The following is a 113,356-nucleotide window of genomic DNA, read 5'->3' as shown; positions in this document are numbered from 1 at the left end:
GCGTGTGCGCCGGTTGCGAATAGGCGAGCATCTTTTTGCGGAGCGGGTTCAAAAACTGGGTCAAGCTGTTGATGACGGTGACGATGCGGGCGACCGTCGCCTGTTGGTACTGTTTCTCTTCGATCAAAAAATCGTTGATGAACGTCTTCCATGACTCGAGCGGGACGGCGAGCCATTCCTCGGGGGTGACGAGTTCGACGTTATGGTCGCTGAAGTATTTGTGCACGTCGATCAAGTCGTAGCGATAGCGTTTCAGCGTCGATGGCTGGCGGCCGCTCGCACCGAGATGATATAAATACGTTTCGATATACTCGGGGAGCGAGTACTCTTTTCTGCGTTTCGTCATGGGACGTCCCTCCTTCTCTTCATATCGTACCACAAACGGACGTTCTCCATTCATGGATTCGTGGTAAGATGGAGGATGAGACTTATTAGGAATGAGGGATGTATATGGAACGAGAGAAAGTGATCATCGTCGGGTGTCAGCTACCGACCGTCGACGATTGGACATATGAACAATCGATGGGTGAACTCGTCGAATTGGTCGATACAGCAAAAGGTGAGGTCGTCGCAAGACTCGACCAGAAACGGCAACAAGTCGACCGCCGGACGTTTATCGGGAAAGGGAAAGTCGAGGAGCTCGCCGTACTCATCGAACAGTTCGAGCCGGATATTGTCATCTTCAACGCTGAGCTGTCACCGGCCCAATCGAAAAACATTCGGATCTCGTTGAACGACCCGGACGAGATGAAATTGATCGACCGGACGCAACTCATCTTGGACATCTTCGCCGGACGGGCCCAGTCGAAGGAAGGGAAGCTCCAAGTCGAGCTCGCCCAGATGAACTACTTGCTCCCACGCCTGATCGGGCAAGGCACACAGTTGTCACGACTCGGAGGCGGGATTGGGACACGTGGCCCGGGTGAGACGAAACTTGAAAGTGACCGCCGTCACATCAAGCGCCGCATCGATGAGATCAAGAAACAACTCGAAGGCACGGTCGCGCACCGTGACCGCTACCGTGTGCGCCGGAAAGAGAACCGTGTGTTCCAAGTCGCGCTCGTCGGTTACACGAACGCCGGCAAGTCGACGATCTTCAACCGTCTGACCGATGCCGACACGTACGAACAGGACGAACTGTTCGCGACGCTCGACCCGCTCACGCGTGAGCTCGAACTGCCGCGCGGCGGGAAAGTGCTGATCACCGACACGGTCGGGTTCATCCGCGACTTGCCAACGAAACTCGTCGCCGCGTTCCGCTCGACGCTTGAAGAAGTGCTCGGGGCCGACCTCGTGCTTCATGTCATCGACGCGTCGAACCCGCACTACATGAACCAGATCGATACGACCAATTCGGTCTTGTCCGATCTCGGCGCGAGTGAGTTGCCGCAGCTCGAAGTGTACAACAAGAAAGATCGCTTGACGGCTGACTTCGTCGGTGGACCGCTCGTCATCTCGGCGCTCGACTCGGCCGATATCGAGACGCTCATCGGCGCGATTGAGGACAAGATTTCGGACGTGTTGACGAAAGTGCACGTCGTCTTGCCGGTCAGCTCGTTCGAACATTACCATCCGGCCAAAGATTCGATGTACCGGCTCGAGGAGAACTTCCTTGACGACGGCTCGGTCGAACTTGTCGGTTATATGAGAGAAGACACGCGTCTATATGCGACGCTGAAACCATTTGAGGTGTGAATGATGTGGCAAGAAAAGATTGAGCATTACGATGAATTGGCCCCGTTCGTCAAGCAAGCGGAACAACGGGTGAAACCTTATTTTGAAGCGATCGAGGAAACGGCGGAGTTCAACCAATACCGTGTCCTCGAATCGTTCAAGAAGCATAAAGTGTCAGACTTTCATTTCAATCCGACGACCGGGTACGGCTATGACGATATCGGGCGCGACACGCTCGAGTCGATCTATGCGGACGTGTTCGGGGCCGAACTCGCCCTCTGTCGTCCGCAAATCATCTCGGGGACACACGCGATCGGGATCGCCTTGTTCGGTGTGTTGTTACCGGGAGATGAACTCTTGTATATCACGGGTAAACCGTACGATACGCTTGAAGAGATCGTCGGCATCCGCGGCGACGGCCGCGGTTCATTGAAAGAACTCGGTGTCGGCTACGATACGGTCGAGTTGAAAGACGATCAAATCGATGTCGCGGCTGCGATCGAACGGATCCGCCCCGAGACGAAGCTCGTCGGCATCCAACGTTCGAAAGGGTACGCCAATCGACGCAGCATCCCGGTGCGTGAAATCGGCGAGGCGATCGCGGCGATCAAAGCAGCGCACCCGCACGTGTTCGTCTTCGTCGACAACTGCTACGGCGAATTTGTCGAGACGATTGAGCCGACACATGTCGGGGCCGACCTCATGGCCGGTTCGCTCATTAAAAACCCGGGCGGTGGCTTGGCGAAGACGGGTGGCTATATCGCCGGGACGAAAGCATTGATCGAACGATGCTCGTTCCGGATGACGACGCCAGGCATCGGCAGCGAGGCCGGTCCGTCGCTCTATTCGCTGCAGGAGATGTATCAAGGCTTTTATATGGCGCCGCACACGGTCGCCCAAGCGTTGAAAGGGGCCCATTTGACGGCGAGCCTGCTCGGCCTGCTCGGTTTTGAAACCGATCCGCATTATACGTCACGGCGGACCGATTTGATTCAATCGGTCACGTTCCGCGACCGCGACAAGATGATCGCGTTCTGTCAGAGCATTCAGATGGCGTCCCCGGTCAACGCCCACGCACTGCCGGTACCGGCCTATATGCCAGGATATGAGGATGACGTCATCATGGCAGCCGGGACGTTCATCCAAGGTTCGTCGATCGAACTATCAGCGGACGGACCGCTCCGGGCACCGTACACGGCATACGTCCAAGGCGGCTTGACCTATGCGCACGTTAAAGTCGCGTTAATGCTCGCCTTGAGCCAATTGCGGACGAAAGGGCTCGTCACATTTGACCGTGAAAATTCAACTCAAACGTTGTAACCGAAATGTCATGTTAACTTTCTTAACATCTATTGACAGGAAAGTTGTCATGTATTATTCTCACATTGTGAGACAGAAAAGGAGGGGTAAGGGATGGCCGATCAATTTCGTCGCTCCAACCCGTTGTTTCCGATTGGGATCGTCCAAGATCTGACGCAACTGACAGGCAGGCAGATTCGATATTACGAAGAACAGGGTCTGGTTTCGCCTAGTCGGACGGAATCGAAACGACGACTTTATTCCTTTAATGATGTCGAACGTTTACTCGCAATCAAAGATTTCATTGACCAAGGCTTCAACTTGGCGGCGATTCGCCATATGCTCGACAACGACGGTGCCAAAGAGACAGAACAATCTGCTTCTACGGCCCCGCCAAGCGAACCGCCAAAGATTTCCGAGAAAGAGTTACATCAATTATTGAAAACGCAGCTTCAAGAAGCTGGTCGTTTCAATAAAACGTCGCTCATCCAAGGAGAGTTGTCACGTTTTTATCGATGACGCCAGTACACAAACCATTACACAATGTGAGAGGGGACTTTTACCATGGCCAGAAAAACGTTCACAAAAGAAGACATCAAACGGATCGCACAAGAAGAGGACGTACGCTTTATTCGTCTTCAATTCACGGATATCCTCGGTACGATTAAAAACGTCGAGGTGCCAATCAGCCAATTGGACAAAGCACTTGATAACAAGATGATGTTCGATGGCTCTTCAATCGAAGGGTTCGTACGCATCGAGGAATCAGACATGTACCTCTATCCAGACCTTAACACGTGGGTTGTCTTCCCATGGACAGACGGCAGCGGTAAAGTCGCTCGCTTAATTTGTGATATTTATAATCCGGACGGCACACCGTTCAGCGGTGACCCGCGCGGCATTTTGAAACGCAACCTCGAGCACATGCAAAAGCTCGGCTTCACAGCGTTCAACGTCGGACCAGAGCCAGAATTCTTCCTCTTCAAGAAAGACTTGAACGGACAGCCGACACTCGAATTGAACGACCAAGGCGGTTACTTCGACTTGGCACCGGTCGATTCAGGCGAGAACTGCCGTAAAGAAATCGTTATCGAGCTCGAAAACATGGGCTTCGAGATCGAAGCGTCACACCACGAAGTCGCACCAGGACAGCATGAAATCGACTTCAAATACGCGGATGCGGTAACGACTGCCGACAACATCCAAACGTTCAAACTCGTCGTCAAGACGATCGCGGCGAAGTATGGCCTTCACGCGACGTTCATGCCGAAACCACTCTATGGTGTCAACGGTTCAGGGATGCATGCGAACATGTCACTCTTTAAAGGCGACACGAACGTGTTCTACGACCCGAACGGTGACATGGAGCTCTCGGATACGGCACGCGCCTTCACAGCTGGTATCCTTGAGCACGCACGTGCGTTCACGGCGATCTGTAACCCAACGGTCAACTCGTACAAGCGTCTCGTGCCTGGATACGAAGCACCATGCTACGTCGCATGGAGCGCTCGTAACCGTTCACCGCTCGTTCGTGTACCGGCTGCCCGCGGCCTCTCGACACGTATCGAAGTACGTTCGGTCGACCCGGCGGCGAACCCGTACCTCGCGCTCTCGGCCCTCTTGGCTTCTGGTCTTGACGGCATCGAGAAAGATTTGAAAGCACCGAAACCGATCGACAGCAACATCTACGTGATGGACAAGCCAGAGCGTGTTGCGAACGGGATCGACGATCTTCCGGCGACACTCTTCGACGCGCTCGAAGTACTCCGCGCCGACAAAATCGTCATGGATTCGCTCGGTGACCATATCGGCGAACACTTCCTCGAGTTGAAAGAGATCGAGTGGGACATGTTCCGCACGCAAGTAACAGAGTGGGAACGCGATCAGTACATGACGCTCTACTAAGTCAAATGAACTTGAAAAAACGCTCGATCCAGTTTCTTGGATCGGGCGTTTTTTTAGTCAAAACAAGCGACCACTCGAAATTGAGTGGTCGCTTGTTTTGCGATTAGAACGCACGTTTGAAAAATGTGGACGCATAGTCGAGTGCCGTATGGAGCGTCGTCGCGAACACGAGACCGAGGAAGAACGGGATGCCGTTCAAGTCGAGCCACGTCTTCACAACCGCTTCATACGGAGTGAACGTAAGGATGAGCGCGAGCGGGAAGCCAAGGTAGATGACACGAATGAGATCGCTCAACACCGGCAAGTGCGACAGCGGAGACCGGTGCGGCATCAGCTTCACGTAAGGGAGCCAAAAGCCACGCAGCGGTCCCCACCGATAGTATGCATCCGATTTTAAATCGAGGTCCGGGGAGAGCCAGAACGTCCCGATAAGCGCACCGAGGAAAAGGGTAGTCGGGATATCGACATCAATAAAAGGCGTGGCAATCGCTAAAGCACCGATTGCCACGAGGTTCGTACGCGTATGTGTCTTGCCGCTAGCCATTAATGGATCGTCCGGTATACACCGATGACCTTCCCTAAAATGGATACGTTATCGAAATACATCGCCTCAAGTTCATCGTTCTCCGGCTGGAGTCGGACTTTCGACGCCTCTTTGTAGATCCGTTTGACGGTCGCCTCACCCTCGTCCGTCATCGCGACGACAATCTCTCCATTGTCTGCCGTGTTCTGTTGTCTCACGAGTACGCGGTCCCCGTCGAGGATTCCGGCGTTGATCATCGAATCGCCAGAGACGGAGAGCATATACACGTTATCCGAACCGACGATATGGGCCGGGAGCGGGAAGTGTTCTTCCACGTTCTCGATCGCCGTGATCGGTGTTCCGGCCGTAACTTTCCCGATGACCGGGACGTACATGACCGTCTCACGCTCCTCGATTGACGGGGCGTCCTCGCTCAACACTTCGAGCGCGCGCGGTTTTGTCTTATCGCGCCGAATCAATCCACGTTTTTCAAGACGGTCCAAGTGACCGTGCACGGTCGAGCTCGATGCGAGACCGACGGCTTCACCAATTTCTCGGACTGACGGCGGATAACCCTTCGTCCGAACTTCAGCTTTTATAAAATCAAGAATCTGTTGCTGTCTTGCTGACATTTTTTTCAATGGATTTCACCTCGTTTATGTCGAATAACCTGCGAACGCATCCTATTCTTTATGGATTTATTTTAACACAAGAACATATGAGCGTACAAACATTCGTTCGTTTTTTCTTGACCGAACAGAAGTTCTTGTTTTATGATGAGAACAGATAAACGAACAGACGTTCCTAAGAACGCATATTCTCATATTTGGAGGCGGTTCAAATGAAAGATACAATCAACGGATTCATATTGGTCGGAATGGTAGTGCTTGGGATGTTCGCCTTTTACTTAGTCGGCGAGTTTCGCCAAGGCGAAGTTGTCGAGCCGACAGTGATGACGGTCGAAAGAAGTATCGAACAAGAAGTTGCGTTCAACGAAGCGGAAACGCTCGAAGCCCAGCTGTTAGCGGAACGTGCGGAAAAAGAAGAACGGAAAACGACGTGGTTCGCCGCTGAATGATCGATTTGGATTGCGAACACCCGCTCATCCTGTGTATCGTAAAAGGATGACTGGAAAGAAAGGGAGTGACGAGATGCGAGTCGTCATTTATTGTCGCGTATCGACGAACAAGTCAACTCAGGAAACCTCGCTCATGAGGCAAGAAGCGGAATTGTTACAGATGGCCAAACGTCTCGATGCGGAAGTGATCGATGTGATCACCGAACAAGAGAGCGGTTTCGAGGTCAATCGGACGGGTCTGCTCGATCTGTTAGAGCATGTGTCGGCGTCAAAGCTCGATGCCGTGCTCGTGAGCGATGACAGTCGCCTTGGCCGAGGGAATGCAAAAATCGCCATCTTGCATACGCTCATGAAGCATAACGTCCGGCTGTTGACGATGCAGTCGTCCGACGAATATGTCGTCTCCGACGCCGAGAAGATGGTGCTTGAGATTGTCAGCGTCGTCGAGGAGTATCAACGGAAGATTCATAACGCCAAGATATCGCGCGGCATGCGCCGGGCGGTCGCGAACGGCTTCAACCCGCAACGCAATATTCAGCACCATGACCAAGGTGGGAGGAGCCGGATCGAAGTGCCGATCGAGGAGATCGTCCAACTTCGGGAGCGGGGGCTCACCTTCGCTGAGATCGCGGCCACGCTCCGCGGATTCGGCTACGAAGTCTCGAAAGCGACTGTGAACCGTCGCTATTTGGAACATGTGGCAGTGCCAGAAACTTGATTCCTGCGCCCTGATTTTGTACAGTAGAACTACAAATTCAGTAGAGAGGGGGCGAACCTCATGTTAGCACCCGAACAATTGGAGCGGATTAACTTCCTCGCCAACAAGGCAAAGACAGACGGCTTGTCACAACAAGAGATGGACGAGCAACAAGCGTTGCGTCAACAATATTTAAAAGCGTTCCGTCAATCGTTCAAATCCCAGATGATGGGCATGAAAGTCGTCGATCCGGAAGGCAACGACGTGACACCAGAAAAACTAAAAGACGAACAGAACCGACACCGTTCTGAATGAACTCGAATGCACATCCTATTTCGTATAGGATGTGCATGTTTGTTATACACGAAGCTCGATAAGGTTCGACCATTCCCTCGAAAACAGACGTATGGAAGTAAACGATTCCAATCAATGTGACATACTATTTAATTAGTTGTGACACACGATTGAGTGTGCTAAAATATGACGGGTAGAAACTTTCTTAACAACAGAGAGGATGAAATTAGTGGAAACAACTACTAAAGAATTATTAGCGATTAACTCGATTCGGACGCTCTCGATTGATGCTGTCCAACAAGCGAACTCAGGTCACCCAGGTATGCCGATGGGTGCGGCCCCGATGGCGTTCACGCTTTGGACAGACAAAATGCGTCACAACCCGAAAAACCCGAACTGGTTCAACCGCGATCGGTTCGTCCTTTCAGCGGGACACGGTTCGATGCTGTTGTACTCGCTGCTTCACTTGTCTGGTTACGACCTTTCACTCGACGACCTCAAGTCGTTCCGTCAAAAAGACTCGAAGACGCCAGGACACCCTGAGTATCGTCACACGGCTGGTGTAGACGCGACGACGGGACCACTCGGTCAAGGGATTGCGATGGCTGTAGGTATGGCAATGGCTGAGAAGCATTTGGAAGCAACATACAACCGCGACGAGTTCAACGTGGTTGACCACTATACGTTCGGAATTTGTGGAGACGGTGACTTGATGGAAGGTGTGTCGGCTGAGGCTGCCTCACTCGCCGGTCACTTGAAACTCGGTAAACTCGTCGTCTTGTATGATTCAAACGACATCTCGCTTGACGGGGATCTCCATAAGTCGTTCTCGGAAAGCGTAGAAGATCGATTCAACGCTTACGGATGGCAAGTCATTCGCGTCGAGGATGGAACGGACATCGATACGATCGCCAAAGCGATCGACGAGGCGAAAGCTGAGACGTCTAAACCGACGATGATTGAAGTGAAGACGGTCATTGGTTTCGGTTCACCGAATAAATCAGGTAAATCGGCATCACACGGCGCTCCACTTGGAGAAGCAGAAATCGAGCTCACGAAACAGTTCTATAAATGGGAAGGCGAGAACTTCTACGTCCCGAACGAAGTGTACGACTTGTTCAACGATAAAGTCGTTGAGCCTGGCGCTAAAGCTGAGTCGGATTGGAACGAGCTCGTCGCAGCCTACAAATCGGCTCATCCTGAACTCGGTGCTCAGTTCGAACGTGCGATGAACAACGAACTTCCTGAAGGTTGGGATAGCGAGTTGCCAACGTTTGAAGTCGGTTCGAAAAAAGCGACGCGCCAAACGAGCGGAGAAGTCTTGAACGCGATTGCGAAAGCGGTACCGACATTGTTCGGTGGATCGGCTGACCTCGCCGGCTCGAACAACACGATGATTAAAGGAGCGGCTGACTTCGACGAAGATCCGGCTGGCCGTAACATCTGGTTCGGTGTCCGTGAATTCGCAATGGCGGCAGCTGTCAACGGGATGGCACTTCACGGTGGCGTACTTCCTTACGGCGCAACGTTCTTCGTCTTCTCGGATTACCTCCGTCCAGCGGTCCGTCTCGCTGCACTCATGGGAATTCCGGCGACATTCGTTTTGACGCATGACTCGATCGCAGTCGGTGAAGACGGTCCGACGCACGAACCGGTCGAGCACTTGATGAGCTTCCGGGCGATGCCGAACTTGTCAGTTCTCCGTCCGGCAGACGGTAAAGAGACGATCGCCGCTTGGAAACAAGCGATCACGACGACGTCAGCTCCGTCACTTCTCGTCTTGACACGTCAAGCGTTGCCAGAACTCGTAGGAACATCTGTCGAAGACGCGGCGAAAGGTGCCTACGTCGTCGCAGGTAAGTCTAGCGAAGCGGACGTCCTTCTTCTCGGTACAGGCTCAGAAGTCCATGTCCTCGTCGAAGCACGCGAGCAACTCGCTGCTGAAGGCGTGAACGCTGCTGTCGTCTCAATGCCGTCATGGGAACTGTTCGAAGCCCAATCGGCAGAGTACAAGGAATCAGTTCTTCCTTCGTCGATCACGAAACGCGTCTCGCTTGAAGCAGGTTCGACGCTCGGATGGTACAAATACGTCGGATTCGGCGGTAAAGTGCTTGGAATCGACAAGTTCGGTGCCTCGGCTCCTGGAGACCTCCTCATGAAAGAATACGGCATGTCGGTCGAGAACGTCGTCGACGCTGTCAAATCACTATAATTATCATTAAAAACGTGTGATGGCCTAGACGATGTCTAGGTCATCACTTTTTTTTCTGACGACTAGCGAATTAGCGCAATATAGTGTATAGTAAAAAACGATGTTTCATATGGTAGAGGAGGTAAAACCTTGAGTACATTTATTTGGATTCTTCTTGTCGTGGCAGCACTTATCGGGGGTATCGCGATCGGGTTCTTCATCGCTCGTAAATACATGATGAACTACCTTGAACAGAACCCACCAATCAACGAAGACATGATTCGTACGTTAATGATGCAGATGGGTCAAAAGCCGTCACAGAAAAAAGTCAACCAAGTGATGCGTGCCATGAACGTTCAAGCGAAGAACGAAAAAAAATCATAATGAGTCACCGAAGCACTTCGCACCCGCGAAGTGCTTTTTTTATTCATCTTTTGTTCGACAATCGAACAAACTTTCGCTACCATAAATGAATAGTCTTATTTCAAGATATAGGGGGCGTTTCAGATTCGTGTATTTAAACAATTAGCTTGGTTCTTCAGGCTCGAATGGCGGACGTATGCAGTCGGTATCGTCTTGCTCATGTTTGTCGCCGCACTCGAGCTCATACCGCCGCGCATCATCGGCCGAGTCATCGATGGGATGAACCAAGGTTCGCTCGAAGCGGACTTGCTGTGGATGCTGTTAGGAGGCCTTGCGGCTGTCGGGATCGGAAACTATGTGGCGCGCTTTTTTTGGCGCTATTTCATTTTCGGGGCCTCGATCCGGCTCGGACGCTTGCTCCGGAGCCAACTGTATCGTCACTTCACGGATTTGGATCAACGGTTTTATAAAAAGTCGCGTGTCGGCGATTTGATGGCGCACGCGACGAACGATGTCCAGGCTGTCTCGACGACGGCGGGGGCGGGTATTTTGACGCTCGTCGACAGTGTGACGATGGGTACGTTCGTCATCATCACGATGGTGACGACGATCAGCTGGAAGCTGACGGTCGTCGCTTTACTACCGCTGCCGATCATGGTCATTTTGACGACGCGATATGGAAAGATGCTCCATAGCCGGTTCGGTGTCGCCCAAGCGGCATTTTCCGAATTGAATGACAAGGTTCAGGAGAGTGTGAGTGGGGTTCGCGTCTTGAAATCGACCGGGGAAGTCGACCACGACGTCGAATCGTTCGAGAAGTTGTCAGATGAAGTCATGGCAAAAAACGTCCGTGTCGCTAAAATTGACGCCTTGTACGACCCGACAATCTTCGGGATCGTCGGATTATCTTACATATTGTCGATCGGCTACGGGGCCTACTTGATTGAACAAGGCGAGCTCACGATCGGTCAAATCGTCAGTTTTACCGCTTATCTTAGTCTGCTCACTTGGCCGATGCTCGCCTTCGGTTGGTTGTTCAATATCGTCGAACGTGGTCGGGCTTCGTACGACCGGATCGAGCGCATGCTCGCCATCAAGCCGGAGATCCAAGACGATCCGATGGCGGCGACGAAACTGGATCATTCCGAGCTCGAGGCGGATATCGGTTCGTTCCGTTATGACGATACGACCGTGCTGCGTGATGTCACGTTCCGGATCGAGCGTGGCAAAACACTCGGGATTGTCGGTCGGACCGGTTCTGGTAAGACGACGATCGTTCGATTGTTGACCCGTGAATATGACGTGACCGACGGTAAAATCAAAATCGGCGGCGTCAATGTTCGTCAAGTCAAAAAATCACTTCTACTAGATAAAGTCGCCCTCGTCCCGCAAGACCACTTCCTGTTCTCGGATTCGATTGCGAGCAATATCGCCTTCGGAAAACCGGAAGCAAAAATGGATGAGATCATGGAGGCTGCCAAAATCGCCGAAGTGCATGACGACATCTTACGGTTGCCGGAAGGGTATGCTACGCTCGTCGGGGAACGCGGCGTAACGCTCTCGGGGGGACAGAAGCAACGTATCTCGATTGCCCGGGCGCTTATGATCGAGGCCGATCTATTAATCCTTGATGACGCGTTGTCCGCCGTCGATGCGAAGACGGAAGAAGCCATCATCGAACATTTCCGTGTCGGCAATCCGGAGCAATCTCGATTGATCGTCGCCCACCGTCTGTCGGCAGTGGAGCATGCCGATGAGATTCTCGTACTCGCTGATGGCCAAGTCATTCAGCGAGGCCGACACAACGATCTCATCCGAGAACCGGGCTGGTACAAAGAAACGTACGACCGCCAACAACTTGAGGCGATCGTGGAAGGAGGGGGCCACCATGAAGCATGATATTCAAGAATGGGCGGTCATCAAGCGGTTATTGGCCTATACGAAACGATACGGCCGGCCGCTCAGCCTCGCCTTCGTCTTTTTGCTTCTTGCGACGGGAGCGAAGCTTGCCGGACCGTTTTTAATCAAAGTGTTCATCGATGAGTTCGTGACACCGGGCGTCTATCCGACGAATTGGGTCGTCACGCTGCTCGTCGTCTATATGGTGTTACACATCTCAGCCGTCATCTTCGACTATTTACAATCGATTGCGTTTCAGAAGATCGCCCTTAAAATCGTCCAAAATATTCGAATGGACATCTTCCGCCATGTGATGGGGCTGCGTCTCGCCTATTTCGACCGGACGCCGGCGGGTGTGCTCGTCTCCCGGATCACGAACGACACGGAAGCGGTGAAAGAGTTGTACGTCGGCGTGATGAGCACGTTCGTCCAGTCGGGCGTTCAATTGCTCGGGACGTACATCTTCCTGTACATTTTAGAGCCGACGCTCGCCACGATCGGGCTCGTCCTCCTCCCGTTGTTTTGGCTCATCATTTGGGCGTATCGCCGGTACTCGACTAAATACTTTGCCCAAGTCCGTGATTTGTTATCGCAACTGAACGCGCAGTTGAGCGAGTCGATCAACGGTATGGGTATCGTTCAACAATTCCGTCAAGAAGAGCGTCTCGTCCGTCAGTTCGAAGCGACGAACGAGGCGCATCAAGAAGCGCGCTTCAAGAACTTGAAGCTCGATAGTATGTTGCTCCGCCCGATCATCGAGCTGTTGCTTGCGTTCTCGATCATCGGTTTGCTCGGCTACTATGGCTTCCTGTCGATGACGGAACAAGTTCAAGTCGGGGTCGTCTATGCGTTCATCAGTTACATCGAGCGCATTTTCCGCCCCGTGCTCGATATCATGCAACGGCTGAGTGAGTTCCAACAAGCGGTCGTCTCGGCAGACCGCGTCTTCAAAGTGCTCGACACCGATGAACCGGCGCCAGGAAAAAGTCTCTCTGGCGAGGCAGCGATCGAGGCAGGAGAAGTTCGGTTTGACGATGTCACGTTCAGTTATGACGGGGAAGTCGATGTTTTGAAGAACATCTCGTTCGTTGCCAAGCCTGGTGAGACGGTCGCGCTCGTCGGTCACACGGGGAGCGGGAAAAGCTCGATCATCAACTTGCTCACTCGGTTTTATCCGTATGAAGGGGGACGGATCACCATCGACGGACACCCACTCGAGCAGTTCGAAGAAGTGGAACTTCGCGATAAGATCGGTCTCGTCTTACAAGACCCGTTCCTGTTCAGCGGCACGATCGAAGATAATTTAAAATTGTTCAACCCGACAGTTGATTCCGATAAAGTACGCCAGTCGGCGGAGTTTGTCCAAGCCAATACGTTCATCGAAAAACTCGAGACGGGGTATGGTCACACAGTCGGCGAACGGGGAGCGACGTTCTCGAGCGGGGAACGGCAGTTGCTCGCCTTCGCCCGAACGGTCGCCCGTGATCCGAAAATCCTGATCTTGGACGAGGCGACGAGCTCGATCGACACGGAGACGGAGGAGCGGGTACAGTTCGCCCTCGACCGGATGCGTCGTGGACGAACGACGATCGCAATCGCCCACCGCTTGTCGACGATACAGGATGCCGACTTGATTCTTGTCTTACATCGCGGCGAGATCGTCGAACGGGGCAATCATCAGGCCTTATTGAAGCATGATGGATTGTACAAAAAAATGTACGAGTTACAATCAGGACAACGTCTGATGTCATAATTTGCAAAGGACACCCGTAGGGGTGTCCTTTTTCCATGGAAAAAGCTCGCCACTAGAAAGTGACGAGCTGGAGTTGATGATCAATTTAAGTTGTCTGCTAGGTGTTTCGAGAGGACGTGAGACGTGATTAACGTGTCTAGCTCTTGGCTGACATGAATCACTTCTGGAGACGTCCAACTGTACTGCGAGGCGATTTCATACAGTTCATCGCGTTTTTGTTCAATGGCATAGTGTAAGGTTTCAGCTGTGATGACCGCCACGGTATTTCCCCCATCATATTAAAATAGAACCTGGTGAAGTAGAATATCCAAATCTTAGCATTCAACACTACACATCACAAGTTACATTTCCATTTCAATGATTACAAAATCGGACGAAGTGGACGGAGAAAAGATGCGAGCATTTTGAAATGGTTTTCGCTATAATGGGGCTGAAAGGTGGAAAAACGCATGGAAGTCACTTTATGGCTCGCTTTTGGGGCGGGCGTCTTGTCTTTTTTATCACCGTGTACGCTGCCGCTCTATCCGGTCTTTTTGTCGTATATCACAGGGGTATCTGTCTCTGACTTGAAAAGCGAAGGGCTCCGGCAACGGACGGCTTGGTTTCATACGTTCTCATTCTTATTCGGATTCTCAATCGTCTTTCTCGTCCTCGGTTTATCAACTTCGTTGATCGCCGACTTCTTCATTCAATTTAAAGATAGTCTACGCATGTTCGGGGCAATCCTTATTTTTGTGTTCGGGGTCTTTTTAGCGGGGCTATGGCAACCGCGCTTCATGATGCGCGAAAAGAAACTCGCACTTGGAGAACGGAAGAGCGGGTATTTTGGGACCGTGTTGATCGGAATCGGGTTCGCAGCCGGATGGACGCCGTGCACAGGACCGATTCTCGCCGGGGTGATCGCACTGGCTGCGTCTAACCCGAGCCAAGGCATGGGGTATATGCTCGCTTACGTCATCGGGTTCTCGATCCCGTTTCTCGTCATGGCCGGTTTCGTCGGCAAAATCAAATATTTGGCGCGCAACAGCGCGAAAGTAACAAAGTTCGGAGGCTATTTGATGATGGCTTTCGGAGTCGTATTATATTTTGATGGAATGAACCGCTTCGCTGCCTGGATGAGCGAACTAGTGGGATTCACCGGATTCTAAAGGGGCTGACCATATGTCGATATTTTGGGGATCGACTCTCGTCGCACTGCTGATGGGGGTCATCGCGAGTTTCGTTCGCGTGAAGGCATCGGCCCGACCGACGAATGCGAAAAAAATCTTGATTCCACCGCTCGCGATGTCGACGGGCATGCTTCAATTTTTAGTGCCGGCTTTTCGTCTGACATGGCTCGAAGTCGGTGAGGCGCTTGTCGTAGGCTTGATTTTTAGTATCTTTTTGATCAAGACGTCCAATTTTGAAAAACGTGATGGTGAGGTTTATTTATCCCGCTCGAAAGCGTTTTTCATCGTCGTCTTCGCCTTACTCGCGATCAGGACGGTCATGAAAGCGTTCCTCGGCGATGAGGTCAACATTTTCGCGACGGGCGGCTTGTTCTATTTGATCGCCTGGGGCATGATCGTGCCGTGGCGGATCGCCATGTATCAAAAATATAAGCGCATCGCGACGACATAAACAACGGCATACCTCGAGCGAGGTATGCCGTTGTTTTTCGAATCTTCACTGTTGGAAATAACGTTTATAAGTCATCCAATCGATTTGCTCTTCTTCGAGCGCTTTCTTCAAAAACTTGTGGTCCCGCTTCGGTGTGGCGGCGATATATCCTTTGACGACGAGTTCCGTCGTCATCACTTTCGCTCTCGATTCGAGCGCGAACTGTCCGATCTTGCCGGCGATCTTGCGAATGGCGACATCGCGGAACAGCTCAGGCACTGGTGTGACGAGCCGATCGAGTAGCGTCCGTGTCTCGGGCGTCCACAGGTGGCGTGTCTTCGCGATGTAATCGTCCTCGATATCTAGGAGAGAGCGGCCGTCTTCTTTTGGCATCCGTTTTAAAAACTTACGGAACATGAAGTATCCGCCGATCGTCATCAACCCGATCATCACAAATCCCCAGAAGACAATGAAATACATCATCAAGTTTTCTGGCATCGTCTTTCCCCCGTTCTTTCATTTCACAATCATTCAAGCTTAGTATACAAAAAAGACCGCGAATACAAAAGCATGAGCATCCTATAATGATGGACGAAACGACACCATTTCGTTAGAATAGAGAGCGTTGCAGTCAGAAATGAGAATGAAGTTGAAAGTCTGGAAGGGAAAGGACAATATATGAACCAATTAAAACAAGAAGTAGAGAAACGCCGCATTTTCGGCATCATCTCCCACCCGGATGCCGGTAAGACGACACTCACGGAGAAATTGCTCTTACACGGGGGAGCGATCCGCGAGGCGGGGACGGTCAAAGCCCGCAAAAACTCAAAACACGCCAAGTCCGATTGGATGGAGATCGAGAAACAACGGGGCATCTCTGTCACGTCGTCTGTCATGCAGTTCGTCTATCGCGACAAGGTCGTCTCGATCATGGACACGCCGGGTCACAACGACTTCGGAGAAGACACGTACCGCGTCTTGACGTCTGTCGACAGCGCGGTCATGGTCATCGATGCCGCCAAAGGGATCGAGACACAGACGAAGAAATTATTCCAAGTCTGTCGTATGCGTGGTATCCCGATCTTCACGTTCATGAACAAGTTGGACCGTCAGGCGAAAGATCCGCTCGAGCTCATGGAAGAACTTGAAGAAGTGCTCGGTATGCCTTCGGTCGCCGTCACATGGCCAATCGGCAGCGGGATGCAGTTCGAAGGTGTGTTCGATCGTATCAAGAACGAGATCCACTTGTTCCGTGGCGAGAAAGGCAAGCTCACGTTGAACGAGGACGGGGTCAACGATCCTGTGCTCGCCGACTACTTGACAGAAGAAAACTTGACGAACTTGCGCGACGAGATCGACCTGTTAGACGGTGCCGGCAACGACATCGACGTCGAGGCGATCCAATCAGGTAAGCTGACACCTGTCTTCTTCGGTACGGCGCTCGTCGACTTCGGGGTGACGTCTTTCTTAGACCACTACCTCGATATGTCGCCGGCCCCAGAGGCCCGTAAATCGAACGTCGGTCCGATCGACCCGACGTCTGAAGACTTCAGTGGTTTCGTCTTCAAGATTCAAGCGAACATGAACCCGGCCCACCGTGACCGCATCGCCTTCGTCCGCATCTGTTCGGGTGTGTTCGAACGGGGAATGGACGTCACGTTGACGCGGACCGGCAAGAAAATCAAACTGAGTCAATCGACGCAGTTGATGGCCAACGACCGGGAGACTGTCGATAAGGCGTTTGCCGGTGACGTCATCGGGATCTACGATTCTGGGACGTACCAAATCGGTGACACGATCACGACGTCGAAGCAAAAGATCGCGTTCGAGGCGTTGCCGACGTTCCCGCCGGAATTGTTCATGCGCGTCTCGCCGATCAACTCGCTCAAGTCGAAACACTTCCACAAAGGTGTCGAGCAACTCGCCCAAGAAGGAGCGATCCAAGTGTACCGCAACGAGTATAACGAGATTTATCTCGGCGCGGTCGGTCAACTCCAGTTCGAGGTGTTCGAATATCGTCTCAATAACGAGTACGGGGTCGACATCCGGATGGAGCCGGTATCGTACAGTGTCGCTCGCTGGGTGAAAGACAAAGAATTGAAGGCGCTCAAGCCGTTCCAAGACTCACGGAACATGCTCGTGACCGACCGTTGGGAACGCCCTGTGTTCTTGTTCGCCAACGAGTTCACGTTTGACCGTTTCAAAGAACGCTATGAAGATGAGTTGACGCTCGTCGACGCACTCGATGTCAATGTCGAGATCGGTGCCGAATAAGCTAGATTGTAAAGACGGCCTTAGATGGCCGTCTTTTTTTCGTGTTTTGAGACGATCGGAGCAATTGATAAGTTTTACTTATGACTAATTTGTGACGGAATGTATTTTACGTCACGCTATAGTTGTATTATGATAAACATGTGATAAGTAAGCGATTACGGCAACTGCTGTGGTCGTCGCTTTCAAAAAGGGGGAAATTGTATGGAACAGACGAACGTAGTAGACGCTTTTTCATCTCGGACACAGTTCGAGGTCAACGGACAAGCTTACGATTATTACCGGCTTAAAAAGTTAGAGGAAGATGGGGTGACGGAACTCAGCCGCCTCCCGTATTCGATTCGCGTCTTGCTCGAATCAGTTTTGCGTCAACAAGACGGTCGTGCCATCACGAAAGAACACGTCGAGAACTTGGCAAAATGGGGTACTGCCGGAGTCTCGAAAGACATTGACGTACCGTTCAAACCGGCTCGCGTCGTCTTGCAAGACTTTACGGGTGTCCCGACTGTCGTCGACCTCGCTTCACTTCGTAAAGCGATGGCTGACCTTGGTGGCGACCCGAACAAGATCAACCCGGAAATCCCGGTCGATCTCGTCGTCGACCACTCGGTCCAAGTCGATGCCTACGGATTCGCCGGCGCGCTCATGAAAAACATGGACATCGAGTTCGAGCGGAACGAAGAGCGTTACAAATTCTTGCGTTGGGCTCAGACTGCGTTTGACAACTACCGTGCCGTACCACCGGCGACGGGAATCGTTCACCAAGTCAACCTCGAGTACTTGGCGTCGGTCGTGCTTGAAAAGAATGATGGAACAGGTAATGTCGCGTATCCAGATTCACTCGTCGGAACGGATTCGCACACAACCATGATCAACGGACTCGGTGTCCTCGGCTGGGGCGTCGGCGGAATCGAAGCCGAAGCGAGCATGCTCGGCCAACCGTCATACTTCCCGGTACCAGACGTCGTCGGCGTCAAGATCATCGGTGAGGTCAACCCAGGTGTCACAGCGACAGACGTCGCGCTCGTCGTGACCGAGATGCTTCGTAACGAGAAAGTCGTCGGCAAGTTCGTCGAGTTCTTCGGACCGTCACTCCACACGATGCCGCTCTCTGACCGGGCGACGATCGCCAACATGGCGCCTGAGTACGGGGCGACTTGCGGCTTCTTCCCGGTCGATACGGAAACGTTGAACTACATGCGTACGACAGGTCGCTCAGAAGAGTTGATCGACCTCGTCGAGGCCTACTCGAAAGCGAACGACATGTTCTACACACCTGATCAAGCCGATCCGGCGTTCACAAAGACGCTCACACTCGACTTGTCTAAAGTAGAACCTTCACTCGCAGGCCCGAAACGTCCGCAAGACCGCATCAACTTGTCTGACTTGCATACGGCGTTCATTGACAGCTTGAGCGCACCGGCCGGACACAGCGGCTTCGGTCTCGACCGTGCCGAGCTCGACAAGAAAGCTGCCATCCATTATGAGGATGGATCGGTCGACATGCAGACGGGTGACGTCGCGATCGCGGCGATCACGAGCTGTACGAACACGTCGAACCCTTACGTCATGGTCGGCGCTGGCCTCGTGGCCAAGAAAGCCGTCGAACGTGGACTCACGGTACCGAAATACGTGAAGACGTCGCTCGCCCCGGGCTCGAAAGTCGTTACTGACTACCTCGATAAAGCCGGACTCACGACGTACCTCGACCAGCTCGGGTTCAACACGGTCGGTTACGGCTGTACGACATGTATCGGGAACTCTGGGCCGCTCGACCGCGAAGTCGAAGAGACGATCACGTCGAACGATCTTCTCGTGTCGTCCGTGCTCTCGGGTAACCGTAACTTCGAAGGCCGCGTCCATCCGCTCGTCAAAGCGAACTTCTTGGCGTCACCGCCACTCGTCGTCGCTTACGCGCTCGCAGGGTCGGTCAACTTCGACATCATGAACGAATCATTCGGGACGGATAAAGACGGCAACGAAGTCTTCTTCAAAGACATCTGGCCGTCAAACGATGAGATCAAGATGGTCGTCCAAGACGTCGTCTCGCCGGAAGCGTTCCGTAAAGAGTACGACACGGTGTTCACAGGCAACGAACGTTGGAACGCGCTCGCCGTCCCAGAAGGTAACTTGTACGACTTCTCGGACGACTCGACGTACATCCAAAACCCGCCGTTCTTCGAAAACCTCGAACCGGAAGCGGGCGTTGTGCTCCCACTTAATGGTCTTCGTGTCATCGGTAAGTTCGCCGATTCGGTTACGACTGACCACATCTCGCCGGCAGGAGCGTTCTCGAAGACGACACCAGCTGGGCAATACCTGCAGTCGAAAGGCGTCGCGCCGCTCGACTTCAACTCATACGGGTCGCGTCGTGGTAACCACGAAGTGATGATGCGCGGTACGTTCGCGAACATCCGTATCCGTAACCAAGTCGCGCCTGGCACAGAAGGCGGATACACGACGTACTGGCCGACAGGTGAGATCATGCCGATGTATGATGCGGCTATGAAATATAAAGAGCAGGGCACAGGCTTGATCGTGCTCGCCGGAAACGACTATGGCATGGGCTCGTCGCGTGACTGGGCAGCCAAAGGTACAAACCTGCTCGGTATTCGTGCCGTCATCGCCCAAAGTTTCGAACGGATTCACCGTTCAAACCTCGTCATGATGGGTGTGTTACCGCTCCAGTTCATGGACGGTGAGTCTGCGGAATCACTCGGACTGACAGGCAAAGAGGCACTCGATATCCAAGTCGATGAGTCGGTACGTCCGCGCGACATCTTGAACGTCACGGCCACGCATGAAAACGGCACGGTGACATCGTTCAAAGTCGTCGCCCGCTTCGACTCGGAAATTGAGATTGACTACTACCGTCACGGCGGGATCCTCCAGATGGTCCTCCGTAACAAATTGAAATAAGCGTCAGACCTTCCTTTGAAAAAAGGAAGGTTTTTTTCGTGAATATGCGAATATAAGGTGAGATGGTCAAAGATAACGGGAAAGGAACGGGGAGAGGGGGGAGTGTATGGAGCGACAAACACGGTCAGGTAAAAATTGGTGGCAGCGTCTGACGCAAAAAGAAGACGTGGTCGAGCAAGAAGTCGATATCACGTTGCCGCAGCTACGAGAAGCCATCCATGAGTATGAACAGACGTTACCGAAAGGGGTCAACCGGACGGTGCTGTTGGACGAGTCCCAAGAGATCGATCTCGGACGTTTGAAACGTCACTTGCCAGGCAAGCCAAGACAGCGGTTTTACATGTCAAAAGAGACGTTCCACATCGCCCCAGAGGACGAGCGTGACGTCGTCTATGAGATGGACCAGGTGCAGCGGGCGCTCGACTTATATTTCGAGCAAGAAAAAAAATTACCGCTACGTAAATTCCAACAGACGGCGCAACTTGATTTGACGCGTCTGCGTGAAGGCGGCTATTTGAAAGTGTTGCCAAAACGGCCCTATTACGTCGTCGATGAGACGTTGATCGTATCGTTAGAACCGAAGTCGACCGAGTGACGAGATTCCATCGTCACTTTTTTCATCGTGACACGAGCGAACACGTTTTCGGGTTGTGCCGAGATTGTAAACTGTGTTAGGGTGGAAAACGTATATGAAAATAAGAAAATTGAATAGGAGTGAGATTATGGAAAGAGAAAGTCGAGTGACGACCGTATTTATCGTATCAGCCATCATTACGGTCCTCTTTACGATTTGGGGAATCTTCCCTGAAAGCTTGCTCGGAAACGCAAGCTTGATCAACGTGACGACGAAACTGCAAGGTTTGCTCTCGAACGGGATGGGCTGGTTCTACCTGCTCAGCGCGACCGGGATTTTACTCGTCGCGATTTTTTTAATCTTTTCGCGCTTCGGGTCGATTCGGCTCGGAAAAGATACAGACCGACCAGATTTTGGATATTTGACATGGTTCGCCATGCTGTTCAGTGCCGGGATGGGAATTGGTCTCATCTTCTGGGGAGCGGCGGAACCGTTGCTTCACTTCCATGCGCCACCATTCGAGTCGCCGACGCCGGAAGGTGATGCGCGCACGGCGATGCGTTACGCCTTCTTCCATTGGGGCTTCCACCCATGGGCGATTTATGCGATGATCGCTCTCGCCATCGCCTACTCGACGTTCCGCAAAGGGCGTCCGGCGACGATCGGGGAGACGATCGGTTCACTCGTCAATGACCGCTATGAACGTCCGGTCAAACAGACGGTCGACATTTTGGCCGTCGTCGCAACAGCGTTTGGGGTCGCGACGTCACTTGGATTCGGTGCCCAGCAGATTGCCGGTGGGCTTCACTACTTAATTCCAGGCGTACCGAACGCGTTCTCGACGCAGTTGATCATCATCGCCGTCGTGACGGTGCTGTATATGTTCAGTGCCTCGACCGGATTAGATAAAGGGATTCGTATTCTCAGTAACACGAACATCTTCCTAGCCATTGTCTTGCTCGTCGCGACGCTCATCGCCGGACCGAGCGCGTTCATTCTCGACTTGTTCACGCAGACAATCGGGACGTACTTGCAACAATTGCCGACGACGAGCTTCCGAACGGGTGCTTTTGAACCGGTCGAGCGCGAGTGGATCAACGGCTGGACGATCTTCTACTGGGCGTGGTGGATCTCATGGTCACCGTTCGTCGGGACGTTTATCGCCCGTGTCTCAAAAGGTCGGACGATCCGTGAGTTCATCATCGGAATCTTGCTCGTACCGACATCGTTCGGACTGCTTTGGTTCTCTGTCTTCGGCGGATCGGCCATTTGGGCTGATTTGTTCGGTGGAGCGAACTTGATCGACGCGGTCAACGAGATCGGAACGGAAGTCGGGCTGTTCGCCTTGTTCGAGACGTTCGGCGGATTCGGGACGGTACTAAGCATCATTGCCATCTTCTTGATCTCGACGTTCTTCATCACATCAGCCGACTCGGCGACATATGTGCTCGGAATGCTGACGACAGGAGGGAAACTCATCCCACCGATGCGGATCAAGTTGATTTGGGGCTTCATCCAATCATCGATCGCAGCCGTGCTCTTGTATGCGGGTGGTCTCGGCGCGCTTCAAGCCGTCGCGATCCTTGTCGCCTTCCCGTTCATCTTCGTGCTGATTCTGATGATCGTCGCCTTGTTCAAGGACTTGGCCGATGAACCGGACGAACGGGATAAATGGATTGAAATCTATAAGCGTGATGAAGATAAACTTGGATAAAAGTAAGGGGTCTCAGTCGAGGCCCTTTTTTTAGTTGTAAATGTTTTGCATGGCACCCTCGCTAGTGTAGGATAGTAAGTGAAGAATATTGGGAGGGCATGTTATGAAACGAGAAGTGAAAAAGCGGCTCAGTTGGATCATTTTTGCCGGCATCCTCATCGTCGGGGCTCTGCTCGCTTATAATTTTTATTTGGTCACCAACTTGAATGATGATGATGACAATGGTCGTGAGAATCGGACCGAACCGTTCTACACGTCCGTCGAAATCGGCTATGAAGAGAAGAAGTTGCCGGAAAACGGGGAGACGCTCGAAGTTCGCAACTACCTCGTCACGTACGATGAGAACGGACATTTCGTATCCGAGGTCGTATCGGGACCGAACGCCGGTGCCCGGGCCGAATGGGATGGCACGATGTACCGTGAGTTCAATCCGGAAGGCGACGAAACGAACAGTCAAGAGACGAGTTCGGGTGCAGTCGCACCCCATCCGTTCTTGTCGCGGGCGACGAACGAACAGATTCGCAAGTGGCTTGATGACGGGACGTTAGGCACGGGTGAAGGTGACGTCAATATCATCGGTCGGACAGCTCAGGCGTTCGTCAAAACGGAATCCGCCGAGGCGGTACCTGCGGAGTGGGTCGAGAAATACCCATCGATCTTCGACGAAGACGAAAATGAGGAAGCGGTGACGTATTACGTCGATGTGAACGAACGGATCCTGCTCGCTGCCGAGTCACGCAACAACGGGAACTTGTTCCACTCGATTCGCATGACTTCTTTTGAAGCACTATAACCCGACGAGGAGCAGACTGAGACGTCGGCTCCTTTGTCGTCTGAAAGGGAGAACTTTATGAAACAAATCCATTTGGAACAAGTTCAACATGACTTGGAACGGTGGGAACAAGGCGACAAGGTCGATGAAGCGGCGCTCTTGTCCTATGCCCACTGGTCGCGTGCGACAGAGCATAACGACGAGTTGATCCGGACGTTGACACTGCTTTCGACGAGACGGTTGCAGCACAACCAAACGATCGATCCGCTCCTCAATCGCTGGGTGAAGGAACTCGAGTCGCTCGGCGCCTTACCGGCCGAACTGAGAGTCAGCCAACTGAATGAGAAGTTGCGCCGCTTCAGACAATCGCTCCATGTCGACTGGCCGACTCTTCGCGAAGCCGACTACGCCTCGATGAAAGTCCAAATTTTGACCGAATACGAAGCGAAGACGTCCGAACTGCTCGATCAGCTCGATCGGTTACACGACGAAATCGAACGGGCCAAGTCAGATCTGCGGGACTCCGAGTTCAAAGATCAATTGGAGCGTTTGTTCGAGGTCGTCATCGAAGCGATGCAAGAAGTCGCGTCACTCGAAGATGACACCGCGTCACTGCTCGCGTCGATGCAAGGCAACTACTTCAGCCGGGAGGCGTTCCGTCGTTTCGGTGAGCGGGTCGGTCTCGTCAAACAACGGATCGATGCGATTTGCGAGCTGTTGCCGGAACGCCCACGGGAGGTCCGTTCGAGTGCGATCGAGTCGCTCGAGTCGATGATCGGTCTAACGGAAGTGAAGCAGCGGGTAAAAGCGTGGTATCGGTTCTTGTTGTTCCAAAAAGAACGGGACAAGGCCGGCTTCTCGTCGAAACATCAACCATCGCTCCATCTCGTCTTCACAGGGAACCCCGGTACCGGCAAAACGACGCTCGCCCGGCTCATGGCCGAGATCTATTTCGAGCTCGGTCTTCTCGGACGGCCTGATGTTATCGAGGCAGACCGTTCGAGCCTTGTCGGTGCTTTCGTCGGCCAGACGGAAGAACAAGTCATGAATAAAGTCAAGGAAGCCGAAGGGGGCGTCTTGTTCATCGATGAGGCATACGCGCTCAAACGGCAAGATGCGAGCGGGAGCGATTATGGACAATCGGCAATCGACACACTCGTCGCCGCTATGACGAGCGGGGAATATGCCGGAAAGTTCGTCGTCATCCTGGCCGGTTATCCGGAAGAGATGCGCCACTTCTTACTCGCGAATCCAGGACTCAGGTCGCGGTTCCCTGAATCGAACCATTACGAGCTGCCGAACTACAGCGACGAAGAGCTCGTCGCGATCGGTGAGAAAGTGGCCGAGGAGAACAACTATGTGCTGACGACCGATGCCAAGCGCGCCCTCATCGCCCGGATTGACCGGGAACGAGTCGATGCGACGTTCGGGAACGCCCGGACCGTCCATAACATCTTGCTCGATGCGATGTTCAAAAAAGGATCTCGTTTCGGTGCCGACGCCCCGCTCGATGAGATGGCTTTGTTGACAGAGCTCGACTTTGAAGAGGCAACGAGCGAAGATGGCACGGCTCCGACGCTTGATGACATGATCGGGATGGAAGAAGCGAAACGACAGCTTCAGGAGATCGAGGCGTTGATCACGATTCAAAGACGGCGGCGCGAGCTCGGGCTGAAGACGGCTCCGGTCCAACTTCACGCCGCGCTTGTCGGCAACAGCGGTACCGGCAAGACGACGTTTGCGCACGTGTACGCTCAGTTGTTGAAGAAGACTGGCTACTTGAAACGGGGACATTTGAAAGTCGTCAGCCGTGCCGACCTCGTCAGCGGCTACGTCGGACAGACGGCTCAAAAGACGAAAGCAGCCATCCGCGACGCGCTCGGCGGGGTATTGCTGATCGATGAGGCGTACAGTTTGAACGGCGGTCCGAACGACTACGGACGCGAAGCGATCGATACGCTCGTCGACGAGATGCCGAAGCACGGGGAGAACCTCGTCGTCATTTTGGCGGGCTATGAGGCGCCGATGCGCCGGTTGATCGATTCGAACCCAGGACTGAGCAGTAGGATCAAACGAACGATTCAGTTCGACGACTATTCACTCGCCCAACTTTCCCAAATCGCGAACAGCTATGCCGAGAAGTTCGGTTATGCGTTCGGGGACGGTGTCGAAGCCGCACTGGCCGAACGACTGAAGCATGCAGATAAACCGAACGCACGGACAGCGCTGTCGCTCGTCGATGAGGCGATCGCCCGGCAATCGTACCGGCTCATCGCCGAGAACGCCGAAGATAGCGAGTTAAATCAGATTTTAGTAGTAGATATTAATAGTAAGTTATAATATACTGTATACTGAAAAGAGGGCGATTTGATGCATACGATTCAGATTCCTGTACGATACCAAGAGACGGACATGATGGGGATCGTCTATCATGCGAATTATTTAGTCTACCTTGAGATCGCGAGAACCGAGTTGTTACGACAACTCGGAGTGGAATATAAAGACATGGAACAGGCCGGATTCGTGTCGCCGGTGACGAACGTGACGGTCGACTATAAGAAGAGCGTCACGTTCGGAGACACGGTCAACGTGCGCGTCTGGGTCGACAGTTATTCGAAGATCCGTACCGTCTACGGATATGAGTTGACCGACCAAAACAACGATTTGGTCGGGACCGCGAAGACGACGCATGTCGTCGTGAAGCGCGGCGATTTCAAGCCGATCCGGCTCGATCGGGAATTCCCGGCATGGCACAATATGTATTTGAAAGTCTTGAGCCCGGTTCAATAACAGTCGTTCCTTTGTACCGTCAGTGTGGTATCATATCTTGACGGTATTTTTTTGTATGAAGAAAGGGGAAGATCGCATGCGAAAACCATCTATGTTGATGGTGTGCTGCGCCTTGACGCTCACGTTAGTGGGATGTACGACAAGCGAACAAGCTGATCCGAACGAACCGATAGAGCAACCGACCGTGTCTGACACGGAGAAGCCGGCGGAAACGCCGACTGATAACGAGACGGCACCGGCAGAGCCAGCTCCGGAAGCAGAAGAGCCGGCCGAAACGGATAAGGACGAACAACCGGCGACCGAACCAGAGCCGCCGGTCGAGGAAGAACCAGTGGCCGAACCAGACGACCCGAGTCAACCGATCGAATTGAACGGGCAAGCAAACCTTGAGTTGGACGCACTTGTCCTCGTCAATAAACAGATTGCCTTGCCGAGTGATTATCAACCGGCCGATTTGGTGCCGGCGAACATCGATTTCGTCGATTCGGCGACCGGTGAGCGTAGAATGTTGCGTAAAGAAGCGGCCCGTGCCATCGAGTCACTCATGAAGGACGCGAAAGCGACCGGGATTGACTTGAAAGGGACGAGCGCGTTCCGGACGTATGCGTATCAAGTGCAGTTGTTCAACGCCTACGTCGCGCGTGACGGCAAGGAGCAGGCCATGAAGTACTCGGCGCCTCCGGGACACTCTGAGCATCAGACAGGGCTCGCGATCGACGTCTCGAGCGCATCGGTCGGTTATCAACTGACGCAAGAGCTTGAACAGACGACAGAGGGCAAGTGGCTTGCCGACAATGCACACAAGTACGGGTTTATCGTCCGTTACCAACGTGCTTACGAAGCGGAAACCGGTTATATGTATGAACCGTGGCACTTACGATATATCGGGGTAGACCATGCGACGAACGTTCATAAAGCGAACGTTCCGTTCGAGCGCTACCTCGAGCAATTAATGGACTAAGGGGAATTGCGATGCCTTACATGACAGAAGTGATGATCATCATCGTCAGCTATTTGCTCGGCTCGATCCCATTTGCGCTCATCGTCGGAAAGCTCGGTTATCGAGTCGATGTGCGGGAGCATGGGAGCGGGAACTTAGGGACGACAAACACGTTCCGCGTGCTCGGAAAAAAAGCGGGGACGCTCGTATTGTTAGGAGATATGGGAAAAGGGTTGGTCGCGGCGCTGTTGCCGCTCCTGTTCGGGAGCGACATGAGTCTCTTGCTCGCAGGGATTCCAGCCATCATCGGCCACTCGTACCCGATCTTCGCCAAGTTCAAAGGCGGAAAATCGGTCGCGACGAGCGCCGGGATCTTACTCGCGGCGTTCCCATGGTTCTTCTTCGTCGTCGTCGGGACGTTTATCGTGGCGCTCCTCATCTCGAAGATGGTGTCGCTCTCGTCGATGGCGGCGTCAGCCGTCGGACTCGTGACGGTCGTGACGTATAGCGTCATCACGAAAGATTGGTTGCCGCTCATCGTCATCGTGCCGCTCGCCTTGTTCATCATCATCAAGCACCGTACGAACTGGCAACGGATCCGCGCGGGCACCGAACCGAAAGTGCCGCTGTTCCAAAAGAAAAAATAAAGATGTTGCCGAACGGGACCTGTCTATCAGGTTCTGTTCGGTTTTTGTCGTTTGCGACGAAACGATTTCGAACGACCGACCAATTGTTGTGGATTTCCGTGGATTTTTGCTATAAAGAATGAAAAAAGTGTTGGATTTGCCCGTTCTTTACTTTCAGTTTACGTTAAATTTACATCCGTTCGCTAAAATGAGAGAGGAAGTGATTTTTGCGGAGGAGGCAGGCTTGTGTCGTTAATTGGAGAAGAACGTAAACAAAAGATTGTCGAGTGGATCGAGCGGGAAGGTAAAGTGAAGACGAGTGAACTGATCGAACGGTTGAACGTCTCTGGGGAGTCGATTCGCCGCTACTTAGAAGAGCTTGAGAAAGAACATCGCATCAAACGGGTATACGGGGGAGCCGTCTTGCATCAAAGCGTCTCGTTCCAGCCGATGACGATTTCGAACATGGACGGGATTCGTCGCATCGCCTATACGGCGTTTCAACTTGTCGAAGACGACATGCTGCTCTACATCGGGCATGGTGTCGCCCCCGAGCAAGTCGCGTCAAGGCTCCGTGGGCGAAACTTGACGGTCGTCACGCCTTCACTCATGGTCGCGAAAGCGCTATTCGAGCAGCGGGCCAAAGGTGTGTTCACGGGCGATATTCAATTGCTCGGAGGTACGATTGACCCGAAACATCTCGTTACCGTCGGCGAACAAGTGCTTCAACAACTGAAAGCGTACGTGTTCGATATGGCGATCTTGTCTGTCGAAGGGGTCGACGCGACGCTCGGGCTGACGTGTGACGCCCATGGGCTGTCGACTGTGACGCAAGCCGTCATGACGCAGAGCCGCATGTGTTATCTGCTCGCCGACCACACCCAGTTCAATCAACAGAAACGATATCGTGTCTCCGACTTCTCGACGGTGACGACGATTATCTCAGATTTTCCAGAACCGACCGATTGGAAGCGGACGTTGGCCGAACACGAGGTCGAATGGCGTTTCGCTCCATAACTAAAGGAGGAGTCATTTATGATCGAAGTCATCGTCACGACGTTAAACGAAGCGAAAGCAGCGGCACGATACGGAGCGAATCGGCTCGAACTGATTGCCGATATGCGTGCCGGTGGGACGACCCCGAGCTTCGGGACGATCCGTAACGTATTGGAGAACGTCACGATCCCTGTCCACGTCATGATCCGGCCGCATACCGACTCGTTCGTCTACAGCGAAGATGATAGTGAGACGATTTTGGCGGATGTCGGGCTATGCCGTGAGCTCGAGGCCGACGGGATCGTCTTCGGCGCATTGACGGAAGACGGACGAATCGATGAACGGCTGCTCGGCGAGGTCATCAAGCATAAAGGTAACATGGCGCTCACGTTCCACCGGGCGATCGACGAGGCGGCTGATCTCATTCAAGCGCTGGACGTGTTGAACGGATTTCCGGAAGTTGATCAAATTTTGACGTCCGGGGGAGCGGTGACGGCCGTTGAAGGGATCGAACGTCTCGAAGCGATGCGGGACACGGCGACGATGACGATACTGCCTGGAGCCGGGATCACGGCGGACAACGTCGCTCAACTCGTCGCCCGACTCGATGTTCCTTTCGTCCATGTCGGCAACGGCGTTCGGACGGACGGGAGACTCGACGAGGCGAAATTTCAAAACCTGCTCGAGCAAATGACACGCTAAAAACAGTCGGATGACTGTTTTTTTGCTATAATGAAAAAAACGATAATGAAGGTGACGTCATGCAATCAGCAGTCTATAAACAATTTGCGCTCCGGATGTTGTCCGGAAACTGGGGGATCTCACTCCTTGCCGTGCTCTCGACGATGCTCGTTCAAGCGATGATCACGACGCAACTCGATTTGTCATCGACGGACCCGTCCGTCATGCTCGTCTCGATCGGTCTCTTGTACGGTGCGACCGTCTTGCTCGCCCCGCTCGAAATGGGACGAAACTGGATTTTCCTCGACATCGCCAAAGCGGAAAAACCAAGGTTCGGTCTTTTGCTCGAGTCGTTCGGGTCCGTTAAAGACTACGTCCGTGCCGTCACGTATTACGCCGTGTTCTATCTTGGACTGAACGTGCTCATGCTCTTTTTGATCGTCCCGGGCGTTTGGTTTTACTTGACGTATCGAATGGTCCCGTTCATCCTGCGCGATCAGCCCGAACTGACGGCGTTCACGGCGATGCGTGAGAGCCGACGCCTCATGCGCGGGAAAAAACAGATCATGCTCAGGCTGTATGCAAGCTTTATCGGTTGGTACGTGCTTGTCCTCATGACAGGCGGGATCGCCTATATCTTCGTCCAGCCGTATCTTCATACGGCGCTCGGCGGGCTCTACCTTGAAATCAAAGCAGAAAGACAAGCAAACGAAACCACGGCCGGCTGAATCTCAGCCGACCGTGGTTTTTTTATGATCCGTGCCGATCCGTCTTCTGTGGATCGGGCGCATCCTTAAAGTCTTGTCTCTCTTCATTCGTCGCATGTTCATGCCACTTTTTAGCCTGTTCTGTCGCGATCGGTATCGCTTTTTGATCGGAATACCCTTGAGCTATGAGGGCATTGGCGATATCGATCGCTTTCTTTTTGACGAGCGGGTCGAAGTTTTTCAGTGACTCTGGATAATCTTTCATATTCCAAGGCATCATGATCACTCCCTTCTGTACTACTAATTCCACAACAACGTCGATTCAAACGTCCTGGTGCATGTAGTATTCGATGAGCGCCTGCGTCCCGTTCTCACCATATCCGTTCTCTTCTAAAATCGAATAGAGTCGGTATGCGAGCTCGAGGCTCGGCAGTTTGACACCTAACTCTTGCGCGCTCTCGAGGGCGAGCGCCATGTCCTTGATGAAGTGTTTGATGAAGAAGCCTGGGGAATAATCTGCGACGATCATGCGAGGTACCAGGTTTTCGAGCGTCCAACTGCCGGCCGCGCCGCCACGGATCGTCTGGCGCAATTGATCGGGGTCGAGCCCGGCACGCTTCGTGAAGGCGAGCAGTTCGGCGTTGCCCATCATGATGCCGGCGATCGCGATCTGGTTGGCGAGTTTGGCGTACTGGCCGCTCCCGGCGTATCCCATCCGTTCGATCGCTTGCCCCATCGCTTCAAACAGCGGCATTGCTTTCGTGAACGCGAATTCGCCACCGCCGACGAGAATCGATAGCGTCCCGTCCTTGGCGCCGACATCGCCGCCCGTGACCGGGGCGTCGAGCGGGAGTAGGCTGCGGTCGATCGCGGCCTCAGCGATTCGTTCGGCGAGCTTCGGTGACGACGTCGTCATGTCGATGACGAGTGTGCCGGGTTCGGCGGAGTCGAGAATCATCCCTTTACCGAAATAGATGCTTTCGACGTCTGACGGATAGCCGACGATCGTGATGACCGCATCGGCGTTTTGACACGCCGCTTCGATGGAGTCACACCACGTCACACCTTCCGCGAGCAGGTCGGCGGCCTTGTCTTTCGTCCGCGTGTACGCTTGGACGGTATAGCCTGCCTTCATTAAGTTTCTGACCATCGATTGACCCATGACGCCGAGTCCGATAAATCCGATTGTCTTCATGGTTGATTTCCTCCTAGTAGTTGCTGTTTAACGAGCCGTTCATATAATTCGTTGTCTTGAAGCAGCGTCTTGTGCGTACCGAGTCCGCTGATTCCTCCGTTCTCGAGGACGATAATTTGATCGGCGTGTTGGACGGTCGAGAGGCGGTGGGCGATGACGAGCGTCGTCCGTCCTCGCATGAGCCGGTCGAGCGCCTCTTGGACGACACGCTCGGACTCTGAATCAAGGCTCGACGTCGCTTCATCGAGCAACAAGATTTGGGGGTCGCGGAGCAGCGCCCGGGCGATGGCGAGCCGTTGCCGTTGGCCACCCGATAAACGGACACCGCGTTCACCGATCTCGGTCTCGAGCCCGTTCGGCATCACCTCGATGAACGACCAAGCGTTCGCCATCTCACAGGCGTTTTTAATCTCGGTCTCGGTCGCGTCACGCTTCAGGCCGTACAAGATGTTCTGGCGGACCGTTCCCGAGAGGACGGGCGAGTCTTGGGCGACGTAGCCGATGACTTGCCGCCAATTGTCGCGACCGTACGAATCGATGTCGCGGTCGCCATAAAGGATGCGCCCCGACGATGGAACGTAAAACTGTTCGACGAGCGCGAACAGCGTCGTCTTGCCGGCGCCGCTCCGTCCGACGATCGCGGTCGTCGCCCCGAACGGCACGGTCATCGAGATGGCGTCGATGACTGGTTGCTCATCATAGCGGAACGTGACGTCCTCGAACGTCAGTGTCGACTGTTGGATGTGTTCCGTGGCAGCGGCGTAACGTTCCGGTTCGACCGCGAGCAGTTCAGAGATGCGCTCGGTCGCGCCGCGAGCCTTTTGCAGGCGCGTGATAAATTCTGTCATCGTGATGAGCGGGGTGATGATTTGGAACAAGTAGAGCATGAAAGCGAGCAGCGCCCCGGTCGATAACGCCCCGGTCGAGACACGGTACGCCCCGAAACCGAGGATGGCGATCAGCATCGCCGTCAGTGTGACGTTCAAGAGCGGGATCAAGATCGCTTGGATCCGTCCTTCTTTCACACCGTAATCGAACAAGCGTTCAATCCGCCGGCTCCCTTCGGCGACTTCCTCACGTTCGGTCGCCTGTGATTTGACGAGCCGGATCTCACCGAGCAGCTCGGCGAAAAATCCAGACAACCCGCCAAGTTCGTGTTGCGTCTTCTTGGCGATCGTTCGAAGTTTGCGGCCGAGCGGGATGACGATCACGAGCGTCGTCGGGACCGAGAACAAGATGACGAGCGTCATCTGCCAGTCGAGCGTGAACAAGATACCGACGGCCCCGATGACCGACACGAACGAAGTGAGCAGGCGGACGCTCTGTTCCGACAACAGCTGTTGCAGCGTCGTCGTATCGTTGTTCAGGCGTGAGACGAGGTCCCCCGATTTGACACCGTCATAGAACGGGATCGGCAACGCGACGAGGTGCTCCCATAACGTCGTCCGGAGATTGGCGACGACGCGTTGTCCGACGATATGTAGCCAATAGATGGAAATGGCGCTCGAGACGACTTGGACGAGAAAAGCGACGACAAAAATGGCGACGAGCCGGGCGTCGAGCACGGCCTCGCTCCAATTGTCGACGACACGTTGCAAAATGAGCGGGATGGCGAGGGCCGCCATCGCTTGGACTAAAGAAATCAATACGGCACCGATAAACAATTGTTTCGGCGGTTTGGCGACTCGGAACAAGCGAAGGAAAGCTTGCCAAGTAGTTGTGGACTCCATCGAACGTCCCCCTTTCCTATTAACTGTCGCTGTTTCGAAAACAAGTGTCAAGACGTCGAACCGTTACGGTGAAAAATGCTAGAATAGAAATAGAGGTGAGGACGAATGAAATGGATACATACGGCCGATTGGCATTTAGGAAAAATCGTCCACGGCCGCCACATGACAGAAGATCAACGCATCATTTTATTTGAATCGTTTCTACAGATTGTCGACGAGGAACAACCGGACGCGATCATCGTCGCCGGGGACTTGTATGACCGGTCCGTTCCCCCGGTTGAAGCAGTCGATTTGCTCGATGAGATGTGGAAAGCGCTCGTGCTCGAGCGGAACATCCCCGTGCTCGCAATCGCCGGCAACCACGATTCGGCCGAACGGCTCCAATATAGTTCGAAACTGTTGACGAAAGTCGGGCTCCATATCGTCGGGAAGTATGAGCCGGGTGCGGGACCGATCATCGTCGCGGGCATCCCGTTTTACTTGATGCCGTTTTTAGAACCGGCCCGGATCCGCTACACGCTGCAAGACGAGACGATCCGGACCCATCACGACGCGCTCACGGCCGTCGTCGAATCGTTCGGTTCCATCGATGCCCGAGCGGTCGGGATCGGCCACAGCTTCGTCGCCGGCGGTCTCGAGACCGACTCTGAGCGGCAACTGTCGGTCGGCACGGCCGGACAAGTCGCCAAAGGACTATACGAACCGTTCGGTTATACGGCGCTCGGCCATCTCCATAACCGCGACGCGCTCCGCAATGATAAGATCGCCTATAGCGGTTCGCTCATGAAATATTCATTCTCTGAGGCGAACCACGTGAAATCGGTCGACGTCATCGAATGGGACGGAGGATGGACGCGCCGCCGTCGTCCGCTTCAAGCAAGACGCGACTTGCGCATCTTGACGGGCACGTTGAATGAACTACTCGATCCGGTGTTCTATCAAGACGAGAAAACGGATGATTACTTGAAAATCGTCTTGACCGACGAGTCTGCGTTATTCGACCCGATGGCGAAACTGCGGACCGTCTATCCGAACATTTTGCATCTCGAGCTTGAACTGTTGCGCCGCCAAGACGAGACGTCCCGCTTCGAGCGTGAGACGCTCGAACGGCAGTCAATCGAGGACGTCTATATGGAGTTTTTTAAAGCTGTCCATGGCCGAGACGCCGATGAGACGGTACGACGATTCGTGGAAGGAGATGGACCGATATGAGACCTGAACGATTGACGATCACCGCATTCGGTCCTTATGCCGAGACGGAACAGATCGACTTCACACAGCTTGAAGGGCGCTCGATGTTCGTCATCAGTGGACGAACCGGCGCCGGCAAGACGACGATTTTTGACGCGATGACGTTCGCCTTGTATGGACGGGCGAGCGGTGCCCTCCGGAACGCCAGCGATTTTAGAAGCCAATACGCCGAACCGGAACGAAAGACGGAGATCGATTTCTCATTCACGATTCGTGAGGAGCGGTACCGGATCGTCCGCCAGCCCCAACAACCGCACCCGAAAAATAAGACACCGATCCCGCATGAGGCCGTCCTCTATGAATGGGCGGACAGCTGGAAACCGCTAGCGACGAAAGTCGGGGATGTCGAGCAGCAGATCGAATCGTTGCTGCAACTTGATTATGAGCAGTTCAGCCAAATCCTGCTGCTCCCGCAAAACCAGTTCCGCCAACTACTCGACTCGGACTCGATGAAGAAACAACAGATCCTCCAGTCGATCTTTAAGACCGAGGCGTATCGAGCGTTTCAAGAGAATTGGGTCGAGCGGTATGGCAAGTACCGGAAACAAGTCGAGTGGGCGACCGAGACGACACGCTTGAAGCTGCTCGAACTTGAAGACGATGACATCGAAACCGTCGCCGGGCGTAACTTGCCGGAGATTCAGGACTGGCTCGAGGCCAGAGAAGAGCGTCTGCTGACGGCGACCGAGTCGTTACGAGGCGAACGGGACGTACAATCGAAACGGGTCGATGCGATACGGAGCGAACTCGAACAGGCGAACGCGCTCGTCCGTTTGTTCGTCGAACGTGACGAGCAGGCACGCGCCCTTGAACGCTACAAATCGGGTGAAGCTGACCGGGTGGAGCGCCGCCGATTGATTGAACGGTTGGAGGCATCAAGCCGTGTCCGACCGTTATACGATCGCTACTTGGCGAATCGACAAGATATTGAACGGCTAAATCATGACATCGACGGTGTTCAAACACGGTTGACACAATACGCGAGCAAACTAGACGAGCTCCACGCCAAGACGGAGCGCATCGCGACTTCGAAGCAAGAAGTCGAGACGATCACCGCCCGTCTGAAAGCCATCGATGACATGCTTCCGTTCGTGGACGAATGGCAGACCGCCGTGACAGAGCGAGACGAGTTGAAACGCTTGACCGACCAACTCGCCGTCTTCAAGGACGATTCTCGTTTAACCGAACTGAGACGGCAGGAAGAGGTGTTGTCAGCAGAGCTCGCACAGGAAACGACACCGAACCGTCTCGTCGAAGCTGAACGGAAGTATGACCGGCTCACGGCACACGCGCAACTCGAGGCAAGATTTCAAGCTGTAACGGAGCGGCTCGCATCGTGCGAGCGCAACGGCAAGGAAGCACAACGGCGTCACAAGGCCCAGTCGGATATCGTCGAGCAGTTCATGCATGAAGAGCAGGCGTTATGGGCACAGAAGCTCAGTGCGACGCTCGTCGACGGTGAGCCTTGTCCCGTATGTGGATCGCGGACCCATGGGACGGTCGCGTCGCACGAGGTGACGAGTGACCAAGGCGAGCTCGTCGCCGCGACAGAGACGCTGAAACAATATGAGGCGGCCTTGCACGAGGCGAGAGCGGACTACCGGGCGTTGAAGCAACAGGCCGAAGAAGTCCGAGACGAACTCGAATCGTCACGACAGGCACTCGACTTGCCCGGGTCGGTTCAAGAGGCGACCGCTCTGCAAGAGCGACTCATCCGTTCGCTTCGAGATGAAGAGCGGGCGCGTGCTCAAGCGGAACGCACGTACCGCACGGTCATGACAGAACTAAAACGATTAGAGAAAGAGAAACGCGAACTGACGGAGCGACGGCAGCAATTGCTCGAGCGGTTGCAAGCCGTCCAAGAACGGCTGCAAGCGATGCGGCAACCGGACGCGGCCTCGCTGCAACACCTGCAAGCCGAACGTGACGCGCAATCGACGCGGCTCGAACGACTGCAGCAAGTTATCGCGCAGTATGAACGCGAACTCGAAGACGTGACACGCTTGAAGTGGACCGAAGCAGAACGTTTGCGGCTTCTGAACGAACGGCTCGACCTCGAGCAGAAACGTTTTGACCAGACCGAGACCGAGCTCGAGGAGTCGCTAGCGAAAAACGAATTGAGCCGTGACGTCTTTTTGACACACGTCGAACAGATCGACACGTTGTCGTCGCTGCAAGAACAACTCGCGGAAGAACAGGCAGACGGGATCCGCCTCGAACATGGCTTCAACGCATTGACCGACAAGATCGGTGATGCGGTCAAACCGGATCTCGTTCTGTTAAACGACCGATTGACGACAGCGCAGGCAAGTCTCGACGCATTGGCGGAACAACTCGTCAATGCGGACAGCCAATTGAAGCGCCATCGCCATGTCATTTCGGAATGGGACCGGCTTCGAGACCAGACCGCAGACGAGCAACGTAATCTCGAGACGGTCAAACTGATCGCCGACACGGGTCGTGGTTTGAACCCACAGAAACTGACGTTCGAGACGTATGTGCAGACGGCGTTCTTCGATCAGATTTTACATGCGGCCAACATTCATCTTGATCTGATGACGAGTGGGCAGTTCCAACTCGAGCGAAAAGTCGAGACGGCGAAAGGGAACGCAAAATCTGGACTCGAATTATTGGTCTTTGACGCCTATACGGGACAATCCCGGCGCGTCCAAAACTTGTCGGGTGGAGAAGGGTTCAAAGCCTCGCTCGCCCTCGCGCTCGGGTTGGCCGAGGTCGTCCAGCAACTGAGCGGTGGTGTCAGTCTCGAGACGATGCTCATCGACGAAGGATTCGGGACGCTCGACGCCGAATCGCTCGACCAGGCGATCGAACTGTTGATGTCGCTGCAGTCGAGCGGACGTCTCGTCGGTGTCATCAGCCACGTCCAAGAGTTGAAAGACCGCGTCGATGCGCGGATCGAAGTGAAAAAATCAAGAAGCGGGTCGACGATCCAGCTCGTTGTGGAGTGAAACCGATGAAACATATGGAAACAAGATCAAGTTTGGTCGCCCGGTTGCGCGAGAGCGGCATCAAGTCGGGGGAATCATTATTCGTGCACAGCTCGTTATCCAAGCTCGGGTGGGTTTGCGGCGGACCGGAGGCGGTGATCGAAGCGTTACAAGACGTCGTCGGGCCGACCGGGCTCATCATGATGGCGACTCAAAGTGGGGACAACTCCGACCCGGCCGAATGGGAGGCGCCGCCCGTCCCAAGCGAGTGGTGGGACGAAATCCGAGCCGAGATGCCTGCTTTTGATCAACGGAAAACGGCGACTCGCGGCATGGGCCGCGTCCCCGAGCTGTTCCGGACGTATCCGGACGTACACCGGAGCGAGCATCCGATGTGGTCGGTCGCGGCCTGGGGTCGTGACGCCGAGCAACTGGTCGCGAATCACACGACCGATATCGGATTCGGACCAGGGTCACCGATCGAAAAAATGATTGAACGAGACGCTCGTATCCTCCATCTCGGGTCGCCGCTCGATGCGACGACGTTATGGCATTATGCCGAATATGGGATCGACGGACCGGTGAAGCAGTTCGGTTGCGCCTTATACGAGAATGGCGAGCGGGTGTGGAAGACGTTCGAACATACGGACGTCAACAGCGACCCGTTCGGTGCCATCGGGGAGAACATCGTCAAGCGGGCGGACGTCAAGACGTTCGTGATCCATGAAGCAACGTGTTACTTGATCCCGGCGTCGACATGGGAGCCGGTGCAACACGCCTTGATCGCGTTACGGAGCTGGCTCCGATGAAACGATCGGGCAATATTTTGAAGATGAAGGAGAGTCGGGCGATGAGTCGATGGGGAAAATATATAGGAATTGCGGTAAGTGTCGTGGTGATCGTCGCCATGTTGGCCGTCGTCGGCATCTCGGCCCATATCGGCGACCAATTGACGTCACCGGTGCGGGAGACGTTGACGTTCACGCCAAAGGCGCTCGGCATCAAATATGAGAACGTGACGATCCAGGCAGAGGACGACAGCGACCTGTACGGCTGGTGGATCCCTCATCCGACGCCACGGGCGACGATCGTCTTCGCCCATGGTTATGGAAAAAACCGCGAGCAGTCCGACTTGCCGCTGAAAGAACTCATCCCTGAGTTCCATGAGCAAGGCTACCAGTTTTTGACGTTTGATTTTCGTGGCTCGGGCATCTCGGAAGGCGATCGCGTGACGGTCGGGGCGAAAGAACAGACGGACCTGATGGCGGCCATCGATTTTGCGAATGAGCGGACGGATGGACCGATCGTCTTATACGGCGTATCGATGGGAGCGGCGACGGCACTCGCGACAGCCGATGAGATGGATGTCGCGGCCGTCATCGCCGACAGTCCGTTTAGCGATCTTCGCGGTTATCTCGAGACGAATCTGCCGATATGGAGCGATTTGCCGAACTTCCCGTTCACACCGGTCATCATGACCGTGACGCCGTGGTTCACTGGCCTTGACGCGGATATCGTGAAGCCGATTGACGATGTCGCTCAAATTGAGGCCCCGATCCTGCTCATTCACGGGAAAGGCGACGACGCCATCCCAGTGTCTGAAAGTGAGCAGTTGGTGGAGAAAAATGACGGGATCGAGCTCTGGGTGACCGACAATGACGGACACGTGGCGTCACACGAATCATTCCAGACGGAGTACCGTCAAAAACTGTTCGACTTTTTAGAGCGGTCGTTATGAGTGGGGGCGCATCTTGCGCTCCTTTTTGATATGATTGCTAACGAGAATGAATGAAAGAAGGGTTCTATATGGATGTCACTGCGTTACTATCATTTTTACTGCTCGGAACGCTCATCGGGATTTTGAGCGGATTCTTCGGCATCGGGGGCGGTATCTTACTCACGCCGCTCTTACTCGTCTTCGGATATGAGGCGAGTGCGGCCATCGCGCTCAGCTTGATGCTGACGCTCGGGTCGACGACGGCCGGGACGATTTCACATCTCAAACTGAAAAACGTCAATCCAAAACACGCCCTCTTGATCGGGGCGTTCGGGGTCGTCGGGACGTGGGTGGCGACGCCGCTCGTCTTTTACTTAGAGACGCTCGACGGTGCGAAGCCCGTTATCTCGCTCGCCTACATCGCGCTACTCACATACTTCGCCGTCTCGTTTTTCCGTTCGAAGCAACATGAGGAGGGAAGTATCGGATCGGAATCGGTGCCACGACTCGGTTTTATCGGTCTGTTCGGCGGATTCATCTCGTCACTCATGGGCGTCAGCGGCGGGTTCGTATTGACCCCGCTCCAAGTCAAACTGCTCAACACCGAGATGAAACGGGCTGTCGGGACGAGTATCGCCGCGGCGTTCCTCATCGTCGTCTCGGGCGTGATCAATTACGCGGTCGCCGGTGCTGATACGAACTATTGGCACGGTTTGGCGCTTATTGCCGGTGCGATGATCGGTTCGCCGATCGGGGCGAAGCAGTTACAACGGTTCAGTTCGCAGCTCGTCAAGAAAGCGCTCGGCGGATTTTACGTCGCCGTCGCCATCAGCGTCACCCTTAACCTGCTCGGCTTCAATGACATCTCGCTCGGACTGCTCGTCGTCCTGGCGCTTTCGTTCATCGTCGCACTGTTCATCCGGCCGCGACGAAAGAAATGACAACAAAACCCCGTCCGTGGACGGGGTTTTTAGCGTCTAGAAATATGATCAATGTTTTCTTGGATTTCGCCGACTTTGCTCTTCGCTTCACGGAGTCGTCGTTCGAACGCCTCTGTGTCGCGTTTCTCATCACGCGATTCATCTTTGCCGCGCTTTGGTCCTTTTGTGGAGCGATGGAGATGGGTCGCTTTCATCAAGCGTTTTTTAAACGTTGAATCGCTCATAAGGACACCCCCCTTCCATACTATATAAGTTCCACATAAGGAAGAAGGCGAAACGTTTGAACACTCACGAAGCAAGTAAACGTCGGACTTGCGAATTTGCCGAGACTTTGACGGCGATGGCTGCGGCGAGCACCGCTTTAATGACGTCGCCGAAGATGAACGGGATGTTCACTTTAAGCGCATCGATAAACGATAGACCGAATACGGCTTGGAGGCCAAGGCTGCCGACGAGATAGACGAAACCGAGACCAATCAACAAGTTGTAGGCAACGAGGGCGGGGAAAGAGCGATATCGCTCCGACAACCACCCGATCAAGTAAGCAGCAATTGGGAACGCGATCAAATAACCGACCGTCGGGCCGACGAACGGAGCCAAGCCGCCGGAACCGCTGAGCACCGGGAGACCGATCATTCCGAGAAGTAGATAGACGACGACGGCGAGTCCGCCTTTTTTGGCACCGAGAATGGCGCCGATCGTCATGATGCCGAGCATTTGTAGCGTGATCGGGACGGGTCCGATCGGGATGGCGACAGAACCGATACTAGCTAGCAATGCGGCACCGATGGCCACTTGTGTCAAATCATGAATTTTCATATGTAAACCTCATTTCTGTTAACGTTGACTACATATAGGTTAACATCTAGTGATTTACGTTGGCAAGCATAAAATGAGCACCTGGTCATGATTGGCCAGGTGCTTTCGTGTCAACTCGTTGGTTGATGAAGTTTGGTGGCCGCTTCCGTAAGTTGCGTCCGTACCGCATCGAAGCCGGTCCCGCCGTAGCTATTCCGGCGTTTGACGGCCGTGACCGGTGAGAGTGCCTCGTAGACGTCAGTCCCGATCAAAGTGGAGTGAGTTTGATACGTCTCTAAAGGAAGCTCTGACAAGTAGAGGCGCTGCTCGATACAGTAGCGGACGAGCGTACCCGTCACTTCGTGGGCCTCGCGGAACGGCAGTCCTTTCGCGGTCAAGTAGTCGGCGAGCTCGGTCGCGTTCGAAAAATCGCGCTCGGTCGCTTGTTTCATCGTGTCGGCGTGGAACGTCATGTCTTGAATCATGCCGGTCATGATGCTCAAACTACCTTGAAGTGTCTTGACCGTGTCGAACATACCTTCCTTATCTTCTTGCAAGTCCTTGTTGTAAGCGAGCGGTAGACCTTTCATGATCGTGAGTAGACCCATCAGGTTACCGATGACACGACCCGATTTGCCGCGGACGAGCTCGGCCATGTCGGGGTTTTTCTTTTGCGGCATCATGCTCGAACCGGTCGAGAACACGTCTGAGATCGTGATGAATTTAAATTCTTCGCTGCTCCACAAAATAAGTTCCTCGCAAAACCGTGACAAGTGCATCATCAGGAGTGATGCGTTTGATAAATATTCTAAGATGAAATCACGGTCGCTGACCGCGTCGAGGCTGTTCGGATAGACCCGACTGAAACCGAGCAGCTCGGCCGACCGATGACGGTCGATCGGGAACGTCGTCCCGGCGAGCGCACCGGCACCGAGCGGACTCATATCGATCCGTTTCAAACTGTCACTGAAGCGTTCCTTGTCACGGTCGAGCATCCAAAAATATGCGAGCAAATGGTGGGCGAGCGAGACCGGTTGTGCCCGTTGCAAGTGCGTGTAGCCTGGCATGATTGTCTCGACGTTGTTTGCCGCATGGTTATAGAGCGCCGTCTGTAGTGCTTCAATGCCTTCGATCGTCTCACCGACGCGACGCTTCAAATACAGGTGCATGTCGGTCGCAACTTGGTCGTTTCGACTGCGTGCCGTATGCATCTTCCCGGCGACCGGACCGATTTCCTCGCGAAGTAACGACTCGAGGTTCATGTGGATGTCTTCATGGAACACGCTGAACGACAGCTCGCCGGCTTGTGCTTTCTCAGCGAGGGTGTTCAGACCGCCGATGATCTGTTCGGACTCGTCAGCGGTTAAAATGTGCTGGTCCCCGAGCATCGTCACATGGGCGATGCTCCCTTCGATATCTTCTAGCACGAGCTGGGCGTCGAAATGGATCGAGGCACCAAACTCATCGACCCATTCGCTCGCTGTCTGCTCGAACCGTCCCCCCCATAGTTTACTCATGGGGCATCAATCCTTTCTCGGCTAACACTTCGGCCTGGACTTTTGTCGGTAGGCCCCAAAGTTTGATGAAGCCGACGGCAGCCTGTTGGTCGAACGTATCGGCTGACGTGTACGTGGCAAGTTGTTCATCATAGAGCGAGATCGGCGACTTCCGTCCGTCGACGATGGCTTGACCTTTGAACAGTTTCATCCGCACCGTTCCGGTCACCGTCTGTTGTGTCTCATCGATGAAGGCGAGGAGTGCTTTCGTGAGCGGTGAATACCACAGGCCATTATAGATCGTCTCGGTCAATTTTTGTTCGACGATCGGCTTGAAATGGGCGACTTCACGAACGAGCGTCAACGCCTCGAGCGCGTGGTGTGCCGTGATCAACGTCATCGCCCCAGGTGCCTCATACACTTCACGCGACTTGATACCGACGACCCGGTTCTCGATATGATCGATCTTGCCGATCCCGTGGGCGCCGGCGGCGATGTTTAATTGTTCAAGGATCGACGTGAACGTCGCTGGTTTCCCATCGAGGGCGACCGGGACGCCTTGTTTGAATTCAATCTCGACGTACGTTGGTTCATGCGGCGTATCCTCGAGCGGCGCCGTCAATTCATAGGCGCTTGCTGGCGGAGCGGCCCACGGGTCTTCGAGGATGCCACACTCGACGGCACGACCCCAAATATTTTGGTCGATCGAGAACGGTTCTGCTTGCACGATCGGAATCGGGATATCGTGTTTGGCGGCGTAGGCGATTTCTTCCTCCCGCGACCATTTCCATTCCCGGACCGGTGCGATGATTTCGAGCGACGGGTCGAGCGCGTGGATCGATACTTCGAACCGGACTTGATCGTTGCCTTTGCCGGTACAGCCGTGAGCGACAGCGACGGCTCCTTCGGCTTGTGCGACCTCGACTAGCTTTTTCGAGATGAGCGGCCGTGATAAGGCGGAGACGAGCGGATAGACACCTTCGTACATCGTGTGAGCCTGCATCGAGTAACGAGCGAAGTCATTGACGAACTCATCAACGGCATCGATGACGACTGATTTGACGGCGCCGACCTTGAGCGCTTTCTGTTGGATATGCTCCAAATTTTTGCCTTCCCCGACGTTCAAACAACAAGCGATGACGTCATACCCTTGTTCGTTCAACCATTTGATGGCGACCGAAGTATCCAATCCACCTGAATAAGCTAATACGAGTTTTTGTTTCATTTCGTTGCACCCCTTATACATAATTATTCATCTGTTTTTATAAATATACAACTTACATTAAAGGATGATGGGGTGGAAAGCAATGGTTTTCCTAAAAAAAAAAGAACCACTTATGAAAAGTGGTTCGTCACTGAATGATCTCGAGTTCTGGCATCCATTGTTTCATATGCTCGCTCGTCTCGTTGAATAGCTCAGGTTTGGCGGACTGGAGAGGGACGACCTCGAAATGGCCCGCGCTCGATTGCCGTGTGAACGTCGGATAGAACATCGGGTTCGTGAGCTCAAACGTCGATTCGCCGTCGATGGTTGTCTTGACGATGTCGATACCGACGATGCCGCCCGTATTCCGCTCATCGCCTTGCTGGCCAGACAAGAAGTTCCCGAGTGAGTAGGCGACGAACGTTCGATTGCCTGCAGCGCCGTCGACCCAGGCCGTCGGCTGCAGGACGTGCGGATGATGGCCGATGATGATATCGACACCAAGATCGGACAGTTGTTGGACGAGTGTTTCTTGCGTTTCGTTCGGGAGCGGCTCATACTCATTCCCGAAGTGGAGTGCGACGACGGTCAGCTCGGCGGTTTGCTCGGCCGCCTCGATATCTCGTTTCATCGCTTCGACGTCAATGTAATTGACGTGATACGGCTGCTTCGGCACGACACCGTTCGTCCCATACGTGTAGGCGAGGAACGCAAACGAGATGTCGTTCGCGGTCAGCGTCCGGACGTTGGCTTTATCTGCTTCGGATAAGAACGAACCGGTATACGGCATATCGATCGAGTTCCAGTAGGCGATTGAATTCTCAATCGCTTTCACGCCGCGGTCGAGCGTGTGATTGTTCGCTGTCGTCACGAGGTCGATGCCTGCTTCTTGCAACGCATCACCGATCTCGTAGGGGCTATTGAAGGCAGGGTAACTCGACAACCCGATGTCACTGCCGCCAATCATGCTCTCTTGGTTGGCAACGGTAATGTCGGCTTCGGCCAAAGCGGGCGCAACTTTTTCAAACGCGGGGGTGAAGTCATAGCCGTCACCGCTCTTGGCGGCGTTGTAGACGGAGTCGTGCAATAAAATATCGCCGATCGCGTAAATGGACGTCGTCGTCACGACCGGTTCCGGTTCTTCGGGCACGGTATCAACCGGTTGTTCCGTCTCGACCGGCGGATTCTCAGTTTGCTCGGGTTGCGTAGTTTCGACATCGGCTGAGGTGCAGCCGAACAGGAAAAGGAGGGACAAAAGCAGGGCAGGTTGTTTTAGCAAGATCACTCGTTTCAAGTGAGTGGTCACTTCCTTTCGTTTGAAATCGAACGTGTATATAGAGGAGTTCGGCAAAAGCGCTAAATCTCCTTTTGTCACGACAGACAAAAAAGTACCGGGGTAGTGGATCCCGGTACTTTATGCGGTTCAGATGCCTTCTTTTTTCAATATGTGCTCCATCTGTTCAAACTCGTTCGTGATTGTCGTGCTTGGTGGCGGTGTCATCAAACTGACGACATAGATGGCAAGCGCCGACAAGAAGAACGCTGGAATCATCTCATACAGTTCACCGACGGTCCCGAACCAGTCGCTGGCGAAGTTCTTCCAGACGATGACGATAAATGCACCCGTCAACATGCCCGCGAGTGCGCCTTGGCGCGTCGTCCGCTTCCAAAACAAGCTGAACAAGATGAGCGGGCCGAACGAGGAACCAAAACCGGCCCAAGCGTAGCCGACGAGGTTCAAGATCGTATCATCAGCACCGAAGGCGAGCCAAATCGAGATGACCGAGACGAGAATGACGGTGATCCGGCCGACCATGACGAGTTCACGGTCACCTGCCTGTTTGCGGAAAAACTTCTGATAGAAATCGGTCGTCGCCGCACTAGACGAGACGAGCAACTGCGACGAGATGGTCGACATGATGGCGGCAAGCAGTGCCGCGAGTAACACGCCCGTGATCAAGTCGATGAATAATAGGTCTGATAGATTGATGAAAATATTTTCTGGATTGTCGATCTCAAGTCCTTGCTGCGTGTAGTAGGCGAGACCGATCAATCCGGTCGCCATCGCCCCGACGACGGTGAAGAGCATCCACGAGATACCGATCCGGCGGGCGGTCTTAATATCTTGTAATTTTTCGATGGCCATAAAGCGGACGATGATATGTGGTTGTCCGAAGTAACCGAGCCCCCAGGCGAATAGAGACACAATCCCGATGAACGATTGGCCCGTCCACGGATCGAGCAGCGCCGAATCGATATCACCAATCGTTTGGAGCGCGTTCGAGACGCCATCAGTCGCCGTGATCGCAATCGCCGGAACGAAAATGAGCGCGAACAACATGATCAGTCCTTGGACGAAGTCCGTCCAACTGACAGCGAGGAACCCGCCGATGAACGTATACAGGATGATGATCGACGCTAAAATCAAGACGCCCGTCACAAATTCGATGCCGAAGACGGCGTTGAACAACCGGCCGCCGGCCACGAATCCGCTCGTCGCGTACAGTGTGAAGAAAATCAAGGTGACGGCGGCTGAGAACGTCCGCAGCGTGCCCCGAGAATCTTTGAACCGCTTTTCGAAGAAGTCTGGAATCGTGATCGCATCTTCTGACAAATACGAATACGTGCGTAAACGCGGGGCGACGAGGAGCCAGTTCAAGTAGGCGCCGATCGTCAACCCGATGACGATCCACCCACTCGAGAGACCGGTCGCGAACATGGCGCCCGGCAAGCCCATCAGTAGCCAACCGCTCATGTCAGATGCCCCGGCCGACAAGGCGGCTACGCCTGGACCGAGCCCTCTTCCTCCGAGCATATAGTCGCCGATGCTCTCTGTACGGCGATAGGCGACGACGCCAAGTACGACCATGAGCACCATGTAAATCGTGATGGAAACTAAAATTCCGTTCATGTAACAGCCCCCTCATTCAGTTGTGAAAACGTTTTCAAAATCTATATCTTATACCTTGACAAGATTTTGTCACAAAATTGAATCGGCTGCACGTTTATTTTTCATCATTGACTAAAATAACAAAAAATCATTTGGCGGGGCAGTTGATCAGATGGTCGTTGACTAGACCGGTCGCTTGCAGATGGGCGTAAACGGTCGTCGGACCGAGAAATTTAAAGCCGCGTCGTTTCAAGTCTGTGCTCAAGCGATGCGATAGCTCCGTCGTCACCGGAACCTCTTCGACCGACGTCCAGTCGTTGTTGATGACCCTTCCGTCGACGAACGACCAGATGTACGCATCGAATGTACCGAACTCGTGCTGGATCTCGAGAAACCGTTTGGCGTTGTTGATCGACGCTTCAATCTTGCGGCGATTACGGACGATGCCATCGTTTGACAGCAGCCGTTCGATGTCGACATCGGTATAGTCGGCGACGCGCGTGACATCGAAATCGGCATACGCGCGCCGATAGTTCTCACGCTTCCGTAAGATGGTGATCCAGCTGAGCCCTGCCTGCGCGCTCTCGAGCGTCAAACATTCGAAATGTTTCTTGTCATCGTGGACCGGCTTGCCCCATTCCTCGTCATGATACCGAACGTAGTCCGGGTCTGTGCCGCACCAAGGGCAGCGTGACGTCTCTTCCATGTTGCTTTCATCTCCTTTTCGTTGTCGATTCATTTTAGCACGTCGGAACGATTGCCGACGTTCATGGACGGGTATAATACGTCATATTGGAGGTTGATGGATTTATGCGAGATTGGATGATCAGTATCATTGAACAGTACGGTTATTTCGGCATCGCGTTCATGATCTTTATCGAGAACGTGTTCCCGCCGATCCCGTCAGAAGTCGTCTTGCTGTTCGGTGGGTTCTTTGCGGTCAAAACAAACTTGATTGTCTGGGTCGTCGTCTTGGCGGCGACAGCGGGTGCCATTTTAGGAGCGGTCTTGTTGTATGGCATCGGATTATATTTAGACGTCGAACAAATCGAGCGGTGGACGAAACGACACGGGAAGTGGATTCGACTCGATATCGATGACGTCCGAAAAGCGGACGCGTGGTTTGACCGCTATGGCGGCTGGATGGTCTTTTTTGGTCGGCTCATGCCGGTCGTTCGGAGTTTGATCTCGCTGCCGGCCGGTATGTCGAACATGCCGTTCCTTAAATTTTTGCTGTTGAGCACAGCCGGAACGGTGATTTGGAATTCGATTCTGATTTATATTGGAATTCGGGTCGGGGAGAACTGGGAATCGATCTTAGGCTATCTCGACGTGTATTCATACGTGATGTACGCGCTTCTCGTCATCGCGATCATCGCTTTCGTCTTGTGGCGGAAGCGGCGGAAACGGAAACAGTCGAACAAAGCGTCGTCGGTTTGATGGCGACTAAAAAACGGGTCCTCCTAAGAGGGCCCGTTATTTTTGGAGTTCAGGATAGTCGTTCAAAATCTGTTCGCGCAACTGCTTCATCTTCGTGATGATTTGCGAACGCGTCTCCCGGAACGCTTCGAGCGGCTGACCGGAAGGGTCGTCGAGCCCCCAGTCGTCCCGATATGTCGTCGGTACGTACGGACACTCGACCCCGCAACCCATCGTAATCAAATAGTCGAGCCGGTCCGGAATCTCGTCAAGCCGTTTCGGGTGTTGACCCGACGGATCAAGACCGATCTCCCGGACGGCCTCGAGCGCGAGCGGCTTTACTTCCGGATAATCTTCCGTGCCGGCTGAGTGGACGCGGGCGATATCTCCGAGCACATCGCGTCCGATCGCCTCTGCCATTTGAGAGCGGCATGAGTTATGAATACATACGAAGGCAACTTCAACCATGAGTTTTCAGTCTCCTTTATCGGTTTGGTCAGGTTTTCTATCAGTTTCCTCGGGCAAGACTCTTTTGAGCGTCTGCTCCGTCTTCGCCGCTAAACTTTCAGAGAAGCGGAACAAGACGATGCCAATGATGGCGGAAACGAAAATGTATAATCCGACGAACAAGTTGATGGCACCGTTCGAGAGCGCGGTGAAAAGAATCGAGAACTCGCCTCGAGGTGCGAGCGAGAAACCGGCTTCGTTCGCTTGAACCCGCGTCAACCCGTACAGCCTGCCGCCGACACGGCCGACGATCCACTTCGACAGCACGCCCCAGACGATCAAGACGAAGAAGAGCGTGTTGATGATCACTCCTTGCTCGAGGTTGATCGAGATTCCGAATGAGATGAAAAAAATCGGTAAGAACAAATCACGGACCGGTACGGTCAGACGTTTCAACGGTCTGACGTCGTGAATGCCGGCCAACATGATCCCCGCGATGAACGCTCCGAGTATCTCCGATAACCCGAATATCATGCCGATGCCCGCGAAGAATAAGATCAAGCCGATCAAGCCGATGCTCGCATCGTCCTGACGTAGCAGGTGCTTCGCGATCTTCGGTTGTTTCGTGACGAAGCGTGATCCGACAAACAATAATACCCCGAACACGAGGAAACCGACGAACACTTTGCCGATGTCAGAGAAAGCAATCGGTTCGTCTTGAATGATGAACGGAGCGACGGTCAAAATGAGTGGTGCGAAGATGTCTTCAAAGATGAGCAAGGCGAGCACGAATTCTTTAATATCTTCGTGCTTGTCCGGGTTCCGTTCGAGCAACCGGGCCGAGATGGACGAGCTCGTCGCATAAAGGACGGCCCCGATCAAGAAAGCTTGCGGAAAATCGAGCCCGAACAGCAAAGCGATGCCGATCGTGACACCAAACGCGAGCACGATGTCTAAAACGCCTGCTTTCCAAACTTGTTTCATTCGCTTGACGAGCTCTGTTAACGGGAACTTCAGTCCGAGCAAGAAAAACAATAAGATGATCCCAATCTCACCGGCGACCTTGAACACTTCGTTCCCATCCCAGAAGAAGCCGACGGCGACCCCAATCGCGATAAATGCCAATATACTCGGGAAGAAGAGTCGCTCGATGATGAGGCTAAGAACGGAGATGACGGTCAGTCCTAAACCGAGTAAAACGATAATATTCAATAGTTCCATACGTCACCCCTTTGTGACGAGTCGCCGTCCACAGCGACTAGTCTTGATTCCACTGGTACTCCATGCCGACCGATTCTGGCCGCGAATAGTCAAAACCGAAATGCTTGTACAGCCCGTCGGCCGGGATGTCGGCAATCAAGCTGATGATGGCCGTCTCGTCCGCTTCTTTCAAGATCCAGTCCATCAAATGTTCCATGATCAGCTTCCCGAGCCCAAGGCCTTGGCAATCCGGGTCGACGACGATATCGGCCAGATGGAATACCATCCCCCCGTCCCCGACGACGCGACCCATGCCGACCATCTCATCGTTTCTATATAGGCACACACCGAATAGCGTGTTGGCCAGTCCTTTAATCGTTCCTTTGTCTGAACGCTTTGGCATTCCGGCCTTGACCCTGAGCTGTTGATGTTGCTCCGGTGTCGGTGTTTCAATCCGTACCTCGACTTCATTTACCATAAGATGAGTCCCCCTCCACACAAGTTGTAATCGTTTTCCCGCTATATTGAATTCATAAACCTTGATTTCATAAAGCCTTTGTCCGAATAATGAAAGAAAATGGAAAGGGTGTGGCGGCCAAATGTTTGAGAACCAATCGATTTTGCCCGCGCTTCGTGATATGCGGGATGTAGAAATTTTTCTGGAAAGTGAATTCGCCATCGGCGTCTTGCTTGAGATCCACATATCGCGTCTCGATGCGGTCTTTCGGTTGCTTGAGACGCACGGTAAGCAGGTCTTCGTCCATCTCGATTTGATCCAAGGATTGAAGGCCGACGAGTTCGCGACCGAATATATTTGTCAGTCGTATAAACCGTACGGCATCATCTCGACGAAAGGGAATGTGATCCTAAAGGCGAAACAAAAACAAGTCAAGACCGTGCAACGCCTATTTTTGATCGATTCGAGCTCGCTCGAAAAAAGCTATCGGTTAATCAATCGGACGCAACCTGATTACATCGAGGTCTTGCCGGGGCTCGTCCCTAAATACATCCGGCTCGTCAAAGAACAGACGGGTATCCCCGTGTTCGCGGGCGGATTGATTACGTCGCTAGACGAAGTTGAGCAAGCACTCGCGGCCGGAGCGACGGTCGTGACGACGTCCGATCAAACGCTTTGGCGTACGGCAGGACTTAAGTAAGCACATTCCGGGTAAATGATTTCGAGGAGGGATAGACGATGAAACAGACAATGATCATTACAGGAGTCAGTCAAGGGATCGGTTACGCGCTCGCGCATCATTTTGCGGAGTCTTATCACGTCATCGGACTCGACATTGGAGAGGACCCGTTGCTTCGTGATGTGACGTTCATACAGATGGATTTAGGCAACCATGAGGACGTGTCCAACACTTTCAAGAAGATTGGACAAGACTTCGGTGTCGTACATATTCTAATCAATAATGGGGGCGTGTCGTCACTTGAGACCCCGATTGAAGAGTTGGACGTCGAGACGTTTAAACATGTCATCGATGTCAACCTTGTCGGGACGTTTGCTTGTTCAAAAGCATTTTTGACGCTAAATGAAGGGGCGGAGTATGGACGCATCATCAATCTCGCCTCGACGCGCGCGCACCAAAACGAGCCGGACTGGGAAGCGTACGGAGCGTCAAAAGGCGGGATTGTCGCATTGACCAATTCGATGGCCGTCTCGCTCGCGTCTCGACCGGTTACGGTGAACGCGATCAGCCCAGGTTGGATCCATACGTCCGACGAACCGTTGCGAGACGTCGACCATCGTCAACATCCGTCGGGCCGGGTCGGTACGACGACAGATATCGTCCGTGCCGTTACGTACTTGATCGATCCGATGAACGATTTCGTGAACGGACATAACCTCGTCGTCGATGGTGGAATGACAAAGAAAATGATTTACGAGTCTTGATGAAGTCTGCCGGTAGGACCATTACCCTATATTTTAAATGCGGATGTGAGTGATAAGTCCTAGTCATGGGTATAACAGGAAGGAGTGAGTAAACAAATTTGAAGGGGGAAGCGTCGTGCACCAGCTGATCGAAGAGGCTTTACGCTTTGCGGCCGTCCGTCATGACGGACAGTTTCGCAAAGGGACGAACATTCCGTATGTGACCCACCCGGTCGCCGTCTCGATGTTGCTCGTCGAAGACCGGCAGCCGATTCCGGTCGTAGCGGCCGGACTGCTCCATGACTTACTAGAAGACACGCTGACGACGGCCGAGGAGATTGAACAGGAGTTCGGACGAGAAGTCGCCCGGTTAGTCCAAGCCGTTTCGGAACCGGGGAAGCATCACTCGTGGGAAGAACGTAAGCGGATGACGATTCAGAAAGTGCACACTCTCCAGTATGATGAAGTCGCGCTTCTAGCGGCAGACAAGTTACATAATCTGCGCTCGATCCGACTCGACATTGAGCGTGAAGGAAAGCAGGTGTGGGGACGATTCAAGCGGCCACTTCGTGATCAGTCTTGGTACTATCATGAGCTGCTCCACGCGCTTCAGCCTTTCAGTCAGACGACGAGTTTGATCGATGAATTTGAGATCGAGTTGAATTTGCTGTTCTACGGTGTCGAAGAAGACCGTGACGAGAAGTTGAACAAACTGTTCGATGTGATCGGGCATGGGTTCCACGAAGACGATTGGCTCCAAGAGTCGTCGACGCTTTGTCAAACTGCTTACGAGTTGAACGAGTCGATGCGGGAAGGCTATCGTCACGGCTCTGAAGCGGAAAGGCTTGAACTCGAAACGCTGAAAGACCAACTGCAAGACAGCGGTCTTAGACAAGACTTGTCAATTCCCGTCTTGCAAGCAATCAACGAATTATCTTACCGGGCCGCGCTCCGGTCTGAGGACGTCATCACGTTGTTGAAGTGAAATGATTGTCAAGTGACCTTGAACGTGTTATATTCGTCATGAACATGAGAAGGGGAGTAGCGACCACGAACGTGGTCGATGGGTCGTCATTACGGTGCGTATGCACTCGGTCCATCGAGCTTCTTACCAAGTCCGCAAGACCTTTTTATGGATGCGTTTTCGGCGTCCATAAAAAGGTCTTTTTGAATTCATGAAAAGGGGAGAAAAATTTACATGGTATTTATTTACTTTATTTTGGCCGCTGCGATTACAGTGTATGCTGCCATAAAATTATCGACGTACGCTGATGTCATCAGTGAGAAGTCGACGATGAGCGGGATGCTCGTCGGGACGGTCTTGCTTGCAGGTGCGACGTCACTTCCGGAAGTGACGACGAGCGTATCCGCCGTCTTGATCAACAACCCGGATATCGCGATCGGGAACATGCTCGGTTCGAACTTGTTCAACATCTTCATTTTGGCGATGTTCGATCTATTTTATCGTCAAAAGCGACTGTTCAATGACGCAAGTCGAGACCACCTGTATACGGCCAGTCTCGGATTGATGTTGACGCTCGTCACGATGATCGCGCTCATCGTCCGGATTGATTATACGGTACTAGGCATTGGCATTGACGCGATATTAATTGCCGTCTTGTATGCGATTGGGATTTACTATATCGGGAAGCGGCCTCAAGAACCGACGGCCGAACGAGAAGTCGAGCAAGAAGTCGGTGCGAGCGTGACTGATACGATTTCAGTGAAACAAGCCGGCGTCGGGTTTGTTATCGCGGCACTCGTCATCATGGCGGCCGGGACGGCGCTGTCGATCACGGGTGACCAGATTGCTGTCGTCACAGGGCTCGGTTCAAGCTTCGTCGGTAGTTTCTTGATTGCGGCGTCGACGTCGCTGCCTGAAGCGGTCGCGGTATTCGTCGCCTTGAAACTCGGTAACGTCAACTTGGCGTTCGGCTCGATCTTAGGGAGCAACATCTTCAACATGCTCATCATCGCCATGTCGGACGTATTTTATCAGAACGGGTCGATTTTAGCGGATGTGTCGGCATCACACTTGGTCACGGCGATCGGGATCACGATTCTGTCGATCTTGGTCATGTACAGCGTCCTTCGCAAAGACGTGACATCGAAAGTCAGATACGCCCTTCCTTCGATTCTCGTCGTCTTCGTCTACGCCGTTTCTTCATATCTCATCTTTACCGGATGAATCATCAGCTCGTCTGTTTGACGTGATGGCGCAAAGCCATCACGTTTTTTTCTTGTCTCGGTATCACTTTCGTCTGACTGGGGTATAAGAGGAAAGAAGGAGGGGTGGCGATGCAAATGCATGCCGTGGAACGTTTAGACGACTATGTCGTATTAATACCGGCCTATAACCCTGATCAAGCGCTCGTCACACTGGTCCAGGAGTTGAAGGACAAAGGGTTCGTCCATGTCATCGTCGTGAACGACGGCAGTGCCGATACGTGCCGTGCCGTGTTTGATGACGTAAAGGCGGACGTCTCCGCTGTGCTCGAGCATGAACAAAATGCCGGCAAAGGCGCAGCGCTAAAGACCGGGCTCCGCCACATCGTCGATGCGTACCCGGAGACGACCGGCGTGATCACCGTCGATGCGGACGGACAACATCTGCCGGCGGACGTCCGTAACCTGTACGATGAAGGGGTGAAGTGGCCGCATCATCTGATCATGGGTTGTCGTGATTTCTCGTCGCCTGCGATTCCGTTCCGGAGCCGGTTCGGCAATCAAATGACGAGATTTGTCATGTTGCTCGGCAGCGGTCTCCGTCTGAACGACACACAGACCGGACTGCGGGCGATTCCGCTCCGCTATGCCAAGCAACTGATCGATATTCCGGGCAACCGCTATGAGTTCGAGATGAACATGTTGACGTTCACGAAACGATTGCAAGTACCGATTCATCAAACACCGATCGAAACGGTATACGTTGACGAGAACGCGTCTTCACATTTTCGTCCAGTCATCGATTCGATTCTCATTTATCGAATGTTTTTGGCCTATTCTTTATCATCAGTCGCTTCATTCTTAATGGACATCGGCGTTTACGCGTTGTTGATTTTCTTATTGAATCCATGGTTCGAATCAGTCCATGTCATCGTGGCGACGGTTTTGGCGCGAATCGTGTCTTCGTTATTCAATTATTACGTCAACCGGAAAGTCGTCTTCAAATCGAAAGCGAAGCGCTCGATGTTGAAATACTTTGGGCTGGTCGCTGTGCAGATGGCGCTGTCGGCGAGTCTCGTCTACGTGTTGTTCCTGCTGTTCCGGGACGGCGAGGTCATCCTCAAGGTCGCCGTCGACAGTGTGTTGTTCGTATTGAGTTACTACGTCCAAAAGAGATGGATCTTCAAACGCTAAAAGGCCCGACAGCTGTCGGGCCTTTCGTCAATAAGCGAGCGTTCCGAGTTTGACCGACGTGTAGCGGTGCAACTCGCGCACGTCGGTGATCCCGGTCTTGATCATCATGTCGCGCATGAGCAGGGCGCAGACGCGGGCGTCCTCGGCGGCATCGTGGTGGATGAACGGGACGTTCAAATGCTCGGCCATCGTGTTCAACTTATGGTTCGGTAGCCCCGGGTATAGCTTGCGGGACAACTTAACGGTGCAGCCGTATTCAATCGTCGGGAAAGTGAACAAGTCGTACTTGGCGATCGCTTTACGGAGCGCACCCATGTCAAACGCGGCGTTATGGGCTATGACGACGTCGACGGCGTTCAGTGTCGGATAGAGCTGTTCGAGCACTTCGGGCAATGCCGGGGCGTCCCAGACGTCGCTCGGGCGAATCCCGTGGACGCGAATGTTACCTTGGTCAAAGTCTTCCTCAGGATTGACGAGCAATTGGTTCGTCTCGACGACTTCACCGTCTGTAAGTAAACTCCAACCGACAGAGCAGATGCTCCGACTGTCGCGATTGGCCGTCTCGACGTCGATTGCTAGAATAGAATGTGGCATAAAAGTTCCTCTCTTCGTTAAAAATCTGTACAAAAAAAGTCTAACACAAGGTTAGACTGGAAAGCGATCATGCGGCCGAGAGGTGCCGACACGCCTCGGCGCAGCGCAAGCACGCCTCAGAGCAACGTTGGCAATGGTCGTATAAGTGACGCCCGCATTCGACGGCACACGTATCACACACTTGCGCGCAGAGCGCCGCGATCGGTCTTGTGAACGCAGAGTCGGTTTCGAGCGCGTTCAAGGTGAGTGTGGCGACTTCGGCACATTCTTTCGTCAACCGGATACATTCCGAGACCATCAGCAGGTCTTCTTCTTGTAAACATTTCGAGAAGCAATGGTTGCTCGCCCGGATACAATCGATCACGGCCAAAATCGTCTCTTCGACAGAGGCTCGGTTCATTGGAAGTCCCCCTTAAGATAAATGATGTCTTACAATCATTACCCGGTTCGTGTCGACTTAAACCGAGGCGGGGACACAAAAAAGCCGGCCCACATCAGTGGACCGACTTAAGGAATGGAGCATAGCGGGCTCGAACCGCTGACCTCCACGCTGCCAGCGTGGCGCTCTCCCAGCTGAGCTAATGCCCCGTTGGAAATTATTATATCATTCTAATAAATGATTTGGCAACAAGAAAAACGAAAGAAGTTTGAAAATCATTTTTTTGAAGTTTAATGAGCGCTAGAGCCGGGAAGAATAGACAGAATGTTATATTAAGAAAGCAGGTGCAACGTATGGAGATGATTTTGCTAGCGCTACTGCCCGCACTCATGTGGGGGAGTATCCCGCTTATCGTATCTATTGTCGGCGGCAAGCCGATTCAACAATTGATCGGCACGACGATCGGCGCGATGGTGATGGCGGTTGTCATCGCGCTCGTCTTCAAACCAGAGTTCACGACGCTCGCGATCGTGACTGGTTTCATTTCGGGTGTGTTCTGGGCGCTCGGACAGTACCTTCAGTTCCAGTCGTTCCAAATTTTAAGCGTCTCGAAAGCGATGCCGATCAGTACAGGGATGCAGCTTGTCGGGACATCACTGTTCGGAGTCATCGTTCTCGGTGACTGGAAGACATCGACCGAGCTATGGCTCGGCTTCTCGGCCCTCGTTTTGATCATCATCGGGGCCGTCATGACGTCATATCAACAAAATAAAGAATCTGACAGCAGTAGTGCTTTGAAAAAAGGGCTCCTCGTGCTCCTCGTTTCGAGCATCGGTTACGTGACGTATGCCGTCCTCACCAACTACTTTGAAGTCGACGGCATCACCGCCATCCTACCGCAGTCGCTCGGGATGTTCATCGCCGCGCTCTTGTTCAGTCTTCGTGAAAAAGATGTGAAAAAATTTGATCCGAAGACGTTCAAGAACATCTTCGCCGGGCTTGCCTGGGGCATCGGGAATTTCGGGTTGTTCGTCTCGAGCGGAGAAGTCGGCATCGCCACGTCGTTCGCCTTGTCTCAACTGAACGTCGTCGTCGCGACACTCGGTGGCATTTACTTGTTAAAAGAAGAAAAGACGTCGAAAGAACGTGTCTTCGTCTTTATGGGGATCGGTCTGATCGTGGTCGCTGGATTCATGCTCGGGCTCGCCAAGAGCTAAAAAAACGACGGGCATGGGGCCCGTCGTTGTCAGCTTGTCCACGTCTGGTCGATGAACTCGTCACGGCCAGATTGTTTCCGGTCCGCTTTATAGTGGGCCGGATTTTTTTTATGATAATCTTGATGATAGTCTTCGGCCGGGTAAAAGACGTCAGCCGGTAAGATTTTCGTCACGATCGGTTGTTTGAACTTTCCGCTCGCGGCGAGCGCGTCGCGACTCTGTTCTGCCGCCACGCGTTGCTCTTCCGTATGATAGAAGATGGCGGGCGCGTATTGTTGCCCGCGGTCTTGGAACTGGCCGCCGTCGTCGGTCGGATCAGTCTGAATCCAATACAATTCGAGCAGGCGCTCATATGAGAATTGAGAAGGATCGAACGTGATCTCGACGACCTCGTAGTGACCACTCGTGCCTGTCTTGACGTCTTTATACGTCGGATTGTTAACGTGTCCGCCTGTATAACCGGATACGATTCCTTCGATTCCTGGCTGTTCCTCGAACGGTGTCACCATGCACCAAAAACAACCACCTGCGAATGTAGCTTTTTCCAAAATAAAATCCCCCTCATGTTCATTCCAAAAAAACGCCCATGTCATCGACATGAGCGTTTTGTCATATCGTCCAAGGCGATGCCTTGCTGGAAGTAGCACCTTGCCGAAGTAGGTTGCTGTGAAGTCGTAGAGCCAGGTCTCTCGTTCACTCAAGATATCGATATGTAGTTGGTGACAGCATCATATCATCTGTCTCGTTTAAACGTCAACGATTTGGTGTGCGCCGAAGTTGAAATAGCGTGGCACCAACAATCAAGATAATGAGGGCGATGGACGCAGGGAATGCCCACGGCAAATCATCCCCGAACAATTGTAGAAAGAACAGGGCGAACACGGACAGTAAAACAAGGATGTAAGAGCGGGACATGGCTACCTCCAATAACGTTTCTTCTAGTGTAACAAGTTGCACATCCAATGGCGATAAAAACAAGGAGATTCGATGCATTCAGCGAATACCGAATAACATTGCCTATAAGGAGGGAATTGGATGCAAGACTTATTTGAACTAGACATCGAGACCGCACAGCGCGGATATAAAGAAGGGACGTTCACGGCCCGGGACGTGACGGCCTACTATTTGACACGGATCGCTAGCTTGAACGATAAACTGAAAGCGGTCATCCAAGTGAACCCGGACGCGTTGTTCGAGGCTGAGGCGGCTGACCGTGCCTACCGACGCGGAGACCGGCTGCCACTCCTCGGTATTCCCGTTTTACTCAAGGACAACATCGAGACGGCGGGACTCATGAGGACTACTGCCGGCGCCGTGGCGCTCGAGCATCACTTTGCGGGTCGTGACGCTGAACTCGTCCGTCGCCTCCGTGAGCACGGGGCGGTCATTCTCGGCAAAGCCAATTTATCGGAATGGGCCAATTTTTTGACTGAGGACATGCCGAACGGATGGAGCGGGGTCGGTGGCCAGACGCTCAATCCGTATGGTGACAATCTCGACGTCGGCGGTTCGAGTTCTGGTTCGGCGTCAGCGGTCGCTGCGAACTTGACGATGCTCGCTGTCGGCAGCGAGACGAGCGGGTCGATCATCCACCCGAGCGTCCATAACGGCATCGTCGGCATCAAACCGACGGTCGGGCTCATCAGCCGGAGTGGGATCATCCCGATTTCGCGGTCGCAAGATACGGCCGGTCCGATGGCGCGGACGCTCCGCGACGCGGTGCTCGCACTAGAAGCGATGTGCGGGGAAGACGACTCGGACCCGGCGACGACACATCTACCGGCCGGTCCACCGTACCGGACGTGTCTCGACGAACGTCAAGCCGTCGGCATGCGCGTCGGTTTCGTGAAGGCGGAACTGTCGGATGAAGAACAGACGCTCTATCAAGCGGCGCTGGCGTTACTCAAAGCGAGCGGGGTCGAGCTCGTCGAAGTCGACCTGCCGTCAAACGACGGACTTGACCAAGGCGACGTCCTCTACCATGAGTTCAAGCTCGGGATCGAGGCGTATTTGGCGACGACAGCGCTCCCGTATGAAACGCTCAAGGACTTGATGGACTGGAACAAGCTTCACCCGGAAACGATCCCGCACGGACAAGTTACGTTCGAGAAAGCGAATCAGTTATCAGGGCGTTTGACCGAGTCGAGCTACCTCGAGCGACGCTTAGCCGACGTCCGGCACGCGAAAACTGACGGCCTCGATCGTTTATTGATGGAACAAACGCTTCACGCCCTGGCGTTGCCACACGACTTGAATTACGATATGGCGGCGAAGGCAGGGCACCCGACGGTCACGATCCCATACAAGCTCAAACAGAGCGGGGCACCTTTCGGGCTGTCATTCACGGGTACGAGCTATGCGGAACGAGACCTCATCCGTATCGCCTACGCGTTCGAACGCCACGTGACGCGTCCGATCCCGCCTATGTAAGAACGTTGCACCTGTCGCTCACGTCCGCTACAATGGTACGTATGCGGATTGAAGAAAGGACAGATTACAATGAAATCATCTATATATGGGCTGACATTTGATCAGCTGTCGGACGCTTGCGTATCTTGGGGATACAGTGCCTACCACGCCAGACAAATATGGGACTCGCTTTACATCGACCGTGTCAGACGGCTCGACGAGATCGCGGTTCGTCCCGAAGTTCGCGAACAGCTTGAGGCGAACTATGCGCTGACGACACAAGAACTGTTCGTCAAACAAGAAGCGGGTGACGGCACGGTCAAATTCTTACTTAAACTGCACGACGGGCATTATATCGAAACGGTGCTCATGCGCCATAAGTATGGACGTTCCGTCTGTGTGACGACACAAGTCGGGTGCAACATCGGCTGTAGTTTCTGTGCGAGCGGCCTCTTGAAAAAAACACGCGACTTGACGGCGGGTGAGGTCGTCGAACAAATCATGACCGTTCAACACTATTTAGACGAGGTCGGTGAAGATGACCGCGTCAGCCACATCGTCGTCATGGGAATCGGGGAGCCATTCGATAACTTTGATAACTTGGTCGACTTCCTCCGTGTCGTCAAAGACGAGCGCGGTCTCGCGATCGCTCCTCGTAAAATCAACGTCTCGACGAGTGGGCTCGCCGACAAGATCTACAAGTTCGCCGACCTTGACCTGCGCATCAACTTGGCCCTCTCGCTGCACGCGCCGAACGATGCGCTGCGGACGAGAATCATGAAGATCAACCGGGCGTTCCCGCTCGATAAACTGATGCCGGCGATCCGCTACTACGTCGAGAAGACGAATAAACGGATCACGTTCGAGTACATCTTGCTCTCGAAAGTGAACGATTTGCCGGAACATGCCGAAGAACTCGCGGCGTTGATCGATGACATCAAAGACAAGTCTTACGTCAACTTGATCCCATACAACCCGGTCAACGAGCACATCCAGTACGAACGGAGTACGACCGAGGACATCATGGCGTTTTACGACGTTTTGAAAAAACGGGGCATCAATACGGGCGTGCGTCTCGAGCACGGGACCGATATCGATGCGGCGTGCGGCCAATTACGCAGTAAACAAATGAACGTCGAAGGCGCCAAATAAACGAACGCTCCGAATCGAAACCGATTCGGAGCGTTTTTATCGTGCCCGGGCGTATAATGCGTCAGACGAGAAATATCTTTAAACATTTTTGTGAATGATGAATAGTCCTTACCCCCTCAGGGAATAGTCTTTTGATATCAAAGCAGAGAGTGGAGGCAATTCAATGGAGACAGTAAACGCTACGTTATGGATTCGAGTCAGAAACACGCTCGGGGAAGGGCCTTGCTGGGACGCTGAACTGAAGCGGTTCTACTGGGTCGATATCGAAGGGCACGCGCTCTGGTGGTACGATGAGAAAGAAGATGAATTATCTTCGTTTGATATGGGACAGCAGGTCGGGTTTGTCGTCCCTAAAGTGACCGACGGCGTGATCGTCGGATTGAAGGATGGTATCTATGAGTGGGATGAAACGTCGAAACAACTCGATAAACTCGTCGAACTTGATGACCCGGAAGGTGTCCTTCGCTTCAACGATGGGAAAGCCGACCCGTACGGTCGTGTCTTCGCCGGGACGCTCCACTTAAAAGACGAGTCTGAGCAGGCGACGTTGTTCCGCTTGAACCGCGACGGCACGACCGAGGTCATGTTGAGCGGATTGACGTTATCGAACGGGTTGACGTGGTCACCTGACCATACGTCGTTTTACCATATCGATACGCCGACCGAGACGGTTCGCAAGTTCCCGTTCGATTTGAAAACGGGCACGCTCGGGGAAGGTGAGGTCGTCATTGATTTCAAGAATGAGGACGGGTTCCCGGACGGCATGACGTCGGATGAAGACGGCTTTTTATGGATTGCCCACTTTGCAGGCGGGCGCGTCACGCGGTGGAATCCGGAGACGGGTGAAAAAGTGCTTGAAGTCATCGTCCCGGCGCCGAACGTCACGTCGTGTAGTTTTATCGGGGATGACTTAAAACAATTGGCGATCACGACAGCACGGGAAGGCATGGACGACGAGGCGCTCGCCGCTCATCCGGATGCGGGTTCGGTCTTCAAGATCGATACGGACGTGAAAGGGATGCCACTTTATCGGTTTGGACGTTAAGGAGGGACGGCTATGGTGAAGCGATTGCTCGTGCGAGCGGGAATCGGATTGGCACTAGCGGCGGTGGCTCGGGTCGGGATTCAAAAGTTATTGGACGACCGGGCCCGGAAAGAAGACCATACGTATCTTGAACCAAAGTGGGACGAGACGCCGAGTGTGGATGCCGATAAGGATGATGACGAGGTCGGATTGACGCAACTCGATTCGATTTACCGGGCCGAGTGGCAGGCGAACACGTATCCTCGCTCCGAGGCGGAACGGAAAGCGTTAGAAGAATAACTGGTACGAAGAACATATCCAGAGCTTTTTCTTCGGCCGTCGGGGCCTCAGAAAAAGACAAATGGCCGCTAGATGGCGACCGTTTGCGTTGCTCGTTCGATGGCGCCCCGACTCCTGCAGGAAAGCAAACCAACGGAGACCCAGCAGCGACGTGAGTCGCGATGCGGCTCCGGGATTGCCTGCGGAAAGCGTGGGCGCTGGAAGGACGAGCGATAACAATCATGTTAGTCAACAAGAAAACACGCTCCTTTTGAGCGTGTTTTTTTGTTGACAACGGACGTGATCCCGTTCATTATCTAAAAAGTAATGATTACGATTTAAAGGTGGTATACATCATGAAACGAATTCCGATCACAGTCTTGTCCGGATATTTAGGAAGTGGCAAGACGACGTTGCTCAATCATATGTTGAACAATCGGGATGGTAAAAAATATGCCGTCATCGTCAACGATATGAGCGAGCTGAACATCGATGAGCGATTGATTGACGGAGCAGGTTTTTCACGGACGGACGAGAAGTTGGTGGAGCTGTCTAACGGCTGCATCTGCTGCACGTTGCGAGAAGATTTACTCGAGGCGGTCAGCGAGATTGCGAACGACCGACAGCTCGACGGCATCATCATCGAGTCGTCAGGTATCTCGGAACCGATCCCGGTCGCGCAGACGTTTACATATGCGGATGACGCCTTGGGTATCGACTTGACGAGCCGTGTGTATGTTGACGCGATGGTGACGGTCGTCGACGCATATCGATTTTTAAAAGACTTCAACTCAGGCGAATCGCTGCATGAACGGAAACAGGCTGTCGACACGGGTGACGTCCGGGAAGTCGTCGACTTGCTCGTCGATCAAGTCGAGTTTGCCGACATCATCGTCCTCAACAAGGCGGACCGGGTCACGGAACCGGAACTGCACGAGATCGAAAGTCTGTTGCGCGCGTTAAACCCGGCGGCGCGACTTTTGACAAGTACGTACGGGAACGTATTGTTGTCCGACCTGTTAGACGTGAACTTGTTCGACTTCGACCAGGCGATGCATGCCGCCGGATGGATCCAAGAGCTCGAGACAGACGACCATACCCCTGAAACCGAAGAGTACGGCATCAGTTCGTTCGTCTATCGCCGCCGCCGTCCGTTCCACCCGGAGCGTTTACATGCGTGGATCGAACAGTTCCCGGAAGAAGTCGTCCGGGCGAAAGGTTTTTTATGGATCGCCTCACGGAACGACATCGCTTGCCTGTTCTCCCAAGCGGGGTACGCGTCGACGCTCGAACATGCCGGCCGTTGGCTCGCGACGCTTCCTGACGCGGAACGAAAGCAGATGTTCGCCGCCGAACCAGAGCTTGAGGCCGATTACATCGAGCCGTACGGCGACCGCCAGACGGAGCTCGTCTTGATCGGTCACCGAATGGACCGCGTGCGCGTCGAGCTTGAACTTGACGCCTGTCTACTGTCAGACGAAGAGATGGCGTCAGACTGGACAACGTTACGGGATACGCTTCCAGGAAACGGAATCGCGACGTTTTCATGATTTAACCGTTTACAATTCAGAATCGAACGGCTATACTTTTGCTTGCATGAACAACCGCATACATTGGACTACACTAGGGGTGCTTCGGCTGAGATGTGAGCATGGCTCCAATCCCTTATAACTCGATCCAGGTAATACTGGCGTGAGGAAGTGTGGCACTTTTTCTGATGGATTGATGATTGGATAAGTGGCCGCATTCTCATGGATGCGGCTTTTTTGTGTAACCAAATAAAGGGGGAATCATCATGAATCAACAATGTGGAACGAGCCCGATCGTCGGGTTCCGCTTTACGCTAAGCCCGATGACGTCAGAGTTCATACCGGTCATCAAAGGAGCACTCAAAGAAACTGATTTAAGCAACGTCTGGAGGCACACGGACGATGTGTCGACCGTGATTCGCGGTCGGGCCGAGCACGTGTTTGACGTCGCGAAAGCAGTCTTGTCACACGCAACGAAGACAGGGACCCACGTCTCGATGAGTGGAACGTTCTCGGCCGGATGTCCGGGTGACACAGCCGGGGACAATCTGCTCGACGTATCGAGTGAACCTGTGAACGGGCGGGTAGGTGCGCAATACGTCTCTTCACAGTTCGCGCTCTACCCGCTCGGTGATGATGATTACATGGACATCATCTATGAAGAGATCGATTTCGCGAAAGAACGGGGTGTGTTCAATGACGCGATGCATTATGCCTCAGGAATTCACGGAGACATCGAGCCGGTGTTCGCGTTTTATGAGGCGACGTTCAACCGTGTTCGCGAGAAGTCGAGCCACGTCGTCATGTCGGTCACGTTCAGTGTGAACAGTCCGTCACACGAGGGACGCATCGATGCTTAACTCATGGAAGTTGAAAGAAATCGTCTTGTTGTCGATTTTATCGGTCGTCTTTGCCGTCGTCTATTTGGCGTTCGTCCATGTGGGGAACTTGTGGGCCGGCTTGATCGGGCCGATCGCCTATGAATGGATTTTTGGGATTTGGTTCATCGTCTCGATTATTACCGCCTACATCATTCGAAAGCCAGGCGCCGCCTTTTTGTCGGAAGTGCTCGCAGCGTCGATCGAGATGATGATCGGCAATGCGATCGGTCCGCGCATCATCCTCGTCGGCATCATTCAAGGACTCGGCGCCGAAGCGGCGTTCGCACTAACCGGGTATAAGCGGTATGACTTGTGGGTGCTCATGCTCGCCGGATTCGGTGCGGCAGTGACGAGTTTCGCATATACGTACGTCATGGGAGGTCTCAGCGCGCTCAGTCCGACGTACGTGGCTTTGATGTTCGCACTACGGGCGACGAGCGGGATGCTCATCGCAGGGATCGGCGGGAAGATTTTGAGCGACTTGTTGCTTCGAACGGGTGCGCTAGAAGGGTATGCCGTCACCCGGCAGAGGAAGGCACATGGTTGAGACCGAGCGTCTGGCGTTTCGTTTCCCGGGAGAAGAACGCGACGTATTGACAGATATCACACTTCGTCTTAAGGACGGCAGGACGCTCATCACCGGGGCGAGCGGGTCGGGGAAGTCGACTTTGTTCGCCTTGTTCAATCGGCTCTACCCGGACAACTGTGATGGGATTGTGACGGGGCGATTGCATCTATTCGGTCGGTCCTATGCCACGTATCGGCCTGGCGAGGTGAATCGCCGCGTCGGGACGGTGTTTCAAGACCCGGACAGCCAGTTCGTCATGCAGACGGTAGAGGAAGAGCTGATTTTCACGCTCGAAAACTTTTCGGTCGCCCGAAGCGAGATGATGGACCGTGTCTCAGCGATTTTGCACGAGTTACATTTGTCCGATTATCGCCACCGCACCATCCATGATTTATCAGGGGGCGAGAAGCAGCAAATCGCCGTCGCCTGTGCCTTGATCGGATGTCCGGAATGGCTCTTACTCGACGAGCCGCTCTCACACCTCGACCCGGCGACGGCACGTCGGTTCGTTCGCTGGCTCGACAAGTCCGCACGGAACGTCAATATCGTCGTCATCGAGCATCGTCCGTACATGTGGGGCGACTTCTTTGACCGGCACCTGGAACTCGTGAACGGAAGGATCGCAGGCGATGGATCGTTCGTCGTTCAACCGGATTATACATTTACGCCGATTGAAACGACACGGGGCACAAACACATTATTTCAGATACCGAAAGTGAATCACAAAAAGTTTCAACTTGCAGCGAGCAAAATCGCAGTGGCCCCCGGGGATGTGATCGCCATCCTCGGTCGGAACGGCAGCGGCAAATCGACGTGGCTAAAAAGCCTGGCGCGGCATCACCGTGAAGTCGGGCTCGTCCCGCAATCCCCGGCGCATTTGTTTGTGACGAGTGACGTGTCGCGGGAACTAGCGTATGGACATAACCGTTCAATCGAGGACATGTTGGCACGCCTCGGGCTTGAACGTCTGCGTGACGCCCATCCACTCTCACTCAGTCACGGTCAAAAACGGAGACTCGCCATCGGGGTGATGCTTCTGTCGGGTAAACAACTGCTCGCGTTTGATGAACCGACGGCCGGTCAAGACGAGGCATCACTTCGAGCGCTCCATGCATTGATGGCTGAACGAGTCCGTGCGGGGCAGACGGTCTTGTTCGTAACGCACGATCTCAGTTTCGCCCGTGCCGCGAGCACGTATTATTTGATGAGTGACGGGAACTTGAGTGGGCCGTACGATGCGTCGATTTGGGACGACTCGGACTTATTGCGGGCCCACGGACTGTTGACGGAGGCGTTTTGATGACGTTTCACGAGATGAACCCGACAATCAAGTTCTTGACCGTGACGTGTCTCATGTTCGGTCTCGCCTTCGTGTACAACCCGTGGACTCCGCTCGTCGTCTTCTTCGGCACAATCGCCCTCCAATTCATCTTTTCCGACGTGAGCTGGAAGCGATGGGGACTGTTCATGATCCCATTTTTACTGACCGCGCTCGGGACGCTTTGGACGACGCTCGTCTTCGGCAGAGAGGCGAGCGGGCAAGTCATGTTCTCGCTCTTCGGCAATGATGTCACCGAGGAGAACGTGTTGTTGGCGGCGACACTTTCGCTTCGGGTCCTCGCCTTTACGGTCCTGTCGCTTCTGTTCACGCTGACGACGGACCCGAAGCGGTTCGTCTACAGTCTGATGCAGCAGGCGAGATTGTCTCCGAACATCGCCTATAGCGTCTTCGTCGGCTTTCGCTTTTTCCCGATTTTAAAGATCGAACTGATGCAGCTCTATGAAACGCATGCCTTACGTGGCGTGCGCCTCGACACCCGGATCGATCACGTGCGGCACATCCCGAAACTCCTAATCCCGCTTCTTGCCGGCGCTATCCGTCAAGCCGAGCGGATCGCGTTCTCGATGGAGGCTCGGGGATTTACGGGTGAACATCGTTCCACGTACGAGGTGATTCCGGTCACGCGAAACGATTTTCTGTTGGCGTCACTCTTGTTCACGCTGTTCGGAGTAAGTGTATGGATCGGCGTGCGATAAAAAACAGGACGACTCATTTCGAGTCGTCCTGTTTTGTCTCTTTCAAGATCTTAAATTTCGGTTTGATCGATTCGTTATTGAACGCTTCGAGTACCGTATTTTCATTGGCCATGCGAATTTGTTGCGGTTCGCCTTTTGACGTCGTACCGATACAATACATGCTCGCCTCGTGCTCGGCGAATAACGTCTTGTACAGTGTGGAATGGTGCATGAGGCGCCCAGGCGAACCCCAACCGACGATGATCATGCCGCCGCTCGTCTCGACCTCGTCGAGCGTCTCTTCCACGTAATGAAAGTTCACTTCGTCGAGTTGAGACTCGACGTAGGGTAGGTTGTCATTGATGGCGAGCGTCGGGACGAGACTGATGACGCGCATCTCGCGGATCGGTTTGTCCAAATGGTTCCGCATGAGCATGTAGGCGCGTTGAGTCGTCGTACCAGATAAAAATGCATCGCTCATCCGTGGAGAATAGATGATGACGGCACAAATCACCCCATCGACGACGTCGGTGAATTCATACGTTCGCATGTAACGCTTTGTCTTGTCTTCGTTAAATATCGATTTGACTCGAATCGTCACTTCCTCGATATGCGTGTTCATGTTGTTTCCTCACTTTAACCAAGTAGTGCCGGGTCATGCCCAGCCTGCGAACCAATCGAGATACCGGATCGTATACCGGGCGACCTGCTGCGTCGTCGTCGTCGCGTCACCAGGCAGTAAAGACAGCTCGTCCTGATACTGCTCATAAAAGGACATGACGTCTGACACGTACTGGTCACTCCGGTTGTATTCAAAGATGGCGTTTTGAATCGAGTCGACTGAATCAGTCGTCTGCCCGCCGTGCTCGCTCAAATAGTAAGCGGCGGCATGGGCCGAGTCGACCAAACTATGAGGGTCGGCCTTGCCGTCATCATCCCCGTCTCGGCCTAAGCCGCCGTACTGCTCAATCAGCGTCAAGTCGGTCAAATCGACTTCGTCTTCCGGGACATCACCTTTTTGGTCATCCGTATCGTACTGCCAACCGAGCCACGTCCGCGGCATAAATTGGAACGGTCCGATCGCGCCGACCGAAGAGCGCATCGATGAACTGTGCGAGAAGATCGTCTCGACACGGTGGACGGCGGCGAGTAGCCGCCAATCGACGTCATAGGTGGCCGCGGCTTCCTTGTAGACGTTTTGGTGGACCGCCGGGATACCGTGGTCACCGTAATAGGCCCGGTAGAGGGCGTTGTTCACTTTATCATGTTGACCAAACCAGCCGATTGCGCCGAGGCACAGCACGATCACAAGCATTACGCCGGTCAGTCGCAGCATCATTCGTTTCAAGATTCCGCCTCCTAGCTTTCTAGACAATACCCGAATAGTGTAGCATATAGCTAACAGGAAGGACAGGAGAGGATATAGATGCTTGAACAGGTCGTCTTTACGATTATTCTTGCGTATTTATTGATCGTACAACTATTCAACGCCCGGCTCGTGAAGCCGATGATCGAGGCGCTCGGGAGAACCCGTGTCTATGAAGAGACGATCAAGTCGGCATGGGGGCTGAGCCTGCTCTTACTAGCGCTCGTCTTCTTGTTCCAAGTCCCGCCGGAAGCGGTCGGTCTCGGGTTCGCGCCGCCGGATGGGGACGGGCGCGCCTGGCAGTATTTCTTCTTTTCGACCATAGTCATCTCAGGTCTCATCGCGTTCTATTTGCTCGTCAAGACGTCGGCCGCGTTACGGACAAAGCTTCGGCCGTTTTACGGGCTTGAGATTGAACGATTGCTCCTTCCGCGCACGACCGACGAAGCGAGGGCGTGGGGCGCAGTATCGTTCACGGCCGGGGCGACCGAAGAGTTCATATTCCGCGGCGTCCTCTTGTATACGATTTCTTTATACACGGACGTCCCGGATGCGACGCTCGCCATCATCGGGGGCGGGCTGTTCGGTCTGGCCCATGCGTACCAGGGTCCGAAAGGGGTTGTCACGACGGGCCTTGTCGGTTTCCTGTTCGGCTATTTATATTTGGCGATGGGAATGCTGTGGCCGTTGATCCTCATCCATACGTTGCTCGACTTGATCGCCGGGCCGATTCACGTCACCGACGCAAAAACTGACTGACAGCGTTCTCGTAGGCAGGTTGGTCTTTTAAGATACAATTCGTATGCTCGGCGCCGTGAATGAGTGCGAGCGCGTTCTGGCGGTTGAGTGCGTTCATCTCGACGGACATCCAGGTCGGGACAAAGTCGTCTTTCGTGCCATGGATGAACAGCACCGGTGCAGTGATTGATGCGAGCGCTACTTTCGGTCGGACTTGCCGCATCGTGAACCGGGCCCGACTCCACAAGAAGTAATTGATGCCGGGCAACAACAAGTCACCCGGTAAGCGATGTAGCACGTTCAATTGGTGACGCATGAGTTGCCTCATGTCATCGAACGGGCACTCGGCGATCAAAAAATCCACATCAGTGAGCGGGCCGGCCTGAAGAATCGTCGCGGCGCCCATCGATACGCCGTGGAGCCCGACTTGATCGACCGTCTCATGGTCGCGTAACCACTCGACCCAGTCGACGATGTCATGTTTCTCGTGGTATCCGTACGAGGCGTACACCCCTTCCGACTCTCCGTGTGAGCGCAAGTCGACCGCAAGCAAGTTATAGCCGAGCCGGTGGAACATCGCCAAGTGCGGTGCCATAAAGCTGTGGGAGGCCGTGTAACCGTGGACAAAAACAATCCACTTTTTATGATTATTGTTCCGATAGACCCGGCCATACAGACGGTAGCCGTCACGGGAACGGAGGGAGACGTGCTCGAACGGCACGTCGTGATAAAAGGATTGATCTTCTTTCGTATAGGGTGCTAAGAGCATCTCGGGCGTCTTACGTTTTCCGCGAGTCATCCGCTTGAACGCGTAATAACTGACGGCGTAATAGCCTGTGAACAAAGTCGCGAGACCGTACTTCCATTTTTTCTGCATATAAAACCGCTCCCTTCTCCATTATTGTACCCGAAACGAATCGTTTCGTTCACGTTCGAGTTACTAATGTCCGAGCATATGTGACCGAATTGTCTATGGAAGTGTGAACAAGGATATTTGCCCCGTGAGTCGTTTGACATTATGCTGAAACGGCAGAAAAGAAGGAGGCGGATGAACGTGACGCGTGAAGCGATGTATCGGATGATTCAAGCTTGTTTAATGGGGCGGACGGATTACGTGACCGAAGAGGGGATCAGCATCTATCAGCGGGGGACGCACGAGACCACACATTTGTCGCCTGTACTCGATGCGTTGATCGAATGTTACTTGACCGGGACAACTCGCAGCATTCATCTGTCGCTACATACGCTCGCGATAACCGCGGGCGTCAAACCAGATGAGGCGATGCGGGCGCTCCTGGCGTTATCCGACGTCTTCCTCGTCTCACACCATATCGAAGAGAGGCTTCTGAAGATTCAACAGATTGACATCGATGTGATGCGGACGTTATCCGTTCATATCACGTTCAGCGCCTGGTTGTCCTATCATCTCGACCTCATCCGTCATCCGGAAAGGCATCGGGTCGGTTGATGAAAACTTCAACACGCTGCCATAGATACTGAAAGAAGAGGAGCGTCATCCCCTCCGGGTCGGCGCTCCTCTTCTCATAATCAGTTAAAGTTCTATAGTCTCCTCAATCAGAAGCGGGGTGTCCCGATGCTAGCGCCCCCGATTAAGCGAGTAGTGTGCAAGCATGCGACATACATGTTACAGCGTTTCGAGCTGACCGTCTCGTAAACGGAGAACTCGGTCGCACACATCAAGCATGCGCTCATCGTGGGTGATGACGATCACTCGTTTGTTCCGTTCATGCGCCGCTGCGGCGAGACGCTCCATAACGAGGCGGCCATTCGTATAATCGAGACTTGCTGTTGGTTCATCAGCCAACAGGAGTTTTGGGTCATTGATGAGCGCGCGGGCCACAGCGACCCGTTGCCGTTCGCCGCCGGAGAGGCGATTCGGCAACTCGTTCAATCGATGGCCGAGTCCGAAATCTGTCAACAGCTGTTTCGCGTCGCCGTCTGTGTCACTTTCCGCCTGAATGAGTGCAAGTTGTTCAATGACCGTCAAATACGGGACGAGGTGGGCGTCTTGAAAGACGAACCCGATCTCATTGAGGCGTAACTTCCGTCTCGCTTCTTCGTCTAGTGTAAATACATCGACCGTATCGAGATAGAGTGTCCCGGCATCCGGCTGTTTCAATAACCCGAGAATTTGCAGGAGCGTACTCTTCCCGCTACCGCTCGGTCCGACGATCCCGATGCACTCACCAGGAGAGACGGTCAAGTCGATCCCAGACAAAATCGGTTGTTCATATGCGTGATAAATGCCAGTCAGTTTCATGTCATTCGACCTCCTAAGGCGTCAGCTGCGTCGAGCCGGCGTAGTGTTTGTAGTGGCAAGATCGTCCCAAGGAGCGAGATGAGGACGAAGAGTGCGCTAAAGAGCATCACGTTCGCAAGCTCAAATTGAAATGGAATCGCTTCTGGGACGATACGTGTCGACAGCCATGTGATCAGTGACGCGACGCCGCTCGCGAAGACGACGGTGACGAACACTTGGCTGACGAGCGCTGTGCCGATCGAACGTGTCCGAATGCCGATTGCTTTTAAAATCCCGAGCTCTGGCAACTTTTGTAGCGTCACCATATAGAAGAATGCTGTCAAGATGAATGCGCCGATTACTAATAGAAAACCGCGCATCATATCGAACGTGCCTTGTTCGGCCGAATAGCCAGGAACGGACTCGATGATTTCTTGTTTCGTGTACGCGGAGAGGGACGTGTCGCCTTCTCCAAGTAAAGCAGACACGTAAGTCGGACCACCGGCCGCCTGTTGATAGGCGGCCCATGTCTCCATCGTCGTCCAGACGACCGGGGCGTGGCTGAACCGTCCATCCGTCACGCCGGCGATGGTGAAGCGATACCCACTCGTGAAATCTTCGACCGTATCTCCAACGACAAATGTCTCAAGAAAACTCGGGTCGACGAGCACTTCCCCGACTTCGAGGTCGAGTGACGGTCCAATCGACGAATCGGCCGGCAAGGCGAAAACGGTCGCATCGACTTTCGTCTCGTTCACGAACGTGAGCGGTTTGACTGCAAGGGGTGTCAAACCGTCCGTTGGCGCTTGTTCGATGAACGATCGCGTCAATTGACCTTCCGCGTCAGCGGACAAGTGAAACGTGTCTGTATCAAGTTCACGTACGGTCGCACCGTTATCGTAAGCGAGCCCATCGGCGAGTCCGGTGATCAGCGTCGTCAACAAGACGATGAGCAGCGTGATCACAAAAATGAGCGAGAACCTCCGTTTTTGACGCCACATTTCTTTCAGTCCTAACTCCATAAAAAAACCTCCTTCATGTCGATGAAGGAAGCATAGCTGACGAACATGAACGGAATATGAACAAACCTACAAGCGAACGATAAAGACGCTGCCACGCCCGAGCTCTGAAGTGACGAGGAGCTCCCCGCCGTGCAAGCGGACGATGTCATTCGCGATCGCGAGCCCGAGTCCGGTGCCGCGACTCGTCCGGGACAGATCGGCTTTATAGAAGCGTTCGAACAAGCGAACCTTTGTCGCATCGTCCATACCGACACCTTCGTCTTGGATCGAGACGGTCGGACGTGTCTCCTCGTAGGCCCGGATCGTGATCATCCCGCCCTCATGTGAGGCATGAATCGCATTGGACAACAAGTTGGACCAAACTTGCGACAACAAGACGGGGTCGCCCGTGACGACGAGCGACGCATCGAGATCCGTCGTGACAGCGACTCCTTTTTGATCGAGTTCGAACGCGTGCATGCGAATCACGTCTTCGATGGAGCGGCCAATCGCGACCTCGGTCTGGAGAGACACGTTGGCCTCATCTAGACGGGCGAGCATCAACAGCTGTTTGGTCAACCCTGACAGACGTTCCGTCTCATTCCGGATGATCGTCGCATATTCTTTCGCCTCGCCTGTCGACTGATCGGCCAGAATACTCGCGTAGCCTGTGAGCGAAGTGAGCGGTGATTGGAATTCGTGCGATACGTTCGAGACGAACCGTCGCCGTTCACCTTCTGACTTTTCGAGTGAATCGACCATGAGGGCGAAACGACGTGCGAGCGTACCGATCTCATCATGACGATTGAGCGGGAGCGAGCTCGGGCGCTCTCCGGAGGCGACAGAGCTCGTCGCAGCCGTGAGGATCTTAAGCGGCCGGACGAGCAGCGTGGTCGCCAAGGCGATCAAGATGAAAGCCGAAGCGGTCAGAACGGCGAAAAATAGTCCGACGAACAGATGAAGCTCACGAATTTGGGCACTCAAGTCCGGACGTAGGAAGACGGCATCATCCCCGTCAGCCCCTGCGACGTTGAAGCCGTACGTATTGATGACCTCGTTATCGAACAGACCGAGCAAAAACAAGTGGAACGGGTAATCGCGCATCCCTTCATAGGCGATGCCCGAGCGGACCGCATCGATCGTTTCGTCATCGATCGTCTCGTCTCGGAACGTTCCACCGTAACGCATGATGCGATCGTCAGGTTTGACGACGAACAGTTGGTAGCCGCTTTGAGCGAGCAACGAATAAAATGCGGTCTCGTCCTGATCGGTATGATTGTCAAAGTAGCCGCGCGCGGAACTTGCCATCTGTTCAGTCTTCGCGCTGTACGATGGCTGCCACCACGTGTAATAGGCGACGTTACTGACGAGCAGGGCGATGGCACCCGACAAGAGTAAAATCATGAACACGGTCACGACGATTCGCGAATAGAGCGATCTCATGGCTTCACCTCGAGCGTGTAGCCGATGCCCCGGACGGTTCGGATCATGACGGTCTCATCAGGTAGGCGGCTACGGAGCCGTTTGATGTGGACGTCGATCGTCCGGTCGTCGCCGTCAAACTCTAACCCCCACACGTTCTCGATCAGCTCGTCGCGACTGAACACGCGTCCCGGAAAGGCAGCGAGCTGGTACAACAGCTCAAATTCGCGTTTTGGCAGGTGAATCGTCTCTTGATTGAAGGTGAGGCGACATTCCCGGAGATTTAACGTGAGCGGCCCGGCCTTGATCAATGAGGCGGCGACTTTTTCATACCGTTTGGCCACGGCTTGAAGCCGGAATAATAGTTCTTCCGGAATGAACGGTTTTGTCATGTAGTCATCGGCGCCATGCTCGAACCCGCTCCGTTTGTCTTCCCATTCCCCGAGCGCCGTCAGCAAGATGACGGGGATGTCCACGAGCTCCTTCAAGCGATGACACAACTGTCGCCCGTCCATCCCGGGCAACATGATGTCGATGACGGCGGCGTCGGCCGGGTTCGATAAAAACAATTGCTCGGCCGCGTGTCCGTCCATGGCGACCGACACGTGATGTCCGGCCTGCCGCAGCGTCCCTTCAATGAGGCGCAAGATGGCCGGGTCGTCTTCTACGATCAATACGTGCATATCCCTCTTCCTTTCCATATGGCGACCACGGTGAAAACAGGTGACCTCGGGTAATCCGAAGCCACCTGTCAAGACACGGTCACGTCGGTTTCGTCAACTCGGCGTGAAGTGATCGCAGCGCCCGTAAAAAGGCGTCTTTAAAGTATTTGTCTTCTTTGACTTCTAGCGTCTCGACGGCGGCCGCGTCACCGGCGCTTGCTTTGACGAGCAAGTTGACGACCGTATTCCAGCGTTTCACATGTTCAGGTCGAGGATGGTTCAACGCTTGGGTCAGTGTGAACCAATACGGCTGGTCGCGTCGTTGTAGCGTGGCGATCATTTGTTTGGCCGTCTTCGCTTCGTCTTCGGTCGGCAGGGTGGCCGTATCGAACCAGCCGAGCAGTCCCGCGCTCATCGCCTCGAACTGGACCAACATGTCGGCGTCAATCGGTTCGCGCCCGAACTCGGAAATATTGACGAAAACGAGCCGGTCTTTGCGGTCGAGATGGGTGATCCAGCCTTTGACGGATTTAAGCTTGTCTTTTTCTTTCGACTGGGCTTTGATCGTGTACCCGTTCAATTTCCCGATATAGATGCGGAATTGCCCGCGGTCGAGTTGTTTGTCGACTTTGAATTCGACATCTTGTCCGATCGTGAACGGCGAGTTTTGCTTGTTTAACGTCTCACCTTTCTTCAATTCCGGACGTCTGACGATATAACGGAGCGCTTCCTGCTCGGTCCGGTCGTCGAGCGTCCATAGGTTATGAGGCGTAACATTTTTAAAGCGATGGCGGCGTACGAAAATGTACTGGTCGAGCGCCTCGACGGCGTCCGCGGCAGGAAGTTTTCCGGACAAGTAGTCGTCTGCGATGTCGCGAAGTGTCAGCGATTCGAGCCGGTCGATATGTCCGGCGTAAGGGACGCTCCCGGCGACAAACAGGGCGGTGGCGATCAATTCGCTTTCACGAGGGGTCAAAGGGCGTTTGGCCATAGTGCACTTCCTCTCTTGATTCATATCCTTAGTATAACAAAAACAGATTTCATCATGTTGTGCGAATCGAGCCGTTGGAAAATTTGTACAGGTATACAGGATTTCGGCATTTTATTCCGAATAGTTGTTAACATAGACGGATCAGTGGAGATTGAGATGAGGTGAAGAGATGAAGCTATCGATTGAGTCTGGGGATTATGTCGTGTTGATCGAGATCAATAAAGAAGTGTTGAAATGTACGTCGCTTGAACAAGCTGATTATGCGGACCGGGATCGCTATGAATTGGTCGGACGGATGAGTGAACGGCTCCCGGCTGAAGTGATCGTCCCTTCGATCATCGACTATATCCGCTTTGGAAGTGGCTATATCGGTGACAATATCGTCTGGAATAAAGAGACGGAGTCATTCTTCTGTCAACAGTTCGAAACGATTGACGGTTCGCCGCTCGGTGAAGATTTAGAAGGTTTTACACCGGACCCTTACCGGACGGAGTTGGCCCGGTATTATACGTACTTGACGATCGGTAAAATTATCGATTTTGAGATGGAACATCCTGATGAGCCGGACTACTGGTAAACCGTCAGAAAAATGTCACAACCTTTTTTTAAGAAAAAAGGGAAATCCGTCGTGAAATTTGAGATAATGGGTAAATCTTAGGAAGTTTGGAATGGAGCGTAAGGCGATGAAAAAAATTCTTCTACTGACGGCTTTGACGTTACTCGTGCCTTCGACTGCCGGGGCGTCTAAGCCGGTGTTGTTAGAGAAGCATGGGTACGTTGTGACAGAGCCGCGGGTCGGTAACCAATATTACATCAAGCAGACCGGTACCGATTTAGCGTGGAACACGACCCGTGGGGCGTCAGACATTGTCGTCGCCTTGATCGATTCATCTGCAGACCGGAGCCATAAAGAGCTCTATAACGTACCACGAGTCGTCAATTCGATTAAAGGGCCATACAGTGTCGACTATCACGGCACGCACACGGCCGGAATCATGTCGGGACTGCACAATAAATTTGGGATGGCCGGTCTCGCACCGAACGTCCGCTATCATTTCTATAACGTCTTCTACGGGAAGAACTCAGAGTTCACGGATTCGTGGACGGTCGCCAAAGCCGTCGACACGGCCGTTGCCAAAGGTGCGAACATCATCAATTTGTCACTCGGGGGACAGGATTACGATAAAGTGCTCGCCGACTCGATCCGCCGGGCCCGGGCGAAAGGTGTCGTCATCGTCGCCTCGTCTGGAAATGACGGCGCGAAGACTTCTTTCCCCGCCAATATGAAAGAAGTCATCGCCGTCGGAGCGGTCGATGCGAATCGCCGTGTCGCCTCGTTTAGCAACATGGATAGCCAAGTGAAAATCGTCGCACCGGGCGTGAACATTTTATCGCTCGGCGTCAAGAACAGTTTTATCTACATGGATGGGACATCGATGGCGGCGCCGATGGTCTCGTCTGGGCTTGCGCTCGTCAAGTCGGTCAATCCGTATTTGACACCGGCTGAGATCGAAGGACTGCTTCAAAAAATGCCTCGCGTCAGCGGGAAGACGTACACCGAACTGAACACGAAGCGGTTGCTTGACGCGACGCCGCGTCCGGTCACGATCACGTCACCAGCGACGCTACGGAACCGTTATGTGACGGAGGCGAAGCTGGCTCTTTCGAACAAACCGAACTTGAAGACGTCTTATTACCTCTATCAGGGAACGCGCAAAGTGAAGACGTTGACCGCAAACAATCCGGCTTTTACCATGTTCGCCGGTGGGGACTGGCTCCCGAGCGGGCAGTACCGTCTAACCGCGGTCGTGACGGACGGGAAATTTAAACGTTCAGCCAGTCGTTCGTTCACGTACGTGAACCCGGTCAAACCGTCCGTGGCGATCAAAGTGGCCGATGCGCAGACGTTCGAACTGACGACGACGCGCAAAGGGACCGTCACCGTGCTCGATAAAGACAATCAAGTCGTCTATGAGGCACTGCATATACCGGGAACGTTTCCGGTCCGTAAAAGTACCGCCGAAGGCCTTACCGTCCTCTTGAAACCGACCGACATCTCCGAAAAAGTCGTCTCGACGAAGTATGCCCCGGCATTACCTGTCGTCGAAGAAACGACGGACACGACTGAAGCAATATAAAAAACGCCCGCATCTCCGACAGACGAGTCGAGAGATGCGGGCGTTTTTAATTTGTTAATCGATTGTGATAGCTTCACCGCTCCAGCGGATATTCGCTTCTAAGACGTTGCCGTTGTCGTCGATGTGTTCAAAACTTAGCTTCCCGTCGATGATGATTTCACATAGACCGACGCGAACGGCGTCGCTCCAAACGCGTCGCGTCTGTTTCGACGCGTCGAATAAAGGAATCGATTCAGGAAAACGTTCCTGTAAATGGGCCAAGTTATGGTGATCGAAGTGATAAGCGCGTTTAGACAATTCATTCGGTCCTTTAATGTCAAACGGCTCAAATCCTCGGACGAGTCGATTTTTACGGTAGAAGGCGAATACGCCGTTGTTCGGGTGGAGCGCTTTAATGTCATCGATCTCGATCACATAGGTCAGTCGTTGGATCCAACCTTTCTTTGCATCTTGACGCATCAAAATCCCTCCTTGTTCAATGGAACACGCCTTATTTTAGCGCTGACGCCAATGAAAATCAAGTTCGGCTTCTTAGTTGTCATCTTTGGCAATATCCGCTACAATGGTTAAGTGACTATGAAGTCTGGACAATCGCGGGACGCAAGTCTTGAGGAAAGTCCATGCTCGCACAGCCTGTGATGGCTGTAGTGATCGTGCTACACGAAAAGATAAGTGTAGGCAACGCAAGTTGACGGCAGAAGAAGCACCTAAGTCCTCGGATACGGTGCAAGCTTCTTGAAAGTGCCACAGTGACGGAGTCTGTTCGGAAACGTTCAGAGTGGAACGAGGTAAACCCCACGAGCGAGAAACCCAAACTATGGTAGGGGAACTTCCTGACTGGAATCGAACGGGACGGAAGGCGCCAAGCGGCGCAGATAGATGATTGTCACTCCATCGTGCCAGGGAAACCGCTATGAGCACCGGAGTACAGAACATGGCTTACAGGGCAGCATAGTCTCAACTTACATTGACAAGGAGTTCAAGCAATCTTACTTGAGCTCCTTTTTACTTGACCATTTTACGCTTAACAATTACGAATTAGGAAAGTAGGGATCATATGGCAAAACGAAAACTGATCGCAACTGCAGCGATGGGCATCGAAGCGCTCGTCGCTAAAGAAGTACGTGACCTCGGTTACACGTGTGAAATCGAGAATGGACGCGTCTACATCGACGCCGAGATGGAGGATATTCCCCGTTTGAACATTTGGCTCAGAACGGCCGACCGCGTCAAACTCGTCGTCGCCGAGTTCAAGGCGACGACGTTCACGGAACTATTCGACGGTGTCGTCGACTTGCCTTGGACGGAGCTGATGCCGTGGGACGCCCATTTCACCGTCGACGGACGTTCGGTCAAGTCGCAACTGTTCTCGATCCGCGACTGCCAAAAAATCACCGAGAAAGCGATTGTCGATGCGATGCAACGCGGCTACAACAAACCGGATGAATGGCTTCCGAAGACGGGTGCGATCTATCCAATTGAAGTCGCACTCTTGAAAGACGTGGCGACGATCACGATCGACACGTCGGGTGACGCGCTCCATCGTCGCGGCTACCGCGAGCTCCATTCGCAGGCACCGCTCAAAGAGACGATGGCCGCAGCGATGATCAAACTGACGAACTGGAAGCCGGACATGCCGTTCTATGATGTGTTCACAGGCTCTGGTACGCTCGCGATCGAGGCCGCACTCATCGGTCGCAATATCGCACCGGGATTAAACCGTGAATTCTGTTCGCAAGATTGGCCATGTGTACCGAAGAAAGCTTGGTACGAGGCAATCAATGAAGCGAACGAAAAAGCCGAGTGGGACAAGCCGCTCAAGATTTACGGCATCGACCTCGACCCGCGCATGGTCAAACTCGCCAAAGACAACGCCGACCTCGCCGACGTCCGTGACGCGATCACGTTCGTCCACACCGATGCGGCGGCGCTCAAGCCGACCGAGGATTACGGGATCATCATCGGAAACCCGCCTTACGGTGAGCGGTTGCAGACGGAAGACGAGATTATCGAGCTGTACGAGCGGATCGGGCAGCAATATGCCAAATATCCGGGTTATAGCGTCTATATGTTGACGAGTTACGAAGACTTCGAGAAAGCCTACGGCCGCCCGGCGACGAAGCGCCGCAAGCTGTATAACGGGAATATCGAGACGCAGTACTACCAGTTCTTCGGCAAACGTCCGCCGAGACGTTCAGTCGAGACGACTTCAGAAGGTAAGTAAGTCGTCATTGCTCGTAGATACAAAGAAACGCTTCTAGAGCGACTTCAGACCGTAGACACATGTCTATGGTCTTTTTTCTGTTCGGACGACAAAAATGCTTCTTATTCTTTAGAAAACGTTAAATAGGCGCCTAGCAATGTCAATCCGAGAAGTAAAAACAAAAACCAAGGCGAGATGTTTCCACCCCATGCAAGCGATCCTTCTTGTGTTGCTACGTAAGATGCAGCCTGTAAGACAGAATCAGCTAATTCATTCAATTGAAAGATTAACATGCCAAACAAAATTGTTTGCGTAATGATCAGCAAACCCACCAAGCGTTTCATATTTGAACCTCCTAAACTATATGTATACCGTACTGACAGCAATAACTCCTAATAAGGCGGGGTTAAAAATTTGAAAATTTGTGTTCCATCCCGATTCACCATCATTCAAGAGAAACGTGAAACATTCGACTGCATATCTTATTCAACAAAAAGAAACGCTCTTCCTTTAACTAGAAAGAGCGTCGTCACGTATAGTGTGAAATCGGCGTTAAAAAAGTTGACTCACGCGGGGAGGTTACGTGTTATTCGCCGACCATTCCATCCCCGTCATTATCCCGCATATGCGGGTAGAGCCAGTGGTCGCTCGTGATCGGCATGCTGAAGCCGGCGTCTTTCGCTTCCTGGATCGTCACTTGCCCGTTCCCGTTCGCATCGACGCTTGATACGTCGCCAACCGGCTCTGCAGCGGGAGCGGGAGTAGCCTCCGGTTCTGGTTCACTCTCGGTCAGACCGAGGCCGGCATTGACCTCGTCCGGGTTCACATTATCAAACTTGTCGACGATGACATTACCTTTCAACGTGTATGTGTATTGATAGCTCGACGGGATTTGCGTCTCGGTATCCGGATACGTGATGATGGCCTCGAAATCGGTCGCCCCGCCCGCACTACGGATCACACTTTCCATATAAGCCTGGTCCCCGTGACGATTGAGCGTGCTGTCTTGCGGGGTGATATTGAAGGCGTTAGAGACGCCCCCAAGTGAATCGGCGATGACATGTCCTTCATCTAAAGATTGATGTTCAACGCCGGGGACTTTCGCCTCGTCCCAGTAGTAGCGTCCTGACGAGGTGACGTCCTCGCTCTCATCATCTTGTAGGATGATCTCGTCAGCTGTTACTTTCACGAGTTGCCCATGATCGTTCGTGAACGCCCAATATTCACGGTCTCCGAAACCGACGTCGACGACAACATTCGCCTCGCGATGTCCGGATAAATCACCACCGTCGACTTCGACACGTTCATAACCAGAGAAGCGATCGCTAGTCGGTTGTTGTTCCTCCGCTTCCGTCTCGACAGCGGGTTCTTCTTGTGAATCGGTCACTTCAACGGATTCCGCTTGAGACTCAGCCACATCGGACGATTCTTCTTGCGAATCGGTCACTTCAATCGTATCATCGATAGGAGACGTCTCTTCTTCGGTGCTACATCCGGCCAGTAGAAACATCGCAAGCGGTAAGGCTAAATAAGTAAATCGTGCTTTCATTAAAAAACTCCTTTAATCACTTGGTACATACTTGTTCATTCTAGGAATCTTTGAATGATTATACAAGGCTTATGATTGGAAATTGTAGGATTTCTGAATATATATAACATGAACGATTTGACTAGGTGTACTTGAAGCGTTTCAATCGTTCAGTTACAGGTAATACATACGTATACATAGTGGAGAGGAGACGTCTCATGCAACTATACACGATTGAATATGCGTTTCAAGACAAGGAGCAGACGACACGAACGTGTGAAGTCGAGCTTGATCGAACGCCGGACTTGAACGATAACGAGCAACTCGCTGATCTTTATCAAATCGTATCGGACGCCATTCGTAAGCCGATCACAAGTTTTGAAATTTTAGCGGTCCATTAAATGAACCATCGACCCCGGGCCGACGCTTTGGGGTTTTGTTCAGTCAATCGAAAGAGGAGTGATGTTGAAATGAAATTAGTCGTTGTTGGTTTAGGTGATGTTGCCAAGAAAGCGTACTTACCGGTCTATGCCGGGCTAGACGGGATAGACGTTTATCTTGTCTCGCGGGATCAGGGGAAAGCGGAACAACTCGTCCGTCAATATCGATTCAGCGGTCACTTCAGAGCGCTTGAGGACGTCCCGCTCGGTGAGATGGATGCGGTGTTGATCCATTCGACGACGTCAGCGCATGCCGGACAAGCCGAGTACGCCCTTCGGCAAGGCGTCCACGTCTTCATTGATAAACCGGTCACGTTCACGCTCGAGGAGACCGAACGTCTCGTCCGGCTCGCAGACGAGCACGAGGTCGAACTCGTCACTGGCTTCAACCGTCGTTTTGCGACGGCGACGGCGGCGCTCAAAGAAGTCGAGAGCCCGAACCTCGTCTTGATCCAAAAGAATCGTACATATCAGCCGGCGACGCTGCGTGAGTTCATCATCGAGGACTTCGTCCACGTCGTCGATACGCTCCGTTACTTGACCGGTCTCAATCCCGTCGAGGACTTGTCTGTTCGGACGCGTTATGAAGGGGATACGCTCAAACAGCTCCAGATCAATTTCACGGCCGGCGGCGTCGAGGCGGTCGGCATCATGAACCGGGACAACGGCTGCACCGAAGAAGTGATGGAAGTGATGTCACCGGGTCTAAAACGCGTCTCTCGAGACGTCGAGCGCGTCTACGACTATACGCCCGACGGCATGCTCGAGCGCGCCTTGAGCCCGTGGGAGTCGAATTTGACACGGCGCGGCTTTACGACGATGATCGACGCGTTTCTCAAACTGTTGAACGGGGAGCCGAACGGTTGTGTTCGCGCCGAGGACAGCTTGACGACCCATGCCCTTTGTGAACAAATACTAGACGCGGCAACGCGGTGACGGAATCGTTTCTGGCGGGGCTAGACCGGGTAAGAACTCCATAAAAGGAGGGGATGCGCAGTGGATGTCCGCGAATTGGTCATGCAAGCAAACGACCTGTTATGGACGTACGTTCTTATTTTCGTATTGATTGCCGGTGGGATCTACTTCACGATCCGGATGGGATTCGTGCAGTTTAGAATGTTGCCGGAAATGTTCAAGTTATTGTTCGTCAAAGGAATCAAACACGAGAAAGGGCAAGTGTCTTCGTTCCAGGCGTTCGCCATCGGGACGGCGGCACGGGTCGGCACCGGGAATATCGCCGGTGTCTCGACCGCGATCGCGCTCGGGGGACCTGGGGCCGTGTTTTGGATGTGGCTCATCGCCTTGATCGGCTCGGCCTCGGCTTTCGTCGAGAGCACGCTCGCCCAAGTGTACAAAGTGCATGACGGCAAGGCGTGGCGCGGCGGACCGGCCTATTACATCGAGCGGGCGCTCGGTCAACGTTGGCTCGGGATCGTCTTTGCGATCCTCATCACGTTCGCGTTTGGCTTTGCCTTTAACTCCGTGCAAGCGAACACGATTGCGCTTTCTGTCAATAACGTCTTCGCCATCGATACGGTCTGGGTTGGTGTTATTTTGGCCGTTGCGACGGGGATCGTCATCTTCGGCGGGATCCGGTCGATCTCGACGTTGTCCGGGATCATCGTCCCGATCATGGCAGGTGGGTATATCTTGCTCGCGCTCTGGGTCGTGCTGACGAATCTCGACGTCGTTCCGGCCGTGTTCTCGGCCATCTTCTCAGAAGGTGTGCTAGGCTTCCAAGAATTGTTCGGCGGGGCCGTCGGAGCGATGGTGCTTCAAGGTATACGGCGCGGCTTGTTCTCGAACGAGGCGGGGATGGGGTCGGCGCCGAACGCCGCCGCGACCGCTGAGGTCAGCCACCCGGTGAAGCAAGGGTTGATCCAATCGCTCAGTGTCTTCGTCGATACGCTGTTCATCTGTACGGCGACCGCGATGATCGTCTTGATCTCCGGTGTTCCTGGTTCTGAAGACTTCCAAGGTATCGAGCTCGCGCAAGAGGCGCTGTTGACGGAGATCGGACCGGTCGCGACGACGCTCATGACGATCGCCATCCTGCTGTTCGCCTTCAGCTCGATTTTAGCGAACTATTACTATGGAGAGACGAACATCGAGTTCATCTCGGAACGGAAAGTGTATGTTGTCATCTATCGTATCGCCGTGCTAGGGATGATCATGTTCGGCTCGGTCCGCTCGGCCGGACTCGTCTGGTCGATCGCCGACATCTTCATGGGATTGATGGCGCTCGTCAACATGTACGCCATCTTCCGTCTCAGCAAAGTCGCCAAACTGTTGCTCGACGATTACGTCGCCCAAAAACGGTCCGGACGGGATCCGGTGTTCTCGCGCGATGACGTCGATCTGCCGGGCAAGGAACATCTCGAGGCGTGGGAATCGAAACGAGAACACATCAGTTAAGGACGAGGCAAGAATAGGCAACGACTGTCGTATTCTTGCCTTTCAAGCAACATTATTATTATTTCAAATACCGCATCTATATTAAATAAATTAAGAAAAGAGTAGACAGCATGATACAGACGTTTAAAGTTTTATTCAAGCGCTTTTTTGCCGAACGTTTTTTCGATCAAGCCGCGATGTTGGCTTATTATTTCATCTTGTCGACGTTTCCGTTCTTATTGTTCGTCCTCGGCATTGTTGGATGGCTCCCGTTCACGAGCGGGGACGTCATCTCGGCGCTGTCTCTCGTCATGCCGGAAGCGAGCTACCGACTGCTAGAAGGGAACATCGAGGCGATATTTGATGACTCGAGGCTGCGTCTGGCGTCGCTCAGCATTTTGCCGGCGCTATGGATTTCGTCAATGGCGGTCCAGTCGCTCGTCCGGTCATTGAATGATGCGTATCGGCTCATCCGGAACAAGTCGTTCTTAAGAGGGGCTCTCCAGGACATCGCCGTCACGCTGGCACTCATGTTCGTTCTGCCGTTCTCATTGGTCATCCCTGTGGCCGAGACCGCGCTGCGCGAACTGTCGACGCGGATCATTTTTGTCGACGACATCGTCGCGGGATATGCACAAATATGGTTTTACTTCCGCTGGGTCGTCGGGACGCTCGTCATGTTTGGTGTCTTCCTGCTCGTCTACAAATGGCTGCCGAGCCATCGCGGGACGTTCCGTGACAGTTGGGCCGGGGCAACACTCGCTACTATCGGCATATTGACAGTTTCCAACGTCTTCAGCTACTATTCTCAATATGCCAACTACGAACAGTTTTACGGTCAGCTCGGTGCGTTTATTATCTTGTTGGTTTGGTTTTATTTGGCGGCTTCCGTCATCCTCCTTGGAGGGCTATTGAACGCGACGCTCATTGAACGAAAAGAAATTTCCGATTGACCTGCAAATGCTTGTTATCATTCAACGATTGAGGGAATGATACCGTTAAGACACATCTTTTAATCGGAGGTGGGAAACATGGATATGCAACGGCTCGTACACAATCGTCGTTTCATCGATCAAACATTGTTTTACCTCGCCTTACAATTATGGAAGTGGGTCATGTTATTACCGGTACTCTTTTATTTGGATATCTCAATGAGCACCGCTCCATTTTCGCAATACTTGATGGTCAGCCTCCTGCTGTACGTCACGTTTCGTGTCATCCAATACGTGGTCGCCAGCCGGGCTTCCTTGATGGAGCTGTTAGAATTCGGCTATGCGGTCTTGTCGCTCGTGCTCGTCCTGTTTTTACTGATCGAGCTCTCCGCTTCTCCTGGTGCCATCGCTTTGATCGTCGGAGTGTTCTTGGTCCACCCGTCGTTGGCACTGCACCACTATCGTGACTTCACGGAACGGAAGTGGTTGAACAAGCAGTTCCAGCTGTTCAGCCCGATGCTACGGGAAGGGGAGGTCCCCGTGCACGTGCTCGTCTTGACCGAAGATGAGATCGTGATCACGGCCGAGAGCGGCAAGGAGTTCACGTATCGACATATTTACTGGGGTGGCTTCTATTTCGAAAACGTCTCATGAAGGTGGTAAGGTGATTGAATAATATAATTGTTATCGTGTTTTGGGTTGTCACGTTCGTCGCTTTTTTTAAAGGGGCTTACGACATGTGGCGGGAGTATCGTGCCACGAAACAGAAATCGGTGCTCTACTTCCTGCTCGTCTTGATCCTCACTTGGTTTTGGTTCAATCCCTACGAATTGACCGCGCTTCATCCGTTCGTCTTAATGGCGTATTATTGGAACCGAAATCGATGGATGAGAAATGCCATGCTCGCACTCGTGCTCGCCACGTTCTTCCTCCAACTTTGGGTGATGGCGGGGACGATGTACTAAAGAAGTACAACCGACAAAAAACGCTCGACCCGTGAATTGGGTCGAGCGTTTTGTATGACTTAATCTTTTCTAGCGGCAGCAAGTTCTGTTTCCATTTCACTGAACTCACGGCTGATCCGTTTTTGTTCGCGTTGGCTCGTGAACGTGCTGACGAGAACGATGGCAAGCATACTCAAGAAGAAGCCTGGCACCATCTCATAGATGACGCTCGAGAGTCCCGTGATGATCCAAAGGATGACCGTGATGGCACCGACGAGAATACCGGCGAGTGCGCCTTGGCGCGTCATCTTCGTCCAATAGAGCGACAAGAGGATCGTTGGACCGAAGGCCGAGCCGAATCCGGCCCAAGCATAGCCGACGAGCGTCAAGATCGTGTTCGATGGGCTGAGCGAAATGAGTGTCGCCACGACACCGACCGTCAATACGCCGATTCGACCGGCGAGTACCATCGTTTTATCGCTTGCATCTTTGTTGAAGAACTTACGATAGAAGTCTTCAGTCAACGCCGACGACGTGACGAGCAATTGCGACGATACAGTCGACATGACGGCTGCGAGGATCGCTGCGAGCAAGAATCCGGTGATGAACGGGTGGAACAAGACGTCAGAGAAACGGATGAACACCGTCTCCGGGTCTGCTAGCGGATTGCCTTGACCACGGAAGTAGGCGATACCGACGAGGCCGGTCATGACCGCACCGATGATCGAGACGGTCATCCAGCCCATACCGATCCGGCGTGCCGCCTTCAATGATTTCACATCTCTGATCGCCATAAAGCGAACGATGATGTGCGGTTGGCCAAAGTAACCGAGTCCCCAAGCGAGGAGACCGATGATCCCTAGCGTTGTCGTCCCTTTAAACAAGTCGAAAAGATCGGTGTTGATCGCTGTCGCCGTGTTGACGGCGTTCGTCATCCCACCGACGTCTGTCAAAGCGACGACCGGTACGAGTACGAGTGCGATGAACATGATAATTCCTTGTGCAAAGTCTGTCCAACTAACAGCAGTGAACCCACCGAAGAGCGTGTAAAGAATGACGACGCTGATCGTGGCGATGACACCGGTCTGATAGTTGATCCCGAACGAGCTTTCGAACAACTTCCCGCCAGACACAAGTCCAGCTGACGTATAGAACGTGAAGAAGATGATGATAACGGAAGCTGATAGGATCCGTAGCCAGTTCGAGTGATCTCGGAACCGATTCTCTAAAAAGTCAGGAATCGTGATCGAGTCATTTGCCATCTCCGTGAAGACACGTAGACGGGGAGCGACTAACAAGTAGTTCAAGTAAGCTCCGATGACCAATCCAACGGCTAACCAAATCGCTGATAATCCTGTGGCATACATTGCCCCCGGAAGACCCATTAACATCCAACCACTCATATCCGAAGCTCCGGCTGACATGGCGGTAACACCCGGCCCCATTTTGCGGCCGCCTAACATATAATCTGATGAGTCGGTCGTTCGCTTATAAGCGACGTAACCGATAGTTAGCATCATCACGAGGTAAAGCGCGATGGATACCCATTCTTGCCATAACATTTGATTACCTCCTGTACGCTTTCAATGTTGTTCAACAGTTTTGGTTTGAAATGTGGGAAGTCTCCCATAAAGATGACGAACCCAACTGATATTCCGAACTTGTCACTAACCTTAACGGACCTTCAGAGTGATTGCAAACTGTCATCTTTTCATAAAAACGGCTCTAAAGCCTATTATACCAACGGATAAGCAAGCTATTTTTCATTCAAAAAGTTTAAACATTCTGACAATTAGAAATATTGAGGCAATGCCTCTGTAATCTCCCTGTAACATAAGCGGCTGTTTTGAAGACGAACACGCCACAAAAAAAGACCTGAACCGATCAGTTCAGGTCTTCGTCATATGTAACGTTCATTCAGCCTGACGTCCAAATGCGAGTTGTTCGACGAGCCGCATCGTCGGGAACGTCTGTCCGGAACGCGCTTGCATCGTCACGAGCGCGTACTGCTTGCCTTGATGCTCCATCAAGAACACCATCGTGTAGCCCGATTCGTCGGTATAGCCGGTCTTCGTCGCCTTGACGAGGTCCGAGTAGTGGATGCTGCGGCTGTTGATCGCCGACCCGAGGTGATACCACCACCGTCGCTTCATCAATCCATCTTTGTCTTCGAACTTCGCCTCGTACTCATACGTTCCGGCGATTTCGACGAGTTCGGGATACGTCCCGAACGCGTAAGTGATTTTAGCCATGTCGCGTGCCGTCGTATAGTGGTCCGGGTCCGAATAGCCGTGGGCATTTTTGAAGTTTGTTCCAGTCAAGCCTAGGACGCTGGCCCGTTCATTCATCAGTTCAACGAATTCCGCCGTCGAGCCGCTCACATACTCCGCCAAGCTATTGGCGGCATCGTTGCCCGATTCGAGCAGTGTCGCGTAGAGCGCTTGCCGGACGGTTAGGCGGTCGCCGACAGCGAGATGGACGATGTGACTGTCCCAGGGGATGTCGAGCGTCGTCGCGTGCACTTCGACGACGGGGCGGTCCAGTTCGCCGGAGACCGCCGCTTTCTCATAGGCGAGCAATGCCGTCATCAGCTTGGTCGTACTGGCCGGGTATACACGCTCCTCCCCGTGTTTGTCCAACAAGACGACACCGTCCGTCAAATCAACGAACGTCATCGCCCCGACAAGAACCTGTTCCGGGTCGGCGGTCAGAGTGGAATCTTCTACCCATTCTTGGATTGGGATATCCGGGAAAGACGGTCCTTGTTTGACCGGTTCGGCCACCGGCGCCTTCGGATCAGGTTTCACCGGTGTTTCTTGCTTGAAGCCGATGAGTGCCGGAATGATCGCGATCATTCCGACGAGCATCAAGCCGACGGTCAAGCGTCTCATTATATAGGTGTGTCTACGATGTCTACGGGTACGTTTCACTTTGCAATCGCTCCTTCATAGTTTACTTTTCTACCATAATGGATGTCGGGCAATGAAATCGTCTTCAAAATCGAGAAACAGGTCAATATTTATCGAGTGATGAAACAGAAGGGAATGGGTATACACATAAGCAGACACGTTCATTCCTAAAGGAGGTATCATCATGCATCGCTATCCATTCACGAATTCATTGTGGAGACAACACGATCGCACCCTACAGTATCCACGACTCGAGAGTTCCGTTTCTTGTGACATCGTCGTCATCGGGGCGGGGATCGCCGGACTCGTCACCGCCTATGAGCTTCAAAACCGGGGCAAGCAGGTCGTCCTGCTCGAAGCGATGGAAGTCGGCCGCGGCACGACCGGGCACACGACGGCCAAATGTTCCGTCCAGCATGGCGCCATCTATTCGAAATTGATGCAGACGTTCAATGAAGAGATGGCACGTCTTTACTATGAGTTCAACGATGAGGCGCTCGACTATTTGAGACGTCAAGTCGAAACCGGGTTTGACATCGATTACGAAGTGAAAGATTCATATCTTTATACGATCGACAGCTCGAGTCAGCTCGCCTCCGAGATCGAGGCGTATCAAAAAATCGGGTTGAATGGTGGGGATGCGACGAACGAGGTCAACGCCGTCTTTCCATTCCCGGTACAACAAGCAGCCGTCATCCGCGACCAAGCCCAGATTCATCCGGTGAAATATTTGAACGAACTGGCACGTCGTTTTGTCGAAGCGGGCGGGAAGCTTTATGAGAAAACACGGGCGACGGAGATCAGCCAAAGCCCGCGTCCGATCGTCACGACATCGACCGGGCGCCGTGTCCAAGCCGATCAAGTCGTGGTCGCGACGCATTATCCGTTCAACGACATCCGTGGACTATACTTCTCGAAATTTGAGGTCGAACGGTCCTACATCGTCGCTTGCGAGACGAACGGTCCCGTGCCGGACGGCATGTATTTGAGCGTCGATTCGCCGAGCCGCTCGTTCCGGACGTTCAATGACGGCGATCGCTCGTACGTCCTCGTCGGAGGGGAGGGGCATCTGAGCGGTCACGTGACGGAGACGCGGACGCGCTACGACCGGTTGGAGCAGTTCGCGAATGAGGCGTTCCGCGCTAAAAAATCAAGTTTCCGTTGGTCGTCCCAAGACTTGATCACGTTGGACCATCTTCCTTATGTCGGTCAAATGTTCAGTCGTGAACCGGACATCTTCGTCGCTACCGGATTCGCTAAATGGGGGATGACGAACGGGATCGCATCCGGACTGTTGCTCGCCGACCTACTGACCGGTCACGAGAACCGGTTTACCGAACTGTTGGATCCGCTCCGTTCGAAGTTCAAACCGGCGGATGTCGGTCAGTTCTTGAAGACGAATATGGACACGGCTGCCCAATTCGTCAAAGGAACGCTCGAGAAGCCGGGCTCGCTCGACGACCTCCAACTCGACGAAGGTGGGGTCGTTCACGTCGATGGCAAGAAAGTCGGCGCTTATCGGGATCTCGATAACAACTGTCATCTCGTATCGACCCGTTGCACGCACATGGGTTGCGGCGTCAATTGGAACAACGCAGAGCGGTCTTGGGACTGTCCATGTCATGGATCGCGCTTTGACACGCAAGGGAACGTCCTTGAAGGTCCGGCGACGAAGCCGCTCCACTATGAGAAAAAAGCGGATGTGTCGAAAGAATAGGCATTTTTCGTCACATCGATTAAAGTAGAGAGGTAAGGAAACAACTGTCATAGGGGTGGGAATCAGATGGAAATTACAAAGCAATGGCGTGAACATTTCAAACAGTTACGTGCGTTCGATGAGGCGATCTCGCTACTATATTGGGACATGCGGACACAGATGCCGGAACAGTCGGCCCCGCTTCGTGCCGAGACGATCGGTTACTTGTCGACAGAGGCGTTCAAACGTCAGACGAGCGATTCGTTCGCGGAACTGCTCGCCGAGATGACGGCGACCGAAGAGTTGACACCGACCGAGGTCCGCTCGGTCGCCGTGGCGAAGACGCAATATGAACGGAACGCCAAAATTCCTCCGGCGGAGTATCAGGCCTACGTCACACTTGTCTCTGAAGCCGAGACGGCATGGGAAAAAGCGAAAGACAAGAACGATTGGGGCACATTCGCCCCGTATTTAGAAAAAATCGTCGCGTTCCAGCGTAAGTTCGCGGATTATTTCGGATATGAGACGCATCCGTACGATGCGTTGCTCTATGATTACGAACCGGGTATGACCGTCGAACAACTCGACGAATTGTTCCAGACGCTACGGGACGAGCTCGTCCCGTTGATCCGTCAGTTGAAGTCGAGCAAGCATGAACTCGACTGGTCGATGGAGGCGGCGGTGCAAGAACAGATCTGTCACGATTGGATGCGGGTCGTCGATTATGACTTGTCCCGCGGTCGTCTCGACGCGACCGTGCATCCGTTCGAGATCACGATCAACCGCCGCGACGTGCGGATCACGACAAAGTATGATGAGTCGGACTTCCGCAACGCCCTGTTCGGGACGATGCACGAGGCGGGCCACGCGACGTACGAGCAACAGATCGACGAGGCGCTCGATGAGGTCGGACTCGGAGGAGGCGCATCGATGGGTATCCACGAGTCACAGTCGCTCTTCTTTGAAAACTTCGTCGGGCGCAGCGAAGCATTTTTACGCAGCGTCTATCCACGGCTACAAGAACGGCATCCGGCGTTTCAAGATATCGACTTCGATACGTTCTACGCAGGCGTGAACGAGGCGAAGCCATCGCTCATCCGGATCGAGGCGGATGAACTGACGTATAGCCTCCATATCATCATTCGCTACGAGCTTGAGAAGGCACTCATCCAAGGTGATTTGACCGTCGCCGAGCTGCCGAACGCTTGGAACGAGAAATATCGAGAGTACTTAGGCGTCGAGGTGCCGAATGATGCGAAAGGCGTATTGCAAGACGTCCATTGGGCCGGCGGTTCATTCGGCTACTTCCCAAGCTATGCGCTCGGATTGATTTATGCGGCGCAGTTGACCGAGACGCTCAAATCGGAACGGTCCGACTTTGAGACGTTAGTGCATGAAGGCGAGTTCGGTCCGATCAAACAGTGGCTCGAGACGAACGTCCATCGCCACGGTAAGTCGCTCACCCCGAACGAGCTGATCAAGCAAGTGACCGGAGGCGATATCTCGGTCCGTCCGCTCGTCCGCTATTTGACGAAAAAATACGTCACCGAGTAAGGAGTCTTCCGATGAAGCTATTCGCGCACCGCGGGGTGATGAACCAGTTCCCAGAGAACACGATGGCGGCGTTTCGCGCAGCGCTCGCCGCCCATGCCGACGGGATTGAAACGGACGTCCATTTGACGAAAGACGGTCGCCTCGTCTTGATTCACGACGAGACGATCGACCGGACGACAGACGGGTCGGGCCGTATTGCCGAGATGACGTTGTCCGAGCTCGGACGATACAACGCCGGTGTCTTATTCGACCTCGAGGAGCGCATCCCGTCACTAGACGACCTGTTAAACTTGGTAAAAGGAACGGGCGTCTGTGTCAACCTTGAAGTGAAGACCGACATCGACCGGTACGAGGGGATCGAAGACCGGCTCGTCGAGACGCTGCGAGCCCATCAGTTCCCGGCCGACCGCGTCCTGTTCTCTTCCTTCAATCATGAGACGCTCTACCGGTTGAAGCGGTTAGCACCCGAGTACGAGTCTGCCGCGCTCATCTCCCAACCGCTGTTCGACTTGGCCGGTTACTTGAACGAGCTCGGGGCGACAGGCGTGCATCCAAGTGTCCGAACGATGACCGATGACGAGATCAAGCTCATTCAACAGAACGGTGTCAAGGTCCGTCCGTACACGGTCAAGACGATCGAACAGCTGAAACGGTTCCAACGGCTCGGTGTCGATGCGATTTTCGTCAACGATATCGAGTGGGCTCGAGCACATTCAACCCCGTAACAGGTCGTTACGGGGTTTTTAAATTTATGGAAACGGGAAGGAATACTATGTAAAGAAAACGGTAACAACCAAATGTGCCGACCGGCATATTCAAAGCACACCGTCATCTTTACGCCGTCGTCCTGTTGTCTTAAGTTTAAGATGTCACCAGCTACATAGCAATCAGATGTAGCACACTATGCAGCATCGCATCAAACTTGTCGTATGCAGTCGATCGGTCAACCCAAGGAAAAAAAGGAGGAAATTTCACATGAAGAAATTGATGTCTTTACTTGGTACACTTGCTCTAGCGTTCGCGTTCATCCTGCCAGTCAGTGCAGATGGACACGAGAACGCGATGGTCCGTGTGCTCCACGCTTCGCCTGACGCCCCTGCGGTGGACGTCTATGTCAACGGTGAAGTCGCAGTCGAAGGCGCGGAGTTCAAAGCGCTTACGGATTACTTGACACTACCGGCTGGTGACTACAACGTCGAAATCAAACCAGCAGGCGACACTGAGACAGTCGTCGTCGCAGCCGATCTTTCAATCGAAGCTGGTAAATTCTACACAGCGGCAGCGATCGGTCAACTTGCAAACATCGAGATCGCAGCGATGGAAGATGACGCCAACTTTGAAGATGGCAAATCGAAAGTCCGCGTCGCTCACTTCGCACCTGACGCACCTGCAGTCGATGTAGCTCCAAAAGGTGGAGACCCACTCTTCTCAAACCTCGAGTTCAAAGCAGTCAGTGACTACGGTACACTCGATGCTGGAACGTACGATCTTGAAGTTCGCCCAGCTGGCGCGACTGACGTCGTAAAAGCGCTTGACGGCGTCGCCCTCGAAGGCGGTAAAAACTATACGGCATTCGCAATCGGCCTTCTTGAAGGGGAACCTGCTTTCGAAGTACTCCTCGCAGCTGATGGTGGAGAAATGGCCGAAGCTCCTGAGACAGGTCAAGGCGGTCTCGCTCAGACAGCTTCAATGAACTGGTTGCTCGCAGCAGCAGTACTTGGCGCAGCAGCAGCTGGCTTCTACGTCTTTCGTCGTCAGAAACAAGACGCTTAAGCTACTTTTGATCGGAACGTTCTCGTTCCTCATGGTAGCACCAGTAGCGGATGCCCCGGACGTGGATGCGAAACTTTCAACTGTCGGATTCGCAGAACCGCTCGTGTTGGCCGCTACTGAAATCGATCGTCAGTCCTTTCACACCGAGACGTTCGTTCCAAAACGACTGAAGATCCCGTCTATTGAAGTCGATACTGTCATCCAACCGGTCGGTAAAGACCGATACGACCGGATGGACACACCGGCTGAAGCAGACGAGGTCGGCTGGTATCGTTACGGGGCGAAAGCAGGAGCGAAAGGCAACGTCGTCTTATCCGGACATTTAGACGATTTACAAGGCCCGGCCATTTTCGCTAATCTTGATCAGATACGACTTGGAGAGCAGGTGACGCTCCAACGTAACAAGCAAGTGATCGAATATGAGGTCGTGTCAGTCGAACGGTACCGGGTCGAAGATGTTCCGCTCGCCTCGATTTTCGCGGCGACACAATCGGTTCGTCTTCAACTCATCACGTGTGCGGGTCCTTATGACCCAGAACATGGGTATCGAGACCGGATTGTCGTCACGGCGATTGTTAAGCAATAGCACAATTTTTCAACTCGGGATGAAAATCATCCCGAGTTTTTTGATATATTATAAACTGTCGGAAAATTGATTGAATAAATTGACGGGGGATTTAATAGAGCGTGCTAAAAAGAAAACACATCGCAAATGTAGGACTGTTCATTATTTTTTGGTTAATCAGTTATGAGAGAGTTGGGACTGGCAGCGGCAGTTTCCTACTTGCGATCGGCATATATTTGACTTGGCAGTTCGTGTTAGGTCGTGACTCAGTGAAAGAGAAACGGGAACTGAGTAAGAAAATGAGAGAAATGCGTCTCCATAATGAGCAAGACTTGTTTTTTGAAGAGCACCGAAGATGGAATGAAAAGATGAGGGCGCGTGAACAGGCAGCCGATCAGACGCGGCTAGGTGAATGAATCTGATATCTAAAACAAGCAACAGGTCCCGAATCATCGGGACCTGTTGCTTGTTTTAAGTCGTATTCACTATAAAGTCTGGTTCGCCTTAGGCGTCCATGCGGTCGAGCAACTTCGAGAGAAGGACCAATTCTTCGTCTGAAAAATCGCCGAACACGTCCATCAAGTACTCGATTTTCATGTGTTCGAGCGTTTCGAACAAGACACGGCCTTCCTCTGTCGCTTGAAGTTCGACGACACGACGGTCGCGATCGCTGCGTTCGCGCGAGATCAAGCCTTTTTTCGTCAACTCATCAGCAAGGGCCGTGATCATCGAGGCCGAGAATTGAAACTCATTCGACAAAGCCGAGGCGATTTGTGGACTATTTTGACAGAGCGATCGGAGGATGAAGAATTCGTTACGCGTCAAGTATTGCGAAAACATCGAGCGGAGGTTCTTTTTCACTCCGCGGTAGTTCATGCGAATCCCACGCTCAGCGTCTGCGACGAGCTGGCGACGGGATGCCGTGTGTACAGGTGTTGTCATCCTCGAAAGTCCCTTCTATAAAAAATCATTATTTGCATATATTTCAGTACATAAAAACATTCTACAACAAAAACATGAAGTCTGTAAAGTTATGATGGCTCTTCGTGGATACGCAATTCTTGAATGATTTCGTCGTAATGCTTCAAGTCCGGATAAAACCGACGGAAGAAGAATTCGATCTGTTGATCATCGCCTTCCGCGAGCAGTTTGGCGAGAACGGCATAGACGACACCCATCCCTTGACGCGGCAGTAACGAGGACGGCAGTAGCGTCGCACATTGAACGGCTCGATTGAAGTAACGATCGAGCGTATCCCTCAAATCTTGAAACGTTCGGATCTCGGCATAATGGAACATGCGCGTCAGCTCGACGATGGTCGACAAGTCGGTCTCGAGCAACCAGTCGCTTTGGAAGATGGCGTTATCAAGCTTCTCGACGGTGACGTCGTTGGCGATATAGTAGTTCAAGTTATCGCGGGTGATCGTGACTTTCTCCGGTGACTCGACGATCCGTTCGACCGTCTCTTGTTCGAACGTGCGCAACTGTTTGCGAATATTGACGAACTCCGAGTCCGCGATCTCGAGCAGTCCGGCGACACGGCTGAAGCTGCGCTTGATCTCCGGTGGGACCGCGTTCGGATTCTTATAACCTAAATCGTGCTCGATCTCGGCCCAGGCGTGCTGGAGGATCGAGCGGACTTGGATCTCGGCCTCTTTCTCCTCAAAACGGCGATATTCACCGAGGGCGAGCCGTTTATCGCTCAATCCGACGACGTAATGGACGGACAGGTATCCGAACTCGTTCGGGTCGAGCAACGTCGACTTGTCGATCGACTGCTCGCGGTCGATTCGAAATTCTTCTTCAAGAATATGGGCGACGGCGCGGACGTCATCATGAAAATAAGTGACGATCCGGATCCCGGCCAAATCTTGGACGTCACGCAGCGACCGGTACTGGTACGGCTTGCGGGACAGTTTCGCATATAGGCTCTCGGCTTCTTTCGCTCGGGCGACGATCGAGTGGAACTGGATCCCGGCATCGTCCAACAGTTCGCTCAGCAGCGACTTCAGCTTGGCGGCGAACGCCTCATAGTCCTCTTTCTCATTCATATAGTCGAGCATGATTGTGTTCATATCCTGTCTCGGCATCTCAATCACTCCTTGTCTCATTGTTCTTATTATATCATCAATGAAAACTTGATAGCACGGCGGTACTTCCCGGTTGATATGATACAATACGTCAGAGAAAAAGGGGAAGGGAGAATGTTATGAAAGTGTCGCATACGTTCAAATCGCCTGAGCGCGAGAAACTTGAAATCGTTTCGGGCCTGTTGCAACAGGCCGGTCACAAAGTCTCGAAGCTCAGTTCGCAACCCGAACTGTTCCGGATGAAAGTCGGACGGGAAGGGGTGGAGACCGAAGCCGAGGAGCGGCAGCGCATCCAAGGGCTCGTCGACCACTTCGAGATCGAGTATTGGTCTTACACGATACATTGACCTCTTGTTAATAAAACGATTCGTCCAATCGGGTTTTATGACTCACTTTTCGGGAATAGTATATTATTCGATTTTAGAAAGCGAACGTTTAGGAGGATGAAAGATGTTAGAAACGAGAATTGTGCCAGATATGACTTCGGTCGACCATGAAGTGAACGGAATGGTGTCGGGCGGATGCGTCAATGAGAGCATTTACTTATTTGCCAAAGATGAAGAATTGACGATTCGACTCGCTGCCGAAGCGGGTGTGCAGCCTTACCGCATCACCGAGAAAGGCATGTGGGAATCACTCGTGTCAAAATTCACGAAAAACTCGGATGACCGTCTTGACCAGCTCGAGAGCCTCGGGCTGACGAAGCAGATGGTCGAATCACTTGAAAGTGAGATTCAGGACGGTAAAATCGTTCTCGTTTGCGACAAGAGTTGAGTAATCATTTTAAAACGGACCTGACAAATTTGTCAGGTCCGTTTTTTGATGTCACTTCGTATCGTAGTAGGCATCGACGATCCGGCGGAGCGACCGTTCATCCAAATCAAGCGGCTTATAGCCGGCATCGGCTAAAAGTTGCTTCGTATTTTGATCGTTGAAGACGATATTACGATTCAAATAAGGATTGAACACTTTCACCATCTCGTTGAACGTGTGCTCAACGTTGCTGAGCTTTGAGGATTGAGTCTCGGTGATCTTGAGATGCGGGAACGCGAGTGCCTGCTTCATATACTCGAGCATCGTCTCGTTCCGAGGCGGGGCATCGTTCGTCACGTTGTAAATCGTGTTCGGGCGGGCGTGCTCGATGGCGGCGAGCAACACGTCGGCCACGTAATCGACCGGGACGAGGTTAGACGTACCGGTCTCCGAGCCGAGCAGACGGATCGGTTCGGCCGGGGCACCTCGACGCTCGAGGCGGCGCTTGAACACCTCGAGGGCGCGCATGTAACCGTACATCGTGAACTTCGAGTCGGCTTCCCCGGTTTTCGAGTCGCCGACGATGATGGCCGGCCGGAAAATGGAGACGGCGAGGTCGTGTCGGGCCGCCCAGACTTCGCGTTCGGCATGGGCCTTGCTCTCCTCATACGGATTATGGAACGGCTGGTCCGTCGCATATAGCGTCTCATCCCCTGCTTCACGAGCCCCGAGCGTGTAGGCCGTGCTGACATGGAAGAAGCGGGGGCAGTGCAACGCCTTCGTTAAAGCGAGGGCCTGTCTCGTCCCCGTCAAGTTCGTATCGAACAGCTCCTCGCGCAATTCTTCGTCGAATTTGACGAGCGCCGCCATGTGGAGCACCAAATCGAATTGATCAACGTTTGATTGGATAAACGCCTCGTCCGCTCCAAGGAGCGGAGCCGTCAAATCACCGGCGAGCACGTCAATCGAACGAAGTTCACTCTTCGTAAACATCGCCGTCACTTTCTGTGGCGTTCGGGCCAAGACGCAAAGTCGATGTCCTCGGGCAATCAGTTCGCGGGCGAGCCGCCCTCCTAAAAATCCGGTCGCACCGGTCATAAATATATTCACAGCGTTCTTCCTCTCTGTTCAGTCTCTACCCATCATACCAAGCGTCACGAGAATGAGCCACTTCGAACTCAGATTTTTATAGCAGCATCAACGGTCTACGCGATCCGCCGCGAGTAAAACAAACGCGCGAGCGGGACCGCGAACTTCCTTCCCAATCAGCATGCTCATCGATGCCGAGACGCCAAAATCGAAAGAATAGGGGTTTAACTTTTTAAAAAGTAGGTTATGACTTAAGGAGAAGCGTACGTATGGTACGTCATGACAGTGATGACCTGTCAAATAAATTAAGTGAGGTTTTTAAGAATCATGGCAAATCTATTCGGAACTGATAAGGACGGCAATAGGAAGAAGCAAGAAGAGATTGAAAAAACGGTCCAAGAGAAAGGGATTACACAAATCCACATGTATTTCTCTGACGTGATCGGAGACTTGAAGCTGTTGACTCTTTCTGCAAAGTTGTTGCCGGAAGTTTTTGAAGGGAAGACGATGTTCGACGGCTCGTCAATCGCCGGTTTTTCTTCTATCAAAAACTCAGACCTATTCTTGAGACCGGATTTAGATCGACCACGCTACGAACAAGACGGTGACGAGAGCATCCTCGCTTTCTTCTGTGACGTCTGTACACCAGACGGCGAACGTTACGAGTTCGACCCGCGCAACGTGTTGAAAGACGCGTTAGAGCGCGCTGCCCGTGACGGTTACTCCATCTTCGTAGGGGCCGAACCAGAATTCTTCATCTTTGACGAAAACGGCGAGTTTTATGACGAGGCCGGTTACTTCTCGACACGTTCAGAAGATAAAGGCTACGAAGTACGTCAACATATCGCCAACCGCTTGAGCGAGGTCGGATTCAACATCGAAGCGGTCCACCACGAGGTCGCACCGGCCCAACACGAGATCGGCATCAAGTACGACACCGCCTTGCACACGGCGGACAACATCCAGTTCTTCAAGGAAGTCGTCCAGCTCGCGGCACAGGAAAAAGGGGCTAAAGTATCGTTCTTGCCAAAACCGCTCCGTGACGTCAACGGTTCAGGGATGCACTTGAACATCTCGGTCTGGAACAACGACAAAGACGGCAACCCGGTCGATAACGCCTTTGAAGAGCCGGAGTCTGACTACGGTCTCTCGCACACGGCCCGCCACTTCATCGAAGGGATCTTGAAGCATGCCCGGGCGACGGCCATCTTCACGAACCCGCTCCCAGAATCATACGAGCGCCTCGTCCCAGGGTTCGAGGCACCGGTCAACATTTGTTGGAGCCCGTCGAACCGTAGCTCGATGATCCGCATCCCGGCTTCACGCGGCAGCGCGACACGCGTCGAGGTCCGTAACCCAGACCCGAGCGCGAACCCGTACTTGGCACTTGCGGCGCTCATCTACGCCGGTCTTGAAGGGATCGAGCATAAGATCGAGCCGTCGGCACCGAACGAGGACGACTTGTTCGAGTACTCGGCGAAACAGATCGAGAGCCAAGGCATCTCGTCGCTCCCGGCGACGTTCCATGAGTCGATCCAAGCATTGAAGCAAGACCGTTTCCACGACTACTTCAACCACGACATGATCGATCGTTACTTGTCGCTCATCCAAGTCCGTAAGTAATCCGATAAATAAAAAACGCCATTCCTCGCGCGAGGAATGGCGTTTTTTTGACTTAATGGATACCGCGCATATACTTTTTAATGACCGGGGCCAGCGCGAACAAGATCATGCTGAGCACGATCGCTACTCCGCCGATGATCCCGAAGTAGAGCATCTCGTTCTCTGGCGAGTAGAACCGGACGAGCTGGGCGTTGATCCCTTGTGCCGCCGCGTTCGACAAGAACCAAAGCGACATCGTCTGGGCCGAGAAGGCGGCCGGGGCGAGTTTCGTCGTCGCCGACAGACCGACCGGAGACAGACTGAGCTCACCGAGGACGATGATGAAGTAACTGAGGACGAGCCAGAGCGGATTGACGAGCGTGTCCGGTCCACCGAAGTAGGCCGGCAGCAAGATCACGAGGAAGCTCAAACCGGCGAACAAGATCCCGAAAGCGAACTTCGTCGGGATGCTCGGCTCACGATCACCGAGCCGCACCCATAACCAGGCGAACACAGGGGCGAGCAGGATGATGAACAACGGATTCAGTGATTGGAACCAGGCCGGCGACAGCGTGAACCCTAAAAATTCAAGATCGGTCCGCTTATCGGCATAGCTTGCCAAAATCGTCGCGCCCTGTTCTTGAATCGCCCAGAACATGACCGAGGCGATGAAGAGCGGGATGTAGGCGATGATGCGTGACCGCTCGACTTCTGTCGTTTTCGGGCTCCGGTACATGACGATGAAGTAGATCGTCGGGATGACGATCCCGAACACACCGACGAGACCGATGAACGTGTTGATCGTGAACAAGCCTTGTGGGATCAGGATGGCCAGTAATCCTCCGATGAGGATGACGGCCAATGTCGTGTACTTGATCGCATTCTTCTTTTCAGACGCCGTCAACGGGTTCGGCACGTAAGACCCGGCGAGGCCGAGGTTGCCTTTTTTCGTGAGGACGAAGACGACGAGACCGATGAACATCCCGACCGCGGCGAGAGCGAAGCCCCAATGGAAGCCGTAGCTCTTTTGAACGCCACCGACGATCAACGGCGAGATGAAGGCACCAAGGTTGATCCCCATGTAGAAGATACTGAACCCGGCGTCACGGCGACGGTCCGTCTCGTGGTACAGGTCACCGACGATACTCGACACGTTCGGCTTCAATAGTCCGGTCCCGATGACGATGAGCCCCATCGAGATGAACAAGAACGTGAGGCTGCCCGGGATTGACAAGACGATATGGCCGAGCATGATGAACACACCACCGAAAAATACGGCCCGAGACGTCCCGAAGACGCGGTCGGCGAGCCATCCCCCGATGACTCCTGACATGTAGACGAGTGCGCCGTACACGGACATGATCGACAGGGCGACGTTCTGGTCGAGACCGAGACCGCCTTCCGATACCTCGTAATACATGTAGAAGACGAGGATGGCCCGCATGCCGTAGTACGAGAAACGCTCCCAAAATTCAGTGAAGAACAACGTGAACAAGCCTTTCGGCTGTCCGAAAAATCCTTTTTGTGGAACGCTGTCCACAATTTTCTGTTTATCGATCCTTTCCATGAAAGATCCCTCCTTAACCGTATTATCATAAGAAGAATCATTATGTTTGTAAAGGAAAACTGAATGTAAAATTCAAACTTTAACAGATTTGAAACGAAACAAAAATCCACCTAAACCAAGTTGTTTTAGGTGGATTGAACAATTAAGCGGTCTTTTGCCTGGCTTCTTCAGAGCTAACATATTTTCCGAGACGCCAATAGATGAGACCCGACAAACAACTTGCCGCCCCGACAAGGATGAGGGCGATGTGCCCGGCGCGTTGGTCGAGGAACAGGCTGGCCATGAGCGGTGCGGTCACGCCGCCGATCAACCATTGGATGCTGGCGGCCCCGTTATAGGCACCGCGCATGTTCTCGGGGGCGATCATGGCGATGAACGTCTGTTGGACGGGCGACATGATCATCTCGCCGAGCGTATAGAACGCGTATACGGCGAGCAGGATACCGACGAGGACGAGGTACGGGGTACCGAGCGTATAGAGGAGCCGCGGCACGACCGCAATCAACATCATCCCGATCCCGAAAATCGTCGCCCCGACCAGCATGACGTTGCCGAACGGTTTGCGCCCGAGTTTTGAGGCGATCGGGAATTGGAACAAGACGACCATGATGCCGTTCAAGGCGAGCAGATAGGCGAACGGGTTCTCGCGGTCGGTGAACGACGGCATCGACTCTTTCAAGAACAGCGGCAACATGCTCTCGATCAGCGAGAAGCCCATCGAGATGAAGACGCCGGCGAAGATGAAGACGAGAAAGACTTTGTCGTTGTAAAAGACGCGTAAGACGTCACGGTTCGACGGTGTCTCCGCTTCGGTCGTCTCTGGGAGCGACTCGCGGATGAAACGTCCGAGAACGAGCGCGTACAAGGCGAAGACGAACGCTGCCGTGAAGAAGATGTACTGTCGGTCGATGAACAAGACGGCACTGCCGAGCAGGGGACCGAACGCCGCCCCGATATTATGCCCCATCCGTAAGAGACCGAACGCCTCGTTCATCTGTTCCGGCTCGGTCACGTCGGCGACCATCGCGCTCGCTGCCGGGTGGAACAGCGAGTTCGTCAAACCGAGCATGGCGTTCAAAAGGAGCAGCGGCCAAAACGTTTCCGCGAAAGCGAAACCGATGAGCGCGACCGCATCACCGAGGATGGCGGTCATCATGACCGGTTTTCGACCATATAAGTCGGCGAGACGTCCGCCGACGACCGAGCCGATGAGCGCCATGATCGGTCCGGTCGCTAAGATGACGCCGACTTGGACGTAGCTGTCGAGCTTGTCGCTGTAATAGAGGACGAGGAACGGGGCGATCATGAACATCATGACACCGGTGATCGTCTCGCCGAGGAAGCGAATCCAAATGTTACGGTCGAGCCGTTTGAGTGATTGAATCATGCGTTTCACCTGCTTCTACAAAATAAAAGGGACGAAGGATGCACGGAGGCATACTCGTCCCTACTTGCTTATGCACGCCTCGGAAGACAGGCGGGTGACTTCAGTTCATGAAACGGAAGACCCCGACCTGTCAGTATGAAATTGGATACGATGTGGCTGCGTCATGACTGACATGGCGGGTCCTCCTTTCTGAAAGTTTACTCTTCGTTTCAACTGTATGACAGATTCTTGAAATGTGTCAACATATTTTGACTTGCGTCATAACAGTTCATTTAAATTCTTGCGGGTGAGCCGATAATCGATCAACCGGGACAAGACGACTTGAATCATCGCGGTCACGGGTACGCTGATGAACATCCCGACGAGGCCGAACAGGCTCCCCCCGATGATGATCGATGTGATGACCCAGAACGGGGTGATCCCGACGCTGTCGCCGAGAATTTTCGGGCCGAGCCAAAGTCCGTCGAACTGTTGCAGCAAGAAGATGAACAACAAGACGAGCAGGGCCGTGAACGGGTCGTAGAAGTAGGTGATGATGAACGCCGGGATCATCCCTAAGAGCGGCCCGACGTATGGGATGAAGTTCAGCACCCCGATGATGACACCGAGCAAGAGCGCGTACGGCGCGCCGATGATCAAGAGCCCGATGACGGCCATCACGCCGATGATGAGACAGTCGAGCGACTTTCCGATGATGTAGCGTTTAAAGATATAGTCCATCTCTTGGAAGATGTCGATCGTCGTCTTCGCCGAGGCGACCGGGAACATCGCGTACAGTAGACGCTTGAACATCCGGGCGAACACTTCCTTGTCTTTCAACAAGTAGATCGAGATGACGATCCCGATCAACAAGTTGATCAACGTCATCGTGAAGCTCGACACGTAACCGACCGAAGACACGACGGCCGTCTCGACCCATCCGGAATACCGTTCCTCGAACCGGTTAAAATCGATCGCTTGGGCGATCGTCGCATTATACTCCTCGACATACGTTTTCAGCTGCCCGAGAAAGCCATCGATTTGGCGAATATAAAACGGGAGCTCCTCGATGAGAGACGCGACGCTCGAATAGATGCGAGGGAACAGCGTCACCGCTGACACGACAAGGATCCCGATGAACGTGACGTAGACGATCAACAAGCCTTGGTAGCGCTTCAAGTGGAACCGCTCTTCTATATAGGACAGGACGGTGTTGAGGAGCAGCGCGATGGCGATCCCCATGATGATCGGCGTCAACAGCTGAAACGCATACTGCATGACCCGAGAGATCGTGTCCGGCTCGCTGATGACTTTCCATAGGACGAGCAGAATCAGTCCGATCACGCTTAACTTCCATATCAATTGACGGTTTAGTTCCAATGGTCTATCCCCTCATGCTGTAAATTTTGCAGAATAACGTTCACCTTTTACTATGAACGTTTTTTTACCGGGATTCAATAGCGGTAAGGAATTTTTGAAATAAGGATTGACAAGGTTGGTAACGTTTGGTTTACTAAATGACATATTACAGAAATTATCAATTGCATATAAAAACACTTTCTATCAAGAGAAGCGGAGGGACTGGCCCGATGAAGCTTCAGCAACAGATTGTTTCAATACTGTGCTAATTCCAGCAAGGTGACCTTGAGAGATGGAAAGGTGGTTGTTTGAATACGTCCGTATCTCGACACCCCTTTCCGCGGAAAGGGGTGTTTTTGCATAGGAGGACTATTCATGACAGACAGACGCTCGAAGTTACTTAAAACGTTACCACCCCAGCATTTCGTCGGACTCGCCGCTGAAGTCGCCGCACTCGAGCGTTCAGGCCGCGACGTCATCCGGCTCGGCCAAGGAACGCCCGACTTGCCGACACCGGCCCCGATCTGCGAGGCGTTGCAGACGGCCCTGCTCGACCCGGCGACACACCAATACGGACCGTTCCGGGGACAGACGCGCCTGAAGCAAGCGGTCGCGACGTTCTACCAGACCGAATACGGCGTCGCGCTCGATGCCGAGACCGAAGTGGCCATCTTGATCGGCAGCAAGTCGGGACTCATCACGCTCCCGCAATGTGTGCTCGAGCCAGGTGACGGCATGTTGCTCCCGAACCCGGGCTACCCGGACTACATCTCGGGGGCGCGTCTCGCCGGTGCGGTCGTCCACGACCTCGTCCTCCGGGAAGAGAACGGCTATCTTCCTGATTACGAGACGCTCGATCCGCAGGGAGCGCGACTCATGTATTTGAACTACCCGAGCAATCCGACCGGCGCCGTCGCGTCGCCCGCGTTCTTTGACGACACGGTCCGGTTCGCGAATAAGCATGACCTCATGGTCGTCCACGACTTCGCGTACGGCAGCATCGGTTTCGACGGGCACGTCCCGCCGAGCTTCCTGCAGACGCCGGGTGCGAAAGACATCGGCATCGAGGTGTATACGATGTCGAAGGCGTTCAACATGTCCGGCTGGCGGGTCGCTTTCGCCGTCGGCAACCGCGACATCATCGAGGCGATCAACACGTATCAAGACCACGTCCATGTGAGTGTGTTCTCGGCCATCCAAGAGGCGGCCATCGCCGCGCTCGAGTCGCCACGTTCGCTCCGGGACGACTTGTCACGGTTGTATGAGGCCCGCCGCGACCGGCTCGTCGACGGGTTACGTCAGGCCGGATGGGACATCACGGCCCCGAGTGGCTCGTTCTTCGTCTGGGCGAAAGTGCCGGACGGGGACGCAAAATCGTTCTCGCATAAGCTGCTCCACGAGGCAGGGGTCGCCGTGACGCCGGGCTATTTCTTCGGCTCAGAAGGCGAGCGGTACGTCCGGTTCGGGCTCGTCTCCGCCGAGCCGAAGATCGACGAGGCCGTCGAGCGGATCGAGAAACTGTTCGCGACGTATGAAGAGGTCCGGGCATGATCCGCCAAGCCGTGCTCGAGTACGACCATGCGGATGACGGGCTCGAGCGGCTCGATGAATTAATCGCTGGCCGTCGTGCTCACGTGCTGCGCGGGCAGAACGGTTTTGACGTCGTCAAGCGTGTCCTGCCAGCGATCACTGCCTATCCGACATCGCTGTTCCGTGGCGAATGCACGGACGCCGAGGTCGAACGGCTCCGTTTGAAGGATGCGGACGTCCTCCTTGCCGTCGGTGGGGGCAAGCTCGTCGACACGGCGAAACTCGTCGCTTACCGGCAAGGTGTCCCGCTGATCGTCATCCCGACGCTCGCCTCGAACTGTGCCGCCTTCACACCGCTCAGCGTCATCTATGACGAGCACGGCACCTATGACCGCTACGACGTGTTTCGCGTCGTCATCGAGCGGGTCATCGTCGACGCAAGGGTCGTGACCGACTCGCCGTACGACTACTTCCGGGCCGGCGTCATCGACACGGTCGCCAAGTTTTACGAGGCCCGCTATTTGAGCGGCGACAGTTCACCTGACGCCGGCGTCAATACCGGTCTCGCCTTGGCCGAGCAATGCGGCCGGCTCGTCGAACTCGACTTGAGTGAGTCCAGTTTCACCGCGTATGGGCCAGAGACCCGGTTCGCGGTCGATCACATCCTTGCCGTCGGCGGTGCCGTCGGTGGTTTCGGGGACGCCGGGACACGCGTTGCCGTCGCCCACGCCGTCCACAACGCGCTCAGCCGCTTTGAGTCGACCCATCCGTTCTTACATGGCGACAAGGTCGGCTTCGGCCTCCTTGTCCAAGAACGGTTGCGTGGCTCGTCTGACGCCCCATATTTAGAGGCGTGGCTCGCCAGGATCGGCGCGCCGACGTCACTTGAGACGCTCGGACTCGTGCCGGCCGACATCCCGCAACTGGTCGAGGCGGTCCGGGTCGAGACCGAGTTGCAACGTTCACCCGTCCCGCTCAATATTGACTATTTGAAAATAATTTTTGAAAATTTAGTATTTTCTGTTTACAAATAAAAGAATTAAAAGTAAGATGATAACAATTAAATAAGACCGATAGCTTATCAAGAGTGGTGGAGGGACTGGCCCTATGAAACCCGGCAACCAGATCGTAACGATCATGGTGCTAATTCCAACAGACGAAACGTCTGGGAGATGAGCGTGTCCGACTGTCTTTGACTTGTCGTGCCCGCCACTCTTTATGAGTAGCGGGCTTTTATTTTGGAGGAGGAATCATTCATGAACATCAAACAGAAAACAGTACTCGCAGGAACATCTCTACTCGCGGCCATCGCCTTGTCGGCGTGCGGCCAATCGGACGCGAGCGAAGCGCTCAGCACAGAAGCCCTCACGATCGGCGTGACAGGCGGACCGCACCAGCAGATCGCCGAGAAAGTAAAAGAACTCGCGGCCGAGGATGGCCTCGAGCTCGACATCAAAGTGTTCAACGACTACAACACGCCGAACACCGCACTCGACGAAGGCAGTCTCGACGTGAACAGTTACCAGACGCTGTCGTTCCTCGAGCTACAGAAGGCGGACAAAGGCTATAAGATCGACGACGTGTTCAAGACGGTCGCTTTCCCGATGGGGCTCTATTCGGACAAGCTGACGGACATCAAGGAGTTGAAGGAGGGCGATAAAGTCGCCGTCCCGAACGACCCGGCGAACGAACTTCGGGCGCTGCGCCTGTATGAGACGGCCGGACTCATCACCTTGAAAGAAGGATTGACGGACAAGGCGACGAAACGTGACATCGCCGAGAACCCGCTCAACCTCGAATTCATCGAGCTCGAGGCGTCACAACTCCCGACCCAGCTCCCGGAAGTCGCGCTCGCGGCCATCAACACGAACTTCGCGATGGGTGCCGGCCTATCGATCAATGAGGACGCCTTGTTCCATGAAGACACGGTCGACAACCCGTACCCGAACTACGTCGTCGTCCGTACCGACAACAAAGACGATGAAGTCGTCGAGACACTCAAATCTTACTACCACTCGGACGAGGTCCGGACGTTCATCGAAGAGACGTTCGACGGCTCGATCGTCCCGGCGTTTTAAGGAGGCACTATGATCGCACTCAAACAGATCTCAAAAACGTTCACGGTAAACAAAGGGACCGTCACGGCACTCGACGATGTCTCGCTGACGATTGAAAAGGGCGAAATCTTCGGCATCATCGGTCGGAGCGGCGCTGGCAAGAGCACGCTCATCCGCATGATCAATCTGCTCGAACGGCCGACGTCAGGTCAAGTCGAGATCGAGGGACAAGACATCACGACGCTCGACAAAAAAGGGTTATCAAAGCTCCGTCACCGCATCGGGATGATCTTCCAGCACTATAACCTGCTGAAGACGGCGACCGTCGAAGACAACGTCGCCATCCCGCTCCGCCTAGAAGGACTCGATAAACGCTCGATCAGCGAGCGGGTCGACAAGTATCTCGATATCGTCGGACTGACCGATCACCGTAAACATTACCCGGAGCAACTCTCCGGCGGCCAGAAACAGCGCGTCGCCATCGCTCGGGCCTTGGCCCACGAGCCGGACATCCTGCTCAGTGACGAGGCGACGAGCGCGCTCGACCCGGAGACGACCGAGTCGATCCTCGATCTGTTGCTCGAGATCAACCGCGAGCTCGGGCTGACGATCTTCTTGATCACCCATGAGATGGAAGTCATCGAGCGCATCTGTGACCGGGTCGCCGTCATCGACGCCGGCAAGATCGTCGAGGAAGGGGACGTCCTCGACGTCTTCTCGGACCCGCAACATCCGACGACGCGCCGCTTCTTGAAAGCGAACCTCGACGTCCCGAAAGAAGTCGTCGACGTGTTGAGCTCGCACGGGACGCTCGTCAACTTGTCGTTCATCGGTCACCAGACCGAACAGGCCGTCCTCGCCGAGTTGACGAAACGGTTCGGCCTGCTGCCGAACATCATCGGGGGCGGGATCAAAAAGCTGAAAGGCGGTCTCGTCGGCAACTTGCTCGTCCATCTCGACGGGGACCAGGCACAGACCGACCAAGCCGTCCGCTACCTTGAAGCGAGCGGCGTCAAAGTGAAGGAGGTGACGAACCATGCTACAGTTTTGGGAAAATTGGGGTGACTTGATTTGGACGGGCACGATCCAGACGCTGACTATGACCGGCATCGCGCTCGTCATCTCGACACTGATCGGCTTGCCGCTCGGGACGCTCCTCGTCTTGACGCGGCCGAATGGACGGCTCGCGAACCGTTACTTTTACGGGGCATTGTCGAGCGTGATCAACGTCGTCCGCTCGATCCCGTTCATCATTCTGCTATTCTTCATCTTGCCGTTCACCCGTTTCATCATGGGGACGACGATCGGCGTCCAAGGCGTGCTGTTGCCGCTCATCGTCTTCACGGCGCCATACATCGCCCGTTTGATGGAGTCGGCACTGCTCGAAGTCGATCGCGGCGTCGTCGAGGCGTACGAGGCGATGGGCATCTCGACGCGTAAGATCATCTGGTACGTATTGATCCGTGAGGCGCGGTCGTCGATCGTGCTCGGTCTGACGATCGCGACGATCGGTCTGATCGGTGCGACGGCGATGGCGGGTCTCGTCGGTGCGGGTGGACTCGGCGATATCGCCTATCAGTACGGGCATCTCCGGTTCGAGCCGGAAGTCATGTACGTGACGATCTTCGTCTTGATCCTGCTCGTGCAGTCGATCCAATCATTCGGCAACCGCTTGGCGGCCCGGCTAAAGAAAGCCTGACAAAAGAGCGTCGCAAAATTTGCGGCGCTCTTACTGTTTGTCTAATAGTCGTTTCAAGTCGGCGATCCGGTTATGCCGCGGGATGAACGTCCGGATCTCTTTCTCGCTGAACCCGATCTGGATCCGGTTGTCATCGACGACGATCGGACTCTTCAAGATCTGCGGATGCGTCGCGACAAAACTGTACAGTTCGCGGAGCGACATCTCGTCGAGCTGGTCGGCCGCTTGTTTGTAGACACTTTTTTGGACAGACAAGAGATCGGTCGTCCCGTTTTCGGTGAGCCGGAGCATCTCCTTGAACTCGGTGAACGACATTCCTTGGTCGGTCAATTTCTTCTCGATGAACGGGATATTCTGTTCGCGTAACCAATCGAGCGTCTTGCGGGAAGAACTGCAGCTTGTATGCGTGAATACGGTGACCGTCACGACAACCACTTCTCCTTTTCCTAGGTATGGACTTCTTTATTTTCTCTCATCCATACGTTTTGAACGCAGAATATGTTTCAAATCACATATACTTTTTTTGAAATCGACGGAACGATTCGTTTCAAGCGAGTTCGGGTACATGACGAGAGAGACAACAAACAAGGAGGGGCTTACATGTTTGATTATACGGTGAAGACGGATCAGTCGGTCGAAGCAGTGGTCGAGAAGTTGAAAGCGACGCTCAAGGACGAATCGTTCGGCGTGCTGTGGGATTTCGACTTGAGTGATACGCTCAAAGAGAAAGGTGAAGCCATCGACGGGGACTATCGTATCCTCGAAGTGTGCAACCCGAAAGAGGCCAAGAAAGTCATCACGGCGCACCGTGAGGGCGGCTACTTCCTGCCGTGCAAGCTCGCCGTCTTCACGAAAGACGGGGCGACCCACGTCGGCATGCCGAAACCGACGAAACTGATCGAATTGATCGAGGACGAGTCGCTCCAGTCCATCGCACTGGATGTCGAGACGAGACTGACACGCGCCATCGATAACAGCATCTAATCGATTCATCGCACCCGTCCAATTTCATGGGCGGGTTTTTCATACCCTCTCCAAAGTAATATAATGGTAAAATTGGAGATAATAAAATTCAAGGGGCGGATAATTTGAAAAAGTTAGTCGGTTTACTTGTAATATCCACGAGCTTGTTGGCCGGGTGTGGTGAAGAGAAACAAGACGTCGTGAAATTGTCGTATGTCGACGCCCATTGGACCGTCAGCAAATACTCACTAGAACAACCAGTGGTGCTCGAATCGGCCGGTGAGACGCTCGCGGCCTGCACTGGGGACTTGACGACCGAGTTGAAGGGTGACCTGACTGTGTTCGATACGGTCGTGGCGAGCCGCCATCCGATGACGGACACGGGTTGGGAATATGGATTTAAAGCCGTGACATACATACAAGGGGACGAAAATTATGCGATGTGTCGGGATATGGCCTCACCACATTATTCAGTGGAAATGGTCGATGCATTCCCGGAGTTCGTCGATTTGACTGCGGGTCATTCGATTCGGCACTATCCGTCTGTCCGTCCAGCAGACGAAGCCGCTCGCCTCGCCGTGCAAAATGCTGATGAATTGACAGAGGCCGGGAATGAAATCGAGCCGTTTCCCGATACGGTCATGGCGTTTTCTCCTGCGATCCACGGAGAGATCGAATTGACCGTCGGGGATCGGCCGAGCCAATTCCCTTTGTTCGCGTTCGAACCGATGATGGCGGATGTGGAAGATGTCAAATTAGCCATTGGCTATGATTCGCGTGACGCCAAACCATACGTGTTATTACTACTTGCTGACCTTTACGTTTCGGTCAGTCCGTTACATACAATCAATGATCCAACGAAAGAAGAACCGACGTATGACGACCTCGTCGTCAAGAGACTCCCGCTTGACACGGAACTCGTGCCGAATAAGACCTATCCGTTATATGAGTTCAGTTACACCCGCGACGGAGAAGGGGTGACCGAGACAGCAAGCATCACATATCGTGCCGCAAAGCTGTTGTCCACTGATGAACGAAAGACGCTCGAGACACACCCTGACGAGGAGTATATGCCGATTGTGACCGGGCCGCTCGTGTATCTCCATCAGGAACCGTTTGACAACGAATCGACAGTATCCTATCCCGCTGTGTTGCGTGCGGCCGGCAACGAGATGGATGATCTGATTCAAGCAATCGATTCCGCCGAGCCGACGAAACGTGTAGGCGATCAGGGCGACTATCCGCTTCTAACGATCGTCGACGGGCTCAAAGGTCAGGAATTCAAGGTGACTTATAAACAGCGATCGAAGAAACTGGATATCTACGTGACGGACCAATCTACTGAGGAAACGTATAAACTGACGAGCGAAGGGGCGGAGACGTTCTTGTCCTACTTCCCCGACTTGAAGAAGAAACCGAAGAATTGAGGTGAACTGATGAAAAAGTTCGGATTAGGAATCGGTCTATCGCTAATCGTTTTGGCCGCAGGATGCGTCCGGGACCAAGAAGTAGTCCGATATGATATTGTCGAGGCCCATTGGACGGCAGAGCACATCACACTCGACCTTGAAGTGCAGGCAATCAAGGCAAAGGACGTGTTGACCTATTGTGAACAAGGCGAGTTACTCAACGACATCGAGGAGGACCATCTATCCTTGCTTGGCGTGACGTTTGCAAGCCGAATGCCGTTCACTGAGCCCGATACTGAAACATACGCCTTCAATGAGGCATCGTTCGTCGAAGGTGATGCCGTTTACGCGCTGTGTAAGTCGGACCATGTCGAGGGATATCGGGCGGTCAAGCTGGAGGAAAGACCGGAGTTTTTGAAAGACGAGACCGCACGCGAGATCTCGTTGCTACCTAGCGTAGTAAGCGGGACAGAAGAAATTCGGGAAAGGTTATCACGGGAAGAAGCGATCCATTCTTACAGGCAAGACCTCACCATTCGACCGTTCATGAACAGTCTTTATACGATCTCGCCCGGTTTCAACGGGTCCATCGAGTTTGGAATCGGGGACGACGGGGTCTTCACACCGTATTTAGATTTTGCTCCTTACGTGGTCAGGGAGGACACTCATGTTGCGTTAGGATATGGCACGAAGACGAAGACGCCATACATGTTAATGTCGAGTGACGGGATTCACTATGGACAGCATTCGTTGAACGATGGCGAATTACTGGACGGAGTCGACAACTTAAGTGTCCGGACGCTTCTTGAAGGCGGTACGCTCGAACCGCTCGAACCGTTTCCGTTATACGAATTAACCTACGAGTCAAACGGTCAAAAGATGACGAAGACGATCTCGATTCGATTCAAACCGAATCCATTCATCACGGAGCCGACCGATACCGATGCCGTCTCGATCGGTTATGTCCATAAATACCCGTACCATCCCAGTGTCCCGTTTTACTATCCGGACGCAGTCAGCACCGAGGGGCAAGGCTATGAACGATTGACCGAGGCGCTCGAGACGGGGACACCTTCGACCAAGAATGGGGAAGCGGGAGAGTACATGTATTTGACGCTGCTGAAAGGAAATCGTGGTCAACAGTTCGAGTTGAGTTACCACAAACGTTCGCAGAAAGTTGATGTCTTCGTGAAAGATATGAACACGGACGAACAGTTCAAGTTGTCGAGTGAAGGTGCGAAAATATTCCATGAAATTTTCCCCAGTGCAGTGGAGTAAGCAGAGCGTTTGGTTTGATGAGACTTCGGCTGCAGCGACGATTGGCGGTGTCGATGAATCCGACAGTCGCACGCAACTGACCGAAGAATCGACAACTATGTAGAAGCAAATCTTTTTACAAGATCAGCACCGTCATTTTCACGAAAAGGTCGAATGGGACTCCTGAACTGCTCCCCGTCAAGTAGACAGGGTAAATAATGAAAACCAGCCTAGGCGGCTTGAGCCCTGTATTCGACAGGGCTCAAGCCGTTTAGTCGTTTCTGGAGACGATCATGGTTGTAGAACGATAT

Annotated in this window: 116 protein-coding genes, 1 tRNA gene, 1 other RNA gene and 4 riboswitches (1 of these 122 cut by a window edge); of the genes, 74 read left to right on the top strand and 44 right to left on the bottom strand. The window is 53.5% G+C overall.

Annotated elements, in window-relative coordinates:
• Positions 1-346, bottom strand: the beginning of a protein-coding gene (locus tag EVJ23_RS00590; protein WP_070327139.1) for a tyrosine-type recombinase/integrase. 650 nt of this gene lie to the left of the window's left edge; the window shows 346 of its 996 coding nt (coding positions 1-346); it begins with the start codon at positions 344-346; the stop codon falls past the left edge of the window.
• A gap of 104 nt (positions 347-450) precedes the next feature.
• Here EVJ23_RS00590 and hflX point away from each other — a divergent pair, with 104 nt between their 5' ends.
• The 4 genes from hflX (at position 451) to glnA (ending at position 4,878) form a co-directional block, all read left to right on the top strand.
• Positions 451-1,695 (top strand): GTPase HflX, encoded by a 1,245-nt coding sequence (gene hflX, locus EVJ23_RS00585; protein WP_070327140.1) that lies wholly within the window; start codon positions 451-453, stop codon positions 1,693-1,695.
• Between the two features lie 3 nt (positions 1,696-1,698).
• Complete coding sequence (locus tag EVJ23_RS00580; protein WP_070327912.1) at positions 1,699-2,994, top strand: methionine gamma-lyase family protein; 1,296 nt, start codon at positions 1,699-1,701, stop codon at positions 2,992-2,994.
• Between the two features lie 93 nt (positions 2,995-3,087).
• Positions 3,088-3,492, top strand: a complete 405-nt coding sequence (locus EVJ23_RS00575) for a MerR family transcriptional regulator (protein ID WP_131463640.1) — start codon at positions 3,088-3,090, stop codon at positions 3,490-3,492.
• A gap of 45 nt (positions 3,493-3,537) precedes the next feature.
• Positions 3,538-4,878, top strand: a complete 1,341-nt coding sequence (gene glnA / locus EVJ23_RS00570) for a type I glutamate--ammonia ligase (protein ID WP_016509758.1) — start codon at positions 3,538-3,540, stop codon at positions 4,876-4,878.
• Between the two features lie 103 nt (positions 4,879-4,981).
• On the opposite strand, the gene EVJ23_RS00565 is transcribed toward glnA, so the two are convergent.
• Both EVJ23_RS00565 and lexA read right to left on the bottom strand, forming a co-directional pair.
• Complete coding sequence (locus tag EVJ23_RS00565; protein WP_131463638.1) at positions 4,982-5,422, bottom strand: metal-binding protein; 441 nt, start codon at positions 5,420-5,422, stop codon at positions 4,982-4,984.
• Positions 5,422-6,042, bottom strand: coding sequence for a transcriptional repressor LexA (lexA, locus tag EVJ23_RS00560; RefSeq protein WP_070327143.1), 621 nt, complete (start codon positions 6,040-6,042; stop codon positions 5,422-5,424). The genes EVJ23_RS00565 and lexA overlap by 1 nt, the downstream gene beginning before the upstream one ends.
• A 200-nt stretch (positions 6,043-6,242) precedes the next feature.
• Here lexA and EVJ23_RS00555 point away from each other — a divergent pair, with 200 nt between their 5' ends.
• The 7 genes from EVJ23_RS00555 to EVJ23_RS00525 all read left to right on the top strand — a co-directional run bounded on the left by EVJ23_RS00555 (position 6,243) and on the right by EVJ23_RS00525 (position 13,676).
• Positions 6,243-6,479, top strand: coding sequence for a hypothetical protein (locus EVJ23_RS00555; RefSeq protein WP_070327144.1), 237 nt, complete (start codon positions 6,243-6,245; stop codon positions 6,477-6,479).
• Positions 6,480-6,552: 73 nt separating this feature from the next.
• The gene (locus EVJ23_RS00550) at positions 6,553-7,197 is read left to right on the top strand and encodes a YneB family resolvase-like protein (RefSeq protein WP_131463636.1); all 645 of its coding nucleotides are present in this window, start codon (positions 6,553-6,555) and stop codon (positions 7,195-7,197) included.
• Positions 7,198-7,257: 60 nt separating this feature from the next.
• Positions 7,258-7,491, top strand: coding sequence for a DUF896 domain-containing protein (locus EVJ23_RS00545; protein ID WP_070327145.1), 234 nt, complete (start codon positions 7,258-7,260; stop codon positions 7,489-7,491).
• A gap of 199 nt (positions 7,492-7,690) precedes the next feature.
• Positions 7,691-9,682, top strand: coding sequence for a transketolase (tkt, locus tag EVJ23_RS00540; protein WP_131463635.1), 1,992 nt, complete (start codon positions 7,691-7,693; stop codon positions 9,680-9,682).
• Positions 9,683-9,811: 129 nt separating this feature from the next.
• Positions 9,812-10,045, top strand: coding sequence for a YneF family protein (locus EVJ23_RS00535; protein WP_070327147.1), 234 nt, complete (start codon positions 9,812-9,814; stop codon positions 10,043-10,045).
• Positions 10,046-10,168: 123 nt separating this feature from the next.
• The gene (locus EVJ23_RS00530) at positions 10,169-11,923 is read left to right on the top strand and encodes an ABC transporter transmembrane domain-containing protein (RefSeq protein ID WP_070327148.1); all 1,755 of its coding nucleotides are present in this window, start codon (positions 10,169-10,171) and stop codon (positions 11,921-11,923) included.
• A complete protein-coding gene (locus EVJ23_RS00525) occupies positions 11,913-13,676 on the top strand; it encodes an ABC transporter ATP-binding protein (RefSeq protein ID WP_131463633.1) in 1,764 nt (587 codons plus the stop codon). Before EVJ23_RS00530 ends, EVJ23_RS00525 begins: the two co-directional genes overlap by 11 nt.
• Before the next feature lie 80 nt (positions 13,677-13,756).
• Here the strand turns inward: EVJ23_RS00525 and EVJ23_RS00520 are convergent, their stop codons facing one another.
• A complete protein-coding gene (locus EVJ23_RS00520; protein ID WP_070327150.1) occupies positions 13,757-13,936 on the bottom strand; it encodes an aspartyl-phosphate phosphatase Spo0E family protein in 180 nt (59 codons plus the stop codon).
• A 189-nt stretch (positions 13,937-14,125) separates the two neighbouring features.
• Here EVJ23_RS00520 and EVJ23_RS00515 point away from each other — a divergent pair, with 189 nt between their 5' ends.
• Positions 14,126-14,824 carry a cytochrome c biogenesis CcdA family protein gene (locus tag EVJ23_RS00515; RefSeq protein WP_016510637.1) on the top strand — a complete coding sequence of 233 codons (699 nt, stop codon included), beginning with the start codon at positions 14,126-14,128 and terminating at the stop codon, positions 14,822-14,824.
• A gap of 13 nt (positions 14,825-14,837) precedes the next feature.
• Complete coding sequence (locus EVJ23_RS00510) at positions 14,838-15,296, top strand: CcdC family protein (protein WP_174545499.1); 459 nt, start codon at positions 14,838-14,840, stop codon at positions 15,294-15,296.
• A gap of 45 nt (positions 15,297-15,341) precedes the next feature.
• Here EVJ23_RS00510 and EVJ23_RS00505 read toward each other — a convergent pair whose 3' ends face one another.
• Positions 15,342-15,773, bottom strand: a complete 432-nt coding sequence (locus EVJ23_RS00505; protein ID WP_070327153.1) for a DUF2621 family protein — start codon at positions 15,771-15,773, stop codon at positions 15,342-15,344.
• A 180-nt stretch (positions 15,774-15,953) separates the two neighbouring features.
• Between EVJ23_RS00505 and EVJ23_RS00500 the strand changes: the two genes are divergently transcribed.
• The 12 genes from EVJ23_RS00500 (at position 15,954) to EVJ23_RS00445 (ending at position 30,286) form a co-directional block, all read left to right on the top strand.
• Entirely contained in the window at positions 15,954-17,549 is a 1,596-nt protein-coding gene (locus EVJ23_RS00500; protein WP_131458805.1) for a peptide chain release factor 3, read from the top strand.
• A 201-nt stretch (positions 17,550-17,750) separates the two neighbouring features.
• The gene (acnA, locus tag EVJ23_RS00495; RefSeq protein ID WP_131463631.1) at positions 17,751-20,465 is read left to right on the top strand and encodes an aconitate hydratase AcnA; all 2,715 of its coding nucleotides are present in this window, start codon (positions 17,751-17,753) and stop codon (positions 20,463-20,465) included.
• Positions 20,466-20,571: 106 nt separating this feature from the next.
• On the top strand, positions 20,572-21,060 hold the full coding sequence (locus EVJ23_RS00490; protein WP_131463629.1) for a DUF3939 domain-containing protein: 489 nt from the start codon (positions 20,572-20,574) through the stop codon (positions 21,058-21,060).
• 127 nt (positions 21,061-21,187) lie between these two features.
• A complete protein-coding gene (locus EVJ23_RS00485) occupies positions 21,188-22,753 on the top strand; it encodes a BCCT family transporter (RefSeq protein ID WP_131463627.1) in 1,566 nt (521 codons plus the stop codon).
• 103 nt (positions 22,754-22,856) lie between these two features.
• Positions 22,857-23,546: a hypothetical protein gene (locus EVJ23_RS00480; RefSeq protein WP_071397622.1), complete on the top strand. Its 690-nt coding sequence runs from the start codon at positions 22,857-22,859 to the stop codon at positions 23,544-23,546.
• Between the two features lie 57 nt (positions 23,547-23,603).
• The gene (locus EVJ23_RS00475; protein WP_131463625.1) at positions 23,604-25,865 is read left to right on the top strand and encodes an AAA family ATPase; all 2,262 of its coding nucleotides are present in this window, start codon (positions 23,604-23,606) and stop codon (positions 25,863-25,865) included.
• 30 nt (positions 25,866-25,895) lie between these two features.
• Positions 25,896-26,315, top strand: a complete 420-nt coding sequence (locus EVJ23_RS00470; protein ID WP_071397620.1) for an acyl-CoA thioesterase — start codon at positions 25,896-25,898, stop codon at positions 26,313-26,315.
• Positions 26,316-26,391: 76 nt separating this feature from the next.
• The gene (locus EVJ23_RS00465; RefSeq protein ID WP_236633377.1) at positions 26,392-27,276 is read left to right on the top strand and encodes a M15 family metallopeptidase; all 885 of its coding nucleotides are present in this window, start codon (positions 26,392-26,394) and stop codon (positions 27,274-27,276) included.
• A gap of 11 nt (positions 27,277-27,287) precedes the next feature.
• The gene (plsY, locus tag EVJ23_RS00460) at positions 27,288-27,902 is read left to right on the top strand and encodes a glycerol-3-phosphate 1-O-acyltransferase PlsY (RefSeq protein ID WP_370251742.1); all 615 of its coding nucleotides are present in this window, start codon (positions 27,288-27,290) and stop codon (positions 27,900-27,902) included.
• A 225-nt stretch (positions 27,903-28,127) separates the two neighbouring features.
• On the top strand, positions 28,128-28,898 hold the full coding sequence (locus EVJ23_RS00455; protein ID WP_131439717.1) for a DeoR/GlpR family DNA-binding transcription regulator: 771 nt from the start codon (positions 28,128-28,130) through the stop codon (positions 28,896-28,898).
• Positions 28,899-28,916: 18 nt separating this feature from the next.
• The gene (locus EVJ23_RS00450) at positions 28,917-29,579 is read left to right on the top strand and encodes a copper homeostasis protein CutC (RefSeq protein WP_131463621.1); all 663 of its coding nucleotides are present in this window, start codon (positions 28,917-28,919) and stop codon (positions 29,577-29,579) included.
• A gap of 59 nt (positions 29,580-29,638) precedes the next feature.
• Complete coding sequence (locus tag EVJ23_RS00445; RefSeq protein ID WP_070327163.1) at positions 29,639-30,286, top strand: DUF975 family protein; 648 nt, start codon at positions 29,639-29,641, stop codon at positions 30,284-30,286.
• A 22-nt stretch (positions 30,287-30,308) separates the two neighbouring features.
• On the opposite strand, the gene EVJ23_RS00440 is transcribed toward EVJ23_RS00445, so the two are convergent.
• Genes EVJ23_RS00440 through EVJ23_RS00430 form a run of 3 tightly spaced genes read right to left on the bottom strand, consistent with a single transcriptional unit; the run spans position 30,309 to position 33,190 of the window.
• Positions 30,309-30,530 carry a DUF2188 domain-containing protein gene (locus EVJ23_RS00440; protein WP_370454204.1) on the bottom strand — a complete coding sequence of 74 codons (222 nt, stop codon included), beginning with the start codon at positions 30,528-30,530 and terminating at the stop codon, positions 30,309-30,311.
• A gap of 57 nt (positions 30,531-30,587) precedes the next feature.
• Positions 30,588-31,460: an NAD(P)-dependent oxidoreductase gene (locus EVJ23_RS00435; protein WP_131463617.1), complete on the bottom strand. Its 873-nt coding sequence runs from the start codon at positions 31,458-31,460 to the stop codon at positions 30,588-30,590.
• Positions 31,457-33,190, bottom strand: coding sequence for an ABC transporter ATP-binding protein (locus EVJ23_RS00430; protein ID WP_131463615.1), 1,734 nt, complete (start codon positions 33,188-33,190; stop codon positions 31,457-31,459). Before EVJ23_RS00430 ends, EVJ23_RS00435 begins: the two co-directional genes overlap by 4 nt.
• 105 nt (positions 33,191-33,295) lie before the next feature.
• Between EVJ23_RS00430 and EVJ23_RS00425 the strand changes: the two genes are divergently transcribed.
• From EVJ23_RS00425 to EVJ23_RS00405, 5 genes are all read left to right on the top strand, one after another.
• Positions 33,296-34,402: an exonuclease SbcCD subunit D gene (locus EVJ23_RS00425; RefSeq protein ID WP_131463613.1), complete on the top strand. Its 1,107-nt coding sequence runs from the start codon at positions 33,296-33,298 to the stop codon at positions 34,400-34,402.
• A complete protein-coding gene (locus EVJ23_RS00420; RefSeq protein ID WP_131463611.1) occupies positions 34,399-37,410 on the top strand; it encodes an AAA family ATPase in 3,012 nt (1,003 codons plus the stop codon). The genes EVJ23_RS00425 and EVJ23_RS00420 overlap by 4 nt, the downstream gene beginning before the upstream one ends.
• 5 nt (positions 37,411-37,415) lie before the next feature.
• On the top strand, positions 37,416-38,198 hold the full coding sequence (locus EVJ23_RS00415) for an AAC(3) family N-acetyltransferase (RefSeq protein WP_201738342.1): 783 nt from the start codon (positions 37,416-37,418) through the stop codon (positions 38,196-38,198).
• 41 nt (positions 38,199-38,239) lie between these two features.
• Positions 38,240-39,127, top strand: coding sequence for an alpha/beta hydrolase (locus tag EVJ23_RS00410; RefSeq protein WP_131463607.1), 888 nt, complete (start codon positions 38,240-38,242; stop codon positions 39,125-39,127).
• Between the two features lie 68 nt (positions 39,128-39,195).
• A complete protein-coding gene (locus EVJ23_RS00405; RefSeq protein WP_131463605.1) occupies positions 39,196-40,047 on the top strand; it encodes a sulfite exporter TauE/SafE family protein in 852 nt (283 codons plus the stop codon).
• Positions 40,048-40,076: 29 nt separating this feature from the next.
• Here the strand turns inward: EVJ23_RS00405 and EVJ23_RS00400 are convergent, their stop codons facing one another.
• From EVJ23_RS00400 to EVJ23_RS00370, 7 genes are all read right to left on the bottom strand, one after another.
• Entirely contained in the window at positions 40,077-40,271 is a 195-nt protein-coding gene (locus EVJ23_RS00400) for a hypothetical protein (RefSeq protein WP_016510851.1), read from the bottom strand.
• Between the two features lie 64 nt (positions 40,272-40,335).
• Positions 40,336-40,866, bottom strand: a complete 531-nt coding sequence (locus tag EVJ23_RS00395) for a biotin transporter BioY (RefSeq protein WP_016510846.1) — start codon at positions 40,864-40,866, stop codon at positions 40,336-40,338.
• 110 nt (positions 40,867-40,976) lie between these two features.
• Positions 40,977-42,362 carry an argininosuccinate lyase gene (gene argH / locus EVJ23_RS00390; protein ID WP_070327174.1) on the bottom strand — a complete coding sequence of 462 codons (1,386 nt, stop codon included), beginning with the start codon at positions 42,360-42,362 and terminating at the stop codon, positions 40,977-40,979.
• Complete coding sequence (locus tag EVJ23_RS00385) at positions 42,355-43,566, bottom strand: argininosuccinate synthase (RefSeq protein WP_070327175.1); 1,212 nt, start codon at positions 43,564-43,566, stop codon at positions 42,355-42,357. The genes argH and EVJ23_RS00385 overlap by 8 nt, the downstream gene beginning before the upstream one ends.
• Positions 43,567-43,693: 127 nt before the next feature.
• Positions 43,694-44,830 (bottom strand): CapA family protein, encoded by a 1,137-nt coding sequence (locus tag EVJ23_RS00380; protein WP_236633716.1) that lies wholly within the window; start codon positions 44,828-44,830, stop codon positions 43,694-43,696.
• A 138-nt stretch (positions 44,831-44,968) separates the two neighbouring features.
• Entirely contained in the window at positions 44,969-46,456 is a 1,488-nt protein-coding gene (gene putP, locus EVJ23_RS00375) for a sodium/proline symporter PutP (RefSeq protein WP_131463601.1), read from the bottom strand.
• Positions 46,457-46,583: 127 nt separating this feature from the next.
• Entirely contained in the window at positions 46,584-47,141 is a 558-nt protein-coding gene (locus EVJ23_RS00370) for a DNA-3-methyladenine glycosylase I (RefSeq protein WP_070327178.1), read from the bottom strand.
• A gap of 104 nt (positions 47,142-47,245) precedes the next feature.
• On the opposite strand from EVJ23_RS00370, the gene EVJ23_RS00365 reads away from it, so the two are divergent.
• Positions 47,246-47,875, top strand: a complete 630-nt coding sequence (locus EVJ23_RS00365) for a DedA family protein (protein WP_131463598.1) — start codon at positions 47,246-47,248, stop codon at positions 47,873-47,875.
• A 36-nt stretch (positions 47,876-47,911) separates the two neighbouring features.
• Here the strand turns inward: EVJ23_RS00365 and EVJ23_RS00360 are convergent, their stop codons facing one another.
• Genes EVJ23_RS00360 through EVJ23_RS00350 form a run of 3 tightly spaced genes read right to left on the bottom strand, consistent with a single transcriptional unit; the run spans position 47,912 to position 49,979 of the window.
• Complete coding sequence (locus EVJ23_RS00360; RefSeq protein WP_131463596.1) at positions 47,912-48,322, bottom strand: arsenate reductase ArsC; 411 nt, start codon at positions 48,320-48,322, stop codon at positions 47,912-47,914.
• A gap of 6 nt (positions 48,323-48,328) precedes the next feature.
• A complete protein-coding gene (locus tag EVJ23_RS00355; RefSeq protein ID WP_131463594.1) occupies positions 48,329-49,522 on the bottom strand; it encodes a cation:proton antiporter in 1,194 nt (397 codons plus the stop codon).
• 37 nt (positions 49,523-49,559) lie between these two features.
• Entirely contained in the window at positions 49,560-49,979 is a 420-nt protein-coding gene (locus EVJ23_RS00350; protein WP_070327182.1) for a GNAT family N-acetyltransferase, read from the bottom strand.
• 121 nt (positions 49,980-50,100) lie between these two features.
• Here EVJ23_RS00350 and EVJ23_RS00345 point away from each other — a divergent pair, with 121 nt between their 5' ends.
• The 5 genes from EVJ23_RS00345 to EVJ23_RS00325 all read left to right on the top strand — a co-directional run bounded on the left by EVJ23_RS00345 (position 50,101) and on the right by EVJ23_RS00325 (position 54,740).
• A complete protein-coding gene (locus EVJ23_RS00345) occupies positions 50,101-50,658 on the top strand; it encodes a glycerol-3-phosphate responsive antiterminator (RefSeq protein WP_131463592.1) in 558 nt (185 codons plus the stop codon).
• A 38-nt stretch (positions 50,659-50,696) separates the two neighbouring features.
• A complete protein-coding gene (locus EVJ23_RS00340; RefSeq protein ID WP_131463590.1) occupies positions 50,697-51,401 on the top strand; it encodes an SDR family NAD(P)-dependent oxidoreductase in 705 nt (234 codons plus the stop codon).
• Between the two features lie 115 nt (positions 51,402-51,516).
• On the top strand, positions 51,517-52,365 hold the full coding sequence (locus EVJ23_RS00335) for an HD domain-containing protein (protein WP_131463588.1): 849 nt from the start codon (positions 51,517-51,519) through the stop codon (positions 52,363-52,365).
• A gap of 213 nt (positions 52,366-52,578) precedes the next feature.
• Positions 52,579-53,568 (top strand): sodium:calcium antiporter, encoded by a 990-nt coding sequence (locus EVJ23_RS00330; protein ID WP_070327186.1) that lies wholly within the window; start codon positions 52,579-52,581, stop codon positions 53,566-53,568.
• A 110-nt stretch (positions 53,569-53,678) separates the two neighbouring features.
• A complete protein-coding gene (locus EVJ23_RS00325) occupies positions 53,679-54,740 on the top strand; it encodes a bifunctional glycosyltransferase family 2/GtrA family protein (RefSeq protein ID WP_131463586.1) in 1,062 nt (353 codons plus the stop codon).
• Between the two features lie 27 nt (positions 54,741-54,767).
• Here EVJ23_RS00325 and EVJ23_RS00320 read toward each other — a convergent pair whose 3' ends face one another.
• The 3 genes from EVJ23_RS00320 to EVJ23_RS00310 all read right to left on the bottom strand — a co-directional run bounded on the left by EVJ23_RS00320 (position 54,768) and on the right by EVJ23_RS00310 (position 55,922).
• Positions 54,768-55,334 (bottom strand): 3'-5' exonuclease, encoded by a 567-nt coding sequence (locus EVJ23_RS00320; protein WP_131463585.1) that lies wholly within the window; start codon positions 55,332-55,334, stop codon positions 54,768-54,770.
• Between the two features lie 67 nt (positions 55,335-55,401).
• Complete coding sequence (locus EVJ23_RS00315; RefSeq protein ID WP_131463583.1) at positions 55,402-55,734, bottom strand: four-helix bundle copper-binding protein; 333 nt, start codon at positions 55,732-55,734, stop codon at positions 55,402-55,404.
• Between the two features lie 115 nt (positions 55,735-55,849).
• A tRNA-Ala gene (locus EVJ23_RS00310) sits at positions 55,850-55,922 on the bottom strand.
• A 144-nt stretch (positions 55,923-56,066) separates the two neighbouring features.
• Here EVJ23_RS00310 and EVJ23_RS00305 point away from each other — a divergent pair.
• Positions 56,067-56,930, top strand: a complete 864-nt coding sequence (locus tag EVJ23_RS00305) for a GRP family sugar transporter (protein WP_070327190.1) — start codon at positions 56,067-56,069, stop codon at positions 56,928-56,930.
• Between the two features lie 29 nt (positions 56,931-56,959).
• Here the strand turns inward: EVJ23_RS00305 and msrA are convergent, their stop codons facing one another.
• Positions 56,960-57,478 carry a peptide-methionine (S)-S-oxide reductase MsrA gene (gene msrA, locus EVJ23_RS00300; protein WP_131463580.1) on the bottom strand — a complete coding sequence of 173 codons (519 nt, stop codon included), beginning with the start codon at positions 57,476-57,478 and terminating at the stop codon, positions 56,960-56,962.
• 61 nt (positions 57,479-57,539) lie between these two features.
• A riboswitch (SAM riboswitch) is annotated at positions 57,540-57,639 on the bottom strand.
• A 44-nt stretch (positions 57,640-57,683) separates the two neighbouring features.
• Positions 57,684-57,845, bottom strand: a complete 162-nt coding sequence (locus tag EVJ23_RS15250) for a hypothetical protein (RefSeq protein WP_173647367.1) — start codon at positions 57,843-57,845, stop codon at positions 57,684-57,686.
• Between the two features lie 120 nt (positions 57,846-57,965).
• On the opposite strand from EVJ23_RS15250, the gene EVJ23_RS00295 reads away from it, so the two are divergent.
• The 9 genes from EVJ23_RS00295 to EVJ23_RS00250 all read left to right on the top strand — a co-directional run bounded on the left by EVJ23_RS00295 (position 57,966) and on the right by EVJ23_RS00250 (position 66,809).
• Positions 57,966-59,360: an amidase family protein gene (locus EVJ23_RS00295; RefSeq protein ID WP_131463578.1), complete on the top strand. Its 1,395-nt coding sequence runs from the start codon at positions 57,966-57,968 to the stop codon at positions 59,358-59,360.
• Between the two features lie 69 nt (positions 59,361-59,429).
• Positions 59,430-60,491, top strand: a complete 1,062-nt coding sequence (gene rlmN, locus EVJ23_RS00290) for a dual-specificity RNA methyltransferase RlmN (protein WP_016509033.1) — start codon at positions 59,430-59,432, stop codon at positions 60,489-60,491.
• Between the two features lie 163 nt (positions 60,492-60,654).
• A complete protein-coding gene (locus tag EVJ23_RS00285) occupies positions 60,655-61,536 on the top strand; it encodes an SMP-30/gluconolactonase/LRE family protein (protein ID WP_070327194.1) in 882 nt (293 codons plus the stop codon).
• A gap of 12 nt (positions 61,537-61,548) precedes the next feature.
• Positions 61,549-61,815 carry a hypothetical protein gene (locus EVJ23_RS00280; protein ID WP_131463576.1) on the top strand — a complete coding sequence of 89 codons (267 nt, stop codon included), beginning with the start codon at positions 61,549-61,551 and terminating at the stop codon, positions 61,813-61,815.
• Positions 61,816-62,150: 335 nt separating this feature from the next.
• The gene (locus EVJ23_RS00270) at positions 62,151-63,344 is read left to right on the top strand and encodes a GTP-binding protein (RefSeq protein WP_070327195.1); all 1,194 of its coding nucleotides are present in this window, start codon (positions 62,151-62,153) and stop codon (positions 63,342-63,344) included.
• Between the two features lie 65 nt (positions 63,345-63,409).
• Positions 63,410-63,510, top strand: a riboswitch (TPP riboswitch).
• Positions 63,511-63,589: 79 nt separating this feature from the next.
• Positions 63,590-64,183, top strand: a complete 594-nt coding sequence (locus EVJ23_RS00265) for a YkoF family thiamine/hydroxymethylpyrimidine-binding protein (RefSeq protein WP_201739208.1) — start codon at positions 63,590-63,592, stop codon at positions 64,181-64,183.
• Positions 64,176-64,751, top strand: coding sequence for an ECF transporter S component (locus EVJ23_RS00260; RefSeq protein ID WP_070327197.1), 576 nt, complete (start codon positions 64,176-64,178; stop codon positions 64,749-64,751). The genes EVJ23_RS00265 and EVJ23_RS00260 overlap by 8 nt, the downstream gene beginning before the upstream one ends.
• Positions 64,744-66,072, top strand: a complete 1,329-nt coding sequence (locus tag EVJ23_RS00255; protein ID WP_161566995.1) for an ABC transporter ATP-binding protein — start codon at positions 64,744-64,746, stop codon at positions 66,070-66,072. Before EVJ23_RS00260 ends, EVJ23_RS00255 begins: the two co-directional genes overlap by 8 nt.
• The gene (locus EVJ23_RS00250; protein ID WP_131463568.1) at positions 66,072-66,809 is read left to right on the top strand and encodes an energy-coupling factor transporter transmembrane component T family protein; all 738 of its coding nucleotides are present in this window, start codon (positions 66,072-66,074) and stop codon (positions 66,807-66,809) included. The genes EVJ23_RS00255 and EVJ23_RS00250 overlap by 1 nt, the downstream gene beginning before the upstream one ends.
• Before the next feature lie 13 nt (positions 66,810-66,822).
• On the opposite strand, the gene EVJ23_RS00245 is transcribed toward EVJ23_RS00250, so the two are convergent.
• A complete protein-coding gene (locus tag EVJ23_RS00245) occupies positions 66,823-67,410 on the bottom strand; it encodes a DUF1643 domain-containing protein (protein WP_131463566.1) in 588 nt (195 codons plus the stop codon).
• Between the two features lie 33 nt (positions 67,411-67,443).
• On the bottom strand, positions 67,444-68,127 hold the full coding sequence (locus tag EVJ23_RS00240; RefSeq protein WP_236633715.1) for a lysozyme family protein: 684 nt from the start codon (positions 68,125-68,127) through the stop codon (positions 67,444-67,446).
• An 87-nt stretch (positions 68,128-68,214) separates the two neighbouring features.
• On the opposite strand from EVJ23_RS00240, the gene EVJ23_RS00235 reads away from it, so the two are divergent.
• Entirely contained in the window at positions 68,215-68,913 is a 699-nt protein-coding gene (locus EVJ23_RS00235; RefSeq protein WP_131458005.1) for a CPBP family intramembrane glutamic endopeptidase, read from the top strand.
• Here EVJ23_RS00235 and EVJ23_RS00230 read toward each other — a convergent pair.
• Complete coding sequence (locus tag EVJ23_RS00230) at positions 68,891-69,769, bottom strand: alpha/beta hydrolase (protein ID WP_070327201.1); 879 nt, start codon at positions 69,767-69,769, stop codon at positions 68,891-68,893. The two genes, EVJ23_RS00235 and EVJ23_RS00230, sit on opposite strands and share 23 nt — an antisense overlap.
• A gap of 171 nt (positions 69,770-69,940) precedes the next feature.
• On the opposite strand from EVJ23_RS00230, the gene EVJ23_RS00225 reads away from it, so the two are divergent.
• Positions 69,941-70,360, top strand: a complete 420-nt coding sequence (locus EVJ23_RS00225; RefSeq protein ID WP_131463564.1) for a hypothetical protein — start codon at positions 69,941-69,943, stop codon at positions 70,358-70,360.
• Between the two features lie 177 nt (positions 70,361-70,537).
• Here EVJ23_RS00225 and EVJ23_RS00220 read toward each other — a convergent pair whose 3' ends face one another.
• The 5 genes from EVJ23_RS00220 to EVJ23_RS00200 form a co-directional block, all read right to left on the bottom strand.
• Positions 70,538-71,173, bottom strand: a complete 636-nt coding sequence (locus EVJ23_RS00220) for an ABC transporter ATP-binding protein (RefSeq protein ID WP_131463562.1) — start codon at positions 71,171-71,173, stop codon at positions 70,538-70,540.
• Positions 71,170-72,174 (bottom strand): ABC transporter permease, encoded by a 1,005-nt coding sequence (locus EVJ23_RS00215; protein ID WP_131463560.1) that lies wholly within the window; start codon positions 72,172-72,174, stop codon positions 71,170-71,172. Before EVJ23_RS00215 ends, EVJ23_RS00220 begins: the two co-directional genes overlap by 4 nt.
• A gap of 66 nt (positions 72,175-72,240) precedes the next feature.
• Positions 72,241-73,596: a sensor histidine kinase gene (locus EVJ23_RS00210; RefSeq protein WP_131463558.1), complete on the bottom strand. Its 1,356-nt coding sequence runs from the start codon at positions 73,594-73,596 to the stop codon at positions 72,241-72,243.
• Positions 73,593-74,258: a response regulator transcription factor gene (locus EVJ23_RS00205; RefSeq protein ID WP_131463556.1), complete on the bottom strand. Its 666-nt coding sequence runs from the start codon at positions 74,256-74,258 to the stop codon at positions 73,593-73,595. The genes EVJ23_RS00210 and EVJ23_RS00205 overlap by 4 nt, the downstream gene beginning before the upstream one ends.
• 79 nt (positions 74,259-74,337) lie before the next feature.
• The gene (locus tag EVJ23_RS00200; RefSeq protein WP_131463554.1) at positions 74,338-75,228 is read right to left on the bottom strand and encodes a hypothetical protein; all 891 of its coding nucleotides are present in this window, start codon (positions 75,226-75,228) and stop codon (positions 74,338-74,340) included.
• A gap of 169 nt (positions 75,229-75,397) precedes the next feature.
• On the opposite strand from EVJ23_RS00200, the gene EVJ23_RS00195 reads away from it, so the two are divergent.
• Together EVJ23_RS00195 and EVJ23_RS00190 are read left to right on the top strand one after the other, a co-directional pair.
• Positions 75,398-75,805: a hypothetical protein gene (locus EVJ23_RS00195; RefSeq protein WP_131440802.1), complete on the top strand. Its 408-nt coding sequence runs from the start codon at positions 75,398-75,400 to the stop codon at positions 75,803-75,805.
• 106 nt (positions 75,806-75,911) lie between these two features.
• Positions 75,912-77,366, top strand: coding sequence for a S8 family peptidase (locus EVJ23_RS00190; RefSeq protein ID WP_236633378.1), 1,455 nt, complete (start codon positions 75,912-75,914; stop codon positions 77,364-77,366).
• Between the two features lie 54 nt (positions 77,367-77,420).
• Here the strand turns inward: EVJ23_RS00190 and EVJ23_RS00185 are convergent, their stop codons facing one another.
• A complete protein-coding gene (locus EVJ23_RS00185; protein WP_070327210.1) occupies positions 77,421-77,825 on the bottom strand; it encodes a hypothetical protein in 405 nt (134 codons plus the stop codon).
• A 120-nt stretch (positions 77,826-77,945) separates the two neighbouring features.
• Between EVJ23_RS00185 and rnpB the strand changes: the two genes are divergently transcribed.
• Both rnpB and EVJ23_RS00175 read left to right on the top strand, forming a co-directional pair.
• Positions 77,946-78,313: RNase P RNA component class B (rnpB, locus tag EVJ23_RS00180), an RNA gene on the top strand.
• 110 nt (positions 78,314-78,423) lie between these two features.
• Entirely contained in the window at positions 78,424-79,590 is a 1,167-nt protein-coding gene (locus EVJ23_RS00175; RefSeq protein ID WP_131463552.1) for a THUMP domain-containing class I SAM-dependent RNA methyltransferase, read from the top strand.
• Positions 79,591-79,691: 101 nt separating this feature from the next.
• On the opposite strand, the gene EVJ23_RS00170 is transcribed toward EVJ23_RS00175, so the two are convergent.
• Complete coding sequence (locus EVJ23_RS00170) at positions 79,692-79,913, bottom strand: hypothetical protein (protein WP_131458076.1); 222 nt, start codon at positions 79,911-79,913, stop codon at positions 79,692-79,694.
• 242 nt (positions 79,914-80,155) lie between these two features.
• Positions 80,156-81,118 carry a DNA/RNA non-specific endonuclease gene (locus tag EVJ23_RS00165; RefSeq protein WP_131463550.1) on the bottom strand — a complete coding sequence of 321 codons (963 nt, stop codon included), beginning with the start codon at positions 81,116-81,118 and terminating at the stop codon, positions 80,156-80,158.
• Between the two features lie 197 nt (positions 81,119-81,315).
• Here EVJ23_RS00165 and EVJ23_RS00160 point away from each other — a divergent pair, with 197 nt between their 5' ends.
• The 6 genes from EVJ23_RS00160 to EVJ23_RS00135 all read left to right on the top strand — a co-directional run bounded on the left by EVJ23_RS00160 (position 81,316) and on the right by EVJ23_RS00135 (position 85,828).
• Entirely contained in the window at positions 81,316-81,498 is a 183-nt protein-coding gene (locus EVJ23_RS00160; RefSeq protein ID WP_016509062.1) for a hypothetical protein, read from the top strand.
• Positions 81,499-81,567: 69 nt separating this feature from the next.
• Positions 81,568-82,473: a Gfo/Idh/MocA family protein gene (locus tag EVJ23_RS00155; RefSeq protein WP_131463548.1), complete on the top strand. Its 906-nt coding sequence runs from the start codon at positions 81,568-81,570 to the stop codon at positions 82,471-82,473.
• A gap of 60 nt (positions 82,474-82,533) precedes the next feature.
• Positions 82,534-83,952, top strand: a complete 1,419-nt coding sequence (locus tag EVJ23_RS00150) for an alanine/glycine:cation symporter family protein (protein WP_236633677.1) — start codon at positions 82,534-82,536, stop codon at positions 83,950-83,952.
• Between the two features lie 110 nt (positions 83,953-84,062).
• A complete protein-coding gene (locus EVJ23_RS00145; RefSeq protein ID WP_070327214.1) occupies positions 84,063-84,884 on the top strand; it encodes a YihY/virulence factor BrkB family protein in 822 nt (273 codons plus the stop codon).
• Between the two features lie 78 nt (positions 84,885-84,962).
• The gene (locus tag EVJ23_RS00140; protein ID WP_070327215.1) at positions 84,963-85,517 is read left to right on the top strand and encodes a hypothetical protein; all 555 of its coding nucleotides are present in this window, start codon (positions 84,963-84,965) and stop codon (positions 85,515-85,517) included.
• A gap of 83 nt (positions 85,518-85,600) precedes the next feature.
• A complete protein-coding gene (locus EVJ23_RS00135; RefSeq protein ID WP_236633676.1) occupies positions 85,601-85,828 on the top strand; it encodes a hypothetical protein in 228 nt (75 codons plus the stop codon).
• 59 nt (positions 85,829-85,887) lie between these two features.
• Here EVJ23_RS00135 and putP (EVJ23_RS00130) read toward each other — a convergent pair whose 3' ends face one another.
• Complete coding sequence (gene putP / locus EVJ23_RS00130) at positions 85,888-87,369, bottom strand: sodium/proline symporter PutP (protein WP_131463546.1); 1,482 nt, start codon at positions 87,367-87,369, stop codon at positions 85,888-85,890.
• Between the two features lie 351 nt (positions 87,370-87,720).
• A complete protein-coding gene (locus tag EVJ23_RS00125) occupies positions 87,721-88,698 on the bottom strand; it encodes a D-alanyl-D-alanine carboxypeptidase family protein (RefSeq protein WP_131463544.1) in 978 nt (325 codons plus the stop codon).
• Between the two features lie 202 nt (positions 88,699-88,900).
• On the opposite strand from EVJ23_RS00125, the gene EVJ23_RS00120 reads away from it, so the two are divergent.
• From EVJ23_RS00120 to EVJ23_RS00100, 5 genes are all read left to right on the top strand, one after another.
• Entirely contained in the window at positions 88,901-90,433 is a 1,533-nt protein-coding gene (locus EVJ23_RS00120; RefSeq protein WP_131463542.1) for an FAD-dependent oxidoreductase, read from the top strand.
• A 66-nt stretch (positions 90,434-90,499) separates the two neighbouring features.
• Positions 90,500-91,966: a carboxypeptidase M32 gene (locus tag EVJ23_RS00115; protein WP_131463540.1), complete on the top strand. Its 1,467-nt coding sequence runs from the start codon at positions 90,500-90,502 to the stop codon at positions 91,964-91,966.
• 11 nt (positions 91,967-91,977) lie between these two features.
• A complete protein-coding gene (locus EVJ23_RS00110) occupies positions 91,978-92,691 on the top strand; it encodes a glycerophosphodiester phosphodiesterase (RefSeq protein WP_131463539.1) in 714 nt (237 codons plus the stop codon).
• Between the two features lie 250 nt (positions 92,692-92,941).
• Complete coding sequence (locus EVJ23_RS00105) at positions 92,942-93,739, top strand: DUF4397 domain-containing protein (RefSeq protein WP_070327221.1); 798 nt, start codon at positions 92,942-92,944, stop codon at positions 93,737-93,739.
• Positions 93,740-93,770: 31 nt separating this feature from the next.
• Positions 93,771-94,325 carry a class F sortase gene (locus tag EVJ23_RS00100; protein ID WP_236638834.1) on the top strand — a complete coding sequence of 185 codons (555 nt, stop codon included), beginning with the start codon at positions 93,771-93,773 and terminating at the stop codon, positions 94,323-94,325.
• 483 nt (positions 94,326-94,808) lie between these two features.
• Here EVJ23_RS00100 and EVJ23_RS00095 read toward each other — a convergent pair whose 3' ends face one another.
• Both EVJ23_RS00095 and EVJ23_RS00090 read right to left on the bottom strand, forming a co-directional pair.
• The gene (locus EVJ23_RS00095) at positions 94,809-95,246 is read right to left on the bottom strand and encodes a MarR family winged helix-turn-helix transcriptional regulator (protein WP_071397555.1); all 438 of its coding nucleotides are present in this window, start codon (positions 95,244-95,246) and stop codon (positions 94,809-94,811) included.
• 89 nt (positions 95,247-95,335) lie between these two features.
• The gene (locus EVJ23_RS00090) at positions 95,336-96,379 is read right to left on the bottom strand and encodes a GTP pyrophosphokinase (RefSeq protein WP_233589544.1); all 1,044 of its coding nucleotides are present in this window, start codon (positions 96,377-96,379) and stop codon (positions 95,336-95,338) included.
• Between the two features lie 134 nt (positions 96,380-96,513).
• Here EVJ23_RS00090 and EVJ23_RS00085 point away from each other — a divergent pair, with 134 nt between their 5' ends.
• Both EVJ23_RS00085 and EVJ23_RS00080 read left to right on the top strand, forming a co-directional pair.
• Positions 96,514-96,741: a hypothetical protein gene (locus EVJ23_RS00085; protein ID WP_131463535.1), complete on the top strand. Its 228-nt coding sequence runs from the start codon at positions 96,514-96,516 to the stop codon at positions 96,739-96,741.
• A 103-nt stretch (positions 96,742-96,844) separates the two neighbouring features.
• Positions 96,845-97,168: a YflT domain-containing protein gene (locus tag EVJ23_RS00080; protein WP_035386614.1), complete on the top strand. Its 324-nt coding sequence runs from the start codon at positions 96,845-96,847 to the stop codon at positions 97,166-97,168.
• A gap of 51 nt (positions 97,169-97,219) precedes the next feature.
• On the opposite strand, the gene EVJ23_RS00075 is transcribed toward EVJ23_RS00080, so the two are convergent.
• Complete coding sequence (locus EVJ23_RS00075) at positions 97,220-98,257, bottom strand: SDR family oxidoreductase (RefSeq protein ID WP_070327226.1); 1,038 nt, start codon at positions 98,255-98,257, stop codon at positions 97,220-97,222.
• A 306-nt stretch (positions 98,258-98,563) separates the two neighbouring features.
• On the opposite strand from EVJ23_RS00075, the gene EVJ23_RS00070 reads away from it, so the two are divergent.
• The gene (locus EVJ23_RS00070) at positions 98,564-99,859 is read left to right on the top strand and encodes a glutamine synthetase family protein (protein ID WP_131440764.1); all 1,296 of its coding nucleotides are present in this window, start codon (positions 98,564-98,566) and stop codon (positions 99,857-99,859) included.
• Positions 99,860-99,911: 52 nt separating this feature from the next.
• On the opposite strand, the gene EVJ23_RS00065 is transcribed toward EVJ23_RS00070, so the two are convergent.
• The 3 genes from EVJ23_RS00065 to EVJ23_RS00055 all read right to left on the bottom strand — a co-directional run bounded on the left by EVJ23_RS00065 (position 99,912) and on the right by EVJ23_RS00055 (position 104,151).
• Positions 99,912-101,405 carry a peptide MFS transporter gene (locus EVJ23_RS00065; RefSeq protein WP_070327228.1) on the bottom strand — a complete coding sequence of 498 codons (1,494 nt, stop codon included), beginning with the start codon at positions 101,403-101,405 and terminating at the stop codon, positions 99,912-99,914.
• 142 nt (positions 101,406-101,547) lie between these two features.
• Positions 101,548-102,792, bottom strand: a complete 1,245-nt coding sequence (locus EVJ23_RS00060; RefSeq protein WP_131463533.1) for an MDR family MFS transporter — start codon at positions 102,790-102,792, stop codon at positions 101,548-101,550.
• A 258-nt stretch (positions 102,793-103,050) separates the two neighbouring features.
• Positions 103,051-104,151 carry an AI-2E family transporter gene (locus EVJ23_RS00055; protein ID WP_131463531.1) on the bottom strand — a complete coding sequence of 367 codons (1,101 nt, stop codon included), beginning with the start codon at positions 104,149-104,151 and terminating at the stop codon, positions 103,051-103,053.
• A gap of 177 nt (positions 104,152-104,328) precedes the next feature.
• A riboswitch (SAM riboswitch) is annotated at positions 104,329-104,429 on the top strand.
• 76 nt (positions 104,430-104,505) lie between these two features.
• On the opposite strand from EVJ23_RS00055, the gene EVJ23_RS00050 reads away from it, so the two are divergent.
• The 5 genes from EVJ23_RS00050 (at position 104,506) to EVJ23_RS00030 (ending at position 109,416) form a co-directional block, all read left to right on the top strand.
• Positions 104,506-105,681: an aminotransferase class I/II-fold pyridoxal phosphate-dependent enzyme gene (locus tag EVJ23_RS00050; protein WP_131458874.1), complete on the top strand. Its 1,176-nt coding sequence runs from the start codon at positions 104,506-104,508 to the stop codon at positions 105,679-105,681.
• A complete protein-coding gene (locus EVJ23_RS00045) occupies positions 105,678-106,694 on the top strand; it encodes an iron-containing alcohol dehydrogenase (protein WP_131463529.1) in 1,017 nt (338 codons plus the stop codon). Before EVJ23_RS00050 ends, EVJ23_RS00045 begins: the two co-directional genes overlap by 4 nt.
• Before the next feature lie 41 nt (positions 106,695-106,735).
• A riboswitch (SAM riboswitch) is annotated at positions 106,736-106,839 on the top strand.
• Positions 106,840-106,916: 77 nt separating this feature from the next.
• Positions 106,917-107,738 (top strand): MetQ/NlpA family ABC transporter substrate-binding protein, encoded by an 822-nt coding sequence (locus EVJ23_RS00040; protein ID WP_131463527.1) that lies wholly within the window; start codon positions 106,917-106,919, stop codon positions 107,736-107,738.
• Between the two features lie 9 nt (positions 107,739-107,747).
• Positions 107,748-108,782: a methionine ABC transporter ATP-binding protein gene (locus EVJ23_RS00035; protein WP_131463525.1), complete on the top strand. Its 1,035-nt coding sequence runs from the start codon at positions 107,748-107,750 to the stop codon at positions 108,780-108,782.
• Positions 108,754-109,416, top strand: coding sequence for a methionine ABC transporter permease (locus EVJ23_RS00030; protein WP_071397545.1), 663 nt, complete (start codon positions 108,754-108,756; stop codon positions 109,414-109,416). The genes EVJ23_RS00035 and EVJ23_RS00030 overlap by 29 nt, the downstream gene beginning before the upstream one ends.
• A gap of 30 nt (positions 109,417-109,446) precedes the next feature.
• On the opposite strand, the gene EVJ23_RS00025 is transcribed toward EVJ23_RS00030, so the two are convergent.
• Positions 109,447-109,842 carry a Spx/MgsR family RNA polymerase-binding regulatory protein gene (locus EVJ23_RS00025; RefSeq protein ID WP_070327923.1) on the bottom strand — a complete coding sequence of 132 codons (396 nt, stop codon included), beginning with the start codon at positions 109,840-109,842 and terminating at the stop codon, positions 109,447-109,449.
• Between the two features lie 174 nt (positions 109,843-110,016).
• Between EVJ23_RS00025 and EVJ23_RS00020 the strand changes: the two genes are divergently transcribed.
• From EVJ23_RS00020 to EVJ23_RS00010, 3 genes are all read left to right on the top strand, one after another.
• A complete protein-coding gene (locus tag EVJ23_RS00020) occupies positions 110,017-110,400 on the top strand; it encodes a DUF302 domain-containing protein (RefSeq protein WP_131463523.1) in 384 nt (127 codons plus the stop codon).
• Between the two features lie 104 nt (positions 110,401-110,504).
• Positions 110,505-111,806, top strand: a complete 1,302-nt coding sequence (locus EVJ23_RS00015; RefSeq protein ID WP_131463521.1) for a hypothetical protein — start codon at positions 110,505-110,507, stop codon at positions 111,804-111,806.
• Positions 111,807-111,815: 9 nt separating this feature from the next.
• Entirely contained in the window at positions 111,816-113,066 is a 1,251-nt protein-coding gene (locus EVJ23_RS00010) for a hypothetical protein (protein WP_131463519.1), read from the top strand.
• Positions 113,067-113,275: 209 nt separating this feature from the next.
• On the opposite strand, the gene EVJ23_RS15405 is transcribed toward EVJ23_RS00010, so the two are convergent.
• On the bottom strand, positions 113,276-113,356 hold an 81-nt coding region (locus EVJ23_RS15405; protein WP_131440828.1), incomplete at its 5' end, for an IS3 family transposase.

The organism is Exiguobacterium sp. SH1S1, from assembly GCF_004337245.1.
GTDB classification, from domain to species: domain Bacteria; phylum Bacillota; class Bacilli; order Exiguobacteriales; family Exiguobacteriaceae; genus Exiguobacterium; species Exiguobacterium aurantiacum_A.
This window is presented reverse-complemented; position numbering and strand designations above follow the sequence as displayed.

Bases quoted from the DNA above. Each gene is read 5' to 3' on its own strand.
- hflX (WP_070327140.1), top strand. From the start codon at position 451: ATGGAACGAGAGAAAGTGATCATCGTCGGGTGTCAGCTACCGACCGTC.
- EVJ23_RS00580 (WP_070327912.1), top strand. From the start codon at position 1,699: ATGTGGCAAGAAAAGATTGAGCATTACGATGAATTGGCCCCGTTCGTC.
- EVJ23_RS00575 (WP_131463640.1), top strand. From the start codon at position 3,088: ATGGCCGATCAATTTCGTCGCTCCAACCCGTTGTTTCCGATTGGGATC.
- glnA (WP_016509758.1), top strand. From the start codon at position 3,538: ATGGCCAGAAAAACGTTCACAAAAGAAGACATCAAACGGATCGCACAA.
- EVJ23_RS00565 (WP_131463638.1), bottom strand. From the start codon at position 5,422: ATGGCTAGCGGCAAGACACATACGCGTACGAACCTCGTGGCAATCGGT.
- EVJ23_RS00555 (WP_070327144.1), top strand. From the start codon at position 6,243: ATGAAAGATACAATCAACGGATTCATATTGGTCGGAATGGTAGTGCTT.
- EVJ23_RS00550 (WP_131463636.1), top strand. From the start codon at position 6,553: ATGCGAGTCGTCATTTATTGTCGCGTATCGACGAACAAGTCAACTCAG.
- EVJ23_RS00545 (WP_070327145.1), top strand. From the start codon at position 7,258: ATGTTAGCACCCGAACAATTGGAGCGGATTAACTTCCTCGCCAACAAG.
- tkt (WP_131463635.1), top strand. From the start codon at position 7,691: ATGAAATTAGTGGAAACAACTACTAAAGAATTATTAGCGATTAACTCG.
- EVJ23_RS00525 (WP_131463633.1), top strand. From the start codon at position 11,913: ATGAAGCATGATATTCAAGAATGGGCGGTCATCAAGCGGTTATTGGCC.
- EVJ23_RS00515 (WP_016510637.1), top strand. From the start codon at position 14,126: ATGGAAGTCACTTTATGGCTCGCTTTTGGGGCGGGCGTCTTGTCTTTT.
- EVJ23_RS00510 (WP_174545499.1), top strand. From the start codon at position 14,838: ATGTCGATATTTTGGGGATCGACTCTCGTCGCACTGCTGATGGGGGTC.
- EVJ23_RS00505 (WP_070327153.1), bottom strand. From the start codon at position 15,773: ATGCCAGAAAACTTGATGATGTATTTCATTGTCTTCTGGGGATTTGTG.
- EVJ23_RS00500 (WP_131458805.1), top strand. From the start codon at position 15,954: ATGAACCAATTAAAACAAGAAGTAGAGAAACGCCGCATTTTCGGCATC.
- acnA (WP_131463631.1), top strand. From the start codon at position 17,751: ATGGAACAGACGAACGTAGTAGACGCTTTTTCATCTCGGACACAGTTC.
- EVJ23_RS00490 (WP_131463629.1), top strand. From the start codon at position 20,572: ATGGAGCGACAAACACGGTCAGGTAAAAATTGGTGGCAGCGTCTGACG.
- EVJ23_RS00485 (WP_131463627.1), top strand. From the start codon at position 21,188: ATGGAAAGAGAAAGTCGAGTGACGACCGTATTTATCGTATCAGCCATC.
- EVJ23_RS00480 (WP_071397622.1), top strand. From the start codon at position 22,857: ATGAAACGAGAAGTGAAAAAGCGGCTCAGTTGGATCATTTTTGCCGGC.
- EVJ23_RS00475 (WP_131463625.1), top strand. From the start codon at position 23,604: ATGAAACAAATCCATTTGGAACAAGTTCAACATGACTTGGAACGGTGG.
- EVJ23_RS00470 (WP_071397620.1), top strand. From the start codon at position 25,896: ATGCATACGATTCAGATTCCTGTACGATACCAAGAGACGGACATGATG.
- EVJ23_RS00465 (WP_236633377.1), top strand. From the start codon at position 26,392: ATGCGAAAACCATCTATGTTGATGGTGTGCTGCGCCTTGACGCTCACG.
- plsY (WP_370251742.1), top strand. From the start codon at position 27,288: ATGCCTTACATGACAGAAGTGATGATCATCATCGTCAGCTATTTGCTC.
- EVJ23_RS00450 (WP_131463621.1), top strand. From the start codon at position 28,917: ATGATCGAAGTCATCGTCACGACGTTAAACGAAGCGAAAGCAGCGGCA.
- EVJ23_RS00445 (WP_070327163.1), top strand. From the start codon at position 29,639: ATGCAATCAGCAGTCTATAAACAATTTGCGCTCCGGATGTTGTCCGGA.
- EVJ23_RS00440 (WP_370454204.1), bottom strand. From the start codon at position 30,530: ATGAAAGATTATCCAGAGTCACTGAAAAACTTCGACCCGCTCGTCAAA.
- EVJ23_RS00435 (WP_131463617.1), bottom strand. From the start codon at position 31,460: ATGAAGACAATCGGATTTATCGGACTCGGCGTCATGGGTCAATCGATG.
- EVJ23_RS00430 (WP_131463615.1), bottom strand. From the start codon at position 33,190: ATGGAGTCCACAACTACTTGGCAAGCTTTCCTTCGCTTGTTCCGAGTC.
- EVJ23_RS00425 (WP_131463613.1), top strand. From the start codon at position 33,296: ATGAAATGGATACATACGGCCGATTGGCATTTAGGAAAAATCGTCCAC.
- EVJ23_RS00420 (WP_131463611.1), top strand. From the start codon at position 34,399: ATGAGACCTGAACGATTGACGATCACCGCATTCGGTCCTTATGCCGAG.
- EVJ23_RS00415 (WP_201738342.1), top strand. From the start codon at position 37,416: ATGAAACATATGGAAACAAGATCAAGTTTGGTCGCCCGGTTGCGCGAG.
- EVJ23_RS00410 (WP_131463607.1), top strand. From the start codon at position 38,240: ATGAGTCGATGGGGAAAATATATAGGAATTGCGGTAAGTGTCGTGGTG.
- EVJ23_RS00405 (WP_131463605.1), top strand. From the start codon at position 39,196: ATGGATGTCACTGCGTTACTATCATTTTTACTGCTCGGAACGCTCATC.
- EVJ23_RS00400 (WP_016510851.1), bottom strand. From the start codon at position 40,271: ATGAGCGATTCAACGTTTAAAAAACGCTTGATGAAAGCGACCCATCTC.
- EVJ23_RS00395 (WP_016510846.1), bottom strand. From the start codon at position 40,866: ATGAAAATTCATGATTTGACACAAGTGGCCATCGGTGCCGCATTGCTA.
- argH (WP_070327174.1), bottom strand. From the start codon at position 42,362: ATGAGTAAACTATGGGGGGGACGGTTCGAGCAGACAGCGAGCGAATGG.
- EVJ23_RS00385 (WP_070327175.1), bottom strand. From the start codon at position 43,566: ATGAAACAAAAACTCGTATTAGCTTATTCAGGTGGATTGGATACTTCG.
- putP (WP_131463601.1), bottom strand. From the start codon at position 46,456: ATGAACGGAATTTTAGTTTCCATCACGATTTACATGGTGCTCATGGTC.
- EVJ23_RS00370 (WP_070327178.1), bottom strand. From the start codon at position 47,141: ATGGAAGAGACGTCACGCTGCCCTTGGTGCGGCACAGACCCGGACTAC.
- EVJ23_RS00365 (WP_131463598.1), top strand. From the start codon at position 47,246: ATGCGAGATTGGATGATCAGTATCATTGAACAGTACGGTTATTTCGGC.
- EVJ23_RS00360 (WP_131463596.1), bottom strand. From the start codon at position 48,322: ATGGTTGAAGTTGCCTTCGTATGTATTCATAACTCATGCCGCTCTCAA.
- EVJ23_RS00355 (WP_131463594.1), bottom strand. From the start codon at position 49,522: ATGGAACTATTGAATATTATCGTTTTACTCGGTTTAGGACTGACCGTC.
- EVJ23_RS00350 (WP_070327182.1), bottom strand. From the start codon at position 49,979: ATGGTAAATGAAGTCGAGGTACGGATTGAAACACCGACACCGGAGCAA.
- EVJ23_RS00345 (WP_131463592.1), top strand. From the start codon at position 50,101: ATGTTTGAGAACCAATCGATTTTGCCCGCGCTTCGTGATATGCGGGAT.
- EVJ23_RS00340 (WP_131463590.1), top strand. From the start codon at position 50,697: ATGAAACAGACAATGATCATTACAGGAGTCAGTCAAGGGATCGGTTAC.
- EVJ23_RS00330 (WP_070327186.1), top strand. From the start codon at position 52,579: ATGGTATTTATTTACTTTATTTTGGCCGCTGCGATTACAGTGTATGCT.
- EVJ23_RS00325 (WP_131463586.1), top strand. From the start codon at position 53,679: ATGCAAATGCATGCCGTGGAACGTTTAGACGACTATGTCGTATTAATA.
- EVJ23_RS00320 (WP_131463585.1), bottom strand. From the start codon at position 55,334: ATGCCACATTCTATTCTAGCAATCGACGTCGAGACGGCCAATCGCGAC.
- EVJ23_RS00315 (WP_131463583.1), bottom strand. From the start codon at position 55,734: ATGAACCGAGCCTCTGTCGAAGAGACGATTTTGGCCGTGATCGATTGT.
- EVJ23_RS00305 (WP_070327190.1), top strand. From the start codon at position 56,067: ATGGAGATGATTTTGCTAGCGCTACTGCCCGCACTCATGTGGGGGAGT.
- EVJ23_RS15250 (WP_173647367.1), bottom strand. From the start codon at position 57,845: ATGTCCCGCTCTTACATCCTTGTTTTACTGTCCGTGTTCGCCCTGTTC.
- EVJ23_RS00295 (WP_131463578.1), top strand. From the start codon at position 57,966: ATGCAAGACTTATTTGAACTAGACATCGAGACCGCACAGCGCGGATAT.
- rlmN (WP_016509033.1), top strand. From the start codon at position 59,430: ATGAAATCATCTATATATGGGCTGACATTTGATCAGCTGTCGGACGCT.
- EVJ23_RS00285 (WP_070327194.1), top strand. From the start codon at position 60,655: ATGGAGACAGTAAACGCTACGTTATGGATTCGAGTCAGAAACACGCTC.
- EVJ23_RS00280 (WP_131463576.1), top strand. From the start codon at position 61,549: ATGGTGAAGCGATTGCTCGTGCGAGCGGGAATCGGATTGGCACTAGCG.
- EVJ23_RS00270 (WP_070327195.1), top strand. From the start codon at position 62,151: ATGAAACGAATTCCGATCACAGTCTTGTCCGGATATTTAGGAAGTGGC.
- EVJ23_RS00265 (WP_201739208.1), top strand. From the start codon at position 63,590: ATGAATCAACAATGTGGAACGAGCCCGATCGTCGGGTTCCGCTTTACG.
- EVJ23_RS00260 (WP_070327197.1), top strand. From the start codon at position 64,176: ATGCTTAACTCATGGAAGTTGAAAGAAATCGTCTTGTTGTCGATTTTA.
- EVJ23_RS00255 (WP_161566995.1), top strand. From the start codon at position 64,744: ATGGTTGAGACCGAGCGTCTGGCGTTTCGTTTCCCGGGAGAAGAACGC.
- EVJ23_RS00250 (WP_131463568.1), top strand. From the start codon at position 66,072: ATGACGTTTCACGAGATGAACCCGACAATCAAGTTCTTGACCGTGACG.
- EVJ23_RS00245 (WP_131463566.1), bottom strand. From the start codon at position 67,410: ATGAACACGCATATCGAGGAAGTGACGATTCGAGTCAAATCGATATTT.
- EVJ23_RS00240 (WP_236633715.1), bottom strand. From the start codon at position 68,127: ATGATGCTGCGACTGACCGGCGTAATGCTTGTGATCGTGCTGTGCCTC.
- EVJ23_RS00235 (WP_131458005.1), top strand. From the start codon at position 68,215: ATGCTTGAACAGGTCGTCTTTACGATTATTCTTGCGTATTTATTGATC.
- EVJ23_RS00230 (WP_070327201.1), bottom strand. From the start codon at position 69,769: ATGCAGAAAAAATGGAAGTACGGTCTCGCGACTTTGTTCACAGGCTAT.
- EVJ23_RS00225 (WP_131463564.1), top strand. From the start codon at position 69,941: ATGAACGTGACGCGTGAAGCGATGTATCGGATGATTCAAGCTTGTTTA.
- EVJ23_RS00220 (WP_131463562.1), bottom strand. From the start codon at position 71,173: ATGAAACTGACTGGCATTTATCACGCATATGAACAACCGATTTTGTCT.
- EVJ23_RS00215 (WP_131463560.1), bottom strand. From the start codon at position 72,174: ATGGAGTTAGGACTGAAAGAAATGTGGCGTCAAAAACGGAGGTTCTCG.
- EVJ23_RS00210 (WP_131463558.1), bottom strand. From the start codon at position 73,596: ATGAGATCGCTCTATTCGCGAATCGTCGTGACCGTGTTCATGATTTTA.
- EVJ23_RS00205 (WP_131463556.1), bottom strand. From the start codon at position 74,258: ATGCACGTATTGATCGTAGAAGACGACCCGGCCATCTTGCGCCTCATT.
- EVJ23_RS00200 (WP_131463554.1), bottom strand. From the start codon at position 75,228: ATGGCCAAACGCCCTTTGACCCCTCGTGAAAGCGAATTGATCGCCACC.
- EVJ23_RS00195 (WP_131440802.1), top strand. From the start codon at position 75,398: ATGAAGCTATCGATTGAGTCTGGGGATTATGTCGTGTTGATCGAGATC.
- EVJ23_RS00190 (WP_236633378.1), top strand. From the start codon at position 75,912: ATGAAAAAAATTCTTCTACTGACGGCTTTGACGTTACTCGTGCCTTCG.
- EVJ23_RS00185 (WP_070327210.1), bottom strand. From the start codon at position 77,825: ATGCGTCAAGATGCAAAGAAAGGTTGGATCCAACGACTGACCTATGTG.
- EVJ23_RS00175 (WP_131463552.1), top strand. From the start codon at position 78,424: ATGGCAAAACGAAAACTGATCGCAACTGCAGCGATGGGCATCGAAGCG.
- EVJ23_RS00170 (WP_131458076.1), bottom strand. From the start codon at position 79,913: ATGAAACGCTTGGTGGGTTTGCTGATCATTACGCAAACAATTTTGTTT.
- EVJ23_RS00165 (WP_131463550.1), bottom strand. From the start codon at position 81,118: ATGAAAGCACGATTTACTTATTTAGCCTTACCGCTTGCGATGTTTCTA.
- EVJ23_RS00160 (WP_016509062.1), top strand. From the start codon at position 81,316: ATGCAACTATACACGATTGAATATGCGTTTCAAGACAAGGAGCAGACG.
- EVJ23_RS00155 (WP_131463548.1), top strand. From the start codon at position 81,568: ATGAAATTAGTCGTTGTTGGTTTAGGTGATGTTGCCAAGAAAGCGTAC.
- EVJ23_RS00145 (WP_070327214.1), top strand. From the start codon at position 84,063: ATGATACAGACGTTTAAAGTTTTATTCAAGCGCTTTTTTGCCGAACGT.
- EVJ23_RS00140 (WP_070327215.1), top strand. From the start codon at position 84,963: ATGGATATGCAACGGCTCGTACACAATCGTCGTTTCATCGATCAAACA.
- EVJ23_RS00135 (WP_236633676.1), top strand. From the start codon at position 85,601: ATGTGGCGGGAGTATCGTGCCACGAAACAGAAATCGGTGCTCTACTTC.
- putP (WP_131463546.1), bottom strand. From the start codon at position 87,369: ATGTTATGGCAAGAATGGGTATCCATCGCGCTTTACCTCGTGATGATG.
- EVJ23_RS00125 (WP_131463544.1), bottom strand. From the start codon at position 88,698: ATGAGACGCTTGACCGTCGGCTTGATGCTCGTCGGAATGATCGCGATC.
- EVJ23_RS00120 (WP_131463542.1), top strand. From the start codon at position 88,901: ATGCATCGCTATCCATTCACGAATTCATTGTGGAGACAACACGATCGC.
- EVJ23_RS00115 (WP_131463540.1), top strand. From the start codon at position 90,500: ATGGAAATTACAAAGCAATGGCGTGAACATTTCAAACAGTTACGTGCG.
- EVJ23_RS00110 (WP_131463539.1), top strand. From the start codon at position 91,978: ATGAAGCTATTCGCGCACCGCGGGGTGATGAACCAGTTCCCAGAGAAC.
- EVJ23_RS00105 (WP_070327221.1), top strand. From the start codon at position 92,942: ATGAAGAAATTGATGTCTTTACTTGGTACACTTGCTCTAGCGTTCGCG.
- EVJ23_RS00100 (WP_236638834.1), top strand. From the start codon at position 93,771: ATGGTAGCACCAGTAGCGGATGCCCCGGACGTGGATGCGAAACTTTCA.
- EVJ23_RS00095 (WP_071397555.1), bottom strand. From the start codon at position 95,246: ATGACAACACCTGTACACACGGCATCCCGTCGCCAGCTCGTCGCAGAC.
- EVJ23_RS00090 (WP_233589544.1), bottom strand. From the start codon at position 96,379: ATGAACACAATCATGCTCGACTATATGAATGAGAAAGAGGACTATGAG.
- EVJ23_RS00085 (WP_131463535.1), top strand. From the start codon at position 96,514: ATGAAAGTGTCGCATACGTTCAAATCGCCTGAGCGCGAGAAACTTGAA.
- EVJ23_RS00080 (WP_035386614.1), top strand. From the start codon at position 96,845: ATGTTAGAAACGAGAATTGTGCCAGATATGACTTCGGTCGACCATGAA.
- EVJ23_RS00070 (WP_131440764.1), top strand. From the start codon at position 98,564: ATGGCAAATCTATTCGGAACTGATAAGGACGGCAATAGGAAGAAGCAA.
- EVJ23_RS00065 (WP_070327228.1), bottom strand. From the start codon at position 101,405: ATGGAAAGGATCGATAAACAGAAAATTGTGGACAGCGTTCCACAAAAA.
- EVJ23_RS00060 (WP_131463533.1), bottom strand. From the start codon at position 102,792: ATGATTCAATCACTCAAACGGCTCGACCGTAACATTTGGATTCGCTTC.
- EVJ23_RS00050 (WP_131458874.1), top strand. From the start codon at position 104,506: ATGACAGACAGACGCTCGAAGTTACTTAAAACGTTACCACCCCAGCAT.
- EVJ23_RS00045 (WP_131463529.1), top strand. From the start codon at position 105,678: ATGATCCGCCAAGCCGTGCTCGAGTACGACCATGCGGATGACGGGCTC.
- EVJ23_RS00040 (WP_131463527.1), top strand. From the start codon at position 106,917: ATGAACATCAAACAGAAAACAGTACTCGCAGGAACATCTCTACTCGCG.
- EVJ23_RS00035 (WP_131463525.1), top strand. From the start codon at position 107,748: ATGATCGCACTCAAACAGATCTCAAAAACGTTCACGGTAAACAAAGGG.
- EVJ23_RS00030 (WP_071397545.1), top strand. From the start codon at position 108,754: ATGCTACAGTTTTGGGAAAATTGGGGTGACTTGATTTGGACGGGCACG.
- EVJ23_RS00020 (WP_131463523.1), top strand. From the start codon at position 110,017: ATGTTTGATTATACGGTGAAGACGGATCAGTCGGTCGAAGCAGTGGTC.
- EVJ23_RS00010 (WP_131463519.1), top strand. From the start codon at position 111,816: ATGAAAAAGTTCGGATTAGGAATCGGTCTATCGCTAATCGTTTTGGCC.